Origin of the sequence: Rudanella lutea DSM 19387 (assembly GCF_000383955.1) — a bacterium.
Lineage (GTDB): Bacteria > Bacteroidota > Bacteroidia > Cytophagales > Spirosomataceae > Rudanella > Rudanella lutea.
This window is the reverse complement of sequence record NZ_KB913013.1, coordinates 5,606,544-5,721,886: the sequence shown is the minus strand read 5'-3', so window position 1 is coordinate 5,721,886 and position 115,343 is coordinate 5,606,544. Positions and strand designations below refer to the sequence as shown.

98 protein-coding genes, 2 tRNA genes and 1 other RNA gene (2 of these 101 cut by a window edge) are annotated in these 115,343 nt (G+C 54.1%); 52 read left to right on the top strand and 49 right to left on the bottom strand.

The window, feature by feature from the left end; translation table 11 throughout:
- The 3 genes from RUDLU_RS0123520 to RUDLU_RS28045 all read left to right on the top strand — a co-directional run.
- A protein-coding gene (locus tag RUDLU_RS0123520; RefSeq protein WP_019990899.1) for an RNA methyltransferase crosses the window boundary here: on the top strand, positions 1-324 show its 3' portion. Its footprint begins 210 nt before the window's first position; the window shows 324 of its 534 coding nt (coding positions 211-534); the start codon falls outside the window, past its left edge; the stop codon is at positions 322-324.
- On the top strand, positions 288-896 hold the full coding sequence (locus tag RUDLU_RS0123515) for a hypothetical protein (protein WP_245581709.1): 609 nt from the start codon (positions 288-290) through the stop codon (positions 894-896). Before RUDLU_RS0123520 ends, RUDLU_RS0123515 begins: the two co-directional genes overlap by 37 nt.
- A 188-nt stretch (positions 897-1,084) precedes the next feature.
- Positions 1,085-1,801: a sensor histidine kinase gene (locus RUDLU_RS28045; RefSeq protein WP_044129672.1), complete on the top strand. Its 717-nt coding sequence runs from the start codon at positions 1,085-1,087 to the stop codon at positions 1,799-1,801.
- A 33-nt stretch (positions 1,802-1,834) separates the two neighbouring features.
- Here the strand turns inward: RUDLU_RS28045 and RUDLU_RS0123505 are convergent, their stop codons facing one another.
- The 3 genes from RUDLU_RS0123505 to RUDLU_RS28040 all read right to left on the bottom strand — a co-directional run bounded on the left by RUDLU_RS0123505 (position 1,835) and on the right by RUDLU_RS28040 (position 7,867).
- Positions 1,835-5,644 (bottom strand): PVC-type heme-binding CxxCH protein, encoded by a 3,810-nt coding sequence (locus tag RUDLU_RS0123505; protein ID WP_019990896.1) that lies wholly within the window; start codon positions 5,642-5,644, stop codon positions 1,835-1,837.
- A gap of 12 nt (positions 5,645-5,656) precedes the next feature.
- On the bottom strand, positions 5,657-6,766 hold the full coding sequence (locus RUDLU_RS0123500) for a Gfo/Idh/MocA family protein (protein ID WP_019990895.1): 1,110 nt from the start codon (positions 6,764-6,766) through the stop codon (positions 5,657-5,659).
- A gap of 195 nt (positions 6,767-6,961) precedes the next feature.
- Complete coding sequence (locus tag RUDLU_RS28040) at positions 6,962-7,867, bottom strand: sugar phosphate isomerase/epimerase family protein (protein WP_044129671.1); 906 nt, start codon at positions 7,865-7,867, stop codon at positions 6,962-6,964.
- A 137-nt stretch (positions 7,868-8,004) separates the two neighbouring features.
- Here RUDLU_RS28040 and RUDLU_RS0123490 point away from each other — a divergent pair, with 137 nt between their 5' ends.
- On the top strand, positions 8,005-8,877 hold the full coding sequence (locus tag RUDLU_RS0123490; protein WP_019990893.1) for an AraC family transcriptional regulator: 873 nt from the start codon (positions 8,005-8,007) through the stop codon (positions 8,875-8,877).
- A gap of 237 nt (positions 8,878-9,114) precedes the next feature.
- Here RUDLU_RS0123490 and RUDLU_RS29775 read toward each other — a convergent pair whose 3' ends face one another.
- The 5 genes from RUDLU_RS29775 to RUDLU_RS0123465 all read right to left on the bottom strand — a co-directional run bounded on the left by RUDLU_RS29775 (position 9,115) and on the right by RUDLU_RS0123465 (position 11,853).
- Positions 9,115-9,288 carry a hypothetical protein gene (locus tag RUDLU_RS29775; protein ID WP_157580369.1) on the bottom strand — a complete coding sequence of 58 codons (174 nt, stop codon included), beginning with the start codon at positions 9,286-9,288 and terminating at the stop codon, positions 9,115-9,117.
- A gap of 11 nt (positions 9,289-9,299) precedes the next feature.
- A complete protein-coding gene (locus RUDLU_RS28035; protein WP_211220224.1) occupies positions 9,300-9,602 on the bottom strand; it encodes a hypothetical protein in 303 nt (100 codons plus the stop codon).
- Between the two features lie 149 nt (positions 9,603-9,751).
- Positions 9,752-10,063, bottom strand: coding sequence for a hypothetical protein (locus RUDLU_RS0123475; protein WP_027303332.1), 312 nt, complete (start codon positions 10,061-10,063; stop codon positions 9,752-9,754).
- A gap of 4 nt (positions 10,064-10,067) precedes the next feature.
- On the bottom strand, positions 10,068-10,622 hold the full coding sequence (locus tag RUDLU_RS0123470; RefSeq protein WP_019990889.1) for an RNA polymerase sigma factor: 555 nt from the start codon (positions 10,620-10,622) through the stop codon (positions 10,068-10,070).
- 31 nt (positions 10,623-10,653) lie between these two features.
- Positions 10,654-11,853, bottom strand: a complete 1,200-nt coding sequence (locus RUDLU_RS0123465) for a molybdopterin molybdotransferase MoeA (RefSeq protein WP_019990888.1) — start codon at positions 11,851-11,853, stop codon at positions 10,654-10,656.
- A gap of 135 nt (positions 11,854-11,988) precedes the next feature.
- On the opposite strand from RUDLU_RS0123465, the gene moaC reads away from it, so the two are divergent.
- The 5 genes from moaC (at position 11,989) to RUDLU_RS0123440 (ending at position 15,251) form a co-directional block, all read left to right on the top strand.
- Positions 11,989-12,462 (top strand): cyclic pyranopterin monophosphate synthase MoaC, encoded by a 474-nt coding sequence (gene moaC / locus RUDLU_RS0123460; RefSeq protein ID WP_019990887.1) that lies wholly within the window; start codon positions 11,989-11,991, stop codon positions 12,460-12,462.
- A gap of 46 nt (positions 12,463-12,508) precedes the next feature.
- A complete protein-coding gene (locus tag RUDLU_RS0123455; protein WP_027303331.1) occupies positions 12,509-13,126 on the top strand; it encodes a DUF6992 family protein in 618 nt (205 codons plus the stop codon).
- A gap of 86 nt (positions 13,127-13,212) precedes the next feature.
- Positions 13,213-13,998, top strand: a complete 786-nt coding sequence (locus RUDLU_RS0123450) for an aminoglycoside 6-adenylyltransferase (protein WP_019990885.1) — start codon at positions 13,213-13,215, stop codon at positions 13,996-13,998.
- Positions 13,999-14,007: 9 nt separating this feature from the next.
- Complete coding sequence (locus RUDLU_RS0123445) at positions 14,008-14,478, top strand: nucleoside deaminase (protein WP_019990884.1); 471 nt, start codon at positions 14,008-14,010, stop codon at positions 14,476-14,478.
- A 95-nt stretch (positions 14,479-14,573) separates the two neighbouring features.
- Positions 14,574-15,251 (top strand): thiamine diphosphokinase, encoded by a 678-nt coding sequence (locus RUDLU_RS0123440; RefSeq protein WP_019990883.1) that lies wholly within the window; start codon positions 14,574-14,576, stop codon positions 15,249-15,251.
- Here RUDLU_RS0123440 and RUDLU_RS0123435 read toward each other — a convergent pair.
- Together RUDLU_RS0123435 and porU2 are read right to left on the bottom strand one after the other, a co-directional pair.
- Entirely contained in the window at positions 15,185-16,294 is a 1,110-nt protein-coding gene (locus RUDLU_RS0123435) for a hypothetical protein (protein ID WP_019990882.1), read from the bottom strand. The genes RUDLU_RS0123440 and RUDLU_RS0123435 overlap by 67 nt on opposite strands.
- Complete coding sequence (gene porU2, locus RUDLU_RS0123430) at positions 16,291-19,398, bottom strand: putative type IX secretion system sortase PorU2 (RefSeq protein WP_019990881.1); 3,108 nt, start codon at positions 19,396-19,398, stop codon at positions 16,291-16,293. The genes RUDLU_RS0123435 and porU2 overlap by 4 nt, the downstream gene beginning before the upstream one ends.
- Before the next feature lie 337 nt (positions 19,399-19,735).
- Here porU2 and RUDLU_RS0123425 point away from each other — a divergent pair, with 337 nt between their 5' ends.
- The 4 genes from RUDLU_RS0123425 to RUDLU_RS0123410 all read left to right on the top strand — a co-directional run bounded on the left by RUDLU_RS0123425 (position 19,736) and on the right by RUDLU_RS0123410 (position 24,973).
- Complete coding sequence (locus RUDLU_RS0123425; protein ID WP_019990880.1) at positions 19,736-20,149, top strand: PadR family transcriptional regulator; 414 nt, start codon at positions 19,736-19,738, stop codon at positions 20,147-20,149.
- A 32-nt stretch (positions 20,150-20,181) separates the two neighbouring features.
- The gene (locus RUDLU_RS0123420) at positions 20,182-22,725 is read left to right on the top strand and encodes a PspC domain-containing protein (protein WP_019990879.1); all 2,544 of its coding nucleotides are present in this window, start codon (positions 20,182-20,184) and stop codon (positions 22,723-22,725) included.
- Positions 22,726-22,790: 65 nt separating this feature from the next.
- A complete protein-coding gene (locus RUDLU_RS0123415; protein ID WP_019990878.1) occupies positions 22,791-23,498 on the top strand; it encodes a head GIN domain-containing protein in 708 nt (235 codons plus the stop codon).
- 161 nt (positions 23,499-23,659) lie between these two features.
- Entirely contained in the window at positions 23,660-24,973 is a 1,314-nt protein-coding gene (locus tag RUDLU_RS0123410) for a PQQ-dependent sugar dehydrogenase (RefSeq protein WP_019990877.1), read from the top strand.
- Between the two features lie 97 nt (positions 24,974-25,070).
- Here RUDLU_RS0123410 and RUDLU_RS0123405 read toward each other — a convergent pair whose 3' ends face one another.
- A complete protein-coding gene (locus RUDLU_RS0123405; protein ID WP_169578068.1) occupies positions 25,071-25,967 on the bottom strand; it encodes a transglutaminase domain-containing protein in 897 nt (298 codons plus the stop codon).
- Positions 25,968-26,068: 101 nt separating this feature from the next.
- On the bottom strand, positions 26,069-26,572 hold the full coding sequence (locus RUDLU_RS0123400; RefSeq protein ID WP_019990875.1) for a PPC domain-containing DNA-binding protein: 504 nt from the start codon (positions 26,570-26,572) through the stop codon (positions 26,069-26,071).
- Between the two features lie 32 nt (positions 26,573-26,604).
- Here RUDLU_RS0123400 and RUDLU_RS0123395 point away from each other — a divergent pair, with 32 nt between their 5' ends.
- Positions 26,605-27,642, top strand: coding sequence for a transglutaminase domain-containing protein (locus RUDLU_RS0123395; protein ID WP_019990874.1), 1,038 nt, complete (start codon positions 26,605-26,607; stop codon positions 27,640-27,642).
- 57 nt (positions 27,643-27,699) lie between these two features.
- Here RUDLU_RS0123395 and RUDLU_RS0123390 read toward each other — a convergent pair whose 3' ends face one another.
- The 5 genes from RUDLU_RS0123390 to RUDLU_RS0123365 all read right to left on the bottom strand — a co-directional run bounded on the left by RUDLU_RS0123390 (position 27,700) and on the right by RUDLU_RS0123365 (position 33,965).
- Positions 27,700-28,083: a hypothetical protein gene (locus tag RUDLU_RS0123390; RefSeq protein WP_019990873.1), complete on the bottom strand. Its 384-nt coding sequence runs from the start codon at positions 28,081-28,083 to the stop codon at positions 27,700-27,702.
- A gap of 155 nt (positions 28,084-28,238) precedes the next feature.
- Positions 28,239-30,140, bottom strand: a complete 1,902-nt coding sequence (locus RUDLU_RS0123385) for a PorT family protein (RefSeq protein ID WP_245581708.1) — start codon at positions 30,138-30,140, stop codon at positions 28,239-28,241.
- Positions 30,141-30,857: 717 nt separating this feature from the next.
- On the bottom strand, positions 30,858-31,514 hold the full coding sequence (locus RUDLU_RS0123375; RefSeq protein WP_019990870.1) for a beta/alpha barrel domain-containing protein: 657 nt from the start codon (positions 31,512-31,514) through the stop codon (positions 30,858-30,860).
- 76 nt (positions 31,515-31,590) lie between these two features.
- Positions 31,591-33,027 (bottom strand): glucuronate isomerase, encoded by a 1,437-nt coding sequence (gene uxaC, locus RUDLU_RS0123370; RefSeq protein ID WP_019990869.1) that lies wholly within the window; start codon positions 33,025-33,027, stop codon positions 31,591-31,593.
- 173 nt (positions 33,028-33,200) lie between these two features.
- The gene (locus tag RUDLU_RS0123365) at positions 33,201-33,965 is read right to left on the bottom strand and encodes an HpcH/HpaI aldolase family protein (protein WP_019990868.1); all 765 of its coding nucleotides are present in this window, start codon (positions 33,963-33,965) and stop codon (positions 33,201-33,203) included.
- Positions 33,966-34,295: 330 nt separating this feature from the next.
- Here RUDLU_RS0123365 and RUDLU_RS0123360 point away from each other — a divergent pair, with 330 nt between their 5' ends.
- A complete protein-coding gene (locus RUDLU_RS0123360; protein ID WP_027303330.1) occupies positions 34,296-35,129 on the top strand; it encodes a CvfB family protein in 834 nt (277 codons plus the stop codon).
- Between the two features lie 83 nt (positions 35,130-35,212).
- Here RUDLU_RS0123360 and pafA read toward each other — a convergent pair whose 3' ends face one another.
- Both pafA and RUDLU_RS0123350 read right to left on the bottom strand, forming a co-directional pair.
- Positions 35,213-36,913 (bottom strand): alkaline phosphatase PafA, encoded by a 1,701-nt coding sequence (pafA, locus tag RUDLU_RS0123355; RefSeq protein WP_019990866.1) that lies wholly within the window; start codon positions 36,911-36,913, stop codon positions 35,213-35,215.
- 277 nt (positions 36,914-37,190) lie between these two features.
- Positions 37,191-38,165 carry a polyprenyl synthetase family protein gene (locus tag RUDLU_RS0123350; protein WP_027303329.1) on the bottom strand — a complete coding sequence of 325 codons (975 nt, stop codon included), beginning with the start codon at positions 38,163-38,165 and terminating at the stop codon, positions 37,191-37,193.
- Positions 38,166-38,348: 183 nt separating this feature from the next.
- Here RUDLU_RS0123350 and RUDLU_RS0123345 point away from each other — a divergent pair, with 183 nt between their 5' ends.
- Positions 38,349-39,308, top strand: coding sequence for a patatin-like phospholipase family protein (locus RUDLU_RS0123345; protein ID WP_019990864.1), 960 nt, complete (start codon positions 38,349-38,351; stop codon positions 39,306-39,308).
- A gap of 105 nt (positions 39,309-39,413) precedes the next feature.
- Here the strand turns inward: RUDLU_RS0123345 and RUDLU_RS0123340 are convergent, their stop codons facing one another.
- Complete coding sequence (locus RUDLU_RS0123340; RefSeq protein WP_019990863.1) at positions 39,414-42,785, bottom strand: TonB-dependent receptor; 3,372 nt, start codon at positions 42,783-42,785, stop codon at positions 39,414-39,416.
- 300 nt (positions 42,786-43,085) lie between these two features.
- On the opposite strand from RUDLU_RS0123340, the gene selD reads away from it, so the two are divergent.
- The 7 genes from selD (at position 43,086) to RUDLU_RS0123305 (ending at position 48,661) form a co-directional block, all read left to right on the top strand.
- Positions 43,086-44,171: a selenide, water dikinase SelD gene (selD, locus tag RUDLU_RS0123335; RefSeq protein WP_019990862.1), complete on the top strand. Its 1,086-nt coding sequence runs from the start codon at positions 43,086-43,088 to the stop codon at positions 44,169-44,171.
- A gap of 26 nt (positions 44,172-44,197) precedes the next feature.
- The gene (locus tag RUDLU_RS0123330) at positions 44,198-44,998 is read left to right on the top strand and encodes an alpha/beta fold hydrolase (RefSeq protein ID WP_019990861.1); all 801 of its coding nucleotides are present in this window, start codon (positions 44,198-44,200) and stop codon (positions 44,996-44,998) included.
- 63 nt (positions 44,999-45,061) lie between these two features.
- Complete coding sequence (locus RUDLU_RS0123325) at positions 45,062-45,763, top strand: SAM-dependent methyltransferase (RefSeq protein ID WP_019990860.1); 702 nt, start codon at positions 45,062-45,064, stop codon at positions 45,761-45,763.
- Between the two features lies 1 nt (position 45,764).
- Positions 45,765-46,412: an MBL fold metallo-hydrolase gene (locus RUDLU_RS0123320; RefSeq protein WP_019990859.1), complete on the top strand. Its 648-nt coding sequence runs from the start codon at positions 45,765-45,767 to the stop codon at positions 46,410-46,412.
- 70 nt (positions 46,413-46,482) lie between these two features.
- Complete coding sequence (gene pssA, locus RUDLU_RS0123315) at positions 46,483-47,181, top strand: CDP-diacylglycerol--serine O-phosphatidyltransferase (RefSeq protein ID WP_027303328.1); 699 nt, start codon at positions 46,483-46,485, stop codon at positions 47,179-47,181.
- Positions 47,182-47,253: 72 nt separating this feature from the next.
- Positions 47,254-47,505: a phosphoribosylformylglycinamidine synthase subunit PurS gene (gene purS / locus RUDLU_RS0123310; protein ID WP_019990857.1), complete on the top strand. Its 252-nt coding sequence runs from the start codon at positions 47,254-47,256 to the stop codon at positions 47,503-47,505.
- 154 nt (positions 47,506-47,659) lie between these two features.
- On the top strand, positions 47,660-48,661 hold the full coding sequence (locus tag RUDLU_RS0123305) for a 3-oxoacyl-ACP synthase III family protein (protein WP_019990856.1): 1,002 nt from the start codon (positions 47,660-47,662) through the stop codon (positions 48,659-48,661).
- A gap of 98 nt (positions 48,662-48,759) precedes the next feature.
- Here the strand turns inward: RUDLU_RS0123305 and RUDLU_RS0123300 are convergent, their stop codons facing one another.
- Positions 48,760-49,128: a CoA-binding protein gene (locus tag RUDLU_RS0123300; RefSeq protein ID WP_027303327.1), complete on the bottom strand. Its 369-nt coding sequence runs from the start codon at positions 49,126-49,128 to the stop codon at positions 48,760-48,762.
- Between the two features lie 355 nt (positions 49,129-49,483).
- Here RUDLU_RS0123300 and RUDLU_RS0123295 point away from each other — a divergent pair, with 355 nt between their 5' ends.
- On the top strand, positions 49,484-50,053 hold the full coding sequence (locus tag RUDLU_RS0123295; RefSeq protein WP_019990854.1) for an NUMOD4 domain-containing protein: 570 nt from the start codon (positions 49,484-49,486) through the stop codon (positions 50,051-50,053).
- A gap of 16 nt (positions 50,054-50,069) precedes the next feature.
- Here the strand turns inward: RUDLU_RS0123295 and RUDLU_RS28030 are convergent, their stop codons facing one another.
- Both RUDLU_RS28030 and RUDLU_RS0123285 read right to left on the bottom strand, forming a co-directional pair.
- Positions 50,070-53,921: a sensor histidine kinase gene (locus tag RUDLU_RS28030; RefSeq protein ID WP_019990853.1), complete on the bottom strand. Its 3,852-nt coding sequence runs from the start codon at positions 53,919-53,921 to the stop codon at positions 50,070-50,072.
- Positions 53,922-53,968: 47 nt separating this feature from the next.
- Positions 53,969-54,259 carry an iron-sulfur cluster assembly accessory protein gene (locus tag RUDLU_RS0123285; RefSeq protein WP_019990852.1) on the bottom strand — a complete coding sequence of 97 codons (291 nt, stop codon included), beginning with the start codon at positions 54,257-54,259 and terminating at the stop codon, positions 53,969-53,971.
- Positions 54,260-54,339: 80 nt separating this feature from the next.
- Between RUDLU_RS0123285 and RUDLU_RS0123280 the strand changes: the two genes are divergently transcribed.
- The gene (locus tag RUDLU_RS0123280) at positions 54,340-54,864 is read left to right on the top strand and encodes a DUF7935 family protein (protein WP_019990851.1); all 525 of its coding nucleotides are present in this window, start codon (positions 54,340-54,342) and stop codon (positions 54,862-54,864) included.
- Between the two features lie 64 nt (positions 54,865-54,928).
- On the opposite strand, the gene RUDLU_RS0123275 is transcribed toward RUDLU_RS0123280, so the two are convergent.
- The 8 genes from RUDLU_RS0123275 to RUDLU_RS28025 all read right to left on the bottom strand — a co-directional run bounded on the left by RUDLU_RS0123275 (position 54,929) and on the right by RUDLU_RS28025 (position 63,253).
- Positions 54,929-55,774 carry a hydroxymethylglutaryl-CoA lyase gene (locus RUDLU_RS0123275; RefSeq protein WP_019990850.1) on the bottom strand — a complete coding sequence of 282 codons (846 nt, stop codon included), beginning with the start codon at positions 55,772-55,774 and terminating at the stop codon, positions 54,929-54,931.
- A gap of 71 nt (positions 55,775-55,845) precedes the next feature.
- Entirely contained in the window at positions 55,846-56,646 is an 801-nt protein-coding gene (gene argB / locus RUDLU_RS0123270) for an acetylglutamate kinase (protein WP_019990849.1), read from the bottom strand.
- Between the two features lie 206 nt (positions 56,647-56,852).
- Positions 56,853-57,839 (bottom strand): Rossmann-fold NAD(P)-binding domain-containing protein, encoded by a 987-nt coding sequence (locus RUDLU_RS0123265; protein WP_027303326.1) that lies wholly within the window; start codon positions 57,837-57,839, stop codon positions 56,853-56,855.
- 101 nt (positions 57,840-57,940) lie between these two features.
- A complete protein-coding gene (locus RUDLU_RS0123260) occupies positions 57,941-59,074 on the bottom strand; it encodes an aspartate aminotransferase family protein (RefSeq protein WP_019990847.1) in 1,134 nt (377 codons plus the stop codon).
- Between the two features lie 173 nt (positions 59,075-59,247).
- Positions 59,248-59,979: an alpha/beta fold hydrolase gene (locus RUDLU_RS0123255; RefSeq protein ID WP_019990846.1), complete on the bottom strand. Its 732-nt coding sequence runs from the start codon at positions 59,977-59,979 to the stop codon at positions 59,248-59,250.
- Positions 59,980-60,288: 309 nt separating this feature from the next.
- Positions 60,289-60,906, bottom strand: a complete 618-nt coding sequence (locus RUDLU_RS0123250; RefSeq protein WP_019990845.1) for a hypothetical protein — start codon at positions 60,904-60,906, stop codon at positions 60,289-60,291.
- A gap of 116 nt (positions 60,907-61,022) precedes the next feature.
- Complete coding sequence (gene clpX, locus RUDLU_RS0123245; RefSeq protein WP_027303325.1) at positions 61,023-62,273, bottom strand: ATP-dependent Clp protease ATP-binding subunit ClpX; 1,251 nt, start codon at positions 62,271-62,273, stop codon at positions 61,023-61,025.
- Between the two features lie 170 nt (positions 62,274-62,443).
- A complete protein-coding gene (locus RUDLU_RS28025; RefSeq protein WP_052316758.1) occupies positions 62,444-63,253 on the bottom strand; it encodes a lysoplasmalogenase in 810 nt (269 codons plus the stop codon).
- A 203-nt stretch (positions 63,254-63,456) separates the two neighbouring features.
- Between RUDLU_RS28025 and RUDLU_RS0123235 the strand changes: the two genes are divergently transcribed.
- Together RUDLU_RS0123235 and RUDLU_RS0123225 are read left to right on the top strand one after the other, a co-directional pair.
- On the top strand, positions 63,457-64,422 hold the full coding sequence (locus RUDLU_RS0123235) for a Brp/Blh family beta-carotene 15,15'-dioxygenase (protein WP_019990842.1): 966 nt from the start codon (positions 63,457-63,459) through the stop codon (positions 64,420-64,422).
- A gap of 187 nt (positions 64,423-64,609) precedes the next feature.
- Positions 64,610-65,365 (top strand): bacteriorhodopsin-like, encoded by a 756-nt coding sequence (locus RUDLU_RS0123225; RefSeq protein ID WP_019990840.1) that lies wholly within the window; start codon positions 64,610-64,612, stop codon positions 65,363-65,365.
- Between the two features lie 130 nt (positions 65,366-65,495).
- Here the strand turns inward: RUDLU_RS0123225 and RUDLU_RS0123220 are convergent, their stop codons facing one another.
- Entirely contained in the window at positions 65,496-66,170 is a 675-nt protein-coding gene (locus RUDLU_RS0123220) for a ClpP family protease (protein WP_019990839.1), read from the bottom strand.
- 183 nt (positions 66,171-66,353) lie between these two features.
- On the opposite strand from RUDLU_RS0123220, the gene RUDLU_RS0123215 reads away from it, so the two are divergent.
- Positions 66,354-66,758: a helix-turn-helix domain-containing protein gene (locus RUDLU_RS0123215; RefSeq protein ID WP_019990838.1), complete on the top strand. Its 405-nt coding sequence runs from the start codon at positions 66,354-66,356 to the stop codon at positions 66,756-66,758.
- A gap of 77 nt (positions 66,759-66,835) precedes the next feature.
- On the opposite strand, the gene tig is transcribed toward RUDLU_RS0123215, so the two are convergent.
- From tig to RUDLU_RS0123200, 3 genes are all read right to left on the bottom strand, one after another.
- Complete coding sequence (gene tig / locus RUDLU_RS0123210; RefSeq protein WP_019990837.1) at positions 66,836-68,200, bottom strand: trigger factor; 1,365 nt, start codon at positions 68,198-68,200, stop codon at positions 66,836-66,838.
- Positions 68,201-68,311: 111 nt separating this feature from the next.
- Positions 68,312-68,393, bottom strand: a tRNA-Leu gene (locus RUDLU_RS0123205).
- 213 nt (positions 68,394-68,606) lie between these two features.
- A complete protein-coding gene (locus RUDLU_RS0123200) occupies positions 68,607-70,118 on the bottom strand; it encodes a sulfatase family protein (RefSeq protein ID WP_019990836.1) in 1,512 nt (503 codons plus the stop codon).
- Between the two features lie 247 nt (positions 70,119-70,365).
- Between RUDLU_RS0123200 and RUDLU_RS0123195 the strand changes: the two genes are divergently transcribed.
- The 5 genes from RUDLU_RS0123195 (at position 70,366) to RUDLU_RS0123175 (ending at position 75,949) form a co-directional block, all read left to right on the top strand.
- Positions 70,366-72,615: a RelA/SpoT family protein gene (locus tag RUDLU_RS0123195; protein WP_019990835.1), complete on the top strand. Its 2,250-nt coding sequence runs from the start codon at positions 70,366-70,368 to the stop codon at positions 72,613-72,615.
- A 150-nt stretch (positions 72,616-72,765) separates the two neighbouring features.
- Positions 72,766-73,299 (top strand): Fur family transcriptional regulator, encoded by a 534-nt coding sequence (locus RUDLU_RS0123190; RefSeq protein ID WP_019990834.1) that lies wholly within the window; start codon positions 72,766-72,768, stop codon positions 73,297-73,299.
- Between the two features lie 203 nt (positions 73,300-73,502).
- On the top strand, positions 73,503-74,795 hold the full coding sequence (locus RUDLU_RS0123185; RefSeq protein WP_020657219.1) for an adenylosuccinate synthase: 1,293 nt from the start codon (positions 73,503-73,505) through the stop codon (positions 74,793-74,795).
- 122 nt (positions 74,796-74,917) lie between these two features.
- Positions 74,918-75,142 (top strand): YgaP family membrane protein, encoded by a 225-nt coding sequence (locus tag RUDLU_RS0123180; RefSeq protein ID WP_019990830.1) that lies wholly within the window; start codon positions 74,918-74,920, stop codon positions 75,140-75,142.
- Positions 75,143-75,205: 63 nt separating this feature from the next.
- Positions 75,206-75,949, top strand: coding sequence for a cobalamin-binding protein (locus RUDLU_RS0123175; RefSeq protein WP_019990829.1), 744 nt, complete (start codon positions 75,206-75,208; stop codon positions 75,947-75,949).
- A 17-nt stretch (positions 75,950-75,966) separates the two neighbouring features.
- Here RUDLU_RS0123175 and RUDLU_RS0123170 read toward each other — a convergent pair whose 3' ends face one another.
- Positions 75,967-76,482 (bottom strand): acyl-CoA thioesterase, encoded by a 516-nt coding sequence (locus RUDLU_RS0123170; RefSeq protein ID WP_019990828.1) that lies wholly within the window; start codon positions 76,480-76,482, stop codon positions 75,967-75,969.
- A 128-nt stretch (positions 76,483-76,610) separates the two neighbouring features.
- On the opposite strand from RUDLU_RS0123170, the gene RUDLU_RS0123165 reads away from it, so the two are divergent.
- The 13 genes from RUDLU_RS0123165 to RUDLU_RS0123100 all read left to right on the top strand — a co-directional run bounded on the left by RUDLU_RS0123165 (position 76,611) and on the right by RUDLU_RS0123100 (position 91,499).
- On the top strand, positions 76,611-77,051 hold the full coding sequence (locus RUDLU_RS0123165; RefSeq protein ID WP_245581706.1) for a DUF2147 domain-containing protein: 441 nt from the start codon (positions 76,611-76,613) through the stop codon (positions 77,049-77,051).
- 20 nt (positions 77,052-77,071) lie between these two features.
- Positions 77,072-78,220 carry an NAD(P)-binding domain-containing protein gene (locus RUDLU_RS0123160; RefSeq protein WP_044129665.1) on the top strand — a complete coding sequence of 383 codons (1,149 nt, stop codon included), beginning with the start codon at positions 77,072-77,074 and terminating at the stop codon, positions 78,218-78,220.
- Positions 78,221-78,559: 339 nt separating this feature from the next.
- Complete coding sequence (locus RUDLU_RS0123155; protein ID WP_019990825.1) at positions 78,560-79,384, top strand: TatD family hydrolase; 825 nt, start codon at positions 78,560-78,562, stop codon at positions 79,382-79,384.
- Between the two features lie 63 nt (positions 79,385-79,447).
- Entirely contained in the window at positions 79,448-80,509 is a 1,062-nt protein-coding gene (locus tag RUDLU_RS0123150) for an asparaginase (protein ID WP_019990824.1), read from the top strand.
- A complete protein-coding gene (locus RUDLU_RS0123145) occupies positions 80,506-80,739 on the top strand; it encodes a hypothetical protein (RefSeq protein WP_019990823.1) in 234 nt (77 codons plus the stop codon). The genes RUDLU_RS0123150 and RUDLU_RS0123145 overlap by 4 nt, the downstream gene beginning before the upstream one ends.
- Before the next feature lie 161 nt (positions 80,740-80,900).
- Positions 80,901-83,471, top strand: coding sequence for a DUF7133 domain-containing protein (locus RUDLU_RS0123140; RefSeq protein ID WP_044130783.1), 2,571 nt, complete (start codon positions 80,901-80,903; stop codon positions 83,469-83,471).
- Positions 83,472-83,497: 26 nt separating this feature from the next.
- Complete coding sequence (locus tag RUDLU_RS0123135; RefSeq protein WP_019990821.1) at positions 83,498-84,556, top strand: sugar phosphate isomerase/epimerase family protein; 1,059 nt, start codon at positions 83,498-83,500, stop codon at positions 84,554-84,556.
- A 94-nt stretch (positions 84,557-84,650) separates the two neighbouring features.
- On the top strand, positions 84,651-85,436 hold the full coding sequence (locus RUDLU_RS0123130) for an SDR family NAD(P)-dependent oxidoreductase (protein ID WP_019990820.1): 786 nt from the start codon (positions 84,651-84,653) through the stop codon (positions 85,434-85,436).
- Between the two features lie 121 nt (positions 85,437-85,557).
- Positions 85,558-86,874 (top strand): MFS transporter, encoded by a 1,317-nt coding sequence (locus RUDLU_RS0123125; protein WP_019990819.1) that lies wholly within the window; start codon positions 85,558-85,560, stop codon positions 86,872-86,874.
- Between the two features lie 69 nt (positions 86,875-86,943).
- Positions 86,944-87,031: transfer RNA gene (locus RUDLU_RS0123120), tRNA-Ser, on the top strand.
- A 165-nt stretch (positions 87,032-87,196) separates the two neighbouring features.
- Positions 87,197-87,988, top strand: coding sequence for a hypothetical protein (locus RUDLU_RS0123115; RefSeq protein WP_019990818.1), 792 nt, complete (start codon positions 87,197-87,199; stop codon positions 87,986-87,988).
- Between the two features lie 707 nt (positions 87,989-88,695).
- Complete coding sequence (locus RUDLU_RS0123105; protein ID WP_019990816.1) at positions 88,696-89,109, top strand: type II toxin-antitoxin system VapC family toxin; 414 nt, start codon at positions 88,696-88,698, stop codon at positions 89,107-89,109.
- A gap of 185 nt (positions 89,110-89,294) precedes the next feature.
- Positions 89,295-91,499: a transglycosylase domain-containing protein gene (locus tag RUDLU_RS0123100; RefSeq protein ID WP_019990815.1), complete on the top strand. Its 2,205-nt coding sequence runs from the start codon at positions 89,295-89,297 to the stop codon at positions 91,497-91,499.
- A 176-nt stretch (positions 91,500-91,675) separates the two neighbouring features.
- Here RUDLU_RS0123100 and trmD read toward each other — a convergent pair whose 3' ends face one another.
- From trmD to RUDLU_RS28950, 10 genes are all read right to left on the bottom strand, one after another.
- Positions 91,676-92,353 (bottom strand): tRNA (guanosine(37)-N1)-methyltransferase TrmD, encoded by a 678-nt coding sequence (gene trmD / locus RUDLU_RS0123095; RefSeq protein WP_019990814.1) that lies wholly within the window; start codon positions 92,351-92,353, stop codon positions 91,676-91,678.
- Positions 92,343-92,936, bottom strand: coding sequence for a ribosome maturation factor RimM (gene rimM, locus RUDLU_RS0123090; RefSeq protein WP_019990813.1), 594 nt, complete (start codon positions 92,934-92,936; stop codon positions 92,343-92,345). The genes trmD and rimM overlap by 11 nt, the downstream gene beginning before the upstream one ends.
- Before the next feature lie 117 nt (positions 92,937-93,053).
- Entirely contained in the window at positions 93,054-93,602 is a 549-nt protein-coding gene (locus RUDLU_RS0123085; RefSeq protein ID WP_019990812.1) for a 30S ribosomal protein S16, read from the bottom strand.
- Positions 93,603-93,725: 123 nt separating this feature from the next.
- On the bottom strand, positions 93,726-95,231 hold the full coding sequence (locus RUDLU_RS0123080; protein WP_019990811.1) for an OmpA family protein: 1,506 nt from the start codon (positions 95,229-95,231) through the stop codon (positions 93,726-93,728).
- Positions 95,232-95,299: 68 nt separating this feature from the next.
- Positions 95,300-95,805: RNase P RNA component class A (gene rnpB / locus RUDLU_RS29045), an RNA gene on the bottom strand.
- 119 nt (positions 95,806-95,924) lie between these two features.
- Positions 95,925-97,367, bottom strand: coding sequence for a DUF4403 family protein (locus RUDLU_RS0123075; protein WP_083940629.1), 1,443 nt, complete (start codon positions 97,365-97,367; stop codon positions 95,925-95,927).
- A 41-nt stretch (positions 97,368-97,408) separates the two neighbouring features.
- Positions 97,409-98,404, bottom strand: coding sequence for a Smr/MutS family protein (locus RUDLU_RS0123070; RefSeq protein WP_019990809.1), 996 nt, complete (start codon positions 98,402-98,404; stop codon positions 97,409-97,411).
- 97 nt (positions 98,405-98,501) lie between these two features.
- Positions 98,502-100,646: a hypothetical protein gene (locus RUDLU_RS0123065; RefSeq protein WP_027303322.1), complete on the bottom strand. Its 2,145-nt coding sequence runs from the start codon at positions 100,644-100,646 to the stop codon at positions 98,502-98,504.
- A 111-nt stretch (positions 100,647-100,757) separates the two neighbouring features.
- Complete coding sequence (gene fabG, locus RUDLU_RS0123060) at positions 100,758-101,504, bottom strand: 3-oxoacyl-[acyl-carrier-protein] reductase (RefSeq protein ID WP_019990807.1); 747 nt, start codon at positions 101,502-101,504, stop codon at positions 100,758-100,760.
- Between the two features lie 236 nt (positions 101,505-101,740).
- Complete coding sequence (locus tag RUDLU_RS28950) at positions 101,741-102,886, bottom strand: porin family protein (RefSeq protein WP_019990806.1); 1,146 nt, start codon at positions 102,884-102,886, stop codon at positions 101,741-101,743.
- A 299-nt stretch (positions 102,887-103,185) separates the two neighbouring features.
- Here RUDLU_RS28950 and RUDLU_RS0123050 point away from each other — a divergent pair, with 299 nt between their 5' ends.
- Positions 103,186-103,704 carry a C40 family peptidase gene (locus RUDLU_RS0123050; protein ID WP_019990805.1) on the top strand — a complete coding sequence of 173 codons (519 nt, stop codon included), beginning with the start codon at positions 103,186-103,188 and terminating at the stop codon, positions 103,702-103,704.
- A gap of 72 nt (positions 103,705-103,776) precedes the next feature.
- Here RUDLU_RS0123050 and RUDLU_RS0123045 read toward each other — a convergent pair whose 3' ends face one another.
- Positions 103,777-107,136: a methylmalonyl-CoA mutase family protein gene (locus RUDLU_RS0123045; protein ID WP_019990804.1), complete on the bottom strand. Its 3,360-nt coding sequence runs from the start codon at positions 107,134-107,136 to the stop codon at positions 103,777-103,779.
- A 151-nt stretch (positions 107,137-107,287) separates the two neighbouring features.
- Between RUDLU_RS0123045 and RUDLU_RS0123040 the strand changes: the two genes are divergently transcribed.
- Both RUDLU_RS0123040 and RUDLU_RS0123035 read left to right on the top strand, forming a co-directional pair.
- Positions 107,288-108,538, top strand: a complete 1,251-nt coding sequence (locus RUDLU_RS0123040; RefSeq protein ID WP_019990803.1) for an alpha/beta hydrolase family protein — start codon at positions 107,288-107,290, stop codon at positions 108,536-108,538.
- 40 nt (positions 108,539-108,578) lie between these two features.
- The gene (locus tag RUDLU_RS0123035; protein WP_019990802.1) at positions 108,579-109,439 is read left to right on the top strand and encodes a TraB/GumN family protein; all 861 of its coding nucleotides are present in this window, start codon (positions 108,579-108,581) and stop codon (positions 109,437-109,439) included.
- Positions 109,440-109,530: 91 nt separating this feature from the next.
- On the opposite strand, the gene RUDLU_RS0123030 is transcribed toward RUDLU_RS0123035, so the two are convergent.
- A complete protein-coding gene (locus RUDLU_RS0123030; protein ID WP_019990801.1) occupies positions 109,531-110,793 on the bottom strand; it encodes an ABC transporter permease in 1,263 nt (420 codons plus the stop codon).
- Positions 110,794-110,950: 157 nt separating this feature from the next.
- Here RUDLU_RS0123030 and RUDLU_RS28015 point away from each other — a divergent pair, with 157 nt between their 5' ends.
- Both RUDLU_RS28015 and RUDLU_RS0123020 read left to right on the top strand, forming a co-directional pair.
- Positions 110,951-112,015, top strand: a complete 1,065-nt coding sequence (locus RUDLU_RS28015) for an endo-1,4-beta-xylanase (protein ID WP_019990800.1) — start codon at positions 110,951-110,953, stop codon at positions 112,013-112,015.
- A gap of 133 nt (positions 112,016-112,148) precedes the next feature.
- Entirely contained in the window at positions 112,149-113,312 is a 1,164-nt protein-coding gene (locus RUDLU_RS0123020; protein WP_044129648.1) for an exo-beta-N-acetylmuramidase NamZ family protein, read from the top strand.
- 60 nt (positions 113,313-113,372) lie between these two features.
- On the opposite strand, the gene RUDLU_RS0123015 is transcribed toward RUDLU_RS0123020, so the two are convergent.
- Entirely contained in the window at positions 113,373-114,875 is a 1,503-nt protein-coding gene (locus tag RUDLU_RS0123015) for a malate:quinone oxidoreductase (RefSeq protein WP_019990798.1), read from the bottom strand.
- Between the two features lie 138 nt (positions 114,876-115,013).
- Here RUDLU_RS0123015 and guaA point away from each other — a divergent pair, with 138 nt between their 5' ends.
- Positions 115,014-115,343 carry the beginning of a glutamine-hydrolyzing GMP synthase gene (guaA, locus tag RUDLU_RS0123010; protein WP_019990797.1) on the top strand. 1,203 nt of this gene lie beyond the right edge of the window, so the window shows 330 of its 1,533 coding nt (coding positions 1-330); the start codon lies at positions 115,014-115,016; its stop codon lies beyond the right edge, outside the window.

The window sequence follows — 115,343 nt, the reverse complement described above, 5'->3', positions numbered from 1 at the left end:
GCCCTGGGTGCCACCGAGTCGGTTGAGTGGATTTATGAACCTGACGTATTGGCGCTGTGCAGCCGGCTCCGGGCCGAAGGCTGGGCCGTTGTGGCTATTGAACAAGCCGAGGGAAGTACCTCACTGTCGGATTTTACCCCCACCCCGAACAAACGATATGCCTTTGTGTTTGGTAACGAGGTAACCGGTGTTGCCGATACCGTTGTCCAACAGGCCGACCTGGTGGTCGAAATCCCGCAGTTTGGCACGAAGCACTCACTCAATATTGCGGTTACAGCCGGTATTGTTTGCTGGGACTTCCTGCAAAAAACAACAAAAGCTTAACAGACTTTTCTTGCTTTACCGCACAAATCTGCTTGTATTTACCAGTTAGACATAATGCAGTTATAGAACTTAATAAAACCCTCATGAAAGCAGACAAGAAATCGCTGGCGAGCGACATCAAAAGCGCCATCGAACTGAAAATCAATGAAGTTGGCACCCAATCTAAAAAGGTGCAGAAGGCCGTTGATAAGGCAGCCGCGAAGTTGGCAAAGAAGCTGATAAAACTGGCGGATAAACTGACTAAAAACGCCGAGAAGGATCAGAAGAAGTCCGAAAAATCGGTAAAAAAAGCCGAAAAGAAAGCGAAAAAGGACGCCAAGAAGAACCAAAAGAACGAGGCTAAGGCGGCTAAAAATGCGCAACGAGCTCAGAACAAACGCGCCAAAGAACCTCAGCCCCTTGCCCTACCCCTACCTAAAGCTGACCCCGCAGCTGCCAAAACCAAACCGGCACCAACCCGGACGGCTAAGGCCCCGACTACCCGTGCCAAAACCACTCGCCAAACCACATCCGCCAAGGCAACAACCCAACCTGAAGCTACTGCTGAGGCAGCTCCTGTGGCCGCCGAATAATTAACTGGTTATTAAATACCTCTAACCCGCTTGCAAACCAGGCGGGTTTTTATTTACTTCAATTTCCATTTGATCAACTAGCCATACATCTACACCACCCCCTCAATTCACCTTCCTTAGTCTGAAAAACCTTAAAACAACACTTTAATCATCCGTGAACGGTCTCTTCAAAAAGCCTGCCACCGGTCATGAACACGCTAACGACACAAACTCTACACACACTTGTTCACGAGTTCCAGACACCTATCGCGGCTATTCGAATGGCTGCCGATGTGCTCGACTCGCCTATTACCCACAATAATCCGCAGCGCACCAACAAGTACGTGCAGATTATTCGTGAAGAGACCGACCGACTACAGCAACAGGTAGAGGTGATGCTCAGCTTAGCCCGGGCCGATCACCACGCCCTGTATATGTGCGTGGAACGACTCGACATTCATGAGCTGGTCCGGTCGGTAGCCCGACGGCATGGCTCGTACCTGCGCCTGAATCTGCTGGCCTCCCGTACGGAGTGCCTGGCCGATCGGTTGCACCTGACCAATGTCCTGTTCAACCTGATCGACAATGCGGTTAAATACAGTGAGGAGAATCTGGACATTTGCCTCACCACCACCTGTAACGAAGACGGTATTCGGGTTTCGATTTCGGATCGGGGTATTGGGATTCCGGCTGATTTGCAGGAGCAGATTTTTCAGCCTTTTTTCCGGGTCAATCTGGCCGACTCCCCCAGCGTTAAGGGCTTTGGGCTGGGGCTTAGCTACGTTCGTAAGATTATTGAGGCTCACGGCTGGCGTATTCAGCTTCGGAGCCAGGTTGGGCAGGGAAGCGAATTCTGTATTCACATTCCCTTCCCGGCTATGTTGACGCACCCGGTACCGCAACTGGTTTGCTACGAACGGGCATAAAAAAAGGACCGGTTGCCCGATCCTTTTTTCTTTCTACTTCTTCACTTTCATGACCCCGTTCATGATTCGCCAGTGGCCGGGGAACGTACAGACAAACGGATAGTCACCGGGTTGGTCGGGCGCTTTGAAGGTGACCCGCACGGTTTGGTTGGGGTTCACCAGCGTGGTAGCCGCCAATATATCCGACGACTCGGGTACGTAATTCTTCTCGGCACCGTCTTTGGCCGTAATCATGGCGTCGGCCAGTTTCCCGATCCGCTCCATTGACTTTGGCTTCACCACCACCAGGTTGTGCTGCATGGCATCCGGGTTTTCCAGAATAATCACAACGGGTTTACCCGCCGTTACTTCGAACGTTTTCTTGTCGAAACGCATCTCTTCCCGAATCGTTTTGATCCGTACAACCTGCGCATTGGGGTCGAGGTCGGCGTTGGCATCACGCATACCCCAGGCTTCGAGCAGCCGGTTCAGGCGCGGGCGGGCGTCGGCGGGCAGGCGGTTGTCCAGACCGGCCAACAAACCCTGAGCTGCAGCCGATGGCTTCACTTTCGCCCGGTAATCGTACCCATCGGCTAAGCCTTTCACTAGAGCATTGGCATCATCGGCTTCGAGCGAAGCGGCCTGGGTCAGCATCGCTACTACCGAATCGGGAGCAGCCGTTGAGGCATACGCACGGGCGGTACGTTCGAGCGCTACGGTCCGCATACGCGCCGGAGCCCGGAACGTAAGTGTCGTGCGGAATTCGTTATTTTTCCGGTCGCTGTCACCCAGTGTATTTTCCTTGTCAATGCTCACCGCAAAAGTATAGTCACCTGCCTGTTCGGCCGTGAGCCAGAGGTCGCCCACCCACGGACCGTTGTTGGTCCGGCGAATGGCTACCGTTTCGCCCGGCTGAATCCCGTCGACGTGCGTACGGCTAACGTAATCTACTTTCTGAGCAGCTGGCCCACCACCTTTGCTTTCAAACCGAATCGTAAGGGGTACAGGCGTTCCTTTCGGCACAGCCACGCTGCCCTGATTAGTTACGTAGATCGTGGTGCGGGCCCCTTCGCGCACAAACGGCTGAAGCGGTTCGGTAGCCACGCGCGTCACCACCAGATCAGGACCATTGGTCGTTTTCACCTCGGTCCGCGCCGTGGGGCTTCCGGCCTGGCTGCCCGCGTTCGGGCCACCCTGATGCATGGTGCTGTGATCGTGGTGCATGGCCCCTGAGCCGTTTCCGGCCGGAGCCGCCTGTGCGGTTTTAATTGAACCCAGCCACTGACGCATCAGTCGGCCTTTATCCCGGTTGAGGGCAACGGCAAAGGCATCGGGCAACCACCGGTCGTTGTTGGCATCGGTTTGCCGGAGCCGGGCCAGCACAGCCTCATCGATAGTTGGTGAAGCCGGAGCCTCTCCCAACGCCAGCAGGCTGTTGAGTACCACGAGCGGTTCGGCATCGTAAAGGGCTTTCTGAGCCAGCAGCATGGTTACGCCCTCTTCTGTGCGGGGCATCACCTGAACGGCTGTTTTCCGAACACCTGCACACGGGTGTTTCAGAGCCGTAGTCAGATCAGACGGTTTGATTGCACCAAGTCCGTGCAGCGTCCAGAGGGCGTGTACAGCCGGGGCATTGATTCCGATTTCGTCTACGCTCGGGTCGTTGGCGATGGCCAGCAACTGGGGCACTACATCGCGCTGCCCGCGCTCAACCAGCAGCCGTTGGGCTTTCATCCGCCAGAACTGATTGTCGTTTTTGAGAGCAGCCAACAACGTAGCCGGGTCATTTTTGTCTAGTCGGGGCGCTACGTACGTCGGGGCTTTCTTATAACCTACGCGGTAGATACGGCCGTGCGTAAAATCACGCAGGTCGGTTTCGTAGGCGTTTCCTTTACCGTTTTCAAAGCCCTGCGGTGTCGGGTTGTGCTGAATGATAAAGCTGTACCAATCGGCTACCCAAACGGCACCATCGGGACCCACCTGAGCAAATACTGGCGAGAACCATTCGTCGGCACCGGCCATCAGGTTAAAGCCGATACCCTGCGTGCCTTCGCGGTCTTCGTAGTCCGTACCGTTCTTTTCGAGCACGTTCTGGTGAACAATGTGGCCCGTTGGTTCCGACACAAACGCAACCTTGTTCCAGTACGCTTTGGGGAACGCCCGCGCGGTGTACAGGTTGTGCCCGGCCGCGGCCGTGAAGCCCCCAAAGACGTCGACCTGCCGAACGCGGTCGGTAATAGGCTTCATGTCCTTGTGCGTATCGGTGCTCCGGCTGCCGTTCATGACGTTGGGGCGCGACTTGTAGGCTGCATTCGGAATGGCCATGTACCAGCCGTGTGCGTTGTTGGCCGTGCTACCAAATACGTCGCCGGTTTCGTTGAAGCCCAGCCCCCAGGTATTGTTGGAGGTGTTGGTCATGTATTCGAGCGCCGAGCCATCGGGACGAAACCGGAAAAAGCCCTGTCCGAACTGCAGCGAATCAGCACTACCCACCTTACCCTTGAAGCCTGAGTAGCCTACACTCCCCCAGATCCAGTTGTCGAACCCATAATGGAGGTTGCTGGGGCCAGCGTGCGTATCGAACGTACCAAAGCCCGTGAACAGAATCTTCTTCTCATCGACTTTATCGTCGCCGTTGGTATCACGCAGGAACAGCATGTGCGGAGCCTGCGACACCACCAGACCGCCGTTGGCCCAGACCATCCCGGTCGGAATGCTCAACCCTTCGGCGTAGTTAGTAAACTTATCAGCCTTACCATCGTTGTTAGTGTCTTCACAGATCACGATGTAGTCAGAGCCCCCCTCAGGCTTACGCTCGTTGGGGTAGTCTTTCGTGATAAGCACGTACAGCCGACCACGGTCGTCCCAGGTCATGGCAATGGGGTGCATCACATTGGGTTCGTGGGCAAACAGATCGAGCGTAAAGTCGACCGGTACCTGAATATGCTTCAGCGACTCCTCGGGTGAGAGGGCTCGCTGCTTCATCTGAGGACCAGGACGTTTTTCGTAGTTCGGCAGTTTAGCCTCGTCGTAGGCGAAGGCCTGGGGTTTCAGATCGTCGTGCAACTTCTTCACCCGATCGCCCACCGACCACAGAATCCCCCGCTCCAGCAGTTGCATGAATCCGGGCTGACTCCAGGTACGCTCGTCGTGCCCATAGGCCGTGTAGAATACCCGCCCTTTGCCGTACGTACGGGTCCAGGTGTACGGTTCTTCTTTCTGGTTGGGCCGGCCGGCGTCGGCGAGGTCTTTGAACTGATCCGCTTTTACCTCACGTACAGCCAACACATTGTTGTCGGGCTGCAGGTGGCTATGCAGATACGTCTCGTCAAATGCTTTGAACGACTGCAGACCCATTACCAGGGCATCGTTGGGCTGGGTAAACCGGGTCTGAATGGTATCCATCCGGTGCCGCCAGAATTGCCCACCCACCACTTTATCGACGTACTCGGGCGAGTTTCGGAAGCAGAACGATGCACAATGCACCGGAATCAGGCCTTTGCCCGAAGACACGAAGTCGAGCAAGGCCCGCTCCTGTGGTTTCGGGATGCTATCCCAGTTAGCAAAAATGAGCATCCCGTCGTACTTGGCCAGATTTTCCGGGTTGAGGTCTTCCAGCCGGTCGGTGTACGTAATGTTTATCCCCCGGTTGCCGAGGGCAGCCATCAGTTGCGGCACCCGTTCAACAGGCCGATGGTGCCCGTTGTCGCCCAAAAACAAGATTTCCGTCCGGCGCGGTTTGGTATCGGCTGGCGCCCCAACGACGGTGTTCTGCTGCGTTCCCGTATCGCGCAAGGTGGCTGAGGGGGTACGCGTACAGTGAGAAAAGAGCAGAGTTGCTCCCAGTAGCCAAACTTTGTTCATACTGATGTTTTATTAAAACTCCGGCAGTCGAATCAACTCTCCGCCTTTCAGCGCCGACTCGTGCGCCAGAATCCCGACGCTCGTCCAGTTGGCCGACTGGGCTGCGTTGGGGAACGGATCGCGGTCTTCGCTCAGGGCCGTCAGAAACTCATGCACCATGTGTGGGTGCGAGCCGCCATGGCCGCCCCCCTGCGTAAACGACAGGTGCTGGCTGTCGTCGGCATCGTACACGCCCTTGGTCGTGAACCGCTGAATGGGTTCGGGCAACAGGTGGGCGTAATCAGGAACTGTTACTTTTTCGGGGATTTCAGGCTCCGGTTTTTTCGCCGTGTGAATCACCGGCTGCTCATCTTCAATCAGCTGCCATTCAAACGACTTCTTGTCGCCGTACACCTCGAAACTCTCCCGGTACTGACGGGCCACGTCGAACAACGACCGGTACACGTAAGCCGACAGATCGCTGTTGCGGAACTTGATATGCGCCGACTCGACCGCAAACGGTGAGTTATGGATCTTAGCCAGTTCTTCACGGATGGTTCCTGAGCCAAAGCACGATACGTACTCGGCTTCCAGTTTAAGCAGCCCCGCCACCGGACCCACGCAGTGCGTAGCGTAGTGCATGGGAGGCAAACCAGGCCAGTAATCGGGCCAGCCGTCCATATCCTGCTGGTGCGAAGCTTTCAGAAACTGAACTTTACCCAGCTCGCCTTTTTCGTACAGTTCTTTGACGAACAGAAATTCGCGGGCATACACAACGGTCTCCATCATCATGTACTTCTTGCCCGTTTCGCGAACCGTCCGGACAATCTCGGCGCACTCCTCCACGGTGGTCGCCATAGGCACTGTACAGGCTACGTGCTTACCCGCCCGGAGGGCTTTGAGGCTTTGCTCAGCATGATTTGGAATGGGCGAATTGATGTGTACGGCATCCACGTCCGGGTCGGCCAACAGCTCGTCGTAGCTCGAATACCGCTTTTCAACGCCAAACTCGTCGCCAATCTTGTTTAGATTCTCGACGTTACGCTGGCAAATGGCGTACATGTTGGCGAGCGGATGCCGCTGGTAGATAGGGATAAATTCGGCCCCGAACCCGAGACCTACAATAGCGATGTTGAATTTCATTGGGTAAAAGGAAAAGAAAAACAAAAGGGCTTTCAGTAATTGAGCCCAATACGCTCAATTACTTATACATGAATGAATAATGTATAATGAACCGTAATGAATAATGTATAATGATTGGCTCTACTGATACCAGCTTGAGTTCATTATTCATCCTACACTGTACATTGTCCATTAAATTCTGACTCAATACGTACACTACGCTTCTATAACCTGACTATCGGGAATTTCGGTAATTGGCTGAGCCTCTTCGAGCATTTGCCGGAGGTACACAAACCCCTCGGCTGCCAGTTGCTCTGCTGAGGCAAACATCGGGCGGAATATGTGCGTAGCGGCAGCCAGTTCGGGCGGATTAGGCCCAAAGGCTTCAATGGCGATGGGGCCTGAGTACCCTACTTCGGCGAGAGTGTTAAACACCTGCTCGAACCGGATTTGGCCCTGCCCCGGCGTCGACCGGTCATTTTCAGAGATTTGTACGTGCACAAGGTACGGGGCCAGTGTTCGGATGGCATCGGCCACGTTTTTCTCCTCAATGTTGGCATGAAACGTATCAAACGCAGCCCGGCAGTACGGATGGTCAACGGCCTTGACATAGCGCACCACATCATCGGCGCAGGTGAGCAGGTACGTCTCGAACCGGTTGAGCGATTCGATGGCCAGTACCACCCCTTTCGTTTGGGCATAATCGGCAACCTGCCGCATACTTTCTACTGACCACTGCCACTCATCGGCGGTGGCAGGCCGACCGGCAAACGTTTTGAAGCCCGCAAAAAGCGGCCCCATCAGAATAGTGGAACCAGCTGCTGCCGAACAATCAACCACGTGTTTCAGGTACTCAACACCAGCCTGCCGCACCGTCTCGTCGGGGCTGAGGAGCGTCAGTTCGGGTGGCAGCAACGAACACGTCTGAACATCCAGTCCGAGAGCAGCGGCCTGCTGACCCAGCTGTGTCCACTTGGCCAGGTCTGCCGCCCGGTCATCGGTACCGCCCACGGGCATTTCGACAAACTCAAAGCCGGTTTCTTTCAGATACCGGAGCGTTTCCGCCATATCTTCGTCCATCGACATGGTCCAGACGAAGAGGTTCATCCCCAATTTATTCATAGAGTACCTTTCTAAATTACCACAAATCTACATAGTAAATCGGCGGGTTGCCCTGCTTTTATTACCCAATACCGACTGTATTTTACCTTCACTTTACTCAATAGACTAAAATTTAAGCCTAAAATCTGGAAGTCGTTATGAAACAAGCCCTCCGCAAAGACCTTGAGCCGGTCGCCGAATCGTTTGCGGTTCACGAGCTCACCGAACCACACTTCGACCCTAACTGGCACTTTCATCCGCATTATCAGCTCTTTCTGGTCGAAAAGGGCACGGGCACCCGATTTATCGGCGACTCAATCCGGCCTTTTGCCGAGGGCGACTTCGTCATGCTTGGTCCCAACCTACCTCACCTGTGGCGCAGCGATAAACCCTATTTTGAGCGCGACAGTGGCCTCCAGACGCACGGCATTGTAGTGTATTTCACCGAAAATTTTCTGGGTGATACCTTCTTCGCCCAGCGCGAAATGGGATTACTTCGGCAACTGCTCGAAAACGCCCGCCGGGGGCTGGAGTGGCTTTCGCCCACCCGCGACCGCGCCATTGAGCTGCTTCGCCGGGTGCAACAAACCGAACCGGGTTTCGAGCGGGTGTTGGCTTTGCTGAACCTGCTCCACGAGCTCTCGCGGACGTCGGACTACCAGTTTATTACCAGCCTGGGGTACACCAACACCGTAAAACCCTCCGAAACCGACCGCATTCAGGTGGTACACGACTATGTAATGAGCCATTTCCACGACCATATTTGCCTCGACACCGTTGCCGATCTGGCGGGTATGACCCCCTCTGCTTTTTGCCGGTATTTTAAAATCCGGGCCAACAAAACGTTTTCCAATTTTGTGGCCGAGGTACGGGTAGGCCATGCCTGTAAGCTGCTGATGGACGGCTCAATGAGCGTAACCCAAATCAGTTACGAAAGCGGTTACCGAACACTTTCTAACTTCAACCGACAGTTTAAAGAAGTGACGGGCAAAACACCCTCAACCTACGTGCGTACCTACCGGGCCTTGTAACGACCGATACAACCCCGCTTCTGCCAACTCAATGCCCTGTAATACAGAAAGCCGACAACCCCATTGCGGAGCTGTCGGCTTTCGTTTAATCAGGCGATTAGCCCGAAACTAAGTACTCAGACTGAATTAAATGTATAATGAACAACGTAAAATGTACAATTAAACGACTGGTTGTGAGTAGGTAATTCAATTATGCATTTTACATTGTTCATTCACTTATGCCCGCTTAACCAGCTTTTAAGGCTTCGGTTGAGCGTCCGGGGCTTGCCCCCAATGGCGGCACTCGGCCCCCGACCCGAAGCTCCAGTGGCCTCGACCGTCGAGATGGTTATGTCCCACCAGAGCAAGCAAACTACCCAGCGTGAGGGCAGCCGTCAGAAAAACAACGATTGGATTGATACGGCGTTGCATGGCGATCGAGATTAGAGGTTGGTGGTTTCGGCTGATTGGGTGTACGGAGCCTGACGCCCCCAATGCCCGCAGCGTTGTTGTTTGAACGCATTATATTCTTCGTCGCTCATCTGCCGAATGCGGTCGGCAAAGGCGAAACCCCGTTGCCCGAACCCTCGACCGGATTTACCAAACGCCCAGGGCCCTCGGCGCGGGCCACGCACCAGCCGAAAAAAGGCGCCCATCAGCAGAAAGAAAATAGCCAGCCGCAACAAAAAGAACGGCAGCATAAACAAAGCCGCGCCCAAAAGCAGACCGGCCAAAATGGATTTCAAAATTAGGTTCATCGTCTTGTCAGAACGCGGATTTACAAACGTTCTGAAGAGGATGACGGACTCACCGGGAAAATACTTTACCGGTTTGAGACTTTTTTTTCAAAAACGGCAAAAACCGCGCAAACTGGCGCACAACGGGACTTTGCCCTTCAGGAGTGATGACGTTTGCGCCATTCGGCTTTAAACGTTTCGCGTTCTTCCTCGCTCATCGACCGCCATTTTTCGCGCCACGGTGGCCCACCCCACCCCGGCCGGTTGCCGGGGCGACCAAACCGCATTCCGCCGAACAGGATTCGCGACAGGACCAGTAGACCCATGGCCTGCCAATACGTGACCGGCCGCAGGGGGGCCACTGCCACGAGCACCGTATTCCAGAGCCAGTACACCAGACCGGTTACCGCCAGCAGGATCGGCACGAGCATGAGAGGAAAAAGAAACCGTCGTCGGGGAAAGCGTTTCATGATGTCAGAGCGAACCAAGTTCGTTATACAGATTTTGGAGCCGCTTGCGCAGGTGCTGCACGGCATAGCGTTTGCGCGAGATGATCGTTTTCAGACTCTCGCCGGTCTGATCGGCAATAGCCTGTAAAGTACGGTCTTCCAGCTCGTTCTGAACAAACACCGTCCGTTGATTATCAGGAAGTTCGTCTAAGGCAGCCATCAGTTCATTCCAGAACAGGTCTTTGAAGTACGCATCTTCGGGCGTCTGTGGGTCGGCCAGCAGAATCTCGCGAAAGCCCAACAGCCCACCCTCTTCGTCATCCGAAGCCAGATCGGAAAAGCTTTCTTCAGGCCGTCGGCGGTACAGATCGGTAATGCGGTTGCGCGCCACCTGATACAGCCAGCCGCTCATACTCTCGATGGTGTCCAGATCGACTACCTTACTCAACTGATACCAAACGTCCTGCAACACATCGTCGGCATCATAGCTCGATCGCACCCGCCCACGAATAAACTGCGACAGCCGGTTACCGTACTGCTTTACCGTCGAAAGAATGGTTCGTTTGGGTGGGTCGGCCATGAACACGGCGGGTTTACAGGATTACAACAGCTTACCAGGCACTCACCACGGGCAGGGCTTCGCCCTCGGCAAAGGTCGTTTGGTCGGCCGGGAGTTCCAGAAACGCGTCGGCACCGGTCAGGTTGGTAAAATCACCCGAACCCGAACCCGGTAGCGGGTGAGCCAGCAATCGGCCATCGGGCGCGTATTGGAGTCGTACGGGCAGGAAGTACGTGAGGGCGGGCCGAAACACAAACAGTTCGGCCAGTTGGGCGTACATAGGGCGGGGCGCGGTTTGCCCCATAGCCGCCCGCAGGTACGGCAACACGTATTTATAGGTGCACATCACCGTCGAAACCGGGTTGCCGGGCAAACCAAATACCACTTGCTTATTACCCTCGGTGGTTCCGAACCAGAGTGGCTTACCGGGGCGCTGCTCCACTTTATGAAAATGGCATTGTACCCCCAGCTCGGTCAGGGTAGCCGGTACAAAATCGGCCTTCCCCGCCGACACCCCTCCGCTTAAAATGAACACATCGTTATGCTCCAGCAGGTTCTGAAGCCCAATTTTGAGTACCTCACGGTCGTCGGGCAGGTGATGGAGCATCGCCCGGACCCCCAACGCCCGCAAAGCCGCCCGAATCATGTAAATGTTGGAATGCCGAATCTGATGTGGCGCGGGGGTTTCGTCGACGCCCACGAGTTCGTCGCCCGTGGCAATAATGGCCACCCGGGGCAGGGTGGCCACCGACACCTTCGACGCCCCGACCGAGGCCGCTACGGCCACATCGACCGACCGAAACAATGTCCCCTCCCGAAGCAAAACATCCCCCGCGGGTCGGTCGTTGCCCTGGGGGTGGATGTTTTGCCCGGCCTGCACCTCCGCTACCTGAACGGTCGCGATCCCCTCCTCAATCTGCACATCCTCGTAGCGCACTACCGTATCGGTGCCGAGGGGCAGCACAGCTCCGGTCATTACTTCCAGGCAGCCTGTCGGGTCGGTAAGTGTGCTGGCGGGCTGCCCGGCAAACTGCGACCCCAACACCCGAAACTGACGCGCCCCACCGGCAAAGGCTTCGTACCGAAACGCGATCCCGTCCATAGTCACCCGGTTGAACGGCGGCACGTCGCGGTCGGCAGTCAGGGGTTGGCGCAGCACGCGGCCAACGGCTTCTTCAAGCGTGACCATCTGGTCGGGTAAGGCGAGCAAATGAGTTTGCGTAATACGGACGGCGTCGTGCACAGAAAGCATACGAATTGGTTCTTGGTTGGAGACAAAAACAAAGGAAAGAGGAAAAACGCAAATCCCGACCGGCCCGCCCCGAAAATTGGATGGTCGGCTATCTAGGAGTTTTCCCGGTTGCCCCCTTCTGCCTACTTTTACCCCATGAACGAATTTACACACCTCGACCCACAAGGCAACCCGGCCATGGTCGACGTTGGCGCGAAGGCCGTCACGCACCGCATGGCCCACGCCCGCAGCCTTGTCCGACTGCCCGACGCCGTAGTCGCGCAGTTTGCCCATGCCGATATTCAGACCAAGAAAGGCCCGGTTTTCCAGACGGCTATCATTGCCGGTACTATGGCCACCAAACGAACCGATGAACTGATTCCGCTTTGTCATTCGCTCGGCCTCGACGGCTGCCGACTGACCATCGAACTACAGGGCAACGATGCGGTAGTCGACTGTACCGTTACGACCGAAGGCAAAACGGGCGTTGAGATGGAAGCCCTTGTTGGAGCCTCGGTGGCGGCTCTGACCATTTATGATATGTGCAAGGCGCTCTCGCATGATATTGTCATTGCGGAGACCAAACTGATGGCCAAAGCGGGCGGCAAGCGCGATTTCAGGCGGAGCTGACGGGCACTTGCCTAACAACCGGGCGGCCCGGCGGGTTACAGAAAGCATGAATAGACTACAACGTATGGCTTTTCTGGCCGGGTCGGTGATGGCCGGTTTCTCGGCATCGGCCCAAACGAACCCAGCGCCCGCTCCGTCTCCTCAGCTACAGGAGTTTAGCCGGGGCCGGGTGGCGCACCAACGTACGCTGGAGCTCACCCTGGGCTCATACGCGCTCGCCAACATCGCCTTAGGGGCGTTGGCCGCCGGACGCGAGCGTACTGAAGCTCACTATTTCCACCGGATGAACGTGTACTGGAACCTCGTCAATCTGGGCATTGCCGGACTAGGTTTGCTGGGATCGCGCAAGGCAGACCCGACAACTGAAACGCTTTCGGAGGCCGTTCGGCGGCACCAAAGCATGAAGCAAACGTTGCTGTTCAACGCGGGGCTCGATGTTGCCTACATGGCCGGCGGGGCCTACCTGATCGAACGGGGACGCCATAATGCCGACAAGCGCGATCAGCTGACGGGCTTCGGGAAATCGGTGATCGTGCAGGGTGGATTTCTGCTGGTATTCGACCTGGTCAATTACGCCTTGTTTAAAAAGCGGGGCGACCGGCAACAGGATGCCTTGCTTGGCCGCACCAGCGACGGTGTTGGGCTAGTGATTCCGCTGCGGTAGAAACTGGCCGGACAAAACGGCCTCATCGGTGAACTTATGCCCCGAGACGGCCGTTCTGCGATAATTTACTAATCTGAACTGACCCCATGGCGCATCAATTACCCGCTTTTCAACCGTTTGTCGACTCGGTAATCTCAGCTATTCAAGCTGACCCTAATGCGTTGGGGCTGGCGGTGGGTGGCTCCTGGATTTCGGGCGATATGGACGCCTACTCCGACCTCGATCTGGTGCTGGTTACGGCGACACCCATTGCCCCCGACCTCCGGCAGATGCGCGCCTATGCCGCCCGGTTTGGTACCATGCTGGCCTCGTTTCGGGGCGACCATGTGGGTGAGCCCCGGCTGCTGATTGCCTTGTTTGCCGATCCACTGTTGCACGTCGATGTGAAGTTTGTATTACCCAACGAGTTGCACGAGCGCGTTGAAGACCCGGTTATTTTGTGGGAGCGCGACGGTATTCTGACCTCGGCTTTTGGCCAATCGGTGGCTCAGTACCCGCCCTTTGATTTTCAGGCCACTGAAGACCGATTCTGGATCTGGATGCATTACGCAGCCCTCAAAATTGGCCGGGGTGAGTTTTTCGAAGCCATGGATTTTCTTTCTTTTGTTCGTAACATGGTGCTTGGACCTATGTTACACCTAAAGCAGGGCAACTTACCTCGGGGCGTCCGGCGGGTTGAATCAAGCCTACCCGCTGCTGACCTCGCGGCACTCCGGCAAACGGTCGCTACACCTGAGCGGGGGTCGCTCCTGACGAGTACGCAGGCGGTGATCGATTTGTACGAAACCCTCCGCGACGCGCTGGCCCCCGCCGGTATTGTACGCAGTCCGGCCGCCGAAAAGGCCCTGAAAAACTATATCGCTGCTATTTGACAACCTCTTATGAACGACGAATATTTCATGCGGGAAGCCATTCGGCTCGCTCGCGAAGGCATGAACACCGGTAAGGGCGGTCCATTCGGCTGTATTATTGTAAAAGACGGTCAGATTGTGGGCCGAGGCAGCAACGAGGTTACCTCGACCAATGACCCAACGGCTCATGCGGAAGTAGTGGCCATCCGGGATGCCTGCCGAAATCTGAACACCTTTCAGCTGGACGGCTGTACGCTGTATGCCTCCTGCGAACCCTGCCCTATGTGTCTGGGTGCTATTTACTGGGCCCGGCCCGAGCGCATTGTGTACGGGGCTTTTCACTCCGACGCGGCCGGGGCGGGTTTCGATGACCAGTTCATTTACGAGGAAATCGACAAGCCCCGCGAACAACGCAGCATTCCGATGAGTCAGGCCCTGCGCGACGAAGCCAACACCGTATTCGACGAATGGAGAGCCAAGACGGATAAAACGAAGTATTAATTCAAGGAGAAAGGAGGAAGGGAGTAAAGGCGAAGGGAGGTAAACTCTCAATCCCTTTCCTCCCTTTCCTCCCTTTCCCCCCTTCCTCCTTTTTTATGTCATCACATCATATTGTCCGGGACGAACAGGAGCCCGCTTTATTAATTGCCAACGGCGAACGCTGCTCCGACGAGTTGCTCGGCCAGCTGCTCGAATGGTCGCCGGTAGTCGTGGTGCTCGACCGGGCCATTTGGCGGGTGCTCGATCTGGGTATCAAAGTCGACGTGTTGCTGGGCGATTTCGACCCCGCGGCCAATGGCGACCCGCTCGATCTGGACCTGATCCGGCACCGGCAGTACCCGCTTGAGGTAGTTCATACACCCGACCAGAATAAAACCGATCTCGAAAAAGGTATTGAGTACCTTATGGCGCGGGGTCACTCGGCCGTCAATATTGTTTGGGCAACGGGTCGGCGCGCCGACCACTCCATTACCAACATGACCAATATTGTACGGTACAAAGACCAGATCAAACTAGTCATTCACGACGACTATTCGCGCATTTTTCCGCTCGTCAACACCTTCGAGAAATGGTACGAAGCCGGTACACCCCTATCGCTCATTCCGGTGGGTACGGTAGACGGCGTGGTGACGAGTGGCCTCAAGTACAACCTGCACGACGAGCGCCTGACCCTCGGGCATCGGACCGGCAGCAGCAACGAAGCCGCTCAGGATGGGTTTGTCCGGATCTCGGCCCGCTCCGGCGATTTACTCATCATGGAGTGCTGGGACTGACCGAGCGCTAGCACAACCGCGACCAGCACGCAGTGGCTTCCGGGCATCATGAGCCGCTCGGTTAGCGGATCGAAGGGACTAAGGATGCGTAAGGTAATGAGGATGAGCCAGTACAGCAGGCCCGTTGCGGCCATCCAGGTGGCCAAACTGGTAATCGGGGGCCACCGAAACCGCCTGTTGAGGTTCCGATAGAGAAAGAGGCAGACACTCCCCTGCATGAGTATAGCGAGGCCGAAACCCACCCAGTTTACACCGGGCCGGTAGTTGTACAGGAATACTTCGTTGGCAAACCCGAGAGCGGTTATTTTGAGCAACTGAGGCCACGGATCAGTGGGAGCCAGCCGGGGGCCGCCCACCCAATGCCCCGTGCTGGTGTAGTTGAACACCAGCAACAAACCCACGCCTACCCCTGCCCCGAGTAAGGCCCAGGTTAGCCCACGTCTGTTGGCGTTGGCGCGCCCCAGCATGCGTGTCCCCAAACTACCCTTCGGCTGGTACCCGATTATGAGCCCGGCCAACCCAATGAGCACGAATAAACCCACGTAGCGCACCATGATGAGGGCTACCGCCAACCCGGCCAATTGAACCGATGCCCACCCGCTGTCGGTGGTATTGCCCTGCCAGTACCAGACCGAGTGAGCTTGCCAGACCACCTCCAGCAGCAAAACGACAAATACCGTCTCGGACCAGGTGTAAGCCGCCACCCGAAGCGCCCCCGGCAACAGCCAGAGTGCCAACAGACCCGCAGCCCGACCAGAACCGATACGCCGGGCCCAGCAAACGCCTGAAACGCCCAATGCCAGCCAATTGACCAGCTTGGATGCCCACAAAACCGGCAACTGAGTGAGGTACGAAATAAACGCGATCAAGAACGGGTAACCCGGCGGGAAGGCACCATCGTACGTACGGAAATCGGTGGCCATGCGCAGGTAATGAACCGAGTCGGGTGAGGTAGCGTGTGTTGGATGAACGAAACCCAGCCCGGCCAGTAAAACGCCCAGAACAAGCCAGATAAGGGATAACCGGTGTTTTTCTTCTATCATCGGACTAAAACAACCCGCCCGGTCAGGGGTCGATTTTCGGTGGAGAGAAACCGGTGAGCGCCCTCACCCAGTAGCTCGAATCGGTACAGGTACAGCCCCGCCGGAAGCCGATACCCTTGCGCATCGGTCCCATCCCAGAGCCAGTCGACGGTGCCAATACGCCCCTGCAGCGTCACCTCCCGCACCACCCGACCGCTCAGATCGGTGAGCGTCAACCGAATCTGTTGGGGCGGTACTGAACCCGACAACTGACAGAAAAAACGGGTAAACCGGTCGAACGGATTCGGACCGACACCCGCAGCCATCAGGCCGGGTTCACGTACAACCCGAAACGAGATACGGTAGGGCGTGGCCCGGTTACCACTCAGGTCGCTCGCGTAAGCCTCCAGCGTGTACCGACCATCGGGCCAGGGTTGGGCCGGCCTGAAATCGACCCGAACGGCCCGCCCATCCCCTTCGCGGGTTAGCGTCGCGTTTTGCCACCAAAGCCGCTCGAAACCGCCCGTTTGCACCTGATCCGGCCGTTGCAAATAAAGCAGTAATCCCGTAGTGTCGCGCCGGAGCAACCGGGGGTTGTCGTCAAGCACACGCAATGTGATCAACGGCCGTGGCGACACCAGGTCGTCGTTTTCGATAGGTCGCCCGTCGAAGGTTACTTCCAGCAGTGGAGCCATTTGATCGGGCGGAAAGGGCAAAGCCGTCGGGTTGTTTCCGCCGAGAACCAGCGTATTGTTTTCGGTATTCTGCTCCTCAGCCTCCCCGGCTGGATTTAGTCGCAGCTCGACCAAAAGATTCTGGGCCGACACACGCGGCACACGGATCGATACGGTATCGGACACCGTCGGGGCCGACACCCAAACCATTTGTTCGTGCAGCAACTGCCCCTCTGGCGTGTATTGGCGTACACGTACCGGCAGCCGCCCCTGCACGGCCCGGCCGGCATTGGTCAGCCCGGTACGGATAAGCAAGGAATCGGACCGGGGCACTTGCAGCAGCAGATTCGGTGGGGCGAACGCATAATCGGGTTTAACGGCCCGAAACAGCCGAATCGCCGGGTCGGCCTGGAGCAGAAACTGCTGCACATTGGCCCGATCCACCACGGATTGGTGAGCCCGCAGATACCGCCTGATGGTTTCCTGCTGCACCCGGCCAACCGGTTCACCGAGCCAGTGGGGGTCGTTGAGCACGGCGTAAAACGTTTCGGCAAAGGCCTTCATTTCCAGTTCAAAGCCATTGTGGGTATGGGCCAGAAACCCAATGGCACCCCGCCCTGGTGCCGTTACCCAGTCGGTTCCAAACGTGGGACGGCCAAAAAACACATTGCCGGCCGCGCAACCATTAACGAGCAAAAATGGGTGACGCCCTTCGTTTCGGTAGCCGCGCCGGTCGTCGGAGGCAAAGCCAATATCCAGATCGCTCACCGCCAGCCCGGCATGGCCGAATAGGGTAATCAGACCAATCCCATCATTTATGGCTGGCGCAACGGGTATCACCTCAACCGGTGCTGTGGTTTGTTTGGAAAACGTTTGGACCATAGCTCCAAATGGCGGTTGCCGAATCTGAGCCGCTAACCCGTCGACATACTGGCGAAATCGGCTCAATTCAGCCGATGACTGCCCCCCACTCAGGTGCAGCACTCGTTTCGACCACAGGCCAGGGGTTTCTGATTCGTGCGCCCGCACTTTAGCCAGATAATCGAGCACCGTAGCGGGGCTATCGGTATTGAGACGGCCTACAGGCAGGCCCGGCACATCGGGGGCCTCGTTGTTGAGCCCTTCAACCAGCACTCCATCGGAGCCGGGCCATCCGCCGTTCGGAACCAGATCAAGCCGGGCGGGGTCGCGATTGGGGCCACCCGGCCGGGGCCGAACCCCCTGTGGGTCGCGCGAGGAACCCACCAGAAACAGCATCGGCGCTGGATCAGTCGGCTTGCGGGTTTTCAGGATCGACTGCGCAAACCGCCGAATCGCCAACGGAGAACGCTCGCCATACGTAAACCGGTCGAACAGCTCATTCACGTCTACCGTCAGGGTGTCGTATCCCCCACCCGCCCGCGAAGCCCGGTAGGCCGCATACGCCTGTATCGGGTCGGATACCGGGCCGACAGGCTGTCGGAGCTGCGGGTGCGTTACAATCAAATAGTTGGGGCGTCGGTTGTCAAACGATCGAAACCGCACAGGGGTCAATTCGGGGGCGGGTACGGGAGCAGCCGTTCGGTGTTGCGCATACTCGATTTGTAGGGCCGAGAGCGACACCTGATCGCCCGACAACTGCGGCTCTACCGTGATGGTCAGTGACTCAACCAGACCCCAATCGGCCGATTTCAGCAGTAATTCTACCCTTCCGGTCTGGTAGTTCAGAAACCTACTTTCGGCCACCTGCTTTCCATTTATGCGCCAAACGACCCGATGCGATCCATTCTTCCGGCCCACCACCCAACCCTGCAATCGTATGGGCAGGCTATCGGCCCACACAACGCCCGATAGCGGCATAAGCACCGAGTAAGACTGCCCCGTATTAATTACCGGACCAGTCCACCCCTCCCCTTCGTCGTACCCACTCAGTACCGATCCGGTGGTAAGCGAGGCACCGAGCGGGTAAATGGTTCCGGCGGCATAGTCCGTGGTAAGCACCATTCGGCTTTCGGTCCATCGGTACGGACGCGATGGGTCAGGAACGGGTTGGCGTAACCCCTGCACACCAACGCGCCAGGTCAGGAAATAGAAGGTTGTATCGGAAAAAAGGCTGTACAACGAATGCGGCTGCGCCCCCGCCGGTCGGTACAGAGCTGAATCGAGGGTGCCGTCGTTGGCGTGTCCTTCAAACAAAAGGGTATCGCCCGTATCGAATCGGCCGTCGGAATCGCCAGTCAGCGAGGTCGGAATTTCGCGCCCGTGGTGAAGGACTTGAAGCGTGCGGGGATCAACGCCTGCCGGGTCAATGCCTGCCCGCCGTAGATGCGCTGCCGTGAGTTGGTACGTTGCCGACCGGGCCACGGGTATTTTTAGGTACATCTGGTCGGCCCGAATCCATTCGTCCCCGGTTGGCTGCGCAAATACGCTGTGGGTCAAAAAGGCCAGAACAATACGTAATAGCCACTGCATAAATGGGGTGATTTATGCCGGTAAACTACAAATTTTCAAAAAAGGAATACAACAAAGGCATGACATGTGATATCTGCCGTTCGGCACAGGGGCGACTCATACACTGCTCCGACATTGGCAGAGAATCTAAACGAAAAAGTAAGCAATCGTTTTCTACCATTCAGCCCAGCTTTCCGGCCACTCATCACGCAACGACCAAAATTTTAATAAAGTACCTTGCATAACAAAGTACCTTACAGTACCTTTGAACCATCGAAAACAACAAACGGCTATGAGCCAGTCTGTAAGCCGGACAACTACTAATGAACATGATCTTTCACGCTAATACCGTACGCCCATGAACATAGAGAACGCCCAGGTGCAAATGCGCAAGGGGATTCTGGAATTCTGCATTTTGCACATTATTTCCCGGGGTGAGGTGTATGCCTCCGACATGCTTGACGAGCTGACCTCAGCCCGCATCATGGTTGTGGAAGGAACGCTCTACCCCCTACTGACCCGGCTCAAAAACGCCGGCCTGCTCGATTACAAATGGGTGGAGTCGACATCGGGGCCACCGCGTAAGTACTATATCCTGACCGAACTTGGCCGTACCTCCCTCACGGCCCTCAACGAAACCTGGCAGGAACTATCAGCGTCGGTTCACACCATTGTGGAGAAAACGGAACAGTACAAGAAACCTGAGAACGGTAAGCCCATTACCCTCTCAGAGAATACCCCAGAACCTCCTCAATCGAATCAACCTTCTTAACCTGACTTTTCTGCCCTTTCGGCCACATAGCCATGAAAAAGACGATCAGCATCAATATTAGTGGCGTCATCTTCCACATTGAAGAAGACGGCTACGACAAACTTAAGAGTTACCTGACTTCGGTGCAGCAGTACTTCTCCTCGTACGAAGACAGCCAGGAAATTATTACCGATATCGAAAACCGGATTGCCGAGAAGCTGTTTGCCAAATTGAAGGCGAACGAAAAGCAAACGGGCAGCCCCCGCGAAGCCGTTACCCTCGAAGACGTCAACGAACTGATTGCGGCTATGGGTACCGTAGCCGATTTTGAAGCCGTTGAAGAAGAGGAACTGTTTACGACCTCAGCCCGCAGTAACCAAAGCAACCCCGCGGGTGGCTCGGCAAGCTCGGCAGGTGGTGCCTACGGGTACGGCTCCGCTACGGGTAGCACCCAAAGCGGCCGGACAACCACGGCCCCCCGGCGGCTGGTGCGCGACCTGCACCGCAAAACCCTGGGTGGCGTAGCCTCCGGCCTGGCCAACTACTTCAACGTAGACCCGGTCTGGGTTCGTCTGTTGTTCGTATTGCTGGTGCTGGGTTTCCCGGCTCTGGGTGGTACATCGAACAATGAAGGTTTCTTTGGCAGTCTGGCCGGGGTGACGGTTCTGGCCTATATAGCCATGTGGATCGCGTTTCCGGGATCGAGCACGCTGGAGGACGATAAGACGGTAAAGAAATTTTACCGCGACCCCGACGATAAAGTCCTGGGTGGTGTTGCCGCTGGTCTGAGTGCCTATTTCGGTATCGACCGGGGTCTGGTTCGCCTGTTGTTTGTGGTCCTGATTGCCCTGTTTGGTATCGGTCTGATCTCGTATCTGGTCTTGTGGGCGATCTCGCCCACGGCCGATACCGTGACCGAAAAAATGGAGATGCAGGGCCGGCCCATCACACTGGCTAACATTGAGCAGACCATCAAGCACAACCTGAACGTACCTGATGGTGGCCCCGAGAGCGGTCTCACCAAGGTATTGCTATTTCCTTTTCGGGCGGTGTCCATGATTCTGGCGGGGTTGGGTCAGGCACTCGGGCCGTTTCTGAACGGGATTGTGAGCGTAATTCGGGTACTGGCCGGCATCATTCTGATTCTGGTGGCCTTTTCGGGCGTAATTGCCTGTGTGAGCCTGGCTGGAGCCGCTTTTGGCATTATGTCAGGGGTATATCCTGACAATTCCGGGCCGTTTCCGTTCGACTGGATTCGGGCCGACCTCGACGCACCGATGGTTATTACCAGCTTTATTGCCGGGGTTCTGCCCTGCATTGCCCTGGGTGTGCTGGGCGTAATGCTCATCACCCGCCGGTTGTACTTCAATGGCCGCACAGCCCTTACCCTGCTGGGTATCTGGATTCTGAGCCTTGTTATTGCCGGAGCCACCATTACGCCTTTGGTGAGCGGGTTTAGCCGTAGCGAAACCATCGAAGAGACCGTTACGATACCCATCGCGAATATTCCCACGCCCACCTTCGCCATGAGCGATACCGATACCGAGTTTGATTACAACCCAAGCATCGAAATTCGGGGGTATGCCGGCAATGAGGTACAGCTGCTTCAGCGCTTCAAGGCCCGTGGCCGCAATCGGAAAGATGCCGAAAACAATGCCCGGACCATCGAGTACAATTATACCGTCAAAGACTCTGTGATTCGATTCAACAGCGAGCTTGAGCTGGCTCCCAAAGCCCGTTTCCGTGCTCAGGAACTGGATATGGACCTACTTATTCCGTTTGAAAAACCGTTCCGTATGACCCGCGAGTTTGCGTATTTCGTTCGCAACCAGTTTACCCAGACCGAACTCGACCGGATGGATCGGACAATCTGGAAACTGACCGCCAACGAGGGGCTGGTGAGCATCAACTTTCCGAGAGATATTGACCAGGAATCGAACGAACGTGACGATCAGGCCAATACCGACGACGAGGACTTCTCAGACGACGAATTCAACGCCAGCTTCGACGAGGCAGGCCCCCGCACACGTACCTTCAACGTTCGTGGATTCGACGAGATCGAAGCAACGGGTGCGCTGGTTGTTCGGGTACGGCAGGGCGAAACGTTTCAGGTCGTAGCCGATGGCGAACAGCGCGAACTGGATAAGCTGGATGTTGAGGTAGACGGTCAGACCCTGAAACTCTCACCCTCGAAAGGCAGCCTGTTTGGCAATCGCTCAAAGGCACCCGTCCGCGTCAGCGTGACCATGCCCACCGTCGAAGGCCTCAGCCTGACGGGAGCCTGCCAGGGTAAACTGGATGGGTTCGGGCGGCTCAACCGACTCAACCTCGACCTCACCGGTGCCAGCCTCGCCGTAGTCGATGCGAATGTGGGTATGCTTAGTGTTGAGATGACTGGTGCCTCAAAAGCGCAATTAAAAGGCAATGCCGACGAGCTGAAAAGCTCACTGACCGGGGCATCGCTGCTCGCAGCCAAGCAAATGTCAATCGATAAGGCCGAGGTATCAGCCCACGGCGCCAGCAAAGCCGCCTTTGGGCAGGTGAACAATCTGGACGAAAGCACGTCGGGTGCCAGCAGCATCAGCCGGGGCAATTAATCCGGACGCATGCAACGCTGAGGCTATAATCTGCATCTATCCACTGATTAACCGAATAAACAGTCATGAAACGAAACACCTTTTTCCTTCTCGCCCTGACGCTGCTCACCGGTCTCACGATGGGCTTTGCCCGGGCCGCCGACGATGTCCGCACGTTTACCCTCAGCGGCTTCGACAAAGTCGACATCGGCAGTGCCTTCACCATTCAGGTGACTCAGGGCAGTCAGTTCAGCGTAAAGGCGTCGGGCCGCGACGAAGACCTGAAAGAACTGGAAGCCACCGTAACAGGCGGCACCCTCAAGGTTCGGTACAAAAAGAGTAACTGGGGCTGGAACAACAACCGTAAGAACATCCGCATCGACGTGGTCATGCCTCAGTTGCGCGGCATGAACTTCTCCGGGGCCAGTACGGCTACCGTGCGCGGTTTCCGCAATCAGGGCGATGTAAAACTTGACGTATCGGGAGCCTCGACAGCCAATATCGATCTCGACGCCGACGGGCTTCAGGTTGACTTTTCGGGGGCCTCGTCGGTAACACTTAATGGCCGCGCTACCCGCATGACGGGCGATGTGTCGGGGGCCACTACCCTGCGCGCTTACGAGCTCAAAACCAAACAGGTTAACCTCGACGTGTCGGGGGCGAGCAACGCCAACGTATCCGCTACCGAAAAAGTGAATGTGGAAGCCAGCGGAGCCAGCAGCGTTCGCTACCGGGGCGGGGCTTCGGTTAGCAGCAACACCTCAGGGGCCAGCAGTGTGCGCCGGGATAGTTAACCCCAACGTTTGTAACCCAACTACTGAAAACCTCGCCTGTCACTCCCGACGGGCGAGGTTTTTGTTTTAGGGCCGTTTATACCCGTATCAGACGGGTAACCGACTCCGTCTTTCGTCTTTGAAATACGTATGACTGCCGTGTAGTTGGCACATCCGTTTCCATGAACAAAACCCTATTTTCCCTGACCTGTCTGCTTACCTCGGTTTTAGCCACCGAGGGTGTACAGGCCCACGTACGGGCCATTCCGCCCACTAAATCGGTAGCGGCCCCCAAACGCTCAATTAATCCCACCGATGTCAAACTCCCGGCGGGTTTCTCGGCCAGTATCGTAGCCGATGGCGTGGGTGCCCCCCGGCACATTGCGGTAAGCAAAACCGGCGACGTTTACGTGAAATTAGCCAAGCTCAAAGATGGCAAGGGCATTTACCGGCTGCGCGATACGAACAATGATGGTGTGATGGACGAACGGGTCGGATTCGGCGACTACCCCGGCACGGGCATCCTGATTCATAATGGTTACCTGTACGCATCGTCGAACAACAGCGTATTCCGGTACAAACTGAACGCCAACGAGGAAGTAATAGCCCCCGATCAACCCGAAAAGCTCGTGTCGGGCCTGCGCGAAAAAGAACGCGACAAGTCGAAATCGATTGCCATAGATGGAGCGGGCAACCTTTACGTCAACATTGCCTCCGACAACGACCGGTGTCGTGAGCCCAACAGCGGCAAAGGCATGATGCCCTGCCCCTTGCTCGATTCGGCCGCCGGGATCTGGCGTTTTAAAGCCGATGTGGCTAATCAGGTTTTCAGCGATGGCGTTCGGTTTGCAACCGGCCTGAAAAACGTGGTGGGCCTCGACTGGAACACCAAAAGCAACACCCTCTTTGTGATGATGCACGGCCGGGGAGCGTTCGATGATTTTTACCCGCAATATTACACCCCTCAACAAAGCGCCGAACTCCCTGCCGAAACGATGTATGCCCTGAAGCAGGGCGACGATGCCGGGTGGCCGTACATCTACTACGATCACATCCAGAAGAAGAAACTCTTAGCACCCGAATACGGTGGCGACGGCAAAAAACTGGGCACGGCCAAAACGATTGACCCGGTGGCGGCTTTCCCGGCCCACCTCGGCCCCAACGCCCTGCTGTTCTACACCGGTAACGCCTTCCCCGAACGCTACCGCAACGGCGCCTTTATTGCCTTCCACGGTCAGTCACAACCCCTGCATAAAGGGTATATGGTGGGGTTTGTTCCGTTCAAAAACGGGAAGCCATCTGGCCCGTGGGAGATTTTCGCCGATAATTTTGCCGGTATCGACCTTGCCAAACCTTCGGGCCCGGTACAGCACCGCCCCTGTGGGCTGGCGCAGGGACCTGATGGCTCGTTGTACGTGACCGACGACCTGAACGGCACTATTTTCAAAATCAGCTACAAAGGGCCGGTTGCCAAGACGAGTGCCTCGAAAAAGTAAGCCTACCCCTGCGGTACCATAAAGGCCCACGCCCGTTGCTGAAGTCCGGTCGTGGGCCTTTGACTTTGTTCGCGCCGGTCCAGCTCTCGACAACGTTTTACTGACTGCTCACAACCGTGCATGTCAGAATGAGTTTAAAATCGTCTGGATTGCCTTTGGGTCGGCTCAGTACATGCACGGAGTATGGGCCGGGCCGATACACCACCATCGGCAGTTCGTAGCCGGTTGGGGTGCGGAACGCCCGCCCGTAAAACGCCTGTTCTTTCTGAGGGTTGCCAAACCGGTGCGCCAACACCTGAAACTCCATATCAGCCCGGTTTTGCAGCACCAGTTTGAGTTTGCGCCGGATCTGGAACAACCCCTGCCGGGGAATATCGGGACCAAAACCCAGCCCAAAAAACGAACTGTACACCCGCGGCAACGCGTCAAATTGGGCCTTGGTCGAAACAGGGCCGGTCAGCCTATCGGCCGGGTCATGGGCGAAATGATCACCCCCAAACCACTCGGGGTGGGTCAGAAAATAATGCATATTGGCCGGGCGGCTCCCCCCGTTGGTACTGGCCCAGGTCGGATCGAGCATACGCCAGCGCCCGTCGAGCCAAACGGCGTTCCATTGATGATTAATGGACTGAATGGGAGTTCCGGCCTGTTCGAACTGCCCTTTGGCGTACCCGCTGATGATTCGAGTCCGCAAACCAGCCTGCCGGTACAACTGATACAGTAAAAGTGAGTAATCGGTACAAACGCCTTTACGAGCCTGCAAAACCTGCCGGGCAGCCGCCAGCGTATCGATAGGCCGACTACCGTAGCTAACCCGAAACTCGGCCGCTTTGGGTGCGTCGTACCGAATATGGGTAGCTACCCATACAAACAAAGCTCTTGCTTTGGCCGAATCGGTAGCAGCACCGGCGGTGATGCCCTGCACCAACTCCGCCAAATCGGACGGTGGCTCAGGGGTTGTTACCTGTTTTGAAACCTGGCCATATCCTGCCATAGCGACACCCAAAGCCACCAGCATGCCAAAACACCCCCGTAAAGCGGCTGTCGGCTTGCTTCTCCGTATGTCATTCGCTACCGCCGGTTTCATTCGCTGGTTTATTTTTTCCGGGCCTTAGCTTTTTTCCGGACAACCAGCTCCCGGTACCCAAATGTTGGGTCAGGCTCGCGGGTGTACCCAACATCGGTCAGTACGCCTACCACCGTCTCGGCCGTTGTATATATTTTACAGCCAGCCATCAAATGTCCGCCCAGGGTACGCCCGGTAGAGTCGGAAACCGACAGGTGCAGATGACTCCCACTGGTTGAAAGCGTACCCACCAGCGATACAATCTCGAAATGCCCCTGCCATCGGCTCGGGCCTTCCTGGTTAGCCAGTCGCAGTGTAAGGTCGGTCAGACTTCCGACGCAGGTCAGAACCGCGCCCGCTTCGATACCTTCTTGCTGCACCAGTTTATCTAATTCTTCTTTCAGATCCTGGCCCGGCCGTAGCCGAAAGGAGAGGGTTTTCATATCCGATGCCATGACGGGAACGGGCGAAGACTGACTGTAAGCCATAATCGGTAAACTGAGTAGGGTAATGAGCAATAATAAGGCCCGCATGAAAGTTATGCCTATGTGAAACTGATTGAGGAATGCGAAACTACACATTAGGCCTTTCGCTGGCCACCCTAATGCTACTCACCGGCAGCGGATTTGTTGCCGCCCCCACTGCCCCAGCCCGCTCAACCAACCTTGTAAGCTGGGAAACCACCGCCAATCCATTGCTGGCCTACGCGCCCGACGCCAATTATAGTGCTATCGACAATTATGCGCGTCGTACGCCCGAAAGCCAATCCCGCGACCTGACCACGCTGGCCAAGCACCTGACGGCACCTGCCCGGTCGGATCTGGCCAAAGCCCGATCAATATACGCCTGGATTTTATCGCACGTACGGTACGATATGAATGCGTATGGTAACGGCACGTATTTTTCGGAAGTTGAGTACGCCAACCGGGTACTCAAATCGCGCCGGGCGGTTTGTACGGGCTTTTCGCTGTTGTACAAACACCTGCTCAACCGGGCGGGGGTCGATGTGGCTAATGTAAAAGGATACTCACGCACCGACGACGGTACGGCCGGTCAGCCCACCGGCCCCGTAGATCACGAATGGAATGCCGTAAAACTCGATGGCGACTGGTATCTGGTGGATATTACGTGGGCGATTACAACCGGCAAAAACGGTCGGCCAAACGATCACTATTTCCTGACCGACCCACAGGCGTTTGTCGCTCAGCACCTGCCTGCCGACTCGCGTTGGCAGCTACTCAACCCGCCCGTCAGCAAAGCCGCTTTCGACCGGTTCCCCAAGCTCTACGACGCCTACTTTCGGATGGGATTCGATAGCCGGTTTCCACAAAACGGGCTTATACGAACCAACGACGTAGCTACCATTACGTTTCGGAATCCGGAAGATGTAAAAATTATCTGTTCACTAGCCCGGCCGGGGTATAACTCCGTACAGACGGTGCCCTCTACCCTACAACGTAACGGCGACACCTATACCCTCACGGTACGCGTACCCCAGCGGGGCACCTCTACCCTGTTTGTATTTGCTAAACCGAAAGCCGAACCGGGTGGCCGGTATCAGCAGTACGAAGCCATCGGGTCGTTTTCGGTGGTAAAAGGTTAAGAAGCTGTTTGCATTAGCGATTTGAGCAGCAGCCAAGGTGATTGACGCAAACAGCTTTTAACGCTTCCGAATACCGGTTAACTCAATATTTCGGGCTTTGAAGGCCGGGACTGGCACATCGTCGGCCCCGGCTGTTTTTATGGTGGTCGAATCGGTCAGTAACGTACCGGTGAAAACAACCGGCAACCGGTTATCCGTCGTCACCTGATTCGCAATGGCGTAATCCAGCGCGGCCTGTTGCAATTCTTTATCCAGGTTGACCGGGAACCAGCGTTCGGCCGTATTAGGGCGAGAAACGCTCAAAAAATACTGGTAGCAGCCCCGGCTACACACGGCTACTTCTAAAAACCCCGGCTGATCAACAAGCCGGAGCGCCGAAAGCTCATCTGACTGGCAGCTTGTTGCCCCTACCGCCAGCATGGTCATGAAAAAGTGCTTCATAAAAGGTACGCTTTAGGTTTCGGCTTAGCGCTCGCAACGCTTATGCCAAACCCGTTTTTTCCATGACTCTGGAATAAACAAAAGCGTTGGAACAGGTATAAAAAAAGGCCCGCTCAGGTTGAGCGGGCCTTGTACTAAATCGACCTATCGGTTAATTACCGACGGCGACGGCTTGGCTGTGGAGCAGCGGGTGCCGTCAGTTTCTGATACTGCTCAGGGCTGAGTGGCTTCAGATCAGTAATCGAGTACGTGTTGTCGCTCACGATTACGTTGAAGCTACCCACTGGGCGACCTTCCTGACCGTTGCATGGCAGTTGCTCAGCCGAGAACACAGCGCGGAAGTACTGTACCTGCGGACGTACACGACGGCCTTTGTAACGGATACCCTGACCTGACTCGATCTTACGCTTCTCTTCCTGCAGCTGCTGTGCCAGCGGGCCAGGCAGTTGTGAGAAGTTCAGCACAAGGGCGGTAGAATCGAAGGTGTACGGATCGATAGCCAGACGGCGGTTCAGGCCGCTGAAGCGCAGACGCGTCGTTTTCTCACCAACCGAGATAACCTCACCGTTACAGTAACAAACGCTGGCGATGTCACGCGTGTATGGATTGCGGTAGAACACCTCCAGGCGCTCCAGTTTGTGACGGAACTCGCACGGTGCCTGTGGCGTGAAGTTTGGCTTCAACAAGGCAAAGCTTGTCGTAGCTACTTCGCTCATACATGTACCGCACTTGGCCGTTTGCCGGTTGTGAACCGTTACGTAGTAGAAACCACGACGGGCGCGACCAGCCTCGTCTACGTACGTAGAGGGGAAAGCCAGTGTGGTGTCGGTGGTATTTACTACCTCAGCAATGATCTGATCGGAAGCAGGTGAGCCAGCAGCTACTGAATCCGGACGGTAGTACAAACGAGCCGTAAAGGTTTCGTTTTTCGGGTTTACCGTACGGCTTCTCCAGCTGATGCTCGGCAGTGAATTAGCAGCCGTGCTGTCGCCTACATACGACAGACCACCCAGCGGAGTCTGATTAGCAAAGCGTACCGTCACGACAGGAACTGAGTCGCAGGTTGGGCAAGATACCGGTGCTTTCGGGATGAGCTTCTTCTGCTGGAAGCCTTTGCGAACGGCTAGACCGGCATTGAAACCACCATGTTTCCGGTAGTACGAGAGCAATTGATCAGCTACCCCATCCACGATAAAGTAGTTCAGACCGGTGTAAAAGCCCTGTGCCTGCACACCCACGTGCCATGTATTACGCAGGGGGAAAAATACGCCCAACGACAGGTTACCACCGAAGTGGTTCAGGCGGTTGCTTGGCGATACCATCCGAACCAGCCGGTCGTTCAGGCTCGGTACCGAAGCTGCCAGCAAGGCAGCCTCCGTGCGATAGATACCAATTTTCGGTGACAGTTCGAGGAACGACGTGCAAGACGGGTTCCGGCGGCTCCGGGCAAACGTCCACTGCAAAACAGGACCCAACGTGAAGAAGAAGTCTTCAGATGAGCGTTGACGGATTTGCACTTCGGCCGTATTCGGAATCCCTAATTGCGACGCCCGCGTACGCAGGAAGTCGATGTAGTCGCGCCGGGTCCGGTAGTTCTGATAACCAAACGCAGCACCGATACCAAACCGCAGCCGGCGCTCAGGACGGCTCAGGAAATAGTCGGTGTTGAGGGTGATATTGAAACCGGTACCGTTGTACAACGTGTTGTCACGACGGTTGTTGCCAAACGTAGCGTCCCAGGTTCCGCAATACGCGAAGTTAGGTCCTACGTAAGCCCCAACCCGCCATGGCGAGGGCCGCCGTACCAATACGAACGTTTGCAGTGTTGTGTCACAATCGTCCAGCTCGGCAACGTCGCTGGCACGCGCCCGGAAGTCAGCCCGGCGCAACGTATCGGTGTACACGCCACGGCCCAGGCGGTAGATGTTTTCTTTGGGCGTACATTTGTCACCTTGCTCATTTCGACGGAGCGTATCGGCAGACTGTTGCGCGTTGGCCACCGTCGGGCTGAGCATTAGGCTTGCCGACAACGCACCTCCAATGGTACAAGATAACATCGCTCGACGCTTAAATCGATGATTAAGCGCAGGGGGGATAAGTTTGATCATGGTAATCCGATTTTGTCATTCTCAGACGAAACTTACAACTATACGTCACTATTCCAAAAAGTTTAGCCAGTGGCCAACAAAGTTTTCATGTTTTCGACCATCAGCACCGTTCAGAAACCCTGGCCAATCTTCTGTAAACCCGGCTGCGACGCACCCACCAACCAACTAATTGACAGCGTTTTAGACCATTTGACACGCAAATTTGTGCCGTAAACTCATTTTATCCATACTGGCCGAGAAAAATATCTTTCCAGTTCATGGTCTGAGCGGACAAAATCTGTGCCTATAATCTCTTCCACTGCGAATTCGGGCCAAATCTAAAGCACGGATGCAGATTTTCTGTTATCCATAACTAATATTTTCTGGCCCTAAGCCGCCAGAAAGCATCTTTTTCAGATGCTATTTAACTGAATATAACCGCACAACTAAAAACCAGAAAGAGCTACGCACAGGCAAGTAAATTTTATTTTTTGATTAAACGGATTCAGTCAACCATTCCGAAAGCACCGACTTTTGCTTGTCACGCCCAGCCCTCCTGCCCAAAACCCGTTTTAGCACACGCCAAAGCAGGTTTATCAACCAAAAAAGCGTATGGCCAGCTACCGATGAGGATTCGGTAACCGGCTATACGCCTGAATGATTGAAAGGCTTCTCGCAGCCCGTCCTTTAGCGCGCTTTCACCTGTTGGTAAACCTGCATCGCATTGGCCACAGCAGCCTCAATTACTCGCCCGTCTTTCTGGGCTACAGCCTGCTTGTTGAACAATTGTGATCCCATACCAACAGCCGTTGCCCCGGCCCCAAACCAGGCAGACAAACTGGCCTCGGTAGGCTCTACCCCCCCGGTAATCATCAGCTGCACGTCGGGCAGTACACTCTTTACCGAACGTACAAACGCTGGACCAACTACTTCGCCGGGAAACACTTTGATAAACGTAGCGCCCGCTTTCTGGGCCTGGTACACTTCTGTGAGCGTCATACAGCCCGGAATCCAGGGGATGTTGCGTTCCTGACAAACAGCACCTACGGCTGGGTTCATCACCGGGCTCACCACAAACGTAGCCCCTGCATCGATAAACGCGTGGGCCTGCGCCGACTCCCAGATGGTTCCGATACCCAGCAGCATTTGAGGAAACTGTCCAGCTTTCGCATCGACCAGTCGTCGGAAGTTATCAAGCGCCGAAGCATTTCGGTTGGTGTACTCAAACACGCGGATTCCGCCTGCATAACTGGCCGCCACTACAGCGACGCTGGTTTCGGCATCGGGATGCGAAAAAACGGGTACAATACCCGCCTGAAGAAGTTGCTCGGTTGTTGTCATCATGTGCAAAGCCACCGTTTCCTCCCCGGCCCGAAGACGCGGGGAGGTTACTGGCGGGAGAATGGGCTCTGTTGAGCCATTACTGGACGCCCGCAGCAGCAGGCTGAGAGGTGCCCGCAAACTGGAAGTAGTCGCGAGCATTGTTATAGCATATATCCTGAACCATTTTACCGAGCCAGGCAACATCGTTGGGGAGTTCGCCATTTTCGACATCCTGCCCGAGCATGTTGCACAAAATGCGCCGGAAATATTCGTGCCGGGGGAAACTCAGGAAGCTCCGCGAATCGGTCAGCATACCTACAAACCGGCTCAACAGACCCATGTTCGAGAGGGCGTTGATCTGCTTTTCCATGCCATCTTTCTGATCGAGGAACCACCAACCCGAACCAAACTGCAATTTGCCCGGCACGGTTCCGTCCTGGAAATTCCCAATCATGGTGGCCATCAGCTCATTATCGGCCGGATTCAGGTTGTACAGAATTGTGCGGGCGAGTTGATCGTTGCTATCGAGCCGGTCAAGCAGACGCGACAGGGGTTGAGCCTGATTGAAATCACCGATGCTATCCCAGCCCGTGTCGGGGCCTAATTTCTTAAGCAAACGGCTGTTGTTGTTGCGCAGGGCACCGAGGTGATACTGCTGTACCCAACCACGACTGTGATCCTGCTGCCCAAACCAAACCAGCATAAACGAGCCAAACTGACGCACTTCGGCAGTCGACAGGGTTTCGCCTTCGAGCAACCGGCCAAAGAGCGCGGCTGCTTCCCATTCGGTGCAGGGCTCGGCCCAAACCTGCTCCAGACCGTGGTCAGACGCCCGACAACCCAAGCTGGCAAAAAAGTCGCAACGTGCTTCGAGCGCTTTAAGGAACTCACTAAACTCGGTAATGGCAATCCCCGAAACCGTAGCCAGCCGCTCGACGTACTGCCCAAACGCAACGGTATCAAACGGCATCATGGCCTTGTCGGGCCGGAAAGTAGGCACCATCAGCAAATCAGCCCCTTCGGCGGCATACCGGGCATGGTCGGCCAGGGAGTCGGTGGGGTCGTCGGTAGTGGCTACCACTTCAACATTCATTTTGCGCAACAGATTGCGGGCACTGAATTCCGGCGACCGCACCTTTTCGGAGCACTGATCGTAAATAGAGCGGGCCGTTTCGGGCGTTAGCAGTTCGTCAATGTCAAAGTACCGCAGCAGCTCGAGGTGGGTCCAATGGTACAGGGGATTCCGGGCGGTGTAAGGCACCGTTTCGGCCCACTTGGCAAACTTTTCGTAATCGCTCGCATCACCCGTTGCATACCGTTCGGGAATACCGTTGGTACGCATTGCCCGCCACTTGTAATGATCGCCGTAGAGCCATACCTGGGTGATATTCTCAAACTGATGGTCGTTGGCTACCTGCGCGGGCGGCAGGTGATTGTGGTAATCGATGATAGGCATCGGGGCCGCGTACTCGTGGTATAGCCGCCGGGCCGTCTCGGTCTTAAGCAGGAAATCGTCGGTAATAAATGTTTTCATCGGAAAGTCACCCCGGCTTTCGATCGTGCCTGATGATCTGATAAGCTACGAGTCAGGTTTCAAAAGTAAAGACAACGGGTCAAAACCTATACCCTTCGGGTAAGGAATGAATCCGTTTTTCTGCCATTAAAAAAGGGTTTAGCCGGTAAGAATTCGCCGGTAGCAAGGGCCATTTATTCGCCCCGACCTTTCATAAAATCGGTTGCTGCGGTCTTAAGCAGGCCCGCGAATGAGTTCAGGCAAAACAGCACACCCCGATCGATGAGGGCTTTTGCCTGATCGCCACTGGCGGCTGTGGTACCCACAACCAAACCCGCACCCTTGATTTTTTCAACAACGGCACCAATGGTCTTCTTCACCTCATCGTGCCCAGGGCCGTCGTAATACCCCATACTCATGGCAAGGTCGCGGGGGCTGATCACAAACCCATCGACCCCTTCGACGGTCAGCATGGCGTCGAGATTTTCTACGGCTTCTTTGTCTTCGAGTTGGGGCAGCACCAGCGTCTGCTCATTGGCAAACCCCACATATTCGCCCTGCCCCATGGTCCCCTGCAAATACTCAGCCGCCCGCACCGGCCCCAGACCACGGTCGCCCAGCGGGGGGTATTTCACAGCCCGTACCATGTTTTCGAGGTCGGCAACCGTTTTGATACCGGGGATCATGACGCCCATCACGCCAGCATCCAGATACTGCAAAATAAGCTTCGGATCGTTGGAACGAACCCGGGCGAGGGCGGTGATGCCACTTGTTTCACAAGCCCGCACAATGTCCTGCACCTGAGCCGTAGTGACGGGGCTATGTTCCCCGTCAATCATGTAAAAATCGAGCCCCGAAAACCCACACAGTTCGGCGACGGTCGGGTCGGTGCTATTCGTGATAATGCCCAGTACAGGCTGGTTATTCTTCAGTCGGCGTTTAATCGGGTTCTCTTTCATGCGAGCGCTTTGGAATACATAGATACAGAATTGGGCTGGTTTTAGCCAGCCCAATTACCACCTTGTTCGAGTTAGACCGGGGTTGGGCAAGCCTACTCTATCGGTTATCCGACTCCGGTTTACGCGCCTACATGTGTAATTTGTAAAGAATCAAATCATAGTGCTGGTAGTGTAGCGACTGAGAATGACGCCTTTATAAAGGTGCCTATACGACAAACGGGCCGCTAAATTGTTTGGGGTACGTCTGTTTTAACGTCTTATTTCTAGCAAACGCGCCGTACCTGTCTGTTTGGCCTTGGCATAGGCCAACGCACCACGTACCTTTGCTGTATGATTGAATTAGGACGAATCAACCGGTTGCGCGCGCTCCGGCTTACGAGCGTAGGCATGTTTCTGGGCCACGAGTCGGGCGAGGAGGTACTGCTACCCAATAAATACGTTCCCCAAACACTGCGCGAAGATGAGTTCATCGATGTGTTTGTGTACACCGACTCCGAAGACCGGATTGTGGCCACCACCCTACACCCTACCGTTCAGCGCGACGAGTTTGGCGTACTCAGGGTCGTGTCGGTGACGAGCTATGGCGCGTTTCTCGACTGGGGCCTCGAAAAAGACCTCCTGGTTCCCCACCGCGAGCAGGCACAACCGATGGAGGTAGGCCAGTCGTACGTGGTGTTTGTGTACTACGACGAAACTACCGACCGACTCGTCGGATCGAGCCGGATCAACCGATTTATCGAAGAAGGACGGATGCCTGATCTGGAGGAGGGCGACGAAGTAAACCTGCTCATTTACGAACGGACCGATCTGGGGCACAATGCCGTTGTGGACAATCGGTACCGGGGGTTACTCTATGCGGGCGAAACCTTCCGGGCTCTGCGGCCGGGCGACCAGGTGAAAGGTTTCGTAAAACGGATTCGGGACGATTACCGCATCGATTTGACCCTACAGAAGCCGGGCTTCGAAGGAATTGAACCCAATGCACAGGCGATTTTGACTAAGCTGCAACAATCGGGTGGCTTTTTGCCGCTCACCGACCATAGCGACCCACAGGTAATTTACCGGACGCTGGAAATGAGCAAGAAGACCTTCAAAAAAGCGATTGGTACGCTGTATCGGGAACGCAAAATTAGCCTGGAAGAAGGCGGCATTCGACTTTTATAATGGTTTGTGGTTTCGGGTCTATGGTTTATTGTTGGCCACGGTGGACTCAGCACAACAAACCATAGACCCGAAACCATACCCCCTTACTTAAACACCTCTTCGACCGGGTCGCCAACGCATGCACTCGGTTCCAGAATTCCCAACAAGGCACAGATGGTTGGGGCAATATCGGCGATACGCGTCCGGCGCAGGGTCTGACCGGGCTTCACACCCCAGCCATACAGCAAAAACGGCACATGGGTATCATAAGCGTACGTGGTGCCATGGGTAGTCCCCCGGCTCCGGCCTTCGAACCAACCCGCCTGCAACATGACCTGAAAATCGCCACTCCGATTCGGAAACACGATGTTTTCAAACAGGGGTTGCAGGTTTACCGGCAGCGCTTCGTCGCCCAACCGGTGCAGGTTCACTACGTTGACTACGCCACGCTGCTTCAGCAACGCCCGCTTCACCACACTATAAGCGTCATCGAGCGAAATTTTCTTCTGCGCCAGCAGATCATGATTCATATACACCTGCTGGTTGAAATACGTCAGGGTCCAGTCGCCGGGGCCAAACGCTTCGACGAGGGCTTTCTTGACCGCATCGTTCAGTTCACCCCCGTTTTTCACCTCAGCCGGAATCCGGTAGGTCTGGGCAAAACCCGGAATATCAGCAACGCCATGATCGGCCGACAAAAATGCAGTCCAGGCACCTTTACCCACGGTGGCATCCAGTTGCGCAAACAGATCGGCTAATTGCCGGTCGAGCCGAAGGTAGTTATCTTCCGTTTCAACGGCATGCGTACCAAAGGCGTGACCGATATAGTCGGGTGATGAGAAACTCACGCACAGCAGATCAGTGATGCCGTCCTGCCCCAGTTGTTCGCCTTTGAGGGCGGCCAGCGCAAACTCTTTCGTGAGGGCATCGCCAAAGGGGCTGGTACGCAAAATTTCATACTTGCTGTTGCCCGCTACCGTCACAAACTCATGCGGGTGCACGGCTTTGGTTTCGCCGGGTAAGGTAGCCTCATACGGCTGATCATCGGGAGCACTTTCGGTATACTGTTCAATGGGCAACAGGGTCTCCCACTTCTGGGTCAGATAACCGTCGGGCAAGCGCCGGGCGTTGAAATCCTGTACCCACTTTGGCAGGTCTTTCCGGTAGAATGTACTCGTGATCCAGTTGCCGTCTTTTGAATCGAACCAGTAGGCACCATCGGCAGCATGACCAGCCGGTAAAATAGACCCCCGATCTTTGAGGGCTACACCCACTACTTTGGCCCGCCCGTCGGTAGCCAGTTTGAGTTGGTCGCCGATGGTGGTCGAGAGCATATTTCGGGGCGACATAAGGCCTGCCCGGCTGGTAGACCCTACCGTTTGCACAGTGGTATCTTCGGCGCAATACGCAATCCGGCCCAGCTTCCGGTCGTAAAACTCATTGCCAACAATGCCGTTGAGCGCCGGGGCCGACCCCGTGTAAATAGCCGCGTGACCCGGACCCGTGTACGTAGCCGCGTAGTGGTAATGATTATTCCGGCAGTTGAAGCCTTCGGTCATCATACGCCGAAAACCACCATTTGAGAATTTATCGTAGTAGCGGTAGAGGTAATCGTAGCGCATCTGATCGACAACAATACCAACTACCAGTTTGGGGCGATCCGGAAAACTTGGGGTTCGGGGGGCTGTAGCGGCCGAGGGACGTTTTTGCTCTTTGGCTGCGTTGCGGGTTTGCGCAGAAGCATTGAAACAAATAGACAATAGGGAAGCCGCCAGAATCAGGCGTCCGAAACGGAAATGTTGCATAATGATTGATTATTCCAACTTAAAGGTACAAACAAAACACAGCACGGTTTTTTTCTTACTTTAAGGAGCCTCTTTAATTTTAGGCCGTACGTGTTGAAGTGAACCTTGCCGAACGCCTATACACCGTTGAGGAATATCTCGCGATGAGAAGATGGGGCCGAGATCAAATTCGATTCCATTGACGTTGACCTGCCCAGGCAGGAAATCTACCTCGACGTGGAATTAGCGCCGGAACAGTAAATGAGCGAATGTCGAACCCCACTCTTTCACTCTTTTACTACTTGCTCCGCTCAATCGTGTACTGTACCAGCTGTTCCAGCGAAGTGCGGTAGGTAGACTCCGGAAACGAATGCAGAATGGCCTGTGCTTCGTCGACGTAGCGTTGCATGACAGTCGTAGCGTACTCAATACCTCCCGACCCTTTCACGAAAGCGATGACCTCGGCCACCTTTTTAGGGTTTTCGCTTTCGTTTTTCACCATGTTTATAATTCGGCGCTTATCCCAGTACCCCGCTTTCTGTAAGGCATAAATAAGGGGGAGGGTCATCTTTTTTTCCTTAATATCGATGCCCAGCGGCTTACCTACTTCGGCTGTACCGTAGTCGAAGAGGTCATCTTTGATCTGAAACGCAATACCGACTTTTTCACCAAACAGACGGGCTTTTTCAACCGTTTCGGCATCGGCCCCGGTTGAGCGGGCCCCTACCGCACAACAGGCCGCGATGAGCGACGCCGTTTTTTGGCGGATAATTTCGTAGTAAACGTCCTCGGTTATGTCGAGCCGACGCGCCTTTTCGATCTGTAGCAGTTCACCTTCACTAATCTCACGTACCGCCCGCGATACAAGTTGCAGCAGGTCGTGATCGCCGTTATCAACCGACAGCAGCAGCCCCCGCGAGAGCAGATAATCGCCAACCAGTACGGCTACCTTGTTTTTCCAGAGGGCGTTGATTGAGAAAAATCCCCGACGGTAGTTTGAATCATCTACCACATCATCGTGTACCAGCGTTGCCGTGTGTAGCAGTTCAATAAGGGCTGCTCCCCGGTAGGTAGCTTCGGAGATCGTTCCGCTTACTCCGGCCGTCAGAAACACGAACATAGGCCTGAGCTGCTTACCCTTGCGCTTGACGATGTAATTCATAATCTGGTCAAGCAGCATCACCTCACTCTTCATCAAATCCCGAAATTTGCGCTCGAATAACTGCATTTCGTGGGCAATCGGGGCTTGTATGGTGGCAACGGAAAGAGGCATCGTATCAGGGAGCAGTAAAAGGTGAACAGCTAACAACAGGTGGGAGTACGTTGCTCACCGATTTTTTGGCAATATTACGTCGGTATCTATAGATAATGAAAAACGAATGCTGAATAATGGTTCCGCTACGGCTTAAAGTTCGGATGGTTAGTCAGTATTCAATATGGCTTTTACTTTAGTCGCATGATTGATAATCCGAACCCACCGGGCCCCCAACGGGCCGATATGCATCCCGACCCCACCGTCCACAAAGCTCTGGTACTGGGCGGTGGGTCACTCAAAGGCGCGTTTCAGGCTGGTGCCGTACTGGCTATTCTGGAAACAGGCTTTCAGCCCGATGCCATTTACGGTATCTCGGTAGGTAGCCTCAACGCGACCTTTCTGGCACACGAAGTAGCCCGACAGGAGAAAGAAACTGGCCAAATCAACTGGCCCAAAGCCGGGCGGGCTCTGATGGAGTTCTGGATCCGAAACATCACCCGCCCCGACGATGTCGCCGTTGAGCGCTCCCGGTTCCGAACCGGTTATGATACCCTCCTGAGCCGATTCGATGGGTTTCTGGACAATTCTCCCATCAAGAACCTCATTCGCCAGACCATCAACCTGGAGCAGCTCCGGGGCGGATCGGTACACGTAAAGGTTGGTGCAGTAGATATTCTGAACGGCGATATGGTCTATGCCGATGCCCATGATGAGCACTTTCTCGACTACGTATTTGCCAGTAGTGCTCTGCCGTTCCTGATGCCCGCTGTACAAATCGGGGGCGACCACCGGAAGGCCTTCATGGACGGTGGCCTGCGCGAGGTGGCTCCGTTACGCGTAGCTATCGAAGACGGGGCCCGTCAGATTGTGGGCGTGGCCTGCCATGCCAAACGGATTCCGGGCGAGGCTATTAATTACCGGGGGCTGCTTACTCTGATTGAGCGCGTGAAAGACATTACGGTTAATCAGTTAGTCAACAACGACATTGCCTGGGCCGAACGCTACGCCGACCGCGAACGGCTCCGGGGAAACCCAATTGACCTGATGATGATTCGCCCCGTAGACCCGCTGCACCTGGACCTGCTTCAGTTTACCTCCGACGACATCAGTCGGCTCGTGGTGGAGGGCTACAAGGTGGCTACGGCCGCGCTGAAGTCATAACGTTCGTTCAGCCCGAAGCACGTAATAGTACAAACTACAAATAGAACTAAATGAAAGGGCCCGCCAGAATTTCTGGCGGGCCCTGTACATACAAAACGTTGTGTCTTAGTTGAAGATATAACGCACGCCAAATTGAGCCTGCCAAACAGCGTTCAGCGACACATTGGGTACGAATGAATCCCGCAACAGAACCGTTTTTGAAACACCACCTTCGGTAACTTGCTGCGTAGCCAGGCGATACGAGAGCGCACCGTTGGCACCTACTGTGGTTGCAAGGGGGTTGAACGCAGTTGAAACATAACCTACACCCGACTTATCGTTGAGCAGGTTACCTACGTTGAGGATATCAGCCCGCAACTGAATGGTGTTGCGCTTGCCTTTGGCACCAACGGCTACGTAGAACTCCTGAATGAAGGTGAAGTCAACGCGGGTCAACCAGGGGAACTGAGCACCGTTACGCTCAGCATACTGACCCCGACGGGTCTTCAGGTAATCGTTACCTTCAATGTACGCATCGAACGCAGCCGCCTGCTGAGCAGCCGTGTAGGTAACAGCCGATGGGCCTGAGCCAACTACCAGTGGCAGGAACGTCAGCTCAGATGCACTCTTAGGTACAAAGATCAGGTCGTTGGTCGTCTGACCGTCGCCGTTAACATCCTGGTTGTATGTGTACGAAACTTTCGAACCGCTGTTTGATACCAGACCCAATGAGAAGGTCGATGAACCACCGAACTTACCACCGTAGTTCAGACGATAGTTCAACAAACCAACGATCCGATGACGCAGGTCGTTGTCAGAATACGTAAGCGGCAGGAAGTTCTGACCAACCGTCGAGGGTACGTTAGCTTGTACAGTGCTACCCACGAACGCAATATCGCGAGCTTCACCATACGTGTATGAAATGAATCCACCGAATCCTTTAGTTGCCGGCTTCTCCAATTTCACGGTAGCGATGTACGAGTTACCCTGATTGGTGTTCTTCAAAACAAAGGCATTACTAATTGTTGGGTTGATAAAACGCGCCGTAGTAGCAGCCGTTCCAGACAGACCCAGAGCAGGGTAGCGCAGACGACCATCGGGAGTTGTACCGTTGGGGGCGTTGAGGTTGGCATCAATGTAACGCAAACCGTTCAGGGTCTTGTTGTAGATGAATTCAACCGTACCTACAAAACCAAATGGCAAACGCTGGTCAACCGCAATGTTGGTTTTCCAGATTTGCGGATACCGCAAATTCTGATCCGATGCGTTGATGGCATAGCCCGTCAGGCTGCTGGCACTTGTTGGCGGAGGCAGAATACCGGCCGGCAGCTTGCTCGGATCAGTAACAAACGGAACCCGGGTGTTAGTCAGGTTAAACACAGCCGTGTTAATACCATTGTTACCCAACTGGTTTGAGATCAATACCTCAGGAATACGCGATACGAAGAAACCGCTACCACCCCGAATTTGTGTTGTCTTATCACCTTTTACATCCCAGTTAAAGCCGATACGGGGAGAAAGCAGCAGACGTGGCTTGGGGAACGAACCCGTTGTAATCTTGTAGGGGTCGCCGTTTTCGTCGCGGAAGGTCAAATTCGCAACGCGTGGGTTGTCAAACGATGCCGCATTTGCATTGTCATAGACAAACACATCACCGCGCAGACCAAGCGTCAGTTTAAAGTTCGGCGATGCCTGATACTCATCCTGAACATACGCACTATACAGGTCACGATCCAGACGCTGCAGTGGCTCAGCGCCACCATCAACCAGCGAGTAACGCAGGTTATACCGGTTTACAACTACCGGCGACGTGGTGCTGTTTGGGTTGGTGATCGAAGCCAGAGCAGCAGCTTTGAAGTCAGCGATTGAGTTGTACACGTAAACTCCGTTCGATGATGGGAAGAATACGTTGTTCGACGTGAAGCGTTCGTAAACAACACCAGCCGTCAGCGTGTGCTTGCCCGCAAAGTAGCTCAGGTTGTTTGTAATGTTGAACGTCGAATAGTTCAGTTTATTATTGGGCGTAAACGGATCAAAACCGATTGACGTCAGCGTGTTACCACCCGGCGCATTCAAAATATCAATGGTCGGGAAAATATCCGTTTTGTACGTCCGGTCTTCAATCTGCTTATTGTACGTAACAATCAGGTTGTTAGCAATTTTGTTGCTCAGAGTTGATGTCAACTCGGCCGCAATTGAGCGCGTGTTATCGGCAATGATATAACCGGTGTTTTCGGGCGATAGGGCCAGCGCCGAGTTGGTACGGTTACCGTTACCAGCCGTGTTGCTACTGTTACTGTTGCTGATGGGCACGCCCGATTCTGAGTTGTGGTGCGAATACCGTACCGACAGTTTGTGCTTGTCGTTGATGTTATAGTCGATACGAGCCAGACCTTTGATACTTTTTACCTGGTTGTTGAAACCATCGAATGGTCCCAGCGTCCGGTTAAAGTTGGTTTGCATAAACTGCGTCAGATCATTTGCTTCGGCCTCTGTAAGACGTGAAATATTACCTCCGCCTGTCTGACCGCGATTCAATGACCACGTAAGTGCCGGTGTGCTACTGTCAAATTGCTCACCGTTGACAAAGAAGAACAGTTTGTTTTTGATGATCGGGCCACCCAAACGGAAACCCCACGTGGTTTCGCTAAGGTTTGGAGCCGGGGTGTACTTCACACCATCTACCGTTTTACCAACAAACCGGTCAGAACGGAACAGCGTGTAAGCCGATCCAGAAAATTCGTTTGTACCCGAGCGCGTTACGGCGTTGATACCAGCACCGGTAAAACCTGACTGACGAACGTCGAAAGGCGCTACGTTTACCTGCACCTGATCGAGGGCGTCGAGCGAAACAGCCGTCGTACCCGTCCGGCCACCAGCTTGTGCTGAGCTACCCAGACCAAAGCCGTTGTTGAACACAGCACCGTCAATAGTAATGTTGTTAAAGCGGCTATCCTGACCAGCAAACGACTGACCGTTGCCGTACGGGTTGAACTTCGTAATGTCGTTCAGCGTACGGCCAATGGTTGGCGTCGTGTTGATGGTTTCGCGACCGTACGAGATAGCGGCCCCCGTGCGCTCTGAGCTGAAAATATCCGAGCGGTTGGTGGTGATCACTACTTCGTTCAGGCTCGTGCTTTCGTCAACCATTTTAAAGTTGGCGTCGGCCGTAGTACCGAGGCTCGCAAATACGTTGTTCAACGCCTGCTCCCGGAAACCTACATAGGTTACTGTAATTGTGTACGGTCCACCAACCCGAACGTTCGGAAATGTATAAACACCCGATGCATTCGTAGTTGTACCATACCGGGTACCTGATGGCGTGTGTACGGCAATGACAGTCGCTCCTGGCAGACCATCGCCCTTACCGTCAGTAACAAAGCCGTTGATGGCCGACGATGTTACCTGTGCCAAAGCTGCACTACCGCCAAGAATAGCCAGTAGCATACTGCCGAACAGCAGGAGCGCTGCTCGTGATTGCAGTAACTTTTTGTACATAGATTTGATTGGTTTGGTTGATAATGTCATGAAGTCCGTATGGGTTGGACTCAAGGTGTTCAATTCCGGGTGCAAAATTGCATTTTTTTATCGGTGACTTCAAAGCACCGCGTCTTAAAAAAGTACTACGATTTTCTTTTGAACGGGGTTATTTCATGGAAAAAGTCATTTACTCCGCGTATCCATTCTATTTTGGGGTATTAATTTTTTGTTAAGCCTTCAAATATTTTTGCCAGAAACTATTTATCCGCTATTTGGGTACTATTCTAATTCAAGTCATTCTCTTACGCACATCGTACAATGCTCTCCGAATCGACGTATCAACTTACTCAATATAGTCATGGGGCGGGTTGTGGCTGTAAAATTGCCCCCAAAGTCCTCGACAAAATTCTCCACGGGAACCAGTCGAACGAAACCGAGCGACCCGATACCGACCTCGTCACCCCCTCCCCCACTTCGACACTGGCCAGCTTACTCGTTGGCAACGACGCCCGCGACGATGCTGCCGTGATGGATTTGGGCAATGGTGAGGCCATTATCAGCACCACCGATTTTTTCATGCCCATCGTCGACGATGCGTTTGATTTTGGGCGTATAGCCTCAGCCAACGCTATCAGCGACGTGTACGCCATGGGTGGTGAGCCTATCATGGCTATTGCGATTCTGGGCTGGCCGATTGACAAACTCCCCCCCGAAGTAGCCGGACAGGTACTGGCGGGGAGCCGAGCTATTTGTGCACAGGCGGGTATTCCGCTCGCCGGTGGGCACAGCATCGACTGCCCCGAACCGGTGTTTGGCCTCGCCGTGACGGGTCGGGTACGTATTGAGCACCTGAAACAAAACAACACTGCTACCGAGGGGTGCCGGTTGTATCTGACCAAACCGCTGGGTGTAGGTATTCTGACAACGGCCCAAAAGAAAGGCCTCCTTCGCCCCGAACATGCCGAACTGGCTCCCCGCCAAATGGCCCAATTGAATTCATTCGGGGCCGTGCTGGGCAAACTTCCGTACGTGAAAGCCTTGACCGACGTAACTGGCTTCGGCTTGCTGGGCCACCTAACCGAGATGGCCGAGGGTAGCGGGCTAAGTGCCGAAGTCGACTTTGCGGCCGTTCCGAAACTGTCGGTAATCGACGATTACATTGCCCAAAAAAGCATTCCGGGCGGCACCGTTCGCAATTGGGATAGCTACGGCCACAAAATTGCTCCGCTCACCGACAACCAACGGATTATTCTGGCCGACCCACAGACCTCGGGTGGCTTACTGATTGCAGTAGCCCCTGAACATACCGACGAATTTGAGCAACTGGCCAGCCAACACGGTTTCAGTCTGCACTCGTTTGGGCGATTAGTTGCCCAACAGGACAAAGTTGTTTACGTTCACTGATTCGTTGTTCACTGTTCGTTGTGTTTATGAAACTCTTTTTTCGTGAAGTGGGCGACCCGGCTCACCCTACCATCATTATTCTGCACGGCCTGTTTGGGTCGTCGGACAACTGGCTTACCATCAGCAAAAGCATTGCCGCCGAGGGCTACCACGTCTATCTGATTGATCAGCGAAACCACGGTCAGTCGCCCCGGCACGAGGTGTTCGATTACGACAGTATGGCCGCCGACCTGCACGAGTTTATCCGCGAGCATAACCTCCACAAACCGGTACTCGTTGGCCACTCAATGGGCGGCAAAACCGTGATGCAATACGTGATGAACTACCCTAACGAGGGTGATGCGGCCGCCAACCCGTCGTACAGTAAAGTAGTAGTGGTGGATATTGCGCCCAAGTTCTACCCGGTACATCACGGCGAAATTTTGCGGGGGCTGGGTGCCATTAATCTGGCTACGCTCAACAACCGCAACATTGCCGACGAGACCCTGAAAAATTACGAGCCCTCGCCCACAGTCCGGCAGTTTCTATTAAAGAATTTGTACCGCACCGCCGAAGGCCGGTTCGACTGGCGAATCAACCTGCCCGTGATCGAACGCGAAATTCATAGCGTGGGCGAAGAACTCAACAACCCACGGATCGTAACCGAGCCAACTCTGTTTATTCGGGGAAGCGAATCAGGCTACATTGCTGATAGCGACCTGCCGGGCATCCGGAAACTTTTCCCCAACAGCCGCGTAGAAACCATTGCCGACGCCGGGCACTGGGTACAGGCCGAAAAACCGGCGGAGTTTGTTCAGGCGCTTATCGGCTTTATTAAAGGTCAATAAACGCATTTCGTTCATAGTCAATCCGCTCCGAAACGGGCGGCCCCTAAATAACCTGACACAACTGTGCCAACGCTTTATTTAATACCCACTCCCCTTGCCGAAGGAACGGCTCCGCAGGTACTACCGCCCTTTGTAAGCGAGGTGGTGAGCCGTACCGATGCGTACTTTGTTGAGAACCTGCGCACAGCCCGCCGATTTATCACCGAGCTGAAAACCGGCCGGGTCATCGACGAAACCACGTTTCATCTGCTCGACAAAGACACGCCCCCTGCCGACACACGCCGTCAGATTCAGGAGCTGATGGAGCAGAAGCGCAACGCGGGCGTCATGTCGGAGGCTGGTTGCCCCGGTGTGGCCGACCCCGGTGCCGTGGTAATTGGTATGGCCCACAAACTCGGCTGGAAAGTGGTACCACTCATCGGGCCATCGTCTATTCTGCTGGCCCTGATGGCCTCAGGCTTGAGCGGGCAGTCGTTTGTCTTTCACGGCTATCTGCCCATTGACCGGCACGACCGGGCACGCACGCTCAAGCATCTCGAAAAAGAAGCCCAACAGCGGTTGCAAACCCAGATTTTCATGGAAACGCCCTACCGAAACAATCACCTCATGGGCGATATTCTGACTCATTGCCATCCCGAAACGCGTGTCTGTGTGGCCTGCAACCTAACTGCACCCGACGCGCTGGTGCAGACCAAATCTGTGCGCGAGTGGAAAGCCAACGTGCCCGATTTACACAAGAAACCAACGGTGTTTCTACTTTTGTAATATGCTTCAATCGTTCACCTTTTCGCCATTTGCCGAAAACACTTACGTCATCGCCGATGAGACGGGGGTTACACCCCGCGAGGCCGTTGTGATTGACCCCGGTTGTTATGATCAGGCCGAGAAAGAAGCCCTGGGTGCCTTTCTGGACAGCAACAACCTCACACTCAAAGCCGTTTGGCTCACACACGCTCACCTTGACCACGTGTTTGGCTGTGCGTACCTGAAACGCCGGTACGGGGTTTCGGTGTTTATGCACGCCAACGAACAGGTCATTCTGAACGATACACCCAACCGCGCGGCCATGTACGGCCTCCGTGGTTTTGAGCCGTTTGAGATTGACGGATACATTCAGGAAGGCGATACGCTGACCGTGGGGAGCCGTGCATTTGAAGTCCGGTTTGTGCCCGGCCACGCACCGGGTCACGTAGCCTTTGTGAATCATGCCGACTGGTACGTGATTGGGGGCGATGTGCTGTTCCGCGAAAGCGTTGGACGCACCGACTTCCCGTACTGTAATGCCGCCGACCTCAAGCGGAGCATTACCGGGCAGTTATACACCCTACCCGACGACTATACCGTGTATCCGGGACACATGGACCCCACAACCATCGGTCACGAGAAAAAGCACAACCCCTATGTACGTGGCTGAGTGACGAAGAAGGGAAGAAAACCAAACCTTTCCTCCCTTCTCCTTCCTCCTTTTCTCCCATTGCTTTCCTATGCTCAAACATCTTCCCAACGCCATGACCTGTGGCAACCTGCTGTGTGGTTGCTTCGGGATCGTACAGGTCTACGCCGGTAACTTACCGCTGGCAGCCGGGCTTATTTTTGCGGCCGCCCTACTCGATTTTGGCGATGGGTTTGTGGCGAGGCTCGTCAACGCCCAATCGGCTATTGGCAAAGAACTCGACTCGCTTGCCGATTGCGTCACGTTTGGCGTGCTGCCCGCCTTCATCATTTTTTCGCTGCTTGGGGCCTTTACCGAAGGGTTCGAAACCCTGTCGCTCCAAGGCGATTACCTGCCGTATGTTGCATTTTCGCTGGCGGTATTCTCAGCACTTCGGTTGGCCAAATTCAACGTCGACACGCGGCAGAGCGATTCGTTTATTGGCGTACCCACACCGGCTAACGCGCTGGCTGTAGCGGCCTTTCCGCTCATGATTGCGTACGGACAACCGGGGGCCGACCTGGTGCAGCAACCGTGGTTTCTGGTCGGGTATTCGCTGGTGATGTCATATTTGCTGGTGGCCGAACTGCCGTTGATGGCATTCAAATTCAAAACGTTTGCCTGGGCCGACAATCAGATCAAGTACATTTTTTTAGTCCTTTCCACGCTACTCTTGCTATTTTTGCAGTTCGCGGGCCTTCCGCTCATTATTCTACTGTACATTCTTTTTTCACTCGTTTTCAAAAAGTAGCGGTCCACAAGCAGTTGGTAGCCGGGAGATACACCCGGTAGCTTTTCGCCCGGATTGCCCAATGATTGACTCATGAAATACCTCGCTCAGATCGACGTAATGACCCGTAAGGAGATTCTTGACCCGCAAGGCAAAGCTGTAAAGCTGGGGTTGCACAACCTACAGATGGACGCGATTGATAATGTGCGGATTGGCAAACACATTACGCTGGAGGTCGACGCCGAGACGGAGGATCAGGCTCGCCAAACCGTTGATTCGGCATGCCGCCAACTGCTGGCCAACCTGATTATGGAAGAGTACACATTTACGCTGCAACCGGCTTAGTCATTCATTGGCGAGGCATCCGCCTGACTATTTTTGGCAGCTAATTAACCTGCACTTCATCGTTTAAAGGGGCGTTAAAAAGTCCAACAACGCCTATCCAATATCCAATATCCGGCGAAGAAGTGCTATTTTTACAGCACTTTCAGTCTTTCTCATGACGTACTCGACCATAACGGGGTTGGGCTTCTACGTGCCCGAAAACGTAGTGACCAACAATGACCTGACGCAATATATGGAGACCTCCGATCAGTGGATTCAGGAGCGAACCGGTATTCAGCAGCGTCGATATTTCACTTACGGTAAAGAAACCAACGCCAGCATGGCTACGGCAGCTTCGCGCATGGCACTTGAGCGGGCGGCCGTACAGGCACAGGATGTGGACCTGATTGTGTATGCCACCATCACGCCCGACTACTTCTTTCCCGGATCGGCCTTCCTGATGCAGCGCGAGCTGGGGCTGGAGGGCATTGGTGTGATCGACATTCGTAACCAATGCTCGGGCTTCGTGTATGCCCTCTCCATTGCCGATCAGTTTATTAAAACCGGTATGTACCGGACTATTCTTGTAGTCGGTTCCGAAATTCAGTCGAGCTGGATTAACAAAAGCACGGCGGGCCGCAACGTAGCGGTTATTTTCGGCGATGGGGCTGGGGCCGCTGTGGTGCAAGCTACCACCGACCCGGAACACCGCATTCTGTCGACCCACTTGCATGCCGACGGACGCTTCGCCGAAGATTTGTACGTGAAAGATCCCGGCAGCAGTCGGCCCGGACGAGCTGCAACCAAAGAGATGATCGACGAAGGCGGCTTCGATGTGGTTATGAACGGCAATGCGGTATTCAAGCACGCCGTGGTTCGGTTTTCGGAAGTAATTAACGAAAGCCTGGACGCCAACGGATTCAAGCCGAGCGATATTTCGTTGCTGGTGCCGCATCAGGCCAACGTCCGAATTTCGGAGTATGTACGGCAACAAATGGGCTTATCCGAAGAACAGGTGGTGAGCAACATCCACAAATACGGTAACACAACCGCGGCATCTATCCCAATCGCCATGACCGAAGCTTTCGACGAGGGCCGCATCAAACCCGGTGACCTTATCTGCCTGGCAGCTTTTGGTAGTGGCTTCACCTGGGCATCCGCGTTGATAAGGTGGTAAAAAAAGAGGGAGAACGGAGGAAAGGAGGAAGGAGGAAAAAAGAAGGAACACAAGTACGGCATTCCTCCTCCCTCCTCCCTCCTCCTTTCTCCCCCCCATTAATACGTCCCTACCGACAACATTACCAGCGTACAGGCATCGATCGGTTCGATGCCTGCTTCATTTAGCTCCCGTTCGAAAGCGGGATTTTCAGCCCCGGGGTTAAAAATAACCCGCCGGGGCTTCAGTTTTTTTATGTAGTCGTAATAGCCGGTCTGATTCCGGGCCCCGACATACATCGTGATCGTATCAACATCGGTCAACTCCGGCAAGCCGGTCAGAATGGGCTTACCCCGCACCTGCCCCTCTCGCAGGCCAATCATTTCGATTTCGTGGCCATGATTCAACAAAGAAACTGCAGCCCGGTTGGCATATCGGTCAGTCTTCTCGGTAGCACCCAGAATCAAGGTTTTTCCTTTTCTGCTCATTAGTCTTATCTATTCAGAAGGGCATTTATCCCCCTACTGATACTATTACGCTTGTTGGGGCCTCAATGGTTCAACAAGTTTAGCCTACGACTCGGTAGAGATATAGATATTGTTTAACAATTATAGAAAAATATTAAACAATATAAAGGCAACAAAAGAACCTTTGTGGAGGTTTTACTTAAAAATAGAGCCGAACTTTCGGCTTTTATCACCCATATACGTCGCCCGTAGCCTTAAAAAGATCATTTTCAGGGTCTTTTAACTTGTATATCCTGACTATCGCGTTGTACATTTGTTAAACAACACTCAGCGCTAGACTAGGTAGACCTATAGTGCGGCACAAACGTCTTGGCAAATGAATGACAAGAGAAACCAGAGTTTCTGGAATGAAAAGTGGGTGCCGATTGTATTCGATCAAATCGAAAACCCACCCCGGTACGAAGTATCAAACTATGGCCGAATTCGTAGCTTTCAATCAGGCAACGGAGAGGGCACAATTATCAAAGGCTCGGTGATTCAGGGGTATCGGACACTGAACATCCGGGTATCGGGCAAAACGATCAACCGATACGTGCACAAGCTGGTAGCCGAGTACTTTCTGGATCGCGAAGAGGAGACGTGTTCGTATGTGATTCATCTGGATCACGATAAACACAACAACTATTACCAGAACCTGCGCTGGGTGACCAAAGACAGCATGATTGAGCATAACCGGCACAATCCGAACATCAAACGCCCGGAGATTCCGCTACGCACCCGTAACTACAAGCTTACAGAAAGCAAAGTGAAGATCATTAAGAAGTTGCTCCGGAACGACAAAAACCGGTTGAAGATGATCGCCAAGCAATTTGGTATCACGCACACCCAGTTGAACCGCATCCGGTCGGGTGAAAACTGGAAACACGTAACCATCGATAACGAGTAGAGTAACGGGCTCGCTTCTAATTCGGGTTTGTACCAAGGGGATTAATCCCGATCGGTGCAGACCCGTTTTTTTTGGTTATCACCGGCGTAAAATCACCGGTAAGGGTACGGGCCGAACTAATCGTAGCCGGGTCTGTGAGGGGCAGCGAGATAAAAAATGATGTGCCGACATCTTCCGTGGTCTCGAACCAGATACTGCCCCCAGCATGGTCGATTCCGCGCTTGGCAATGGCCAACCCAAGCCCTGAACCTCCCTGTTTGGTACTAAAATTGGGCAGGAAAATTTTGTTACGGATAGCCTCCGGTATTCCAGCCCCGTTGTCGTGCACTTCAATATTGACCAGATCGTCGCTCGTAAACAGTTTCAGCTCGACCGTAGGCCGACGACCCGCCGGCACCGACTGAATACCGTTGATAATCAGGTTAGTCAGGATTCGACCCATCATGTGCCGGTCGCCCCGCACCATAATCGGGCCTGTTTGCACCTGCCGGGTAAGCGAAATTCGGGTATCATCGGCGTACAGATCAGCCGCCTTATTGAGCACCGACGAGATTTCGAACACCTCATTTTTGGGCATAGGCATCTTCGCAAACTCCGAAAACGAGGTGGCAATGTCGCTCAGATTATCAATCTGTTCGAGCAGAGAATCGAACGTCCGTTGCAAAATCCGGCGGGCGCGGGTATCGCCCTCACCAGCGGGTAGCGTGCGCTGAAGCTGTTGCAGGGTGAGCTTCATGGGCGTCAGCGGGTTTTTGATTTCGTGCACTACCTGCTTGGCCATCTCGCGCCAGGCCGACTGTTTTTCGCTCTGCGACAAGGCCAATTTACTATCCTGAAGCTTTACCAGCATCCGGTTGTACTCGCCAATTAGCAAGCCAATTTCGTCATCTGACTTCCATTCGAGGGGCTCGTTCAGCTTGTCCAGATTGGTTCGCCGGATTTTCTGCGTCAGAATTTTCAGGGGTCGGGTCAGTTTGCGCGAAGCCACGTACGACAGAGCCATGAAAATGATGAACAGAAACATAAACACGTTCAGCGCCGACGCGATCACCTCGCTCACTTGCCGGTCGAGGTCGGGCCGGGCGTAGAAATACGGAATACTCAACACACCCAACTGCCGCCCATCGTACGAGCGGATATTGGTGTACGCCGTACGGTACGGCTTGCTTCCCAGCGATTCGTCGAGCAGAACCTGATTTTCTTTATTCTCAATCAGGTGAACGTAAGCTTCGGGATTGATAAACTTCGACAGGTGGCCCCCTTCGTAAATAAGTGGTCGCGACGACGAAAACAAGCGTCCTTTGGTATCGAACAGATTGATATCGACGCCAGCATCGTGGGCAATCTTTTTTAGTTCTTCCTCCATAGCCGCCTTACTCCGGCGTTCCTGCGCGTACTCATCGAGGTAGGTCAGGAAATTGGCGGCAATGTTCCGGGTATTGCTGATGTAAGTAGCCTCCTGATTTGCTATGTAGTTGGAGCTAATCACGCTCAGGATGATGAGCACCACCAGCAGCAACGGCAGGAAAAAAGCCAGATTGAGCAGAATCTGAATCCGGGTAGAGAGGTTGATGCTGAACCGCGACAATCCGTATTTGACAGCGTACACCGCAATCACAACCAGCACCGTGATAACCAGCACCAGAAACAGAAACGAAAAGTTAGACAACATACTCTGATACGGGTAGTTGAGCGATGATACCACCACCGTCCGGCCGTTTTTCCCTCTCAGGCCTACGTGCTTGTACTCGTTGATCACCAGACCTCCGTTGTACAGCGAGGCATTACTCAGTGCGTTGAGCGGCAATTTTCGGTCATAATTGTACGGACCGTCGCTGTAAATCAAGCGATTTGGATGGGTTTGACCCAGTGGGGGGCGACCGTAAATCGCGTAGCTGTAATCCTGCGCTTCGGGGAGTTCGAAAAGCGGGTTATCAACAAGCAACTCGGGATATACATTCTTGGGCAATCCTCCCCAGAGCCGCAATCGTAACACAATGTATCCAATTGTCGCGTTGGTTTGGCTTTTACGAATCTCGATAAACTGCACGTACTGCTTGATAAACGTGCTGCCGACTTCGTTGACAAAGAACAGATTATTGTACTGGGTTTTGTACCGCTCCTGCCCAAATTGCTCGCGCAGTTGCTGCAAACTTTCACCCGCCAGCGCCCGGTCAATGGGATATCCATTTGCATCGAACGACAATACCTCAGTATCGTACTTATTGAAATAGCGGTCGAGAATCGCCGTTTTCACGTGTTGCTGAATTCGACCGGGGGCCAGTAGCGTATCGTCCATGAACCGCTGAATGTCCGGGTCCCGGCTAATCACTTCGGCTGATTTTTGGAGTAAAAACTCGCCGAAATCATCGTTTTCGGCCAGCAGCCGCATCCCGAACTCGTTTTTCTGGGCAACATCTTTCCGAATTTCCTGCTGATACACCACATACGTCGTCATACAGGCACACACCAGTGCCGACAGAAACAGGTAGATCGACGTACGGTACTCAAACGCGTACAAGGTGCGGGGAAAACGGCTAAGGTACAGAAGTAGGAAAAACAGGCCATTGACAATCCAGATCGGATCATTGAACGCATCTACCGTGTAGAAACCAATGGCGGCCAGCACACTGGCAATCCCGATCGCCAACACACCGAGCCAGGGCGTATCAACAAACCGGATGTACAGGCTTCCAAGCAGGTTCAGGGCTAAAAAATAGATGATCGAAATCGAGACAAAAACAAGCAAACTGGCCGCTTTGAGGCCGTTGAACCGGATATTGAGGGTAATATCGAGCGTAAACTGCGACTTGACGTAGATGTTGTTCAACTCCACGAAGCACGCGTAAAACGTGCCGTAACTAAGCAACACACATACAAGTGCTAAGGCCCAGCGGCTCCACTGAGGGAAATGAATCAGCCGGTTGTACAAATGCGACCGGAAGTAGTACAGCACCAGATACAGCAACAACATGGCCACCACCACGCAGTTGAGCAGCATGTCGCCCAAAGAAGGGGCCAAAAACGACGATGCGTAGAATTTGGGGTTAAACAATTCCGTTTCAAAAAACAGAAACGGCACACCAAAATAAAGCATTACCCCCCGCAAAATGACAAAATACAGCGCGAGCAGTGCAAAGCCAGCCCCATAATGCCGGCTCCGGCGCAAGCGTACAATTTGCAATCCTACGTACAGGCCCAGAAACAAAACGGCCAGCGAACCTAAAATAACGGTATTAACCGGTGTAGAGTCGTTCCGAAACGCATCGACGCGCGGAGGAACAACCGAGAACAGGAACCCCGCTTTGGGCTCGTAAATGTTCTGGTAGGCCGTTGGGCTCCGCACCCCGTTGATCTGCTGCGGGTCGAGCCGGAACAGATCGGCGTTATAACCCGATTGCAAATAACTGCTGGATGTTTTGTACTGCCGATAGATATTAACTAGCGAATAAATAGCCAGAACATCGGCCCCTTTACGCACATTCAGCCGACTAACCAGGTACCGCCCCTGTTCAAAATCAACGAGCTGAGGCCGGTTTACGGATGCCACGGCCGCATAGTTTGGCACAAACTGGTAATCGGACCAGAATAGAAGTTCGCCGTTTTTGAAAATGAAATACGGGTAACGTGTTGGCTGTTGAAGTCCTGAAAAAGAGTAATCCTGAGCCAGCCGAACTTGCTCGCCAACCTGTTTCAGCTCTTCATTACTAACGGCCAATTCAGCCCGAACACGATCACGCACCAACGACACATACTGCTCGTCGGTAGCACCGGGGGCTCCTCGTTCCAGCAGCGTGTAGCAAAGGGCCGACAGAACGACCAGAAGTACCGCCAGAATCAGGAAGATATGCTTCTCAATGTGTTTCACAAGACAGGGTGAGGCTTCGGGGCTCTTCCCACTAAAATCATGCCAACTTACGCCTTTTCGACGGTGAATCCGCGCCCCTCTTCACCGGCTTCGAAACCAATTTGCGCCCCTAAAACATACAGAAGGTGTTTGCGGTCGATAATGACACGCACCCCTTCTACGTTATACACTTCGTCGGTTGGGCCGGGGGTATCGAAGCCCAGCAACCAGGAGGCCCCGCAGCCCCCTCCGCGTACACCCACCCGAAGACCGTATTCAGCCGGAATCTTCTGATGGTTTAAGGTATTTTGAATTTGGTAGTGGGCTTCGGCCGTAATCCGAACGGGTTGATCAAGCATAGGTAGTTTTCCGGAAGGCCTCCAAAACAGGCCCTCTAGTCAAAGTTATTTATTTTTGCCCAAACAAGCAGACTGAACAAATGGAGTTAATTGCTGACTTACTCAAGTTAACCATACCGGCCGCTCTGGTTTTATACGGTATGTTTCTGACCGTTAAACTGTTACTGGAACGTGAAGCAGCCCGGCATCAGAACGACGTGAAAACCCGCTATACCGAAGCTGTAATTCCGATCCGGTTGCAGGCCTATGAGCGAATGATTTTGTTTCTGGAGCGAATCAGCCCCAATCACTTGCTGGTACGGCTCAACGGCAGCGCGACCACCGTACTCGATTTCCAGCAGCGCCTGCTGGCCGAAATCCGGGACGAGTACAACCATAACCTCTCGCAACAGGTGTACATGAGTGAGGTCGTCTGGGATCAAATTCAGAATGCGATGAACGAGGTCACGATGCTTATCAATCAGGCCTCCGGTGATACGTCGCCCGAAGCCCCCGCTATCGACCTATCGAAGCGAATTTTTGAGCGGATTGTTCAGCGCGACACGCAACCCACCGCTGCCGCAATTCGGGCAGTAAAAGAAGAAATTCAGCAGTTGTTTATGTAGACTCCTCCCCTCCGCCGAAGCAGGCTACGGGAAGAATACCCATTACAACCTGCTACGGCGTGAGTCAATGCGCAACTGGCCCAAATACGTCTTTTGAAAGCCGGAGGGCTTCATCAAGCGCGGCCATATTGAGCCCCTCAACCCCTACCAACGGGATAATTTCTTCGGTTGGCAGATTCCCCGTAAGGTCGTCGGCCGCCATGGGGCACCCGCCAAACCCGCGCAAAGCCCCGTCTATTCGGGTCACCCCTGCCCGTAGGCAAGCAGCTACCTTCGGGCGGGTTTCACCCGGTCGGGTATGCAGGTGAGCGCCAAATTCTACACCGGGAAATCGAGTCAGCAAATGCCGGAATAACGACTCAATTGCCGCCGGTGTCGATGTACCCACGGTATCCGACGGGGCAATGATTCGCACACCCAGATCAACAAGCTTTTGTGTGAACAAACCAACCCGTTCAGGGCTATAGGGGTCACCATACGGGTTTCCAAAACCCATAGATAGGTAAACCACCAGCTGTTTGCGGGCCTGCTGGGCCATCCGTTGCATCTCGGCCAAATCGGCAAGAGCCTGGTCGATACTCCTGTTCGTATTGCGTTGCTGAAATGTTTCGGATACCGACAACGGAAACCCGATGTACCCGATCTGATCGTGGGTGAGTGCCTCGGCCGCTCCGCGCAGGTTGGCGACAATGGCCAGCAGATGGGTGCGCGTTGTGGTAAGGTCGAGCCCGGCCAGTACGTCGGCGGTATCAGCCATTTGCGGAATGGCTTTAGGCGACACGAAGCTACCAAAATCAAGCGTGTGAAAGCCGACCCGAAGCAGGGCATTCAGATAGCAGATTTTCAGGTCGGTGGGTACAAGATGCGGCAGGCCCTGCATGGCATCGCGGGGGCACTCAACAAGGTGCATAGGCAAGCAACAGAAACAGATGTAAGGTTTCTGCACCTAAAACGGCCAATCGACACAAAAAGTTAACCAGTTCAGGCAGGCGTTGGCAAACGCAGGGTGGTGCCAGCTCCCTCTCCGGTTACGGCAGCAGCCACTTCATCGGCGTGGCAAATCACCACCCGCGATACGCCCTTGTCGAGCGCATTAAAGGCATTGTCGAGCTTCGGAATCATGCCTTTGTTGATGGTGCCAGCCGCCTTGTGTTCGGCGTACAGGTCGGGGGTAAGCTTGCCCATAACGCTATTATCATCGTCGGGGTTGGCCAGTACGCCTTTCTTTTCAAAGCAGTACACTAACGTAACCGAAGCCCGCCCAGCCATATCAACGGCAATAGCCGACGCCATTGTGTCGGCGTTGGTATTCAGTATGTTACCTGCCTCATCGTAGGTCAGGGGTGCGTACACAGGCGTGAGGCCTTGCCTCAGGAAGTACAGAATCTGCCCCGAATCGACCTCAATCACATCGCCTACAAACCCATAATCGATCTCTTTGACGGGCCGCTTACGGGCCAGTACCGTACCAGCATCGGCACCGGTAAGCCCAATGGCATTGACTCCCAGTGCCTGTAATTGGGCCACTAGTTGTTTGTTTACGAGGCCACCATAAACCATCGTCACCACGTCGAGCATAGGGCGATCGGTAATCCGCCGTCCATCGACCATGGTTGTCTGCACCCCTAATTTCTCGGCCACCTGGGTAGCCACTTTCCCTCCGCCATGAATCAGGATTTTATCGCCGGGCAGCCCCGCAAACGCGGTCAGAAACCGTTTGAGTGCATCCGGATTGTCGACCACATTACCACCAATCTTGATTATAGTCAGTTGGGTACTCATGAAGAAGTTAAGGTTTTGGGTTTATGGTTTTCGTTTGCCATACACGCCTACAAAACAGCAAGATACGTGAATAAATACGGAACAATGCATAATGAACAGAGATTTACCTTACTGATTATCAGACCATTCATTCTACATTATTCACTGTACATTATACAGTCAATTTCGGCTATACACCTGGCTGTGCGAAGCGCGTGGACGTAGAATTACAGCGTAAGCAGAATTTCTTTCAGTACCGCCTGCGCCGACCATTCGCGGTTGGCTGCCTGCTCAATCACCAGCGACTGCGGGCTGTCGAGCACATCGTCGGACACTTTCACGTTCCGACGCACGGGCAAACAGTGCATAAACTTACCGTTATTGGTCAGCTGCATCTTATCCATAGTTACCATCCAGGCCGGGTTTTGCGTAAGCACCTGTCCGTAATGCGTGTACGACGACCAGTTTTTACCGTAGATAAAATCGGCTCCTTCGAAGGCTTTCTCCTGATCGTACTCAACGCGTGCGTTGCCGAGGTACTCGGGGGCCAGTTCGTATCCGGGGGGGTGCGTCACAACAAACTCAATTTCTCCAGCATTGGCCAGCGGATTCATCCATTCACAAAATGAATTGGCAACCGCCTGCGGCAATGCTTTAAAATGCGGGAGCCACGTCAGTACCACCTTAGGGCGGGCCGGCATGGCATAGGCCGCTTTTGCCTCGGCAATGGTGATACAGTCGGCCAGCGATTGCAGCGGGTGCCGGGTAGCCGACTCGAGGTTCACAATGGGTTTACCTGCATACTTCCGAAACTGACTCATCACCAGCTCGCGGTAGTCTTTATCGCGGTCTTTCAGCTCGGCAAAGGCCCGAATTCCGATCACGTCGCAGTAGCGCCCAATCACGGCTGCCGCTTCCTTCACGTGTTCGGCTTTGTCGCCGTTCATGATAACGGGGTGGCCTTCAATCATTTCTTCCATTTCAAGCCCCCAGCTATCCTGCCCGACGTTCATAACCATCACGTTCATACCCAGATTCTGAGCCGCTTTTTGGGTACTCAGCCGGGTACGCAGACTCGAATTGAAGAAGATGAGGCCAATGGTTTTGTTTTTGCCGAGGTGCGCATCTTCAAACGGATTGGCTTTCACATACAGCCCCTGCTTAACGAGGGCGTGAATATCAGTGACGTCGGTGGGGGAAATGAAATGCTGCATAATGAATCGTAAACCCAGGAGACGAACACCCGTCAACGACAAGCTCAATTGGTAGCCCGTGTTCTCCTGTGTTGGTAAAAGTGTTTTTGTCAGGAATATCGTTACGATTGAACGGCCAGGCAAACGCTCAGAGCCTCCAGAAACTGATCGGCTTCGGCCTGTCCAACGGCCAGTGACGGCAACAGACGAACCGTGTTTTTGCCTGCTACCCCCGTAAAAATATGGTGATCGTACAGCAGTGTATTCCGTAGCGACTCCACCGGAAAATCGTACTCGATTCCGATCATGAGCCCGCGGCCACGCAACTCTTTGTAGCCGCCAATCTGCCGGATACCATTCATGAGGTACTCGCCCATTCGGGTGGCATTGTCGATCAGGTTTTCGTCGCGCATGATGTCAAGAACCGCGATGGCTGCCGTGCAGGCCAGGTGATTACCGCCAAACGTGGTGCCTAGCAAGCCGTAACTCGCCTTGAACTTGGGTGAAATAAGAATACCTCCAATCGGGAAACCGTTGCCCATGCCTTTCGCCATGGAGATAATATCAGCCTGAATACCGCTGAACTGATGCGAGAAAAACTTGCCGGAGCGACCGTAGCCACACTGCACACCGTCCAGAATAAGCACGGCACCTGTTTCGTCGCAACGCTTCCGCAAAGTTTGCAAAAACGCATCCGAAGCCACCTGAATGCCCCCTACTCCCTGAATTCCTTCAACGATCACCGCGCAGGCTTCGTCGGTAATTCCTTGCTGGGCAGCTTCGGCATCATTGAACGGCAAAAAGGTAACGTGCTCACTGTAATTGACCGGAGCCACAATAGCCTTATTGTCGGTAGCCGCCACAGCACCAGCCGTGCGACCATGAAACGCCTTACTAAACGCAATCACTTTTTTGCGGCCGGTATGAAACGACGCCAGTTTGAGGGCATTTTCGTTGGCCTCGGCCCCCGAATTGCATAGAAACAGGGCATAATCCGGGTGTTCCGACATCTCACCTAACTTATCGGCCAACTCCTGTTGCAACGGAATCCTGACCGAGTTCGAGTAAAACGAAATTCGGTTTAGCTGCTCCGTCAGGGCCTGTACATAACGCGGATGCGTGTGCCCTACCGAAATTACGGCGTGGCCACCGTACAAGTCCAGATAACGATCTCCCCTGGTATCCCAAAGGTAGCTGCCCAACGCCCGAACGGGTTCCACATCGTTCAGCGGGTACACATTAAATAACTCAGCCATCGGCAGTAGAGGGCGTCAGCCGTCAGTACGACTGCGCACATTTCATGTTTCGCAAAAAAAGAAGAACAAGATTACGGATTTTTAGGGGAATAAGGGCTAAAAAAAGCAAAAAGGAAGCACTCGGGCCTCCTTTTTGTAAACTTGACAAGGCCAGCCGCCCGGCCGCCCTTCCCCTATACACGCACCAGAAATTCGCGCAGAATTCGAAGCGACTCCTCGGGTTGCTCTATCATACCCAGATGCCCGGCATTGTCCAGCCCCACAAACGCCCCTTTGTCATTGAGCAGATCGGCCATTTGGGTGCTTTTCTCAAACGGAACGAGGTTATCTTCTTTGCCGGCAATCACGAGTATTGGAAACGACGCATGTTGCAGCACCGCCGAACGGTCGGGTCGGGCGGCAATGGCACGTACACCCGCAGCCAGCGCATCAGGAGGCAGCTGTGAGCCGATTTCGATACGCTTGGCAACCTGTTCGCCCAGCGCTTCACGATGCGACGATGCCACCATTTTGGGTACCGTCTCTTCGACAAAAGCCCGGCTACCCTGCTGCTGAATTTGTTCAATAGCGGCCTGCCGTTTCGCTTTCCGTTCGTCATCGTCGGCGAAGACCGTCGAGTGAAACAAAACCAGCCCACTCACCAGCTCGGGGTGATACTCGGCAAAAGCCAGAGCAATGTATCCACCCATCGAGTGCCCTATCAGCACTGCCTTGTCGACCTGAGCTGCCTGCAGCATGCTGTACAGATATTCAGCATAGGCTTCAATGGTAGTATGGTTGGCAAGGGCTGAGAAATCGGGTTTGATCAGCTGATAATCCTGAGCGAGTTCGGTGTACAAGGAGTCCCAGATCGACGCATCGACCCCGTGCCCATGCACCAGCACCACTGTTTTTTTCTGATCCATACGGTTTTGATTGAGTGATTGAGTGAATGAGCGATTGAGTGAATAGGGCCAGAGCGTTTCACACAATCATTCACTCCATTATAAGTTAATGCACAATAAATAATGTACAATGGAAAAAGCTCAATGCGCTGGTCATCATCGTTTTCACTATTCATTCTACATTATACATTTCATTCCGATTCAATACATAAAACATACAAAAACAAAGCGCCGGGTGGCCGCACGAAGCCAATCTTCATGCGATCACCCGGCGGCTCTCTGGTGGATTCAGGTCTTCAGACCGACACGGTCGCGTGTCTGAGCCTTCGGTTATCGCAACAGATCAACCAAAATCAGTACCAGACCTACAATCAGGGCAATAACACCCAGCGGGCTGGCTACGCCAAGCAACATCAGGATCAAACCGGCAATGGCAATGATAGCCCCCAATGTGAGCAGGCTCTTCGCCATTGGCTGGTCAGGAGCCATCTGCTTCTTGATCTTTTTGTCGATCTTCTTCACCATGGTCCGCTCCATCAGGTTCATTTTCTTGGCAGCCGTGTTTGATACAGGTGCCATGGTTGCCTGCTGAGTGGTGGCGTCGAGCATGGCGTTGATCTTAGCCATTTTCTTCTGCACCCGCTTGTCGGCCATTACCTCTTTGTTACTGGCAACGGCTTCGTTCAGCTGCGCCCGAACCGTAGCCAATTGAGCTTGTGGAGCCACTGGTGCAGCGGGGGTTTCCACGTCAGGCGTTGCTACCGGAGCCTGCACGGCTACCGGTGCTTCATTCTGAGCAGGCGCAATGGTTTGTACAGCCTCCGTTTTGGTAACCGTAGCAAACTTTTCGGCAGGGGTGCGCTGAATGGTTGCATACGGACGGCTGCAGGCAGTGAACAGGGCCGTTCCGGCCACGAAAAGGGTGATTCGTTGGGCAAAAGTTTTCATCAGATAACGTTTTTGTTTAATGGTGAACTACTCAGATTTCACCGGTCTAACAACGCCCTGATGACTTTGTTGCTAACAAATGACGCAGTTCCGAAAAAGCGAGGAAACGGTCCAGATTAGGCCGCAGCCGACGTATCGGACCACCGCAACATGCCCTGAAACTTCGAATCGCCAAATTTCTGGCGCGCGTAGTCGAGCGATACCGTAAACTCCTTGATGCCGGGTTGCGACGGCAACTCGTACATGGCATCCAGAATGATGGATTCGCAGATCGAACGCAGGCCCCGCGCCCCCAGGTTATAGGTGAGCGCCTGATCAACGATAAAGTCGAGCACTTCGTCGGTCCATTTCAGCTCAATACCTTCCATTGCAAACAGTTTATTGTACTGTTTCGAGATGGCGTTTTTGGGTTCGGTCAGGATCTGAAGCAGAGCCTTACGATCGAGGGGTTCAAGGTGAGTCAGAATAGGCAACCGGCCGAGCAATTCGGGGATGAGGCCGAACGATTTGAGATCCAGCGCCGATACGTACCGCATCAGGTATGACTTTTCGGAGCTCTCGTGGAGCCGACGCTCGCCCGAGAACCCAATGGGCCGTGAGTTGACGCGCTTGGCAATATGCCGCTCAATGCCGTCGAAAGCTCCTCCACATATAAACAGAATGTTTTCGGTGTTGAGGGCAATCATCCGCTGATCGGGATGCTTACGGCCACCCTGCGGGGGCACGTTCACCACCGATCCTTCGAGCAATTTAAGCAATGCCTGTTGTACCCCTTCGCCACTGACATCGCGGGTAATTGAGGGGTTATCCGCTTTGCGCGCAATTTTGTCGATCTCGTCAATGTACACGATACCCCGTTCGGCCGCATCGACATCATAGTCGGCTGCCTGAAGCAGGCGGGTCAGTATCGTTTCCACATCCTCGCCTACGTATCCGGCTTCGGTAATCACGGTGGCATCGGCAATGCAGAAGGGCACTTCCAGAATCTTGGCAATCGTGCGGGCGAGGTAGGTTTTACCGGTACCGGTTTCGCCCACCATCAGAATGTTCGATTTTTCGATCGTTACCTCATCGGCCGACTTCGGCTGCATCAACCGTTTGTAGTGGTTGTACACAGCCACCGTCAACGCTTTCTTGGCCTCGTCCTGCCCAATCACGTACTGATCGAGGTGCTTTTTCATGTCGACCGGCTTGATCAACTTGATATCAACCTCTTTAGCCTCGGTCCGTTGCGGCTTCATTTCCTGCAACACCACCTGATGCCCCTCTTCAATGCAATAATTGCAGATGTGGGCATCCAGGCCAGAAAGTAGCAGCATGACCTCATTTTTGCGTCGGCCGCAGAACGAACAGTTAATATTTGGCATGAATACGTGTCTATTTCGGGTAGAAAAATGTGATACGGTAACGGAGCGTTGATATTGTTTGTTAACCGAAACCGCACAAAAAAAGACCTGATGCGAATCAAGTCATAATAGGCTAACAAAAATAAAGGCATCGTGCCGAAAACCCAAGTACCTGTTTATCCAAAGGGCAGCTACAGAACGGCCTCTTCTGCCCCCTCCACATCGGCGGTTGCCTGCACCACACCCGTCACAATCAGGTATTGCGCAGCAGCATACGTACTCATAACGATCAGGCTGGCAACAGGCAACGGGAATGCAAACTTATTTAACGCGATAGCCGAGTCGGAGAGCATAAACAATACGGCCCCCGCCACTACCTGTCTGTAATTAGCCTCGGTCACAGCCTCCCGGCGCATGGCCGCCATGATGCCCATCAGCGCAATACAGACTACATAACCCACTACCGGGCCAAGTAATCCGGTTGCACGCAGCGGCTTGTACAGATACAGCAGAAATCCGGCCGAATACAATCCAAACGGAATGGCCCGAAGCGCAAACTGGCGAGCCGACAAGCGCACTCCGGCATCGCTAAGTTGCCCCCAAAAAGAGGCTATATAGGCCAGTTGCATAAACAAAAACGACCCCAGCCCCACCACAAACAAGTCGATTTCCCGAATCATCAGAAACACATCGCCGAGCAGGGCAAATACCATTCCGACAAACAGCCACCGCACGGGTCCGCTCTCCTGCCAGTGTGCCCGTTTAAACACCACCCAGGTCATGAGCGAGAGCATAATGAGCGGCTTGCATACGTAATGTAACACGGGTATGCGCAGTAGGTCGCCCGTGATTTCGAGAGCCGTTACGAGCAACAACCAGATAAAAAGCGGACGAGAAATCATACCGGCCAATGAAGAGCAGTTGTGTAAGCCTGCAATTTGGGCCCATCCATCCACATAAACAACATCTCGTTTTTCCTGATCCAGTTCGCGAAATTCCATCTGTCTACCATCGTGCAAAAACGCTCAGTACTGGACATTAGATGTTGGACATTAGACGTTAGACCTTCCTATATAAAGGTAGTAAGTCTAACGTCCAGTGTCTGAAGTCCGAAGGTCCAGTACCGAGGCAAAAACGCTTAAACATCCGGTTCGATATTGAGTTTGAACAGATTAGTACTAAGTACCAACCGTACACTTCACCGATGATCCGCTTACTGACCGCCCGGGTTTGGCGTCGCCTGTACCAAACCCCTACCCTTCTGACCATTCTCGTTGGTCTCGTTTTAGTCACGTACCAATTCGTGATAGGCTCTCTCCCCCAAACGCTTCAAGTAGGTTTTTGCGCCTTTATGCTCGCCGTTGCGGGTATCCCACACGGGGCTCTCGATCATTTGGTCGAACACGAACGATCCATCCGGCTCCACAAACCGTTTTCGTTCAGGCGGTTTATCGCTAAATATTTGCTCACGATGGGCCTCTATGCACTTGCATGGCTATTTGCGCCTGTGCCTTGCCTACTGGTTTTTCTTTTGATCTCAGCCTGGCACTTCGGCGAAACTGACCTAAACAACGCCCCTCAAACACCGTACTGGCTTATCGCCCGGCTTGCGGCTGGCGGCTTTGTTCTGGGGTTCATTCTTTTAACCCATGCCGACGAAACAAGCCCGATTTTGAGCCGCATCGTGCAGGCCGACGCTCAGGTTATGCAGGTTTGGCAGTTTGCTGCCGATCGGGCCGGGGCTGTTTTACGCGGTTGGGCTACGCTAATTTTAGTGTTGACCATGCTGGCTTATAGCCATCACCCAATTTCACTCAATGGTGCTCGAATCATGCGTTTGCTCACCATTCTTTTACTGGCTTACTTTTTACCTTTGCTGCCTTCATTTATGTTGTACTTCGGTGGTTGGCACGCCCTCTCCTCATTTGCTACCCTTCAGAATTTCCTGCCTGTAAATAACCAAAAACCGTATGGCGCCCTGAAACATATCTGGGTAAAATCGCTGCCTCTTACGCTGCTTTCAATCTTCTTTCTCCTTCTTTTTACAGTTAGTTGGCAAACCATTTATCCTGATTTCGACCCTTTACCACTTTTGTTTATCTTTTTGTCATTAATCACTTTACCTCATATTGAGGTTATGTACGGAATTGACAACAATTTAAATAACTGATTATCAATGTATTAGTTTCAAATAAAATAAATAAAATTGACTAAGTAAACAGATTTCACGTACCGTTGGATAAAAATATTGTTTAGTTTTTTTACAAAAATCTTAAACAATAAAAATGAACACTCTGTTGATGTTTCAATAATTAATTGCACTTTTTCAGTTTGTTCACTTTTTCACTTCAACTACAATGCTTAGTCAACTTAACTCAATTTTGCTGGAGGTACTTCAGCCAGGTGATGTGATCGGTTTCACTTTCTTTACCGGTTACATGTCCATGTTTGCCGCATCGGTCTTCTTCTTCATGGAACGTGGTGAGGTCGACGGTAAGTGGCGTACATCACTGTTAATTTCGGGTCTCATCACCATGATTGCGGCCGTACATTACTTCTACATGCGTGGGGTATGGCTTGAGACCAAAACGTCGCCCACCGAATTTCGGTACATCGACTGGACCCTCACTGTACCACTGATGTGCGTCGAGTTTTACCTGCTGATCAAGCCCTACGGCGGCAAAACGTCAACCCTCTGGAAGCTGATTGGCTATTCGGTATTTATGCTGGTGACTGGTTACATCGGTGAAGCCATTGACCCAAGCAACACCATTATCTGGGGTGCCGTATCGACGTTAGGCTACCTCGGCATTATTTATGAAGCCACCCTGGGCGACGTAAAAAAGACGGCCGATGCTTCACCCAATCCGGAGGTTGCCAAAGCCGTGAAACTGCTCCGCAACTTTGTGCTGATCGGCTGGGGGATTTACCCGATTGGGTACATGGCTATGCCCGGTGGCTTGCTCGGCGGCATGGGCCTTAACCTCGACCTCGTTTACAACATTGGCGATGCCATTAACAAAATCGGATTCGGTTTAGTCGTGTACGGAGCGGCAGTAGCTTCAACCAAAAACGAGTCTAAAGTATCAAAACTCGTATCGGCCACTGTCTGAACTTCTACCGAACACCCCAAATGAAGGTTAAGATCTATGCGAACAAAACATAGTATGGAGTAGAGTAGGATAATTAAAAAAGGCAACCCCGCTTGAGGTTGCCTTTTTTAATTACTCGTTGACAGCGTGCTTATCGCTCCCGACGCAGTACTTCGTCGATTAGTCCGTATTCTTTCGCTTCGTCGGCACGGAACCACTTGTCACGGTCTGAGTCGCGCTCAATCTGCTCAACGGTTTTGCCGCAGTGATCGGCCAGAATCGTGTACAGTTCTTCCCGTAACTTCACGATCTCACGGGCCGTAATTTCAATATCGACCGATTGGCCCTGCGCACCGCCCGAGGGCTGGTGAATCATAACACGGGCATGGGGTAAGGCCGACCGCTTACCGGCGGCACCACCCGCCAACAACACGGCTCCCATTGAAGCAGCAAGGCTTGTACAAACCGTGGCGACATCGGGGCGCACATACTGCATGGTATCATAAATACCCAAACCGGCATACACCGAACCGCCGGGGCTGTTGATGTACATCAGGATGTCTTTCTTCGGGTCAGCCGACTCCAGAAAGAGCAACTGAGCTACAATGATGTTGGCAATGTTATCATCTACTCCCATACCCATGAAGATGATGCGGTCGGCCATCAGGCGCGAAAACACATCGACTTCGCGGAAGTTCATGGGGCGCTCTTCAATAACAGAGCGGGTCATGTTCTCAACCGTGTGGTTCATGTAACCGTCCACCGTCAGGCCATTAAGGCCCATGCCGTGTACGGCAAATTTTCTAAATTCTTGTCCGAAATTCATGGTAAGGTTTCCTTTGTTTAACTAACTAATCCCGATTCGCAGAAGTTTCCAGAAACAACATCCCGGTCATCGGCCTAAATCTTTCGTCACAAAAATGCGTTATGCAAACGAAAAGTATTGTCGGTCTGACTGTAGAAATTATCAGCACAACTTGATTTCTTTACCACCTCAACCCCTTCTCCCATGACCCTCAGCGAACGAATCCGGCTCCGGCGCCTGCAACGGGGGCTATCGCAGGAAAACATGGCCGATCTGCTCCATTTGTCGACAACGGCTTATGGCGACATCGAACGCGGCAAAACCGATCTGACCCTGTCGCGGCTGAGTCAGATTGCCGCCGTTTTCGACCTATCGCCCGCTGCCCTCCTGACCGACGAAGAGCCGCTTACTCCCGCCGAGGCCGTGCCCCTATCCGACCCGAGTCACGAACTGGAAACCCTACGGCTCACCGTGGAGAAGCAGCAGCTGGAACTCGAAAAACTCCGGCTCGAAACCGATTACTGGAAGCGTCGGTACGAAGACCGAATCGCCTTTGAATTAGCCCGCGCTCTGGGGCAGGAACCCGTGCGGGAGCGGATCGGCTTCTGACCAGATAACCCTCTGCAATCCATAAAAAGAAAAGGCGAACCCATTATGAGTTCGCCTTTTCTTTTTACAGGAGGTTCTTACCGGCCTTCGGCAACAGCTTTGAACTCGTCGAATGAAGCGGGCTTCGATTCTACCGTCACCTGCGTTTTGGCGTATTCGATTACTTTGTCGTCGAACACGCGGTTGAACAGGCTCGTGTAATTCTGACCGTTGTTTTTCTCGTCCATCAGGTAATTCCGGGCGATCTTGTCGATGGTTTTGTTCATCTCCTCGTCGTCGGTGTTGGTGAAGCCAAACTGCTCACGCACCATCTGACGGGTTACTTCCATGATTTCTTCAAACTCAACTTTCACATCGGCCGTCTCGGCGATCTTGTTCTTGATGAGTTGCAGCTTCACCGACTTGGCAAACTCTTCGAACTCGGCATCAACCTGCTCGCGGCTTACCTTGCCTTCGTTGCTTTCGATGAGCCAGTTTTTCAGGAACTCTTCGGGCAACAGAATAGGAATATTGTTGAGTAACTCACGCTCAATGTCGTACCGCAACAGCGTGCTCGACTCGCGCTCGTAGTTTTTCGAGATTACCTCCGCAATCTTCGTCCGGAATTGCTCTTCGCTCTCAACCTGGCCAATGCCAAAGGTTTTGTCGAACAGTTCCTGGTTGATTTCAGCTGGCTGATGACGGGTTACGTCTTCAATTTCAAACGTAAACTCACCGGTTAGGTCAGCGGCTTCCTCTTTCTTCACGCCGGTAGCGTTGGCGCGGTCTTTCTCATTGGGGAAAACCGTCTCGATCGTGAACGTCACGACCTCGCCTTTTTTCTTTCCGATGAAATCAGCTTTGGCTTCCTCAGCCATTTTATTGGTTGGGAAAGCCGTTTTGCTCGCAAAGCCAGCTTCTGCACCTTCGGGCGCGTTCACCTGCTTCAGCTCGCCGTAGATCGTGTCGCCATCGGCAACTTCGTCGGCGTGCTCATGCGTATGGAACTGCTTCTGGAGGTTTTCGATCGTTTCGTTGATCTCTTTGTCCGTTACCTCAATCTGATACTGCGTGAGGGCGGGCAACTGATCAAAATGAACGTCGAAATCAGAGGCCAAACCAAGCTCATAGCTGAACTCAAATTGCTCCTGCGTATCCCAGTCGATAGCGTCGGCCTGCTCCCGGTTCGGAACGGGGTCGCCTACCACCTGCAGTTTGTTTTCGCGGATATAATTAGAGACCGTTTTGCCCAGAATAGAATTGATTTCTTCAACCAGTATTCCTTTGCCGTACATCTTTTTGATCAGAGCCGGGGGAACATGACCGGGGCGGAAGCCCTTCAGAGCAACGGTCTTACTGTATTGCTTCAGTTTTTTATCAACTTCCGGCTTGTAGTCGTCCGGTGTCAGCGTAATCCGTAGCGAGGCATTGGTCTCACTCGCTTTATCGAGAGCTATATCCACAATTGTGATTGTTTATTAAGTGAATGAGCGAATGGATGAATGCGTGAATAAAAGCGGCTCGAGAGACATTCGCCAATTCACTCATTCACACATTCGCTCATTGTACTGTTGTACGGGCGGAGGGACTCGAACCCCCATGCCTTGCGGCACCAGATCCTAAGTCTGGCACGTCTACCAATTTCGCCACGCCCGCAAAGTGGCCAGTCGTCGGTATTAGATGTTCGCGTAAGCAGATACTTTTGCGTTTTTCCAATCCCTAAAGCTTACTGGTTTGGCCCGCAAAAGTACGAATAAGATTGAATAGCGCAATAGTGAACGAGCAATAAATAGGAACAAATTCTGTACGTACGCTACAGACAGGCCACTGTAGGCGTTCCTCGCCCCCGCAAACTATCTCTGTTTGAGATCATTTACGATCACTACCGCGTACAGACTCGAGTAACTGCCTCAGCTCATCGACCAATTGCGGTTGCTCCCCAGCCCGGTTTTTCGTTTCCCCTCTGTCTGCTTTCAGATTATACAACTGCGGTTGCTGCGCATTGCCTAGCTCCGTGTTGGTGTTTTTCTCCACAGTTGGGCCGTTGCTCGGTTCAATATATTTCCAGTCTCCCCGGACAACCGAAAGCGTATTGTTCAAAGCCTGCTCGACTACGTACGCACGGCCTTTGTTTTCTTTGCCCAAAAGTGTATTCAGGGTATTAAAACTGTCCGGCACTTCGCCCGGTGCCGGTTTTTGACCCGCTAAAGCAGCCAGTGAAGCGGGCAAATCGACCTGGCTCATGAGGGCATCAGAAACACCAGTCCTGACCCGGCCGGGCCAGCGTACAATGAACGGCACCCGCGTACCCGCTTCAAACGCGCTATACTTACCACCCCGAAGCGGCCCCGCCGGCTGGTGAGTACCCAGTTTAGTAACGGCTTCATCCTGATACCCATCATCGATAACAGGGCCGTTGTCGCTACTGATAATTACGAGCGTATTTTGTTTCAGCCCGAGTCGGTCCAGGGCTTTCATAACCTCGCCCACGCACCAGTCGAGCTGCAAAATAACGTCACCACGAGGCCCCATACCGCTTTTTCCAACAAACCGGGAGTGGGGCATCCGGGGCACGTGAATGTCGTGCGTTGAAAAGTACAGGAAGAAAGGGGCCTTCCGGTTGGTTTCGATAAAAGCGGTTGCCTTTTGGGTAAGCACATCGGCCATGTCCTCATCTACCCAGCGAGCGGCTTTTCCGCCTGTCATATACCCGATCCGGCCTACGCCATTGATGATGGTTTGATTATGCCCGTGCGAGTGCTTCATTTTCAACAACTCCGGGTGGTCTTTACCGGTTGGTTCGTTGCCAACCGGCTCGCGGTAACTGACCTGCACCGGGTCGGCTGGATTGAGGCCAACAATGCGGCCATTTTCGACATACACACACGGGACTCGGTCACCGGTGGCGGGCAGTAAGAACGAGTAGTTGAACCCGATTTCGCGCGGACCGGGCTTTATTTCGCCGTTCCAGTCGGGGCCACCTTTGAGGCCAAGGCCGAGGTGCCATTTACCCACCACTCCAGTTTGGTAGCCCGCCCGTTGCAGCAAACGGGGCAGCGTGGCCCGGTCGGTCGGGATGAGGAGGGCAGCGTCGCCCGGCGCGATACCCGTACCGGATTTGCGCCAGGCATACTGCCCGGTCATGAGTGTGTAGCGCGACGGCGTACACGTGGCCGCCGTCGCGTGGGCACGGCTGAACCGCAATCCTTCAGCGGCTACCTTGTCGATGTTTGGGGTTCTGACGGTTTTGGCTCCGTAACAGCTCAGATCACCGTACCCCAGATCATCGGCGTAAATCAACACAATATTGGGCTTTTGCTGAGCTACCCCTACGAGTGCAAGCAAAACACCCCAAAAAGTAAGTGCAATCGATTTGGTCATTATCTTCAGAATCAGAGATCAGAATCCGTTTAGCTGGTCACGTATGTTCCAAACAATTATAGGGTACGGTTTCTAACCGGTAAGACCGTAGGGCAAACGAAATCGCAGTGGGGCCTCCCCAGACGTGAACGACGAAAAATTGCTGGACAGACAAATCAGATTTTTTGTGATCGAAGCAGGCGGTTAATTTGTTTTTATCCCGTAACTTGAACGACAGAGTACAACGTAACGAGATGATAAATTACCTATGAATGATGTAGTCGAACCCGTCATTGATCTGGAACTGGAACGCCAGGAGATTCTGAAACGATACCGACGTTTGCTCCGGGCGGCCAAACCTCTGTTGAAGGAAAATGACGCTAAACTGATCAAAAAGGCGTTTAACACCTCAGCCGAAGCGCACAAGAATATGCGTCGTCGGTCGGGCGAACCATATATTTACCACCCGCTCGCCGTGGCACAGATCGCCGTGGAAGAAATTGGGTTGGGCACTACATCAATCGTAGCCGCTCTGTTGCACGATGTGGTCGAAGACACCGACATGACCATCCCCGACATTGATCGGCTGTTTGGCGCGAAGGTGGCCCGCATCATCGACGGACTGACCAAAATCTCCGGTATTTTTGAGTACGGCACCTCGCAGCAGGCTGAGAATTTCCGCAAAATGCTGCTGACTCTGTCAGACGATGTGCGCGTGATTCTGATCAAACTCGCCGACCGACTGCACAATATGCGGACGCTCGACTCGATGCCCCGCGACAAGCAGCTCAAGATCGCTTCGGAGACTATTTACATCTACGCCCCACTGGCGCACCGACTCGGTTTGTACGCGATCAAGTCGGAGCTCGAAGATCTGTACCTGAAGTACGTGGAACCCGAAGCCTACAAAGACGTAGCCCGGAAACTCCGCGAAACGAAGGCCGGCCGCGACCGATTCATCAGCAAGTTTATCGAGCCGATTGAAGAAAGCTTACAGGCCACCGGCTATAAATACGTGGTTCGGGGGCGGCCCAAGTCGATCTATTCCATCTGGAACAAATTGAGCAAGTCGAAGAAGCCCTTCGAGGAAATTTACGATTTGTTTGCCGTTCGGATTATTCTGGATGTGCCACCGCAGCAGGAGAAAGCGGCCTGTTGGCGAGCTTATTCCATTGTTACGGATCATTACAAACCTAATCCTGACCGGCTCAAAGACTGGATCAGCACCCCGCGCGCCAACGGCTACGAGTCGCTGCATACCACGGTTATGAGCAAAACCGGACAGTGGGTTGAGGTGCAGATTCGGACGGAGCGGATGAACGAAATTGCCGAGAAAGGCTACGCGGCCCACTGGAAATACAAAGGCAACGACACCCAAACGGGCCGCGGTATCGACCTCTGGATCAGTCAGGTTCGCGACATGATCGAGACGACTGAGAAAGGGGAAAAAGCCGGGGCCATTGAGTTTCTCGATGATTTCCGCAGCAATCTCTACAGTGAGGAGGTCTTCGTATTTACGCCCAAAGGCGACCTGAAAGTATTGCAACGGGGAGCAACCGCGCTTGATTTTGCCTTTGACATCCACACCCAAATTGGGGCCAAGTGTATGGCAGCCAAAGTCAATAATGTGCTGGTACCGTTGAGCCACGTCCTGCAAAACGGCGATCAGGTCGAGGTGATTACCTCCAACAAACAAAAGCCCAACGAAGACTGGCTCCGGTTTGTGGTGACATCCAAAGCCCGCACCAAGATCAAAGACCTCATCAAGGAGGAAAACAAACGCTACGTGACGGATGGGCGCGACATGGTGGCCAAGAAACTGAAAACGCTCCGGCTCGACATGACCAATGAGCTGCTTAACCAGCTACGGGCGTTTTTTGGGTCGAAAACCACGGCCGATTTCTTCTACCGGGTCGGAAAAGGGCATATTGAAACCAAAGAAATAGTTCGGTTCAAGTCAGAGAAGGAAGCTAAGGAAAACCGGCAGAACAAACTCAATACCGACAACATTGCCGACGGCAAGAGCTTTACGAAAGAGCTCAAGAAGATGCACGGCGACCGAGCCGATGCCGACATGCTCCTGATCGGGGAAGATATGGACAAGATCGACTACACACTCTCCAAGTGCTGTAACCCGATCTCCGGCGACGATGTGTTTGGGTTTGTGACCATCAACGACGGTATCAAGATTCACCGGGTATCGTGCCCCAACGCCGTTGAACTGATGTCGAACCACGGCAACCGGATCATCAAGGCCAAATGGACCTCGCAACGCGATCTGGCGTTTCTGGCGGGGCTACGCATTACGGGCACCGACCGCGTCGGGCTGGTCAACGACGTAACCCGGATCATCAGCAACGAGCTCAGTATCAATATGCGCTCGGTCACGATTGACTCGAAAGACGGCATCTTCGAGGGCAAAATTAAGCTCTATGTCCACGACACAGCCCACCTCGAAACCCTCATGAAGAAGCTCGACAACGTCGACGGAGTGTACGAAGTGGTACGCTTCGACTAAACAACTGACAATTATCAGAGAACAACGAACAGAGAACAACGGGCAAAAAATTGCTCTCTGTTCATTGCTCGTTGTTGATTGTTCGTTGTTGATTGTTCGTTGTTCTCTGTTCGTTGCTCGTTGTTCACCCATATCTGTTAACTTTGCCTCATGCCTGCGCCGAAACAAACGAATTTAGACGCTGCCCGGACGATTTTTACAGCCTATCTGGAGCGGAAGGGCCTGCGCAAAACGCCCGAACGGTTTGCCATACTCGAAGAGATTTACAACCGCGAAGACCACTTCGACGTCGATGAGTTGTATATCTCCATGAAAAATAAAAAGTACCAGGTTAGCCGCGCTACCGTGTATAACACCCTCGATGTGCTGGTAGATTGCGACCTGGTTACGAAGCATCAGTTTGGCCGGAATCTGGCCCAGTACGAGAAATCGTACGGCTACAAACAGCATGATCACCTGATTTGCACCGATTGCCACAAGGTCATGGAGTTTTGCGACCCACGGGTGCAGAACATCCAGAACATGGTTGGTGACATGCTGAAGTTCAACGTGATGCACCACTCGCTTATTTTTTACGGCTCCTGTACCCGCGAACACTGCGAAAACCGAACGCACCCGGCCCATGCCGAAGAGCCGGAAGGGCAACAGGGCACCCTCGAATACCCGGCCGACGTTCGCGACTGAGCCGACCTTTTGCCGGTCGGGTGGGATGACCCACCCGACCGGCATTTAAGTTTTTGTACTGTCCCGGTCCATACCGGCTTTTTATAACGTAATACGCTTAAACAAATAGTTTGCCGTTGGCTGTTTGCGGGGGTTGCACCTGAGTATCGAGCAACCACTTACTTCGGGAACGATGGGCTATAAACACTGACGTTTTTAGTTTTATGGTTGATGTTTTATTAGGCCTCCAATGGGGCGATGAAGGAAAAGGTAAGATTGTGGACGTGCTGGCGCCACAATATGAAGTTGTGGCCCGGTTTCAGGGTGGTCCCAATGCGGGTCACACACTGGAGTTCGATGGCATTAAGCATGTTCTCCACCAGATTCCGTCGGGGATTTTCCGAGCCGACATTCAGAACATTATTGGCAACGGTGTGGTGCTCGATCCCATCGTATTCCGGCGTGAAATCGATGGGTTAGGCAAGTTTAATCTGGACCTGAGCCGTAACCTGACGATCTCCAAGAAAGCGTCGATTATTATCCCAACGCACCGGCTTCTTGATGCGGCTTTTGAGCAGTCCAAGGGCGAATCGAAAATTGGCTCTACCCTGCGCGGGATCGGCCCGGCGTATCAGGACAAAGTAGCCCGGCAGGGCCTGCGGGTGGGTGATATTCTGTCGCCCAATTTCCACGACAAATACAACAAGTTGGTAAGCCTGCACAAAGTCACGCTTGATCATTACGGATTCGACTACGCTTCGGTACTTCCCGACGCCGAAACCGACTTCTTCGCGGCTGTAGCCTTTATGAAGCAGTTCCGGCTTACCGACAGTGAGTACGCCATCAATGAGGCTCTGAGCAGCGGCAAGAAAATCCTGGCTGAGGGCGCACAGGGCTCGCTGCTCGACATCGACTTTGGTTCGTACCCGTTTGTGACCAGCTCGAGCACCATGACCGCCGGTGCCTGCACGGGTCTGGGCATTGCTCCCCGGCAAATTGGAGAGGTGTATGGCATTTTTAAAGCGTATTGCACCCGCGTTGGTAGTGGCCCCTTCCCCACCGAACTGTTCGACGAAACCGGCGAACAGATGCGGGCTGAAGGCCGTGAGTTTGGGGCAACAACCGGACGCCCACGGCGGTGCGGCTGGCTCGATTTGCCCGCCCTGAAATACGCCATCATGCTCAACGGCGTTACCCAGCTCATCATGATGAAGGTCGACGTGCTGAACATTTTCGACGAGATTAAGGTGTGCACCCACTATGAGCTTTCTAACGGAGGCCCCACAACTGATCAGCTTCCGTATGATCTGGTTGATGCCGATGTGACGCCCGTGTACAAAACATTCAAAGGTTGGAAAACCTCGCTCGAACCGTTCCATTCGTTTGACGACATCCCGGCCGAGCTGGCGCAGTACATCGACTTCCTCGAAGAGTCGCTGGGTATTCCCATCAGCTTCATCTCGACCGGTCCCGACCGCGAAGCCATCATCCATCGGAGTTCGCTTGTTTCGGAATAAGCTCAGGATCAGGGCGTATAAGCGTGCCGGACGCACCTTTATTTAACGTCCTTTTAAATCACTGCTGATTGACATCGCATTCATGCGTTCCTATATTTGTTTTTCTCTTCCATTCACGCGCTATGAGCTTTGTTAAAAACGTAGGATTTGTGGACCAAATGGTTCGCGCTTTGCTGATTATTGACATATTGGTCGCGTATATGCTGGGGGTTATAACCGGCCTGAGCGCGTTTGTGTTGTTTGCTCTTGCACTGGCTCTGGCGGCAACCTGCCTGATGGGCTATTGTCCGGTTTACCGGCTACTGGGCCTCTCGACCCGGCGTGAGGAGCAAAATACACGCCTGTAAACAGGCGCTCACAACCATACAATCACCAACGGAGCAGGCAACCCCTGCTCCGTTTTTTCGTCTATGAAAACGTCTCAACGGATTATTTCACTGGTGCCCTCACTGACCGAGCTCCTGTTTGACTTAGGGCTCGATGAAGAGATTGTGGGGCTGACCAAATTTTGTATTCACCCGGCCGATAAGGTGAAGAGTCGCCCGGTGGTTGGTGGCACCAAACAGGTCGATTTTGAGAAGATTGCGGCCCTCAACCCCACGCTGATTCTGGCGAATAAGGAAGAAAACACCAAAGCGGATGTTGAACAACTGGCCAAAACACACCCGGTTTTGGTAACCGACATCGTAACTGTCGACGATGCCCTGACCATGATCCGAACGGTGGGCGAACACGTCGGTCGGCCCGAAAAAGCCAACACTTTGGCGAATCAGATAAGAACCTCACTGGCGTCACTTCCCAGCACCCCGAAACCCCTGCGAGCGGCTTACCTGATTTGGCGAAAGCCCTGGATGGTAGCCGGCAGCGATACCTTCATCCATTCTCTGTTGCCCCTGGCGGGCTTTAGCAATGTGTTTGCCGACTGCCCCCGGTATCCGGTAGTTACCCCCGACGATCTGCAACGGGCTGCGCCCGACGTGGTCCTACTGTCGTCGGAACCTTACCCGTTCGGACCGAAACACATCAACGAGCTTCGGGCTATCTGTCCACAGGCCCGGATTGAACTCGTCGATGGAGAAATGTTTAGCTGGTACGGCAGCCGGATCGCCCACTCGGCCGATTATTTCCGAACCCTGCGCGAGCAGATGGCCTGACCCTGCCAAAGCTACTTTTATAACTGTAACTTGCTTTTGATGTCGCGAATGCGGTCGTTAAAAACCAACTCATCGAACTTGATGTTGGGCTCGCAGGTGGCTTCGAGAAGTTCCATCACAGCCGGGTGATGCGACACCCGCTTGCCGGTACGCACGCTGATGTATTTTGACGTTACCCAAAGAACATTTTTCAGCTGTCGCCCGGCATCATCCGTCATGTAATATTCGGTCACGGTGGTGTCTTCGGTAAAATGAATCACGCGAGATACAATCCGCACCCATTCGCTCACCAGCGCCGGCCGGATGTACGCAATCTGATGCTGATACACCACCCAACTCGTACCAAACTCCCGAAACAGCTGACCGGGGTTGAAGTCGTACAGCTTGGCTACCTGATCTTCGCGGGCGTTGAAGTAGTAATCAAAGTACTTGGCGTTGTTGAGGTGCTGAAGCGGGTCGCAATCCTGAAACCGAATAATCATGCGCGATTCGGTTTCGGTCGGGTAACTTTTATAGGGGTCGCGTTTGAACATGAACGAAGTTTTTCGCAAGATTAACCACTCTATACGTTGTTCAGCACATTTTGAGGCCGGATATTTGCGTTAGTACAATAAAACAAACAAAAAACCATAATTTTCGACGCATGAGTGTTTTCATCCGCATGGCTTTTCTTTTCATTTTTGTCGGTCTGTTTTCGTCGTTCCGGCCCGTTTCTACCGCCGATAATCCCGACGCCGTAGTCGGTACCTGGCTCAATGGCACCAAGCGTGGGCATGTTCAGATTTATAAGCAGGGCAACAAGTATTATGGTAAACTGATCTGGCTGAAAGATCCCAACGACCCCGCTACCAACAAGCCGAAGCTCGACAGCAAAAATCCCGACGCCAAAATGCAGTCGCGACCACTGATGGGCCTGAACATCATGAACGATTTTCAGTTCGATGGCGGTAATGTGTGGGACGAAGGAAAAATTTATAACCCTGAAGATGGCAAAACCTACAGCTGCAAAATGACGCTCAAAGACGCCAATACGCTCGATGTACGCGGCTACGTAGGCATTTCGCTCATTGGCAAAACCCAAACCTGGACACGAATTAAATAAGCAGTGCTGCGTTTGGCTGCATGATACATTCAACTCTAATTATCGGTGCTGGTCCGGCCGGACTCGCGATGGCGGGTCAGCTGGCCCACCGGAACCCCACCCAACCGACGTTTACCGTTCTCGAAGCAAGCGAATACGTGGGGGTTGCCTGGCGTAACCATTACGACCGGCTGCACCTGCATACGGTAAAAGAATACTCGGCCCTGCCCCACCTGCCCTACCCGAGCGCGTACCCCACTTATGTTTCGCGGCTGGAGTTTGTGGAATACCTGGAACAGTACGCTGAGCATTTTCGGATTCACCCCCTGTTCAACCAACCGGTGCGACAGGTAAGCCGGTTACCGAATGGACACTGGCAGGTAACCACACCGACCGATACCTTCGAGGCAGAGCGCGTAGTGGTGGCCACCGGCTACAACCGGATTCCGAACAAGCCCGACCTACCCGGCCTGCGCGACTTCCGGGGGATTGTCTGGCACAGCCACGAATACCGCAACGGAGCCGCTTTTTCCGACGAAAACGTGCTCGTGATTGGCATGGGTAACACGGGTGCCGAAGTGGCTCTCGACCTACTCGAACACGGCGCCCGACCCACTATCTCGGTGCGGGGCCCCATCAGCATTGTCCGGCGCGATATGTTCGGGAAGCCCACCCAGCCATCGGCTATTTTTCTGAATAAATTCCCTAACTGGTTTTACGATTTTGTGGCCGGACTGTCGCAACGGCTCACCGTGGGCGATTTGTCGGGGTACGGACTGGGCAAGCCAACGCACCCGCCCTCGTACCTGATTCGGGAAAAGGGCCGGATTCCGGTCATTGATCAGGGCACACTCGACCAGATCAAAGCCGGTCGTATTGCCGTGGCCCCGAGCATCGAGCGCATCAACGCCCGCACAGTCACGTTTAGCGATGGGTCGGAGCGGCCGTTCGATGCCATTGTGCTGGCTACGGGCTACCGGCCGGGTTTGCAACCGGTGCTCGGCGAGGCTCTCTGCACCCAAGTCCTGAACGAACGGGGCTACCCGAAAGCACTCTGGTTCGACGAGCCCGAGCTGAAGGGTCTGTATTTTCTGGGCTTCAAAACACCCCTGACGGGTATTCTGCGTAGCCTCAATATCGACTCCGGCCAGATTGCCGATCATATGGGATGTAGGACAAGTTCTTTGTGATAGGTTCGACAGAAGTTTTTTCTGACAGGATTACAGGATAAACAGGATTGATTGAGCCCCAAAAAAATCCTGTTTATCCTGTAATCCTGTCAGAAAAATAAACTTGTTCTACACCCATCATATACAGAAGCAACGAAAGCCGTAAGAAGTGAATGAACAATGTAAAATGAATAATTGAATTACCTACTCACAACCAGCCATTTAATTATACATTTAACATTGTTCATTATACATTAAATTCAGCCTGAGTACTTACTGACCGCTTTAGGCCTTTTATCGTTTAGGGTTTTTGGTTGACGACGGATGCGCCATTCCTCGCAATCCCCGTACCTTTGCGGCATGATCTTTATCGACACGCACGCGCACATCTACGATAAACAGTTCGGTGCCGAACGCTACCCCGGCGGTCCCGAAGCCATGTTGCAAACCGCCCGCAGTCAGCAGGTAGAGCAAATCTGGATGCCCAACTGCGACACCGAGACCATTCCGGGCATGATGGCGTTGGCCGAGACCTTTCCCGATCGTTGTCTGCCCATGATGGGGCTGCACCCCACCTACGTCAACGAGACGATGGACGCCGAACTGGCCGAGATGGAAAAGCAACTGAAAGACTATCCGTTTATGGCCGTGGGTGAAATTGGGCTCGACTTCTACTGGGACCTGACGCACGTAGACCGGCAGTTTGAAGCCTTTCGGATTCAGCTGGGCTGGGCCTCTGCCCAAAACTGGTTCGTGTCGATGCATACGCGCTCGGGGCACGACCGCAACGCCTTTGCCGAAGCTGCCGATCTGATTGAGTCGATGGCCCTGCCCAACCTGACGGGCATTTTCCATTGCTTTGTGGGTACGCTCGACGAAGCCCGGCGCGCCATCGATCTGGGATTTCTACTGGGTATTGGCGGGGTGGCTACGTTCAAAAATGGAGGACTGGATAAAGTCTTGCCCTATATCAGCCCCGAACACATTGTACTCGAAACCGACAGCCCCTATCTGGCCCCGATTCCGTACCGGGGTAAGCGCAACGAACCCGCCTACATTCCGCTCGTAGCTGCCCGCGTAGCTGAGCTGATGAACCTGCCGCTTACCGATATTGCCCGGCATACCACCGCCAACGCCAACCGGTTGCGGCAGGGAAGCCTCGTTTCTTCCGACGCAACCACTTAAGTTGCCCCGGCGACTGACGTGTCAGTCGAATTCCGTTTTAGTTTCAATAGCACTTCATCCGTCATGATTCGAATTAATCCGGCCCTGCCGCATAAGCCCCGCGTGTCGGTGCTGGTCATTTATACCGGTGGTACACTGGGTATGGTGTACGACCACCCCACCGGCCAACTGGTTCCGTTCAACTTTGAGCAGGTACTCGACCGCGTGCCCGAAATTCACCGGCTCGATTTTGAAATCGACCTGATTACCCTGCCTACTATCATCGATTCGTCGAACATGACCCCGGCTATCTGGGCCGAGCTGGCCCAACTGGTGCATACGCATTACAGCACGTATGATAGCTTCGTGATTCTGCACGGCACCGACACCATGGCCTACACGGCTTCGGCGCTCAGTTTCATGCTTTGCAACTTGCAGAAACCCGTGATTCTGACGGGGGCCCAACTACCGATTGGGGTAGCCCGGACCGACGCCCGCGAAAATTTTATTACGGCCCTCGAAATTGCGGCTGCCCTCGACACCGAGGGGCAACCGATGGTGCCGGAGGTAAGCATCTATTTCAACTCGGTACTGCTGCGGGGCAACCGGGCCACGAAACAGGAGAGCGTTCATTTCAACGCGTTTCACTCCGAAAACTACCCGCATCTGGCTATGGCCGGTGTTCGAATTGAGTACAACCGGCCGTTTATCCGCCGACTTCAGCCCGACGTTGACCTCACCATCCAAACCGAGATGGACGCCAATGTGGCCATTCTGAAAATGTTCCCTGGTATTACCGAACCGGTAGTGCGGGCGATTCTGGAAATGCCCGGCCTGCGCGGAGTGGTTCTCGAAACCTTCGGGGCAGGCAATGCCCCTACCGAACGCTGGTTTCTGGATGCCCTGAAGGCCGCAAACGACCGGGGTATTGTCTTGTTCAACGTGTCGCAGTGCGAGGGAGGACGCGTTACGCAGGGGCAGTACCAAACGAGTACCCGCATGGGTGAAATCGGGGTGATTAGCGGAACCGACATCACGACCGAGGCCGCTGTCACTAAATTAATGTACCTACTCGGCCAGGAAACCGACCCCACCCGGCTGCGGCATCGGCTGGGCGAGCCGCTTTGTGGCGAAATGAGTCTATGACAATATCGCCCCGGCCCCCGTCTTTCTTCATTCGGCTGCTTCGGTTTCTGTTGGCCACCGCCATGACCGGGGTGGTGCTAGCTACGGCTGTGGGCTGTTTTTTCGCGACCAGCTGGCGGGGCATCCTTAGTATCATCGTGGGCGGGCTGAGCCTCAACATCGTGTTGGCCTTACTGCATAGCTGGCTTAAACACTACCCCCGGTCCTGGAGCGAATGGCACAAATGGTGAGCTCCTCAGCCCGGCATTAACCTCTTTAATTAGCCCGGAAAGCCCGTTGTATAACGGGCTTTTTTATTGCGGCTAACTGACTGAGTATTTGACCCGGACACCCGGCTTTATCGGATACGAGTCGACCCCGCAACGTTTTGACCAAGCCCCGGATTGCAATCATGGTTAAGCCCGCTTTTTACCCGCTGCTTCTGGCCACCGGCCTGCTGAGTATGGTCAGCTTCACAACGAATCTCAGCCCCGCCTACGACGACCCCTCGCCCATACTCACTCCCACGCAGGAAGCAGCTACGTTTCAGCTAGAACCGGGCCTTCACATACAGTTGGTAGCAGCCGAACCGCTGGTACAGGCACCGGTCGTGATTAATTTCGACGCCGACGGCCGGCTTTGGGTCGTTGAAATGCGGGGGTACATGTCGACGATCGACGCGAGCGAAGAAAGCAAGCCGAGCGGCCGGGTGTCGGTACTGGAAGACCAAAACGGCGACGGGCAAATGGATAAAGCGACCGTGTACCTTGACAGCCTTATTATGCCCCGGGCCATGGCCTTTGCACCGGATGGGGTTCTGGTGGCCGAAAACGGAGCGTTGTGGCTTACCAAAGACCTCAACGGCGACCTCAAAGCTGACACCAAAACGCTGATTGATAAAGACTATGCCGGGAGCGCCCTGCCCGAACATGCCGGCAATGGGCTATGGCGCGGTCTGGACAACTGGTACTACAATGCCAAGTCGCGGTTTCGGTACCGGCACACAAACGGCACCTGGCTACGCGACTCCACCGAGTTTCGGGGGCAGTGGGGTCTGAGCCACGACAATCAGGGGCGGTTGCATTACAACTACAACTGGTCGCAGCTACACGCCGATCTGGTACCGGCCAACTACCTCAGCGCCAACCGAAACCACACCCCAACAACGGGTATCGACCACGGACTCACCGTAGAACGGCAGATTTACCCCATCCGGTCGAATCCGGCCGTGAACCGGGGTTACATTCCGGGGACGCTCGACAAAAACAACCGCCTGCTCGAATTTACAGCGGCCTGTTCGCCCCTTGTGTACCGGGGCACGGCGCTCCCAACGGAGTTTGCAGGCAACGTGTTTGTGTGCGAACCGGCGGGCAACCTGATCAAACGCAACGTGGTCACGGCTAATGGCCCGGTGCTGGCAGCCCGTGACCCTCACCCCGGCCGCGAGTTTCTGGCCTCGACCGACGAACGGTTCCGGCCGGTGCATATGGCAACCGGTCCCGACGGCGCTCTGTACGTAGCCGACATGTATCGGGGCATTATTCAGCACGCGGCCTACATGACGCCCTACCTCAAAGACCAGACACTGGCCCGGAACCTGACGCAGCCCGTCGATCGGGGACGTATCTGGCGAATTGTTCCGAAAAGCTGGCAGACAGCGCCAACTCAGAAACTAAGCCGGGCCACTAACAATGAACTGATTCAGGCCCTGAACAGCCCCGACGGCTGGCACCGCGATATGGCCCAGCACTTGCTGGTGGCCCGCAACAACGCCGACGCTCGCTCCGCCCTAACCGCGCTTGCGCAGAAAGGCACAAACCCCTACGGCCGGGCGCAGGCTCTCTGGGCGCTCGACGGACTCAACCAAAACCGCCCCGATGTCTTGCTGGGCCTGCTGACCGACGCGCATCCCTTTGTGCAGACCACCGCCCTGCGACTCCTGGAGCCGTTTGCGCAAACCGATGCTACGCTACGGGCTAAACTCGCTGACGAGTTACTTCAACGAGTCAACTCGGCTCCGGCCGACGTTTGCCTGCAAATGGCCCTTTCGGCACGGGTACTCGACCGCCCGGCAGCTCATGCTTTGCTGGAAGCAATTGTCAGCCGCCCATTATTGCAGGAGCCATTGCTCCGGGATGCCGTTCTGAGCAGCCTTTCCAACAGCGAGTGGGCCTTTTTACAACGACTCAGGAAAGCACCCCGTTGGCAAACTGCCGACCCCGCCCGTGAAATTTTCGTGGAAATGCTGGCCACCTCGGTCGTTCGAAAAGGAGCCCCCGAAGAACTTTCGGCCCTGCTGACTTTGCTCGACAACCCAACCAAACCGTTCGGCTGGCGCGAAAAAGCCCTGCTCTCCGGCCTGACCGTAGGCAGCTCGGCTACCAAAACAACCGCCGTCCGGCTGCCGAAAGCCCCGCGTTTGCTGAGCCAACCCAAACAGACGTTGACAGCCGCGCAAACAGGAGCTCTTACAAACCTGTACGACTGGCCCGGCAAAACGCAACGGCTGGCCGCCAACGCGTCGGCCGGGCAAAAAGCAAACACTCTGTCGGCCGACGATCAGAAACTCTTCGCCACTGGTCGGCAAATGTACCTGAGCACCTGCTCGGGTTGCCACGGCACCAATGGGGCAGGTATGGCCCGTTTTGCCCCGCCCCTCATCAATTCCGACTGGGTACTGGGCGACGGCAAACGCCTGGCGCTCATTCTGCTGCACGGCATGGAAGGACCGGTCGATGTGGCCGGGAAGGTATACAACGCCCCCGACATTCTGCCGGTTATGCCTGCCCACTCGACCCTCGACGACAACGCCATCGCGGCCATTCTGACCTACATCCGCAATGAGTGGGGCCACAACGCCGGACCCGTAAGTCGGCGGTTGGTGGGCATGACCCGCGTAACCTCGCAGGGCCGCGTGGTGCCCTGGACCGTCAAAGACCTTAACAAGTATATGCTTCAAAACGGAGCAGAGTCGGGCAAATAGCCCTTATCCCTAAACCCTTTCCGGCCATGAACAGACGTGCGTTTTTACAACAGGCTTCGGCCGGTGCCGTAGTGATCTCTTTGTCCGAACTACCCGCGTGGGCCCGTCAGGAGCGAATGGGCATTGTGGTCCACTCCTACGCGCACCGCTGGAACGCCAAAACACCCAGCACCCGCTACCCAGCCCTCACGAGCGCCCTCGACCTGCTCGACCACTGCCAACAGGTAGGTGGGGGCGGCATCCAGGTGGTGGTCAACAATTGGGCCGACGATTTTGCCCACAGCGTGCGCGACCGACGCGAAAAACTCGGGCTTTACCTCGAAGGGTCGGTCGGTACGCCGAAAACACCCGCCGACGCAGCCGCTTTTGAACGCAACGTGATAGCCGCCAAAGAGGCCGGTGCCCGGATTCTCCGAACGGTTTGTTCGAGCGGACGCCGGTACGAGATTCTACGCTCGCCCGAAGGATTTGAGGAAATGCGCAAAAATGCCCTCGCTTCGCTTCAGCTGGCCGAGCCCATTTTACGCAAACATGGCGTGAAGCTCGCCGTTGAAAACCATAAAGACTGGCGGGCGCCGGAACTGGCCGCCATGATGAAAAGCCTCAGCAGCGAATGGATTGGGGTGACTATCGACTTTGGTAACAATCTGGCCCTGCTCGAAGATTCGACCGAGGTGGTGCAAACTCTGGCCCCCTATGTGCTGTCGACCCATGTGAAAGACATGGCGCTCGAACCGTATGCCGACGGGTTTCTTTTGTCGGAAGTGCCCCTCGGCAAAGGGATTCTGGACTTACCTACCCTGTTTGCCCTTTGCCGGAAACATAACCCGGCCGTGACCTTCAACCTCGAAATGATTACCCGCGATCCGCTCGAAATTCCGTGCCTGAAACCGGAATACTGGGCAACGTTTGCGCAGGTGCCCGGCTCCGACCTCGCCCGGACGTTGCGGCAGGTAAACGGATCAAAAACGGCCGGGGCTCTGCCGCGTATTTCGCCCCTCGCCCCCGAAGAGCGGCTGGCCGCCGAACAGGAAAACATCGTGGCCTGTATGCAGTACAGCCAGAAAACACTCGGGCTCCGCTGAGCCACGGTTTGCGCTTCTCGGTTTGCGATTAAACGGTCTCGAAAGGGGCTGTTTACCCGAAAACCCTTTTTATCACTCTATTACCGAAACCTGAATGACCCACGAACGATTACCCGGTATTTCCCAATTTGATCTGAGCGGCCGAACGGCCATTATCACGGGTGGCTCCAAAGGTTTGGGCCTGGCCATGGCAGCCGGACTGGCCTCGGCCGGGGCAAATCTTCTACTCGTTAACCGCAACGCCGACGAGGGCGTACAGGCCGCCGAAGCCCTCAGCCACGAGTACGGCGTACAGGCCCGGGCGTTTGCCGCCGACGTGACCGATCAGTCACAGACCGAAGCCATGGCCCAGGCCGCTATGGACGCCTTTGGCCGAATCGACATTCTCATCAACAGTGCCGGTATCAATATTCGGGGGGCTATCGACGAGTTGTCGTCGGACGAATTTCAACAGGTAATGAGCATCAACGTGCACGGTACCTGGCTGTGCTGCCGGGCCGTAACGCCGTTTATGAAGGCGGCTGGCAAGGGCAAGATCATCAACTTAGCCAGCACGCTCGGACTGGTGGGGCTCGCCAACCGAACCCCCTACACGTCGAGCAAAGGGGCCGTAGTGCAGATGACCCGCGCCCTCGGCTTAGAGCTGGCTCCATTCAATATCAACGTCAATGCCATCTGCCCCGGCCCGTTTCTGACGGCCATGAACATCCCCATTGCCGATACCGAAGAAGGCAAAAAGTTTGTGGTGGGGGCCACGGCCCTGGGCCGCTGGGGCGAACTACGTGAGATTCAGGGAGCCGCTATTTTCCTGGCGAGCGATGCGGGCAGCTACATGGTTGGCTCCATGCTCACCGTAGACGGCGGCTGGACAGCCCGGTAAACGAATGCCAAGAGAGTGAATGAGCGAAAGAGTGAATGTCTGACGCGTAATCCCACTCCCCGACAGCCCACTCTTTCACCCCTTCACTCTCTCAGTTTTTCACTTTTTCACTCTTTCTCCAATGAAAACGACCCGCGTGCGCTACGGGATGCTGGCCCTTGTGTTTGTCAATGTCGTGATCAATTACCTCGACCGGAGTAACATTTCGGTTGCCGGCCCGGCCCTGAGCAAAGACCTTAACCTGTCGTCGGTCGATCTGGGGTATATTTTCTCGGCCTTCGGCTGGACGTATGCCCTGTTGCAGATACCAGGGGGCCTCGTAGCCGACCGGTTTGGTCCACGGGTGCTGTACGCCTTTTGCCTCGCTACCTGGTCGCTGTCGACGGTGTTGCAGGGATTTGCGCGCGGATTTGCGTCGTTATTTGCCCTCCGGCTGGCCACGGGCGCATTTGAAGCTCCCTCCTACCCGATCAACAACCGGATTGTGACGAGCTGGTTTCCCGACAACGAGCGGGCATCGGCCATTGCGCTCTACGTGTCAGGGCAGTTTATCGGGCTGGCCTTTCTGACCCCCGTGCTGGTCACTATTCAGCACTACGCGGGCTGGCAGGGGCTTTTTGTCACCACCGGTTTGGTGGGGCTGGTATGGGCCGTTGTCTGGTACACGCTCTACCGCGACCCGCTCGATCACAAAACGGTCAGTGAGGCCGAACTGGCGCATATCGAAGCAGGCGGGGGGCATTTTCGGGGGCAAACCGCCAAAACCGACGGCACGTCCATCTGGCAGTGGGTCAACCTGAAACAGGTATTCTCCCGACGGACGCTCTGGGGGGTGTACATCGGGCAGTTTTCGGTCAACGCTATGCTCTGGTTTTTCCTGACCTGGTTCCCGACGTATCTGGTTAAATACCGGGGGCTCGATTTTATCAAGTCGGGGTATCTGGCATCGGTGCCGTTTCTGGCGGCCTGCGCGGGATTGTTGCTGTCGGGCTTCGTGTCGGACCGGCTGGTGCAGCAAGGCCGCTCGGTGGGGGCCGCCCGCAAAACGCCCATTATTATCGGGATGCTGCTCTCGGTAAGCATTGTCGGAGCCAACTACACCGACGATACCACCCTGATTATCTTCTTCATGTCGCTGGCGTTCTTTGGGTCGGGTATGGCGCTCATTTCGTGGGTATTCGTCTCGCTGCTGTCGCCCCGGCACCTGATTGGCCTTACGGGTGGGGTGTTCAACTTCATGGGTAACCTGGCGTCGATTATTGTCCCGATTGTAATCGGGTATCTGGCCAAAGATGGCGACTTCAAACCCGCGCTCGTGTTTATTGCCGTGCTCGGTTTTATCGGGGCCTGCTCATACAGTTTTTTGGTCGGCAAGGTAGAGCGAGGCACGGTAACGCCAGTGTCGGATCCGGCGGCTTTAATGTCGGAGCGGGAGTGATAGCGTACAACTAAAACCGCTTTCTCAACGCGATTAGTCCCGAAAAACGCTACTTTTGCCCCTGCAAACAGAGAGGTGTCCGAGCGGTTGAAGGAGCACGCCTGGAAAGTGTGTATACGTCTCAAGCGTATCGAGGGTTCGAATCCCTTCCTCTCTGCAAAAGTGTCAAAACCCCTTAAAACAATCTCTTTTAAGGGGTTTTTTAATTTATTCTCTAGGGTGCAGTTAGCAAAAAAGGTACAGTCTCCAGTTTCTAATACTTCCTAGATCAAATTACCAGTGGTGTAGGCCCCCTTCTTCTGTAAGCGTTAACGAATCACTTATGGGTAATACAACATGCATTTTTTGTGGTAAAACCAGAGAAAAAGCCAAAGAACATGTCTGGCCTAAGTGGCTTCAAAAAGAAATTACCGGAGGTACAAAGCAAATTTTCAGAGGAACTCATATTTCTAATTTTCTTATGCAACCCTTGGATGAAAGAATCCAATCGGGCGAAAATCTAGTTCTTGGTAATGTGTGTCAAGTCTGTAATAATGGCTGGATGTGTGAGCTAGAAAATGACTTTAGACCTCTATTATTGAAAATCCTATCTAACAATAATTACTTACTTCATCTTTCTAGGAAAGAGAGGAGTGCTGTTGTCTTATGGGCTTATAAAACAGCTATAACAATCAATGCTGCTTCAAATTATAGAAAGTTAGTTCCTGATGTACATTTTAAGCACATTGGAAAGTTCAAGCAACTTCCTAGAAACGTCAAAGTTGATATAGCCTTAATTAAGAAAGGAAAGGATCTAGAATGGATTCAAAGTCCAATCCAAATTGCTCTTATCTCCCGTAAGGAAAACAGTGAAAAATTTTCAGAACAATTCACAACTGAGACTGTATCATATTGCATTGCCTTGCAAATACGAGCATTCGCAATGAGAGTCTCATTTTATGAGAACGCTAAAGAGTCTAATTACTCGATAGATACCATTCATAGTGAGAAAGTACTCAGACTTTGGCCTTATGAGAAGAATAGCCAGTTTACACTAAAAAATCAATATGAAGATTTTTATAAGTTTCAAGTAGACATAGCTGTTATTGCTCGGCGTAAGTCGGTTCATAAATAGAGCATTATAGCCCTACCAAAGTAATTAGTAGGGCTATAATGCTCTATTTATGAACCGACTTATCCACTATCCATCCATTTTCTTTCCAGCTCTCAAAATCACGTGCTTTTATCCGCTTCGTTTCACCGGTGTCTGGGTGAATGACATAGACAAACCGTAGGTCTGAAGGGGGGGCGTTTTTTGCCTTGTGACTCATCTTATCATACTGATTAACGGTTGCTTACCTTCATCCAATCCAGTTCAATTGAACGGTATATATTTCAGATATGATACCGTTTACAGTTTCAGCGCATTGCTGACGGCGTTTTTTTGTGATTGGTACAACACAGGTACAACCAGTAGCGTCTTATCCTAAATAGCCTGAACCTTGCCCAGGTGATTACTTGTTTTATATTTGTAAAAAACGCTGCCATGGCAACCTCATTCGCTCACAAATCAGGAGAAAAGCCTCAAACAGATTCAGTCACAGGCACTAAGAAGAAACACTTGGTACGTCAGGGAGCCGTCTTGTCGGGTGTCCGTAGCCGAATACATCCTACACTAACTGTGGTCGTGAAGGGCAAGAGCCGAACGTTCACTTCGCAAAGTCAGGAAGGCGAAAGTTTATTGGAACGCGTTACCCGACTCATTCCGGAGGGGAAGTTCAAAGGTCTGTCAGAGTTGCTTGAACCGCACGAAATTCCACAGGCCAGAAAGGGTAAAAAGGCATGAGGTATCTGATTGATACGAATGTTCTAATTATTCTTTTTGAGAAAAGTTTCAGCCGGTTAAGTGACAATCAGTTGAGAGTCCTTAGCGACCCGGCCAACTCGTTTTTTGTATCAGAAGCGAGCCTGTACGAAATTGCAATCAAGATCAGGGTTGGGAAGAAAGATTTTGCACATATAAATTATTCAGGTATTCAAAGAGCCCGGCGCCAATCCAAAATAAAAATTTTACGAACCAATTCAACGCATTACGAATCGATTCAACAGGTATCAAAAGTGTTCAAACCAGATGGTAAACCTCATGCCGACCCGTTTGATTTGCTGATTCTGGCACAAGCCCACTCCGAGCAAATTCCGATTTTAAGCACAGACCAGTACTTCCCCAAATACAGCCATATCACTGTTATTGCTTGACCATATACTACCGAATTCCTCTCCATCTTGAGTAAGACCGAACCATCAACGTGATGATTGTCGTTACCGAATAGCAGCAGTTTCGGACTCTCTACCGCTTACCTTAACCCCACCGTTCGGTGGGGTTTTGTTTTCGGGACGATGGAAAAGGCCTTATCTTTGGGCTTTCGACTCAAACACACAGAATGACTGCTGGTCAACGTAAAGCACTCCGCATCACCGGCTGGACTTTGTTGGGGCTATTTTTGCTGGGAGCCATTGGCGCGGGATACGCTTTCACCAAACGCGAAGCCCTCCTTCAGATTGCCCTCAAACGAGCCACCCAAAAAGCCAAACGCGACTATAAACTGGATCTGAAAATTGGCTCGGCCACCTTTACCGGCCTCAGTTCCGTCGCTTTTTCCGATATTTCCATTGTTCCCGAACAACGCGACAGCCTCGCCCGTATCAACCGGGCCGAAGTGGGCGTGCGGCTTTGGCCCATGCTCCTGGGGCAAATTGCCCTGTCTGACCTAGCCCTCGAAAACGGAATGGTGCAGGTGGTTCGGCGCGATTCGCTGACCAACATCGACTTTATTCTCCGGCGCAAACGCGACTCCACCGCCACCAAATCGACCCGACGGGTGGATTTGGCCGACGTGGCCGAAAACCTCATCGACGAGCTTTTGTCTAAAATTCCAGACAATATGAACGTCCGTAACCTCGATTTTCGGGTGATTGATTCGGACCGCGATACTACGCAGCGGCTCTCGTTGCTCACCGAGCAGGCTACCATTGAGGATGAGGCCGTATCATCGACGTTACGGCTCAATGGCAACGAGGCCACCTGGCACATCTCCGGCACCGCCGACCCCGCCGACCGCGAGTACGATCTCTCGCTGTATGCCGATGGGAAACCGCTCGAACTCAAGTATCTGGAAAACCGGTATAAGCTAAAACTGCAGGCCGATACACTGCACGCCGAACTCAAAGATGTAGACCGGGCCGGGGGCGAATTTCGGATGGAAGGCGTCGGATCGGTGCGTAACCTGCGCATTAACCATCCCGCCATTGCCCGTACCGATGTGTTTGTAGACCGGGCGGCTATGGACGCCAACCTGTTTGTAGGCGAAAACTACGTCGGTATCGATAGCTCATCGGTGGTGTACCTGGGTCAGGTAAGCGGGCGGCCGTTTGTCAAATACACCCTCTCGCCCACCAAGACCTACGAAGTCGAGCTGCATACCGACATGATGAATGCGCAGGCTTTGTTCAATTCGTTTCCGCAGGGGCTGTTTGAGTCGCTCGAAGGTATGCAGGTGACGGGAGGGCTGAAATACGATATGTCGTTTCAGCTCGACGAAGCTCTGCCCGACTCGGTCAAGTTCAATTCAGGGCTGACGTCTGATAACTTCAAGATTGTACGCATGGGTCGCGTTGATTTTGGCAAGATCAACAACTCGTTTGTGTACACGCCTTACGAGAAAGATAAGCCGGTTCGCGATATTGTGATTGGCCCCGAAAACCCGGACTTTACGCCCCTTTCGGCTATTTCGCCCGATTTGCGCAACGCTGTTCTGACCTCAGAAGATTACAACTTCATGACCCACAAGGGGTTCAACGAGAAAGCGTTCCGAGTGTCGATTGCGACCAATTTCAAGGAAAAGAAATTCAAGCGGGGAGCCAGTACCATCTCGATGCAGCTGGTTAAAAACGTGTACCTCAACCGCAACAAAACCCTCTCCCGCAAGGTCGAAGAGATTTTGATCGTGTGGTTGATGGAAAACGGGCGGCTCGTACCGAAAGAACGAATGTACGAAGTGTACCTCAACCTGATTGAGTGGGGGCGTAATATTTACGGAATTGGCGAGGCAGCCCGGTATTACTTTGGCAAGTCGCCCTCCGAACTGGATCTGGGCGAAAGCATTTTTCTGGCGTTTGTGATTCCGAGCCCCAAACGCGCGCTTAACTGGTTCAATCCCGACGGAACGCTTCAAGTCCGTAACGTGCGGGGCTACTTCCGAATTATCGGCCGCATTATGGCCCGGCGGGGCCTTACCGAGCCCGATAGCGGAGCCTACGGTTTTTACAATGTTCGGTTACGCGAGGGCTTACGCCAACAGGTGGCCCCCGTCGACAGTATGCAGTCGGATAGTTTGATGAATGATACCGACGAGGGCGGTGGTATCGACGATTTCTTCAAGCGACTCTTCAATGGAAACCGCGACCGTGACGACGAGAAAGAAGAGACCGAAAATGTACAAACCCAGTCGGAGTCGAACAGCCCAGCCACGCCGAATGTCTCATCGGGCGATACCGTGAAAACCCGCCGTCAGCTTCGGCAGGAACGGCGCGAGCGCAAACGTCGGGAACGCGAAGAACGACAACAGCAGGAAGACACCAACCGGTAAAAGGGGTTTATCGTTTTTAGTTTATCGTTTCTGGTTGTGGGGGCAAGTTGCCCGTGAACCGGAACTTGCTTAATTGAACATAAGCACCCCAAAAACCATACACAAAAAACCAAGAACTATAAACGCTGTAAGCCGAAAGGGCGGGGTTACAACCCCGCCCTTTCGGCTTACAGCGTTTATTCACCCAGTAAATCGGGCCGTCGGGCGCGGGTACGGGCCAACGCCTGCTCGTAACGCCACTCGTCAATTTTAGCTTCATGCCCCGACAGCAGAATATCGGGAACCTTCATACCCTCCCACTCAGCCGGGCGCGTGTACACGGGCGGAGCCAGAAGATCGTCCTGAAACGAGTCGGTGAGGGCCGAGGTCTCATCGTTGAGTACCCCCGGAATCAGGCGGATAATAGCGTCGGACAGAACGGCCGCCGGCAATTCTCCTCCCGACAACACAAAGTCGCCGATACTGACTTCCCGCGTGATAAACCGCTCCCGAATCCGCTCGTCGACGCCTTTGTAATGCCCGCATAGAATAATCAGATTTTGCTTGAGCGAGAGCGTATTGACCGTTTGTTGATTGAGCCGTTGCCCGTCGGGGGTCATGTAAATCACCTCGTCGTAGGTACGTTCGGCCTGCAACGCCCGAATACAGCGGGCAATGGGTTCAATCTGCATCACCATACCGGCCCCTCCCCCAAACATATAATCATCGACCCGCCGGTGCTTGTCGAGCGTATAGTCGCGCAGGTCATGCACTACCACTTCGGCGTGCCCGGCCTGTTGCGCCCGCTGCAAAATAGAGTGCGCAAAATAGCTATCGAGCAAGCGGGGCAGGCAGGTAATAATATCAATCCTCATCGGTCTCGTCAGCTTCTTCGTCCCCGTCTACTTCGGGCTTATCGTTGCCGCTATCGCTCGTGTAAATTTCCAACAGGCCCTCAGGCAACACCACGTTGATCTGGTTTTCGGCCCGGTTTACCGAAGGCACAATATCGCTGTTGATCGGGATCAAGACCTCATGTCCCTCATAATCCATCGCGATCAGGTCCTGCGTTGCCATTGTGTACACTGCCGTTACAGTACCAAGCGCCCCTTTTTCGGCATCGACTACCCGAAATCCGATAATCTCGTGAAAGTAAAACCGGGTTTCGTCCTCAATCGGCTCCAGATTAGCGAGAGGCAACCACAAACCCGACCCAATGAGACGCTCGGCCTGCTCAATGGTTTCGACTTCTTCCAGAGCCACGATCGCCCGGCTCCCCTTTACAATGGTGATCGATTCAATAAAATAAGGCGTCAACTGACCCTTCACCTCAAGCAGGATCGAGTCAATATCGGCGTATTCTTTCGCGTCATCGACGTCCAAGAAAAAGACCAGTTCACCGTTTACGCCATGCGTTTTGGTGATGTGGCCAACCTGATAACAATCGTCTTTTGTCACGCTTTTACAGAGTTTACTCGTTTCAGGCGGTTATTGAGAGCCTACCTCAAACGGTTAAATACCTACAAAAAGAGCCTGCTCAAACGAACAGGCTCCTTACATACCGAACCAGCGTGCTTATTCAGCAGCGGGGGTTTCCGTTGCGTCAGCTGATGCTTCCGGTGCTTCTTCAGCAGCAGGAGCCTCTTCGGCTGGTGCTTCTTCAACCACAACGTTTTTCTTAGCAATGGCCTCAGCGCGGGCTTCATTCACCTTACGCTCGGCTTCCAGACGCTCCTGACGAGCCTTGTCTTTTGCTTGTTGCTTGGCGTCAGCAGAGTCAGACTTGCGGCCTTCTTTGCCTTCTTTCCAGGATGTAAACTTCTCATCAGCCTGCTCCTGCGTGATCGCGCCTTTGTTTACGCCAACCTGCAGGTGCTTTTTCAGCATGACGCCTTCGTGCGACAGAATCGAACGAGCGGTGTCGGTGGGTTGAGCACCAACCATCAGCCAGTACAACGCCCGCTCCGACTTCAACACCACGGTTGAGGGGTCTGTGTTGGGGTTGTACGAACCGATTTTCTCGATGAATGCGCCATCACGGCCAGCTTGAGAAGGAGCTACGACGATGTCATACATCGCCATTTTCTTGCGTCCACGACGCGCTAAACGAATTTTAACAGCCATTTTGCTTGCTTGTTTTCAATGGAGGGAACCCGTCCCCCCGGAGAAACGTGGGCGCAAAGGTAGCATTTTTTTCGGAGTATCTCTACCGTACGGGTTAGTTTTTCGGAAAGAGTTTGACTGTCGCTACTTTCTGAACCCAGCCGGATACCGCGAGCGCATATCGCTCATGGGTTCGATCCGAATCTCCACCCGCCGGTTGGCCTGCAAGCCCGTGCGGGTCGAGTTAGGGGCTGCAGGGCGTATTTCGCCGTAATATTCGAGTGTTATCCGGCTCGGATCGTTCAGGCCGGCCCGCGTCATAAACCGCTTGACGGCCTCCACCCGGCGTTTGGACAACTGTACGTTGTAGGCGTCCGACGCGCGGGCATCGGCATGACCCACTACAATAGCCCGGCAATTGGGCCGCTCGTTGAGCAACTCGGTTACCTGCCGCAGCAGCGTTTGCGACGTTGGCCGAAGAGTGGCTTTATCCGTATCGAACTCAACATTGCTGAAAACATCGACACATTCGCCGGCCTCCCGCGTGGTTTTTGGCCGGGCCAGCAAACTATCCAGATTCATGGCAACACCCGCCCCCGAAACCACACTCCCCGCCGGGGTCCGGGGTTGCTTATCGAACAGATCGGCTACGCCATCGTTATCGGAGTCGGTGTACAGGCGCGGATCTGCAGGTTGGGGCATGTTGGCCTTGGCAATAGAGTCGGCCTCGGTTACAGATGGGTTGTAAGCCGGCTTGACCAGGTTGGCGGGATCAGCCCAGCGCAGGTGATACCGGCCTTTGTCGGCATCGTACCGGCCATCGCGTCCCACACGCAGGGGCGTCCGGCCCAGTTTGTAGGTAATTGATAAACCCACGGCCCCGTACTTATCGAGGGCCGACTCACCCTTACGGAACAGGTAAATATTGGCCGGGTTGTTATTGTAGGCTGGGTCTGTCGACCCGACAGTCATATCCAGTTTTTCGGTGTTGACGTTGTTGTACACAAAATCGAGCCCAATATCGAAACGAGGACTCAGCTCGTAGTGAACGGCGGTTCCAATCGGCACTACGAGTTCGCGGGTAAACACGGAGCCATCACCTTCCCACCGGCCCGACGTGACCGAGCTGAAATTGTCCCGGTCGTTACTATACCGGATGAGCCGGTTGGTTGTCAGGTCATACACCCGCGCATCGAACCAGATACCGCCAATACCGCCGTATACGTCCCATTTCAGGCGCTTGAGTCGTTTGGCACCCAGCAAGAGGGATTTCACGTTAACCGACGCCAGCATGGCCCCCTGTAGGTAATTAGTCCGAAAATAGGCGTTGTAAATGGGTTTCTTGGAACCACTGAGCATGCCACCATTGGCCTGTACGGATACCCCAAAGAGGTGGCTCAGTTGCTTGTTGACTGCCAACCCTACCCCACCGGTCAGAATCTCTTTCTCGCCAAGCTCGGGCGCCCCCCGATACACCCCGTACGACAAATCGCCGAAGAAGCGCGTCAGTTGCGGGGTTACAGAAATTGACCAGGTGTTGAGGGGATAATCGCCGTCGTAGGAACGATTGGGCACGCGGGCGGGCGGTGTTTGTGCCCAGGCCATGCCCACAGCCCAGACGAGAAGAAAGACGATACAGCTATTTTTCATGAATCGTTGACAGGCGGAATGACTGGGTGAATAGTCCAGCAATTCTATAGCCAACATCGTGCCAACCGGAGCAATACCGGCCTATAAGCCGGATTCTGTCACCGGGTTGTCGGCAAAACCGACGCACCGGGTCTTATCATTTATCTGGGATCGCCGTCACCGACGACCTCTATCGACCTACCCGCGACAGCATCGGCCAGCCGAAGCCAACCTACAGGAACGAGCCGCCCCTAATCTGCCGCATATTTGGTCTTTCAGCCCATAAGGTTTATCCTGCCCCGTCGGTCACCCGCCGGGCGGTAGGCCCTTACCCCACCTTTTCACCCTTACCCGAAAACAGTTTACAGTTTGTTGTTTACAGTTTATAGTTGGCTTACGCAGGTAAGACCGCTTCGCGGCACTGAAACCGATAAACTTGAAACTGTAAACTGTTTTCTGGCGGTATATTTTCTGTGACACTGGCTGTCAGACGGCCGTTCCCAGCCGCCTGCCTTCCCGTTAGGAAGTATGGTGCTCTGCGCTGTCCGGACTTTCCTCCAACCCGGTTCGGGTCAGCGATAAGACAACCGGCACCGCTCCGATTGGCACGCGTTGGCCTGCCAAAGATAGCACAAGTTTAGGGTTTCTGGCCTAACTAACCGGTTTCTGGACCTGTCCGGGTGATTTTCAGACCTGCGGTAGCCACCCAACCCGCTATTGCAGTCCCTCAACTTTCACATCTACTTTGCCTTTGGCAAAAACCACCGCCAGAATAGCCGTTGGCGTCAGATACACCCCGTCGGGCCGGATTTCGTCAATTTGCCCATTAAGCACGACGCCCTTAGCCAGCTGATTGTTTTTCAATTGAGTCTGCACCGAACGCTGAATCTCCGTGATCTGATCGCCGACCGGAATGGTAAACTGCTTTTCGAGCATCCGGGCGAGGGTTCCCTTAAGCAACCAGCTGGCGGTGCGCTGGAGCCAACTACTCGTTTCGAGGTCGTATTGCAGGTCTTTGAGGGCCACCGTTTTCGTTTCGGGATCGTAGTACGGGCGGCCTTTCAGGTAAATGTGACCGTTCACACTCCCCGACAAACCCGCCTTGATAATCAGATTCTCGTTTTGCCCGTACAGATCAATATCTTCGATAGTAACGTGATAGCGACCCTCCTGAAAGTCGAACCGTTTGCCCACAAACGTTTGCCCGGCCAGTTTAGCGGCCTCTTCGTAGGTAGCTTCGTTCAGAATACCCACCTGAAAATCGTCTTTGATGGTCGGCACCACCACCAGATCGGGTAGTGATACGGCCGCTTTGACAGCTGGTTTGCTGCCCACACTCGTCAGCGTGTAGCCCTCCAGACCAATCTGCGTGCGGATTACATTGCCCTCAAACCGGAGCGGGGTAATTAGCACCCGCCGGGGCACCACCTGCAGCCACGTTTTGTATTGGTCAGACAACAGATACGGGGTACGAACCGTGTTCCAGGCCTCCAGAACCGGCGTTCGGAGGTCGATCTGTTTACGGACTTCAGCATCCAGCGATTTGGTAATCGTGCCCAGATTCCGGTCGATAATCCGACTCACAAGGCCCGTGATCGGAATGGCAAACCCGCCCAGCCGCACGGTGGGCTTGGTGCCCCATTCGTAGCCCTCGGCCGTGGTTTGGGTATTGACCGACCAATTGGGATCGATACTGAACCGGGTCGCAAACTTGAGCGTGATTTCGAACTCGGTGTCGGCACTTTGCATGAAGCCCAGAATCCGTTTGCCGGCTTTCGCCCAGATTCTGAGCGGCACCACAAACCGAAACAGGCTATCGGCTCCACCCGCGGCCGACACTCCAATGGGCGCCCGTTTCCAGACCTTCAGGTGAATGGGGTCGCTGCCGTCGGGCGCGGGGGTATCGAAGGTGTTACTCTCAAAAATAAGTCCGTTGACCTGTTTGTTGATCTGCTGCTCCACATCGCGGAGGGCTATACGAACGGGCACATTGACCGTCGACAGGTAGGTTTCGTTACGGACTTCCATGGTGGTTCGGGTGTAGGCTTCTTTCGGCGCTTTCGGGTTCAATGTGCCCGCAGCGGGCCTCCCCGATGGGGTTTTGCTACACCCGACAAAAATAAACAGCAGGGCAACAGATACCAGCTTTGCTCTCATGTACGGTGGTAAATTGGGGTGGCCGGGTAGGTCCAGGCCCTTTACTTGATGAAGACTTTGGTGGCCCCATAGCCGAATTTCTGCTTTTGGGCATCTTCGAAGTATTTCACGTGTGGATGCCGACCCAATCGACGGTGCAACTCAGTCCGCAAGGTGCCGGTGCCTACGCCGTGGATAAACGTAATCTCACTCATTCCGGTGGCAATGGCGTTTTCGAGCAGCTTTTCGAACGTTTCGAGTTGAAGATCGAGCAGCTCGCCCGGCTGTCGGCCACCGGGTCCTTTGGGTAACAGGACATCGATATGCAAATCAACTACCGACGAGGGCCGCTCAAAGCTGGGCGGAATAGCGGGGTTGTTTTTGGCCTTCAGCATTTCTTCTTTCAACTCCTGCGGGCTGAGCGGCACGGTTGGCAGCGGCATTGGAGCCTCGGCTGGCGCTTCTTTCTCATCCGCATCGAGCTGATACAAATGCCCCTGCTGGTTGAGCACCGGCACGGTTTTCTTGCTCGCATGGAACGTCTGAGCCCGGCATTTGAGCCGTTTCACCAACGGCGACCGAAAACTCACCTTGGCCGCCCGGAACCAAAGCCCCTGAAACAGAAACGTTGGCCAGCTATCGAGCGTCGAAAACGAGTAGTAGTCGTTTAGTTTGGCCGACGACCGGGGCTTGAGCACTCCACTTTGCAGCCCATTGAGGGTTGTACCCCGCTCTTCGGCGAGCGTGTAAGGCATATCCCAGTCGGTATTATTCACCAGATGCACAGCAAACTCGCGGTCGTTCTGGGCCACAAACGCCATGTAAATGCCCTGATTGGCCAGAATAACCGGCCCGGTTGGGCGCGGAGGCTGGGCGTTGCCCGAGGGGCGCAAAAGCCGTTCGGCCTCCAACGGCGACACAACCACCAGTTCGGAGCGGAGCACCGGAATCCGAAAGCCGTCTTCTATTTCGATTTCAACCTGATTGCCACTCAGAAAGCGCGTCACCACGCCTTGTTCTTTGGCCCGTATCATACGGACTTTATCGCCAATGTTCATTGCTGTTCAGACCCGGAATGGCCGGGCTTCTGGAGAAACCAACCCGAATCCGGGCGGAAAAGTTACGTTTGTGCCTATACCGACAGGCTTTACCGGCTCAATATCCGCCAAAGTACTTGCGGGTGCCCCATTCGAGGGTTGCCAGTGCCAGAATCATAAAAAAGAGCCAACGCCAGTTGATGAGCTCATTCAGTTCTTCAGTACTGCTTAGGCGCGCCGGTGTTTCGCGACTGCTGAGGTCGCGCACGAGGTTAGTCACCGAGGCCGTGTTGTAAAACTTACCGCCGGTTTGCGAGGCCAGTTGCCGCAGCAAGCCGTGGTCGGCCGTGGTGTTGAGGGCTTCGAGTTGCAGATCGCGCACAATAAACTGCCCTTCCGACACTTCATTCTTGCCGCTTAGGTTGGTGGTTGCCCGGAACCGGTAGGCTCCTTCGGGCAGGCGGCTGATTTCGAAACGGCTGTTGTCGGCTGTGGGGGTATAGTTGAAACTGCGTGTGATACCGCGTTCGTCCAGAATACTCAGGTTGATGGGCTTGTCGTAGATACGCTCGTAAATATCGTTGTAGAGCTCAGTCTCAAAAATGACTTTTTCACCCGCTACAAACTCATTTCGAATGGGGTACACGCGCAACTTGCGCCGGTCTTCTTTCACCGAAATAAGCTGAATGACCTTTTGCAGCATTTCGTCGATTACCTCCTGTTTGTCGGTCAGGTCAAACTCTTCCATCCGCCATTGCCAGAGGCCTTCGCCCGCCAGCACAGCCGCCTTACGCGGGCGTTCGGGCGAGCCGGCCGTTACGTTGAGCGCAAGCAGGGGCTTCTGGGTTTGTACGCTGCCCACCTGCTGCCAAAGCACCACCTGACTGCCGGGCAACAGCCGAAACTCACCGTAAGGCACCGACATGGGTGGCATTTTGGTAATAATATCGAGCCGGGCGGCATCCAGGTTCAGTTGCTTGTAGGCATCGTTGTAGCGGGCGGTCACCTTATCACTCTGTCCGGGCAGGGCCGTCACCTGCATCACCGGGTTGAGCGTATTGAACGGCCCCATAGCCGACTGATTGCCCAATACAAACAGTACCGGAGTGGTATTGTTGCGGGCCAGCAGTTGCTGTACCGAGGCCGTACTGGCCCCGCCATTGTCGGGAATCTGGTGGAGAATAATGAGGTCGTACTTTTTATCGGCAGGTGGCGGGCCTTCGATGCCGTTAATCATCCGAACATCGAGTTCGTAATTCTGATTTCGTTCGAGCATACTCCGAATCGCCTTCACGTCTGGGTGCGGAGCCAGAGCCAGCAAAAGAACTTTCTCGCGCCCGTCGATCACGTCGATGTACACATCCTGCCGGTTGTTGCGGGTGCTGAACTCGCCCGGCTGCGGCACTACTTCGACTGTAAATCGCTGTACCCCTTTCTGGGTGGCTGTAGTCTGAAACGTCACCGAGCCAAAGGTCTGGTTCTGCCCGAAAGAGACACTCTGCCGACCCACCTCTTTGCCGCCCTGCCGCAGCACCACGGTACCGGCCCGGCCACTAAAGCCGTTGCTGGTTACTTCCACCTGAATTGGAAACTGATTGTTCAGGTACGCAATCCGGTTGGCCACGATGCCCTTGATAGCAATGTCGCGCTTGGGAATGGTGTCGCCGAGTCCCACGGTGTGAACGGCAAACGGGTACTGCCCAAACGTGGGCGATAGGCCCTGGTTGAAAATACCATCAGAGATAAGCACCACATCGGTGAGATGGCGGCCTTCGTAATCTGACCGGATTCCCGACAGCAACCCCGACAGGTTGGTTGACCGCTGGGTAAACGGAATCTGAGTCAGGTCAGTCCCTTCGGTCATGGCCGAGTCGCTCAGGGTCCGCACCGATACATCCAATCCGGCACTGCTCAGTTGCTGCTGCAAGGCTTGCAGGTTGCTTAGGGCGGTGTTGAGCGCGGGCCGTCCGGCAGCGGCTACCGACTCCGAGTTATCGACAGCCAGCACCACTTTCGGTTTTTCGGTCAGCGTCTGTACACTGCGGATGAGCGGGTTCACCAGCAGAAAACAGAGTAAACTCACGACCAAAAACCGAACAGCCGCCAATGCATAGCGGACGTTGCGGTCCCAGAACGAAACAGAGTCAGAAACACCGGTACTCAGCCGGGCTGGCAGCGGTTGATACAATGCAGCCGCATACAGCGCTCCTACCAGCAAACAGACCAGCACCCACCAGGGTGAGGATTGGAAAATAACGTTCATAAAGAAAGTAGTGAGGAGACAGAAGCGAGAAGTGAGGAGAAACGGGTTGCTCACGAATAAATACCGTTGGGCTACCTTTTCTCCTCACTCCTCGCTTCTATCTCCTATATCCTAAGTAAGCATTCCCCCGTCTACCTGGAGCACCTGCCCCGTCGTGTAGCGGGATAAATCAGAAGCCAGGAACACGCAGGTATCGGCTACCTCTTCGGGTTGCCCACCCCGCTTGAGCGGGATCTGCTGCTTCCATTCTTCCACGGCTTTTTCGTTAATCTCGCCGGTCATCTCGGTCTCGATAAAGCCCGGTGCCACAGCATTGGAGCGAATATTCCGCGAGCCCAGTTCGAGAGCTACCGACTTTGTAAAGCCGATAATACCCGCTTTCGAGGCTGCATAATTGGCTTGGCCCGCGTTGCCCCGGATACCTACTACCGACGTCAGGTTGATAATCGACCCGGCTTTGGCTTTCATCATGGGTTTGATGGCGGCTTTGGTCAGGTTGAAGACCGACTTAAGGTTAACGTTGATAACAACGTCCCATTGTTCTTCCGACATCCGCATCAGCAAACCATCTTTGGTAATGCCGGCATTGTTGACGAGCACGTCGATCGAACCGAAGTCAGCCAGCACTGCGGCAACCAGATCCTCGGCTGCTTTGTAATCCGAAGCATCTGACCGGTACCCTTTGGCCGTGATCCCGAATGCCTTCAGTTCGTCTTCCAGGGCCTGCCCTTTTTCTACGCTCGACAGGTACGTAAACGCCACCTGAGCGCCTTCCTGCGCGAAACGCTGAGCAATAGCCCGGCCAATTCCGCGTGAGGCACCCGTAATGAGCGCCACTTTTCCTTTCAATAAATCCATTGGCTACAAAATACCCTCTCAATCTGGAGAGAGCTTGGTTTTTGACTGGCTCAAAAATAGCCCTTAAGCGGGGAATGACAATAGTAAAGTAGGATCTTCTTGAGAAAGAATGGACCTCTCTCAGACCCCTTCGGGAAAGAATTGGCAAAAGCCTATTACCAGCAACCAGTACTCTGGATTAGTACCGTTCGAAAGCCAGATGATTTCTGCTGCAACAAGATAAATAGCCGCGCGGTCTATTTCTGAACTATGACGTATCGTACGCTTAAACCACTGCCCAAACTTGCCGATAGATTAGCCGCATGCGATTGGATTGACCGGTCGTACCACAGATACTGATACGAAGCTGAGGCCAACGCTGTTTCAACCAAAAACCGGTTACTCAGCCGGTAAGCCAATCCCAACTGCACAGACCCACTCACCGAATTAGCCCGGTTGTCTAATCGTGTAGACCCGCTGTTACTGTACTCAACCGAGGCCCTTACAAACGGCGTTAACCGTTGGTTGGATACATATCGCTGTACAAACGGGCTGATTGAATACGTCTGAAACGGACCGGAAACCGGTGTCGTTTCCATTTTCTGTGAGGAAAACCCCAGGCGAAGCCCCACCAATGTGTTGGTAGTCACAAAACGACCAATAGAGGCATTGATCGTTACCTGATTCGTGTTATTGGATTGATTCTGACCACGGGCCTTGTTCTCATCGCCAATAAACGTAGTACTGAAGCCCCCCTCCACTACCCAGTTACCGGCCTGTGTGGGGGTTAGCTCCGTTTCGGGGTTCGTCAGGCCTGTACCCGATGGCCCCATCCAGTACACAAGCCCTAACCCAACCGTACTGGCTGGAATAGGCAAGCTCGTTCCGCTGATGGTCCCCTGCACCCCCAGGCGCTTACTCAAAAAATAGGTGCCGCCAGCTTCAACCGTTGGGTTTATTGAAACACGAGTATTCCGATACGAAAGATCAGGGTCGTATTCTCGGTACGAATGATTGAGCGAGGCTTCTACACCGGCCCCGGCAAACAGCACTACCGGCCCTACAGACCAGTACCGCCGAAAAAAGGGGGCTAAAGACACATCTGTGGCATTATCGAGGTTACCTACCGTGTTGCCGGTGTTAAACCGACGCTTGCTAAACCGACCTGAATAACCAACACCAACACCCAACAGCCAATTGTCGGCGACAAATTGCCCAATCTGCACATTTAGCTGTGGTCTTATCGAGGGAGCTTCATACGATTCATTCTGTGGGTTTTCTACCTTTTGTACATCATAGCCTAAGCCAAATCCCCCACTCAGTATGCCGTTGCCTTTTTGGGTTTGCGCCTGCGCTCCGAATACCCCCAGCAGACCAGCCGCCAGTACAATTGTCTTTTTCATAAAATGGTTGTGTGTAAATGAACGACCAAAGAAAAGAGACAAATGGCAACACACAAATGAACGCTTAAAACTTTTTTCAACCGGAAAATCCACGGTCCTATCAGGGTGCGCCAGGTATCCGGAATTCCTTTAATCAGCGACAAATTGACCCAAACCCACCCAACTGAAAATCAAGACATTAACCTACCTGCCAGACAAATTTTATATTAAAATTGTAGAAAAAACACCTCATTTGTTTGGCGTTTGTTCCACATCGGGGCTATTTTCGCTCACGATACTTGAAACTTAACCTTGTTGAAATGATTAAGAAAATGCTCCTGACGGTGCTTTTTACCGTCTCGTTTAGCACGATTCAAGCTCAGTCAGTACCCGCCGAAACTTCGTCAACAGAGACCTCTTTTTACGACCAGATACCCCTTGTTGGTGAGGTCATCAACTACGCCAAAAAGCATCTCTCTATCCGCTACCGCTCAGGTGGTACTACGCCCAGAGGTTTCGATTGCTCAGGCTTTACCCGGTTCTGTTTCAGCAAATTCGGGATTCAATTACCCCACTCCAGTGCCGCTCAGGGCAACGTTGGCCAACCAGTCGACAAAGAAGAAGCGAAGCCCGGCGATCTTATTTTCTTCAAAGGACATTCAGCCAGCGGTAGCCGAATCGGGCACGTGGGCATGATTACTGAGGTGGTTGGCGACAAAATCAAGTTTATTCACTCGGCCTGGAATGGCGGCATCCGCTACGATTACCTCCACGCCGATTACTACCAGCGCCGATTTGTTGGCGTCCGTCGGGTAGTTACCCTCTTAGCCGAGAAATAACAGCTTACCCAATCAAAAAAGCCGGAGAGCGAATCGCTCTCCGGCTTTTTTGATTGTATTGGATTCCCGCCCTTACATGTTCCGGCGGTACTGCCCGCCCACGGCGTACAGGGCACGGCTTAGCTGCCCCAGTGTACATACTTTGGCGGCTTCCATCAGGCTTTCAAAAATGTTGCCCCCCTCCAGGGCCGTTTGCTGCAACTGCGCCAGTGCCTGTTCGGCCTCAGCCCGGTGCCGCTCCTGAAACGCCCGGCACGAATCGACCTGATACCGGCGCTCTTCTTCCGTCGAGCGGATAACCTCGGCCGGGGTGATGGTGGGGGAACCGTTCGGGTCGAGGAAGGTATTGACGCCCACAATCGGGAGTTGACCGTTGTGCTTGAGCGTTTCGTAGTACATCGACTCTTCCTGAATCTTGCTGCGCTGATACATGCGCTCCATAGCGCCCAAAACGCCCCCGCGCTCGTTGATAGCCAGGAACTCGGCGTACACCGCTTCCTCGACCAGATCGGTCAGTTCTTCGACCACAAACGAGCCCTGTAACGGGTTTTCATTTTTGGTCAGGCCAAACTCCCGGTTGATAATCAACTGAATCGCCATGGCCCGCCGAACCGACTCTTCGGTCGGGGTGGTAATGGCTTCATCGTAAGCGTTGGTGTGCAGTGAGTTGGTATTGTCGTAAATGGCCAGCAGCGCCTGCAACGTCGTTCGGATGTCGTTGAAGGCAATCTCCTGCGCGTGCAGGCTGCGACCCGAAGTCTGAATGTGGTACTTGAGTTTCTGGCTCCGGTCGTTGCCTTTGTACTTGTGTTTCATGGCCTTCGCCCAGATCCGACGCGCCACCCGGCCCAGCACGGTGTACTCGGGGTCCATGCCGTTGGAGAAAAAGAACGACAGGTTGGGCGCAAAATCGTCGATTTTAAGGCCCCGGCTGAGGTAGTACTCCACAAACGTAAACCCGTTGGACAACGTAAAGGCCAGTTGCGAGATCGGATTAGCCCCGGCCTCGGCAATGTGGTACCCCGAAATCGACACCGAATAGAAGTTCTGCACCCGATTCTGGGTGAAGTACTGCTGAATATCGCCCATCATCCTGAGCGCAAATTCCGTCGAGAAGATACAGGTGTTCTGCGCCTGATCTTCCTTCAGAATATCGGCCTGTACGGTGCCACGCACGGTGCGCAAGGTATCGGCCTTGATGCGCTCGTACACTTCACGCGGAATCACTTTATCGCCGGTCGTACCCAGCAAGGCCAGACCCAGCCCATCATTACCCTCGGGTAATTCGCCATTGTAAACGGGAGTAGAAATAGATCCGTTCACACCTTCTCCCTTCTCCTTTTTCCCTTCTGCCTGTAGCCACTTCTCACACTGCTGATCAATAGCCGCGTTGAGGAAGAAAGCCAGCAACATGGGAGCCGGGCCGTTGATGGTCATGGACACCGAGGTGCTGGGGTCGCACAAATCGAAACCCGAGTAAAGTTTTTTGGCATCGTCGAGGGTACAGATACTCACCCCTGAGTTACCTACTTTCCCGAAAATGTCGGGCCGAAGTGCCGGGTCTTCGCCGTAGAGCGTCACCGAGTCAAAGGCCGTCGAAAGCCGTTTGGCGGGCATATTTTTCGAGACGTAGTGAAACCGGCGGTTGGTACGTTCGGGGCCACCCTCGCCCGCAAACATCCGGGTGGGGTCTTCGCCCGCCCGTTTGAGCGGAAACACACCCGCCGTGTACGGAAATTCACCCGGCACATTCTCCGTCAGGAGCCAACGCAGCACATCGCCCCAATCGTGGTATTTGGGCAGGCTTACTTTGGGCATTTTCAGGTGCGAAAGGGTTTCGGTGTAGAGCGGCTGCCGAATCACCTTGTCACGCACTTTGTATTCGTAAAACTCGGCTGTGTACCGCTGTTGCATGGCGGGCCACTGCTGCAACAATGCCCGGCAATCGGCATGAAGGCGACTTTCGAGCGTACTGTATATCTGGCCCAGTTCGTCTTTCAACGGCCCATCAGGCAGGAGCTTCAGGGTGCCGTCGATCTGGTAAAGTTGCCGGGCGAGGGCCGTCTGTTCGGCCACGAAATCGCCATACCGGCGGCTTTCTTCCACAATTTCGGCCAGGTACCGCACCCGGTCGGCGGGGATGATCGCCTGCGGACGGGCATCAGTTTTCCCGGCGGTTGCATCGGGCATTTGAACCCCCAAAACTCCCATGAGCCGGTCGAACAGGGCGTTCATGCCACCGTCGTTGAACTGAGCGGCAATAGTACCCAGAATCGGCAGTTCATCGTCGGGCGTATCCCAGTTGTTATGGTTCCGGCGATACTGCTTCCGCACATCGCGCAGGGCATCGAGCGAGCCGCGTTTGTCGAACTTGTTGATGGCAATCACGTCGGCAAAATCGAGCATGTCGATTTTTTCGAGCTGCGTAGCTGCCCCATATTCCGAGGTCATCACGTACAGCGTCTTGTCGGCGTGTTCGGTGATTTCGGTGTCTGACTGCCCAATCCCTGAAGTTTCCACAATAATCAGGTCGAAACGAGCGGCCTTGCACACGTCGATGGCCTCTTGCACGTGCCGACTCAAGGCCAGATTCGACTGCCGCGTTGCCAGCGAACGCATGTACACACGAGAGGCTCCGTTGTGGTTATGGATGGCGTTCATCCGAATCCGGTCGCCGAGCAGGGCCCCGCCGGTTTTACGCTTCGACGGATCGACCGAGATGATCGCCAGCGTTTTGTCGGAAAACGTCCGCAGGTACCGCAACACCAATTCATCAACCAGCGACGATTTACCCGCCCCGCCTGTGCCTGTGATGCCGAGAACAGGGACAGAATGAGTGAATGAGCGATTCGGTCCGCCGTAGCGGAGTGATTGAGTGATTGACTGGAAGTTAGTGGGGTTGTTCTCGGCCATGGTAATCAGGCGCGGCACCTCGTCGGTGGCTACCTGTTCAACCCGGTCAAGGGCGGGCAGTTCAAAATCACACTGCCGCAACAGATCGTCGATCATGCCCTGCAAGCCCATCGCCCGGCCATCGTCGGGGCTGTAAATGCGGGCAATGCCATAGGCGTGGAGTTCCTGTATTTCGGAAGGCAGAATAGTACCTCCGCCCCCACCAAAAATCTTGATATGCCCGGCCCCGCGCTCGTTGAGCAGGTCGTACATGTATTTGAAAAACTCAACGTGCCCCCCCTGATAGCTGGTGATGGCAATACCCTGTACGTCCTCCTGAATGGCGCACTCGACAATTTCGGCCACCGACCGGTTGTGCCCAAGGTGAATTACCTCGGCTCCGGATGCCTGCATGAGCCGACGCATCAGGTTGATGGCGGCATCGTGCCCGTCGAACAGGGAGGCCGCTGTTACAATTCGTACTTTATGGGTCAGACCCGTCGTCGGGGAGGACTGGGGCTGAACGTCGGTTGTCGTCATGGCGCTGTTGAAAAATAGATTTCAGTTGATGAAGTTTTGGACAAAAATACGGAAATGGATGGAACGCAGATGGATTCGAGCGGTATTCCCGGCGTATCAAGTAGGCCTGGTTCCATTTGGCATTTGGTAACAAACGAGCCCTTGTCAAACCATGTTCCGCTTTTTCTCACTCTTACTGAGCCTGACAGCCCCGCTGCTCACGGCCGCCCAACCGGCTTTTGTCGCCAATTACGACGAGAATAAGGTAGGCACCTACACCCTACCCGACCCGCTTATGCCCCCCAACGGCTCGCGTATTACCTCGGCCAAAGCCTGGGAAGCCAGCCGGGGCTACTGGCTCAATCAGTTTGCCGCTCACGTGTATGGGCAAACCCCTATGCGACCGGTGCGGCTGCGCTTCCTGCCCGGCGAGGTGGTACCCAATGCTCTCGGCGGCAAGGCCACCCGCAAGCAAGTTGCCATTTACTTTGCCGACTACCCCGCCCTGCCGCCCATCAACGTACTGCTTTACGTGCCCAACAACGCCCGAAAACCCGCCCCGGCGTTTCTGAATCTGAATTTTTGCGGCAACCACTGCATCAGCACCGAAGCCGACCTGCCCCTCTCTGACCGCTGGGTGGCAAGTGCGCCCGATAACCACCGGGCTACCGAAAAAAGCCGGGGAACGCAGGCCCGGCGCTGGCCACTCGACACGATTGTGGCCCGTGGGTACGCCATCGTGACCGCCTACTACGGCGATATTGAACCCGACCACCCGACGGGCTGGAAAACGGGCATCCGATCGGTACTGGGCGACACCACCCGCACCGACAACTGGGGGGCCATTGGGGCCTGGGCGTGGGGCATGAGCCGTATTCTCGACTATCTACAAACCGACCCGACTATCGACGCCAAACGGGTGATTGCGATGGGGCACTCGCGCATTGGCAAGGCGGCTCTGTGGGCGGCTGCACAAGACAAACGGTTTGTGGCCGCCATCTCGAACGAAGCCGGTGAGGGCGGAGCCTCACTCGCCCGGCGTAGCTACGGCGAAACTGTGGGGCGACTCAACTACGCCTTTCCGCACTGGTTTGCGCGGCAGTACCGGAGCTACAACGACAACGTACCGGCCCTTCCCGTCGATCAGCACATTCTGCTCAGTCTGATAGCCCCCCGGCCCCTGTACGTGGCCAGTGCAGAAGATGACCGCTGGTCGGACCCGCGCGGGGAGTTTCTGAGCGCCAAAGCCACCGAGCCGGTGTATGGTTTGTACCGAGAAACGGGCATTGGCCCGGTAGAGTACCCCGCCGTGAACACGACGGTGGGCCAGCGTGTGCGCTACCATGTGCGTACCGGCCCGCACGATGTACAACCGTTCGACTGGTGGCAGTATCTGAATTTTGCCGATGCGTTGGTAAAGTAGCCAACGTGGTTATCTTTGGGTGACTATCGACCATTTATTCATGAAAAAAGGGTTTCTCTCGCTGTGTGCGGCCATTTTGTGCAGCACAAGCACCATTGCTCAGGACAATTCGTTGCTGTATGAGGTTACGGGTAATGGGCTTACCCAACCGTCGTACCTCTATGGCACGTTTCACCTCGTTTGCCCGAATGATCTGGTGCTAACCGAAGCCACCAAAAAGGCGGTTTCCGACACGAAACAGCTGTATCTGGAGATTGACATGGACGACCCCGCCCTGCAATCGTCTATGATGCGGAGTATGATGCTTACCGGCGGCAAAACCCTCAAAGATTACCTCTCCGCCGACGATTACACGCTGCTCGACAACCACCTGAAAGCCAGCGCGGGTATGGGGCTTGCGCAGGTGGGCGGCCTGAAACCCATCGCTATCTACTCCTTCATGGCCATGGGGGCTTTGGGTTGCCAGCCCGCATCATACGATATGACGCTCATGCAGATGGCCAGCAACGACAAGAAAGAGATTCTCGGTCTGGAGAAGCTGGAAGATCAGCTCGCCATTTTCGACAAGATCCCGATGGAAAAGCAGGTGACCATGCTGGCCGATATGGCCCGCAAACCGGGCGAGGTGAAAGCCGAACTGGATAAGCTACTGGCGGCTTACAAGAGCCAGGACCTAACGGCGATGATGAAGCAGATGAAAGAAAGCAAGTACGATGGCGGCCTCGACGACTTTGAAGCCGATCTGCTCGACAAGCGCAACCAAAACTGGATTCCAGTGATCGAAAAAGCCGTAAAAGACAAACCAACGCTCTTTGCGTTTGGGGCTGGTCACCTCGGGGGCGATAAGGGCGTGATTAACCTGCTTCGCCAGAAAGGCTATACCGTGAAGGGGATTCGGTAACGGAAATTTGCTTGTTTCAGATCAATTCACCGCAGATGACATCTCGTTTGGAGAGATGTCATCTGTTTTTTGTAGCCCCTCAATCAGTCTCCTACTTTTTGAACACCAGCGCCCGCACCGGCTCAATCCGGTTGATTACCAGCGTGGGTATCCAGAGCACAGCGGCAATGAGTACAAGGGTTGCCGCATTGAGCAGGCCAATTACGCCCCAGTCCCACTGAATCGGAACGAAACTCATGAAGTAATTTTTGGGGTCGAGCGGGATGAGCTTGAAGTAATCCTGCACGAAACAGAAGCCGAGCCCTACGGCATTACCAATGAGCAAACCCCACCCTACCATGTTGAGCCCCACGTACAGAAACATGCGCCGAAGCAAGGTATTCTGACTACCCAGCGCCTTGAGGAGCCCAATCATGGGGGTGCGCTCCATCATCAGTACGAGCAGAACCGACACCATATTGAAACTGGCCACAAACAGGATTAGAATCAGAAACACGAGTGTGTTCCGGTCGAGCAGCACCATCCAGTCGAACAGAGGGCCGTACTGATCGGTGACCTTGAAGAGCCGGAAATCGGGCGGAATCTGATCGAACACGGTCCGGAAGGTAGCATCGAGCCGGTCGAAGTCGCGGACAAACAGCTCGAAACTGCCGACCATATCGGGCGTCCAGTTGTTGAGCCGCTGAATAAGCCGGAGGTCGCCCAGCACAATCTGCTTATCGAATTCTTCGAGCCCGGTCATATAAATACCCACCACCGTGAGTTTACGCGGGCGGGGCTGACTGCCTCCCAGAAAATAGGTGATAACCGATTCGCCCACTTTCAGTTTGAGCTGATCGGCCAGAAACTGACTGAGCAAAATCTCGGTCGAGTAGCCAGCCGTTGTGTCGGCCCGTCCGGTTGCAACCCGCGCCGAATCGGTACCGATGGCAGGCACTCGCCCCGCCACCAGCGACTGCTCGATGAGCTGCCAGTTGTAATCGGTGCCTACCCCTTTTAGCACAACACCCGCCAGTTCGTCGGGGGTTTTGAGAATCCCCGCCTTGAGTGCAACGGCCTGCACATGCGCTATGCCTGGGTTTGACTGCACCTCCCGAAAAAACCGGGTATTTGTCGAAATAGGGGCCTCTTCGTACGACTGATTAGCCGTAAACTTACTCACCTGAAGGTGGGCTCCAAACAGAAAGATCTTCTCCTGAATGGTCTGCTTGAAGCCAAACAGCACGGCAAAGGCCACAATCATGACGGCCAGCCCAACAGCGATACTGGCAATACCCACTTTGGTGACGGTGGCCGAAAAACTTTCGATCGGAGCCTGCCGAATACGACGGGCCAAAAAAAACGGAACGTTCAAGGGTAAAATAGAGAGTAACGATAAACGGCTTCCAACCCATACCAACCGCTATCCGAATAACCCGTTCGGAGCCGGTTCGGTTGTTGGCGGCATAAAAGTAACGGATTTGCCGCGAGCTCTCGCCAATAGGTTTTACACGCAAATCGCTTTTAGGGGCATGACACGCAACCTGCTCCTGTTTTCTTTTCTGCTGATTACTGGGTGCCAACAACCCTCGGCCCAGCCCGGTACAAGCCCCGACCCCACGCCAGCCACACCCACATTACGCTCGGTGGCCTCGTTTCCGGTTGGTGCGGCTATCAACCCCAGTCTGCTGACGGGCAAACCCCTTTATCGCCAAACGCTCGAAACGGAGTTTAGCAGTATCACGTCTGAAAACCACCTAAAAATGCGGCAGGTGCATCCCGAAAAGGACCGGTACGACTGGAGCGGAGGAAACACGATTGTCGATTTTGCCAATCAGACTGGTAAACGAATGCACGGCCACGCGCTTGTGTGGCATCAGTCGGTACCCGATTGGGTCACTCAATTCAAAGGCGATTCGCTGGCCTGGGAAAACCTGTTGCGTGACCATATCACGACGGTAGTGAAACAGTACAAAGGCAAAATTGCGGCCTGGGATGTGGTCAATGAAGCCTTTCTGGACGATGGTACCCTGCGGCCCACGCTTTGGCTTCAGAACCTCGGCCCCGGCTACATTGCCCGCAGTTTTGTGTACGCCCGGCAGGCCGATCCCGCCGTGAAACTGTTTTATAACGAGTATGGGCAGGAGTACAGTACCAAAAAGCTGGCAGCCGTACTGGCAATGGTAGCCGATTTCCGCAAACGCAACATTCCGATTGATGGCGTGGGCCTGCAAATGCATACGAACATCGACCATCCCGACGCTCAGATCGAGAACGCGATCCGGCAAACGGCCGCTACGGGCCTGCTGGTCCATATCTCCGAACTCGACGTCCGGGTGAATCAGGCCAAAACCGCCAACTTTTCCCCGACCGACGCCCTTTGGCAACGCCAGAAAGCTAAGTACCAGGCCATTGCCACAGCCTACCGGACGATTGTACCACCGGCACAACAACACGGCATAACCACCTGGAACGTGAGCGATGCCGATAGCTGGATTCCGAGCTTTTGCCAATGCAACGACTTCCCACTGCCTTTCGACAAAGACTTCAAGAAAAAAGCGGCTTATGATGGCTTTCTGACCGGCTTGAAACCGTAATCAACCGCAAAGCTACCGCATGGGTAATTCTCAGGGGCAGTTACCGTTATTTGTGTGTCCGCCTATTTGCACCCGATATTTGCGCCCCGGCTGCGTGCGTATATCCCAGCCAAGCCACGTTATTTACTTCGTTATGCGTTTTTTATCCCTACTCTTGCTGGCCTGCATCTGTTTCGCAGGCTCAACCTTTGCCCAGATTCAGACGGGTGCCGACCAAACCAACCTGTACGTACCGTCGCTCAAGGGAAAACGGGTAGGTATGGTGGTCAACCACACGTCGGTCATCAAACGGGCCGGCGGCTACACCCACCTCGTGGATAGCCTACAGGCACTTGGCCTTACCATCAAAACGATATTTGCCCCTGAACACGGCTTCCGGGGACAGGCCAGCGCGGGCGAAAAAGTAGATAACAGCCGCGACGCCAAAACGGGTATCAGCATTGTATCGCTCTACGGCAAAAACTACAAGCCTACCCCCGCGCAGCTCGACTCACTCGACGTACTTCTGTTTGACATTCAGGATGTAGGTGCGCGGTTTTATACCTACATCAGCACCATGCACTACGCCATGGAAGCGGCCGCCGAAGCCGGTAAGCCGTTTATCGTACTCGACCGCCCCAACCCCAATGGGCACCTCGTTGATGGCCCCGTGCTCGACCCGGCGTTTAAATCGTTTGTCGGAATGCACCCCATTCCGGTGGTACATGGCCTGACCGTAGGCGAGCTTGCGGGTATGATCAATGGCGAAAAATGGCTGGCGGGAGGACGTCAGGTGAGCCTCACCGTGATTCCGGTTAAAAATTACACCCATGCTACGCCGTACGAGTTACCTATTGCCCCCTCACCCAATCTGCCCAATCTCCAGTCGATTCTACTGTACCCGTCCATTTGCTTTTTCGAAGGAACCGTGGTCAGCGTTGGGCGGGGCACCGACAAGCAGTTTCAGGTAATTGGCTCACCAAACCCTAAAAACGGTCGGTTTCAGTTTACTCCTACCGATAAGCCCGGTGCCGTGAATCCGCCCAACGAAGGACAGCTTTGCTACGGCCTCGACCTGACCCAGGTAAACGCCCGTAAGCAGGGGTTCACGCTCAAGTACGTGATCGACTTCTACGAAAAGGCCCCCGAAAAAGACAAGTTCTTTCTTAAGGGCAACTTTATTGATAAGCTGTACGGCTCCGATCAATTGCGCAAACAACTGATAGCGGGTGTCAAAGAGTCGGCTATCCGCAAAAGCTGGGAGCCCGCCTTAAGTCAGTATAAAGCCAAACGAAAGGGGTATTTGTTGTATAAATAAGGAGGAAGGGAGGAAAGGAGGAAAGCAGTCTGACTCCCTTCTCCTTTCCTCCTTTTCTCCCTATTCTTCCAACCCCAACACTTCGCCAGTGCGTTCGCGGATCTGACGGGTTAGTTCGGGGTCTTTAGCGAGCGAACGACCGTAGCTCGGTATCATTTCTTTGATTTTTTGCTGGTTATCCTCCCGGATAATTCGGTCGGGGAAGCAGCGGTTGAGCAGGTCGAGCATAATCGAGACGGCGGTAGAGGCTCCCGGCGATGCACCAAGCAAAGCGGCAATCGAGCCGTCGGCCGCGCTCACAATCTCCGTTCCGAACTCCAGCACGCCCCCTTCTTCTTCGTCTTTTTTGATGACCTGCACCCGCTGCCCGGCTACTTCAAGTTCCCAGTCCTCCATTTGGGCATTCGGAAAATACTCGCGTAGCGCAAAGAGCCGATCTTCGGGCGATTGCATAACCTGCTGAATCAGGTAGCGGGTCAACGGAATATTGTGCAAGCCCGCCATGAGCATTGGAGCCAGATTGGCCATTTGAATCGACTTGGGTAAATCCAGGTACGAGCCATTTTTCAGAAACTTGGTCGAGAAGCCAGCGTAGGGCCCAAACAGCAACTCCCGCTTTCCGTCAATCAGGCGGGTATCGAGGTGCGGCACCGACATAGGCGGAGCTCCCACCGACGCTTTACCATACACCTTGGCCTCGTGCTGTTCGATAATGGCGCGATTGGTGCACTTAAGCCACTGCCCGCTTACGGGGAAGCCGCCGTAGCCGCGCCCCTCCGGAATATCTGATTTTTCGAGAAGCCGTAACGAACCGCCCCCGGCCCCGATAAATACAAACTTAGCCTGTACATCGCGCTCCCGGCCGGTTTCGAGATTCTCAACCCGCACTTTCCAGCCACCCATTGTTTTGGATCGCCACAACTCCCGCACATCATGGTTGAAATGCATGGTAACGCCGTCGAGCTGCATGAGCCGTTTGAACATGTTGCGGGTGAGCGCACCAAAGTTCACATCGGTCCCCATATCCATGCGGGTCGCGGCTACGGGTTCGGCCGGGTCACGGCCTTCCATCACAAGCGGAATCCAGTTGGCAATGGTTTTGGGATCTTCGCTGTAAGCCATACCATGAAACAAATGACACTGCTGCAAGGCCTCGAATCGCCGACGCAGATAATCGACATTGTCTTTCCCCCACACGAAACTCATGTGCGGAATACTACGGATGAAATCGGGGGCATCTTCCAGAAATCCCTGTTCGACCAGGTACGCCCAGAACTGTTTCGACACCTCAAACGACTCGGCAATCTTTACCGCCTTACTTGTTTCAACCGTGCCGTCTTCGCGTTCGGGCGTGTAGTTGAGTTCGCAGAAGGCCGAGTGCCCGGTGCCCGCATTGTTCCAGGCATCGGAGCTTTCGGCGGCCGCCCGGTCCAGACGTTCGTAAATTTCAATGGTTATACTCGGTTGCAACTCCTTGAGCAACACACCGAGCGTTGCACTCATGATACCCGCCCCGATCAGCACGACATCGGGGGTTGAAGCTGGTTGTTTTGGGGCAGCCATTCGCCTATTTTGATTTATTTCCGCAAGCGGTTGAGTAGCCTGATTATTCCTTCAATAACCATTCTTCTGCCGCTTTTGTAGCATAGGCTGTGATTTTTCTTCTAAAAGGCTCTATTTTTGCACCTTAGAAACCGAAGCATGGCCACCGAGCAAATTCTTATTCTGGATTTCGGTTCGCAATACACCCAACTCATCGCCCGACGGGTTCGCGAACTGAATGTCTATTGCGAAATCCATCCTTACAACAACATTCCAGCCATCACGCCCGACGTTAAAGGAATCATCCTGTCGGGCAGTCCGTGTTCGGTCCGCGATACCGACGCCCCGATGGTCGACCTGAGCCGGTTCCGGCAGCACTTCCCGGTATTGGGTGTGTGTTATGGTGCACAACTGCTGGCCCAAACAAGCGGAGGAGAGGTAAAAGCCTCCAGTATCCGGGAGTACGGCCGGGCTAAACTGGGCACCGTA

Coding starts and splice junctions, on each gene's coding strand:
- RUDLU_RS28045 (WP_044129672.1), top strand. CDS start 1,085: ATGAACACGCTAACGACACAAACTCTACACACACTTGTTCACGAGTTC.
- RUDLU_RS0123505 (WP_019990896.1), bottom strand. CDS start 5,644: ATGAACAAAGTTTGGCTACTGGGAGCAACTCTGCTCTTTTCTCACTGT.
- RUDLU_RS0123500 (WP_019990895.1), bottom strand. CDS start 6,766: ATGAAATTCAACATCGCTATTGTAGGTCTCGGGTTCGGGGCCGAATTT.
- RUDLU_RS28040 (WP_044129671.1), bottom strand. CDS start 7,867: ATGAATAAATTGGGGATGAACCTCTTCGTCTGGACCATGTCGATGGAC.
- RUDLU_RS0123490 (WP_019990893.1), top strand. CDS start 8,005: ATGAAACAAGCCCTCCGCAAAGACCTTGAGCCGGTCGCCGAATCGTTT.
- RUDLU_RS29775 (WP_157580369.1), bottom strand. CDS start 9,288: ATGCAACGCCGTATCAATCCAATCGTTGTTTTTCTGACGGCTGCCCTC.
- RUDLU_RS0123475 (WP_027303332.1), bottom strand. CDS start 10,063: ATGAAACGCTTTCCCCGACGACGGTTTCTTTTTCCTCTCATGCTCGTG.
- RUDLU_RS0123470 (WP_019990889.1), bottom strand. CDS start 10,622: ATGGCCGACCCACCCAAACGAACCATTCTTTCGACGGTAAAGCAGTAC.
- RUDLU_RS0123465 (WP_019990888.1), bottom strand. CDS start 11,853: ATGCTTTCTGTGCACGACGCCGTCCGTATTACGCAAACTCATTTGCTC.
- moaC (WP_019990887.1), top strand. CDS start 11,989: ATGAACGAATTTACACACCTCGACCCACAAGGCAACCCGGCCATGGTC.
- RUDLU_RS0123455 (WP_027303331.1), top strand. CDS start 12,509: ATGAATAGACTACAACGTATGGCTTTTCTGGCCGGGTCGGTGATGGCC.
- RUDLU_RS0123450 (WP_019990885.1), top strand. CDS start 13,213: ATGGCGCATCAATTACCCGCTTTTCAACCGTTTGTCGACTCGGTAATC.
- RUDLU_RS0123445 (WP_019990884.1), top strand. CDS start 14,008: ATGAACGACGAATATTTCATGCGGGAAGCCATTCGGCTCGCTCGCGAA.
- RUDLU_RS0123440 (WP_019990883.1), top strand. CDS start 14,574: ATGTCATCACATCATATTGTCCGGGACGAACAGGAGCCCGCTTTATTA.
- RUDLU_RS0123435 (WP_019990882.1), bottom strand. CDS start 16,294: ATGATAGAAGAAAAACACCGGTTATCCCTTATCTGGCTTGTTCTGGGC.
- porU2 (WP_019990881.1), bottom strand. CDS start 19,398: ATGCAGTGGCTATTACGTATTGTTCTGGCCTTTTTGACCCACAGCGTA.
- RUDLU_RS0123425 (WP_019990880.1), top strand. CDS start 19,736: ATGAACATAGAGAACGCCCAGGTGCAAATGCGCAAGGGGATTCTGGAA.
- RUDLU_RS0123420 (WP_019990879.1), top strand. CDS start 20,182: ATGAAAAAGACGATCAGCATCAATATTAGTGGCGTCATCTTCCACATT.
- RUDLU_RS0123415 (WP_019990878.1), top strand. CDS start 22,791: ATGAAACGAAACACCTTTTTCCTTCTCGCCCTGACGCTGCTCACCGGT.
- RUDLU_RS0123410 (WP_019990877.1), top strand. CDS start 23,660: ATGAACAAAACCCTATTTTCCCTGACCTGTCTGCTTACCTCGGTTTTA.
- RUDLU_RS0123405 (WP_169578068.1), bottom strand. CDS start 25,967: ATGGCAGGATATGGCCAGGTTTCAAAACAGGTAACAACCCCTGAGCCA.
- RUDLU_RS0123400 (WP_019990875.1), bottom strand. CDS start 26,572: ATGCGGGCCTTATTATTGCTCATTACCCTACTCAGTTTACCGATTATG.
- RUDLU_RS0123395 (WP_019990874.1), top strand. CDS start 26,605: ATGCGAAACTACACATTAGGCCTTTCGCTGGCCACCCTAATGCTACTC.
- RUDLU_RS0123390 (WP_019990873.1), bottom strand. CDS start 28,083: ATGAAGCACTTTTTCATGACCATGCTGGCGGTAGGGGCAACAAGCTGC.
- RUDLU_RS0123385 (WP_245581708.1), bottom strand. CDS start 30,140: ATGTTATCTTGTACCATTGGAGGTGCGTTGTCGGCAAGCCTAATGCTC.
- RUDLU_RS0123375 (WP_019990870.1), bottom strand. CDS start 31,514: ATGATGACAACAACCGAGCAACTTCTTCAGGCGGGTATTGTACCCGTT.
- uxaC (WP_019990869.1), bottom strand. CDS start 33,027: ATGAAAACATTTATTACCGACGATTTCCTGCTTAAGACCGAGACGGCC.
- RUDLU_RS0123365 (WP_019990868.1), bottom strand. CDS start 33,965: ATGAAAGAGAACCCGATTAAACGCCGACTGAAGAATAACCAGCCTGTA.
- RUDLU_RS0123360 (WP_027303330.1), top strand. CDS start 34,296: ATGATTGAATTAGGACGAATCAACCGGTTGCGCGCGCTCCGGCTTACG.
- pafA (WP_019990866.1), bottom strand. CDS start 36,913: ATGCAACATTTCCGTTTCGGACGCCTGATTCTGGCGGCTTCCCTATTG.
- RUDLU_RS0123350 (WP_027303329.1), bottom strand. CDS start 38,165: ATGCCTCTTTCCGTTGCCACCATACAAGCCCCGATTGCCCACGAAATG.
- RUDLU_RS0123345 (WP_019990864.1), top strand. CDS start 38,349: ATGATTGATAATCCGAACCCACCGGGCCCCCAACGGGCCGATATGCAT.
- RUDLU_RS0123340 (WP_019990863.1), bottom strand. CDS start 42,785: ATGTACAAAAAGTTACTGCAATCACGAGCAGCGCTCCTGCTGTTCGGC.
- selD (WP_019990862.1), top strand. CDS start 43,086: ATGCTCTCCGAATCGACGTATCAACTTACTCAATATAGTCATGGGGCG.
- RUDLU_RS0123330 (WP_019990861.1), top strand. CDS start 44,198: ATGAAACTCTTTTTTCGTGAAGTGGGCGACCCGGCTCACCCTACCATC.
- RUDLU_RS0123320 (WP_019990859.1), top strand. CDS start 45,765: ATGCTTCAATCGTTCACCTTTTCGCCATTTGCCGAAAACACTTACGTC.
- pssA (WP_027303328.1), top strand. CDS start 46,483: ATGCTCAAACATCTTCCCAACGCCATGACCTGTGGCAACCTGCTGTGT.
- purS (WP_019990857.1), top strand. CDS start 47,254: ATGAAATACCTCGCTCAGATCGACGTAATGACCCGTAAGGAGATTCTT.
- RUDLU_RS0123305 (WP_019990856.1), top strand. CDS start 47,660: ATGACGTACTCGACCATAACGGGGTTGGGCTTCTACGTGCCCGAAAAC.
- RUDLU_RS0123300 (WP_027303327.1), bottom strand. CDS start 49,128: ATGAGCAGAAAAGGAAAAACCTTGATTCTGGGTGCTACCGAGAAGACT.
- RUDLU_RS0123295 (WP_019990854.1), top strand. CDS start 49,484: ATGAATGACAAGAGAAACCAGAGTTTCTGGAATGAAAAGTGGGTGCCG.
- RUDLU_RS0123285 (WP_019990852.1), bottom strand. CDS start 54,259: ATGCTTGATCAACCCGTTCGGATTACGGCCGAAGCCCACTACCAAATT.
- RUDLU_RS0123280 (WP_019990851.1), top strand. CDS start 54,340: ATGGAGTTAATTGCTGACTTACTCAAGTTAACCATACCGGCCGCTCTG.
- RUDLU_RS0123275 (WP_019990850.1), bottom strand. CDS start 55,774: ATGCACCTTGTTGAGTGCCCCCGCGATGCCATGCAGGGCCTGCCGCAT.
- argB (WP_019990849.1), bottom strand. CDS start 56,646: ATGAGTACCCAACTGACTATAATCAAGATTGGTGGTAATGTGGTCGAC.
- RUDLU_RS0123265 (WP_027303326.1), bottom strand. CDS start 57,839: ATGCAGCATTTCATTTCCCCCACCGACGTCACTGATATTCACGCCCTC.
- RUDLU_RS0123260 (WP_019990847.1), bottom strand. CDS start 59,074: ATGGCTGAGTTATTTAATGTGTACCCGCTGAACGATGTGGAACCCGTT.
- RUDLU_RS0123255 (WP_019990846.1), bottom strand. CDS start 59,979: ATGGATCAGAAAAAAACAGTGGTGCTGGTGCATGGGCACGGGGTCGAT.
- RUDLU_RS0123250 (WP_019990845.1), bottom strand. CDS start 60,906: ATGAAAACTTTTGCCCAACGAATCACCCTTTTCGTGGCCGGAACGGCC.
- clpX (WP_027303325.1), bottom strand. CDS start 62,273: ATGCCAAATATTAACTGTTCGTTCTGCGGCCGACGCAAAAATGAGGTC.
- RUDLU_RS28025 (WP_052316758.1), bottom strand. CDS start 63,253: ATGGAATTTCGCGAACTGGATCAGGAAAAACGAGATGTTGTTTATGTG.
- RUDLU_RS0123235 (WP_019990842.1), top strand. CDS start 63,457: ATGATCCGCTTACTGACCGCCCGGGTTTGGCGTCGCCTGTACCAAACC.
- RUDLU_RS0123225 (WP_019990840.1), top strand. CDS start 64,610: ATGCTTAGTCAACTTAACTCAATTTTGCTGGAGGTACTTCAGCCAGGT.
- RUDLU_RS0123220 (WP_019990839.1), bottom strand. CDS start 66,170: ATGAATTTCGGACAAGAATTTAGAAAATTTGCCGTACACGGCATGGGC.
- RUDLU_RS0123215 (WP_019990838.1), top strand. CDS start 66,354: ATGACCCTCAGCGAACGAATCCGGCTCCGGCGCCTGCAACGGGGGCTA.
- RUDLU_RS0123200 (WP_019990836.1), bottom strand. CDS start 70,118: ATGACCAAATCGATTGCACTTACTTTTTGGGGTGTTTTGCTTGCACTC.
- RUDLU_RS0123195 (WP_019990835.1), top strand. CDS start 70,366: ATGAATGATGTAGTCGAACCCGTCATTGATCTGGAACTGGAACGCCAG.
- RUDLU_RS0123190 (WP_019990834.1), top strand. CDS start 72,766: ATGCCTGCGCCGAAACAAACGAATTTAGACGCTGCCCGGACGATTTTT.
- RUDLU_RS0123185 (WP_020657219.1), top strand. CDS start 73,503: ATGGTTGATGTTTTATTAGGCCTCCAATGGGGCGATGAAGGAAAAGGT.
- RUDLU_RS0123180 (WP_019990830.1), top strand. CDS start 74,918: ATGAGCTTTGTTAAAAACGTAGGATTTGTGGACCAAATGGTTCGCGCT.
- RUDLU_RS0123175 (WP_019990829.1), top strand. CDS start 75,206: ATGAAAACGTCTCAACGGATTATTTCACTGGTGCCCTCACTGACCGAG.
- RUDLU_RS0123170 (WP_019990828.1), bottom strand. CDS start 76,482: ATGTTCAAACGCGACCCCTATAAAAGTTACCCGACCGAAACCGAATCG.
- RUDLU_RS0123165 (WP_245581706.1), top strand. CDS start 76,611: ATGGCTTTTCTTTTCATTTTTGTCGGTCTGTTTTCGTCGTTCCGGCCC.
- RUDLU_RS0123160 (WP_044129665.1), top strand. CDS start 77,072: ATGATACATTCAACTCTAATTATCGGTGCTGGTCCGGCCGGACTCGCG.
- RUDLU_RS0123155 (WP_019990825.1), top strand. CDS start 78,560: ATGATCTTTATCGACACGCACGCGCACATCTACGATAAACAGTTCGGT.
- RUDLU_RS0123150 (WP_019990824.1), top strand. CDS start 79,448: ATGATTCGAATTAATCCGGCCCTGCCGCATAAGCCCCGCGTGTCGGTG.
- RUDLU_RS0123145 (WP_019990823.1), top strand. CDS start 80,506: ATGACAATATCGCCCCGGCCCCCGTCTTTCTTCATTCGGCTGCTTCGG.
- RUDLU_RS0123140 (WP_044130783.1), top strand. CDS start 80,901: ATGGTTAAGCCCGCTTTTTACCCGCTGCTTCTGGCCACCGGCCTGCTG.
- RUDLU_RS0123135 (WP_019990821.1), top strand. CDS start 83,498: ATGAACAGACGTGCGTTTTTACAACAGGCTTCGGCCGGTGCCGTAGTG.
- RUDLU_RS0123130 (WP_019990820.1), top strand. CDS start 84,651: ATGACCCACGAACGATTACCCGGTATTTCCCAATTTGATCTGAGCGGC.
- RUDLU_RS0123125 (WP_019990819.1), top strand. CDS start 85,558: ATGAAAACGACCCGCGTGCGCTACGGGATGCTGGCCCTTGTGTTTGTC.
- RUDLU_RS0123115 (WP_019990818.1), top strand. CDS start 87,197: ATGGGTAATACAACATGCATTTTTTGTGGTAAAACCAGAGAAAAAGCC.
- RUDLU_RS0123105 (WP_019990816.1), top strand. CDS start 88,696: ATGAGGTATCTGATTGATACGAATGTTCTAATTATTCTTTTTGAGAAA.
- RUDLU_RS0123100 (WP_019990815.1), top strand. CDS start 89,295: ATGACTGCTGGTCAACGTAAAGCACTCCGCATCACCGGCTGGACTTTG.
- trmD (WP_019990814.1), bottom strand. CDS start 92,353: ATGAGGATTGATATTATTACCTGCCTGCCCCGCTTGCTCGATAGCTAT.
- RUDLU_RS0123085 (WP_019990812.1), bottom strand. CDS start 93,602: ATGGCTGTTAAAATTCGTTTAGCGCGTCGTGGACGCAAGAAAATGGCG.
- RUDLU_RS0123080 (WP_019990811.1), bottom strand. CDS start 95,231: ATGAAAAATAGCTGTATCGTCTTTCTTCTCGTCTGGGCTGTGGGCATG.
- RUDLU_RS0123075 (WP_083940629.1), bottom strand. CDS start 97,367: ATGAGAGCAAAGCTGGTATCTGTTGCCCTGCTGTTTATTTTTGTCGGG.
- RUDLU_RS0123070 (WP_019990809.1), bottom strand. CDS start 98,404: ATGAACATTGGCGATAAAGTCCGTATGATACGGGCCAAAGAACAAGGC.
- RUDLU_RS0123065 (WP_027303322.1), bottom strand. CDS start 100,646: ATGAACGTTATTTTCCAATCCTCACCCTGGTGGGTGCTGGTCTGTTTG.
- fabG (WP_019990807.1), bottom strand. CDS start 101,504: ATGGATTTATTGAAAGGAAAAGTGGCGCTCATTACGGGTGCCTCACGC.
- RUDLU_RS28950 (WP_019990806.1), bottom strand. CDS start 102,886: ATGAAAAAGACAATTGTACTGGCGGCTGGTCTGCTGGGGGTATTCGGA.
- RUDLU_RS0123050 (WP_019990805.1), top strand. CDS start 103,186: ATGATTAAGAAAATGCTCCTGACGGTGCTTTTTACCGTCTCGTTTAGC.
- RUDLU_RS0123045 (WP_019990804.1), bottom strand. CDS start 107,136: ATGACGACAACCGACGTTCAGCCCCAGTCCTCCCCGACGACGGGTCTG.
- RUDLU_RS0123040 (WP_019990803.1), top strand. CDS start 107,288: ATGTTCCGCTTTTTCTCACTCTTACTGAGCCTGACAGCCCCGCTGCTC.
- RUDLU_RS0123035 (WP_019990802.1), top strand. CDS start 108,579: ATGAAAAAAGGGTTTCTCTCGCTGTGTGCGGCCATTTTGTGCAGCACA.
- RUDLU_RS28015 (WP_019990800.1), top strand. CDS start 110,951: ATGACACGCAACCTGCTCCTGTTTTCTTTTCTGCTGATTACTGGGTGC.
- RUDLU_RS0123020 (WP_044129648.1), top strand. CDS start 112,149: ATGCGTTTTTTATCCCTACTCTTGCTGGCCTGCATCTGTTTCGCAGGC.
- RUDLU_RS0123015 (WP_019990798.1), bottom strand. CDS start 114,875: ATGGCTGCCCCAAAACAACCAGCTTCAACCCCCGATGTCGTGCTGATC.